This is a genomic window from Streptomyces sp. NBC_01454 (assembly GCF_036227565.1).
Lineage (GTDB): Bacteria > Actinomycetota > Actinomycetes > Streptomycetales > Streptomycetaceae > Streptomyces.
Genome location: NZ_CP109461.1, coordinates 115344 through 230686, shown reverse-complemented (window position 1 = coordinate 230686; position 115343 = coordinate 115344). Strand labels below are relative to the sequence as shown.

Annotated in this window: 93 protein-coding genes and 21 pseudogenes (2 of these 114 cut by a window edge); 50 read left to right on the top strand and 64 right to left on the bottom strand. The window is 67.3% G+C overall.

Translation table 11 applies throughout. From position 1 onward, the window contains the following. The 3 genes and pseudogenes from OIU81_RS37740 to OIU81_RS37730 all read right to left on the bottom strand — a co-directional run. A protein-coding gene (locus tag OIU81_RS37740) for a SpoIIE family protein phosphatase (protein WP_329332011.1) crosses the window boundary here: on the bottom strand, positions 1-206 show its 5' portion. 2092 nt of this gene lie to the left of the window's left edge; only the first 206 of its 2298 coding nucleotides appear in the window; the start codon lies at positions 204-206; the stop codon falls past the left edge of the window. 261 nt (positions 207-467) lie between these two features. Continuing rightward, positions 468-1151 (bottom strand): IS630 family transposase, encoded by a 684-nt coding sequence (locus OIU81_RS37735; protein WP_329332009.1) that lies wholly within the window; start codon positions 1149-1151, stop codon positions 468-470. Positions 1152-1233: 82 nt separating this feature from the next. Next, a pseudogene (locus tag OIU81_RS37730) lies at positions 1234-1407 on the bottom strand (helix-turn-helix domain-containing protein); the annotation flags it as partial. A 550-nt stretch (positions 1408-1957) separates the two neighbouring features. On the opposite strand from OIU81_RS37730, the gene OIU81_RS37725 reads away from it, so the two are divergent. Next, positions 1958-2995, top strand: coding sequence for a SigB/SigF/SigG family RNA polymerase sigma factor (locus OIU81_RS37725; protein WP_443073905.1), 1038 nt, complete (start codon positions 1958-1960; stop codon positions 2993-2995). On the opposite strand, the gene OIU81_RS37720 is transcribed toward OIU81_RS37725, so the two are convergent. Both OIU81_RS37720 and OIU81_RS37715 read right to left on the bottom strand, forming a co-directional pair. Then, positions 2914-3240 (bottom strand): plasmid stabilization protein, encoded by a 327-nt coding sequence (locus OIU81_RS37720; RefSeq protein WP_329142610.1) that lies wholly within the window; start codon positions 3238-3240, stop codon positions 2914-2916. The two genes, OIU81_RS37725 and OIU81_RS37720, sit on opposite strands and share 82 nt — an antisense overlap. A 221-nt stretch (positions 3241-3461) precedes the next feature. Continuing rightward, on the bottom strand, positions 3462-4019 hold the full coding sequence (locus OIU81_RS37715) for a hemerythrin domain-containing protein (RefSeq protein WP_329142611.1): 558 nt from the start codon (positions 4017-4019) through the stop codon (positions 3462-3464). Between the two features lie 539 nt (positions 4020-4558). Between OIU81_RS37715 and OIU81_RS37710 the strand changes: the two are divergent. After that, positions 4559-4863, top strand: a pseudogene (locus OIU81_RS37710) (Tn3 family transposase); the annotation flags it as partial. 484 nt (positions 4864-5347) lie between these two features. Here OIU81_RS37710 and OIU81_RS37705 read toward each other — a convergent pair. Then, positions 5348-5524 carry a hypothetical protein gene (locus OIU81_RS37705; RefSeq protein ID WP_329142613.1) on the bottom strand — a complete coding sequence of 59 codons (177 nt, stop codon included), beginning with the start codon at positions 5522-5524 and terminating at the stop codon, positions 5348-5350. Between the two features lie 186 nt (positions 5525-5710). Here OIU81_RS37705 and OIU81_RS42560 point away from each other — a divergent pair, with 186 nt between their 5' ends. Further along, positions 5711-6349 carry an ATP-binding protein gene (locus OIU81_RS42560; protein ID WP_443073906.1) on the top strand — a complete coding sequence of 213 codons (639 nt, stop codon included), beginning with the start codon at positions 5711-5713 and terminating at the stop codon, positions 6347-6349. Between the two features lie 120 nt (positions 6350-6469). Here OIU81_RS42560 and OIU81_RS37695 read toward each other — a convergent pair. From OIU81_RS37695 to OIU81_RS37640, 10 genes and pseudogenes are all read right to left on the bottom strand, one after another. Continuing rightward, positions 6470-6898 (bottom strand): annotated as a pseudogene (locus OIU81_RS37695) (transposase); the annotation flags it as partial. Between the two features lie 146 nt (positions 6899-7044). Beyond that, the gene (locus OIU81_RS37690; RefSeq protein ID WP_443074900.1) at positions 7045-7818 is read right to left on the bottom strand and encodes an ExeA family protein; all 774 of its coding nucleotides are present in this window, start codon (positions 7816-7818) and stop codon (positions 7045-7047) included. 35 nt (positions 7819-7853) lie between these two features. Next, the gene (locus OIU81_RS37685) at positions 7854-8084 is read right to left on the bottom strand and encodes a hypothetical protein (RefSeq protein WP_329142553.1); all 231 of its coding nucleotides are present in this window, start codon (positions 8082-8084) and stop codon (positions 7854-7856) included. Further along, entirely contained in the window at positions 8081-9460 is a 1380-nt protein-coding gene (locus OIU81_RS37680; RefSeq protein WP_329142554.1) for a DDE-type integrase/transposase/recombinase, read from the bottom strand. Before OIU81_RS37680 ends, OIU81_RS37685 begins: the two co-directional genes overlap by 4 nt. Positions 9461-9559: 99 nt before the next feature. Then, complete coding sequence (locus OIU81_RS37675) at positions 9560-9940, bottom strand: helix-turn-helix domain-containing protein (RefSeq protein ID WP_329142555.1); 381 nt, start codon at positions 9938-9940, stop codon at positions 9560-9562. A 74-nt stretch (positions 9941-10014) separates the two neighbouring features. Further along, positions 10015-11219 (bottom strand): IS3 family transposase gene (locus OIU81_RS37670; RefSeq protein ID WP_329142551.1). Its coding sequence is split into 2 segments (ribosomal slippage): positions 10015-10979 and positions 10979-11219, totalling 1206 coding nucleotides; the frame shifts between segments, so codons are not numbered across the junction. Between the two features lie 195 nt (positions 11220-11414). Beyond that, positions 11415-12260: pseudogene (locus tag OIU81_RS37665) on the bottom strand (IS701 family transposase); the annotation flags it as partial. 85 nt (positions 12261-12345) lie between these two features. Beyond that, a protein-coding gene (locus tag OIU81_RS37660; protein WP_443074114.1) for an IS5 family transposase occupies positions 12346-13175 on the bottom strand; the annotation gives its coding sequence in 2 pieces (ribosomal slippage) (positions 12346-12839 and positions 12839-13175; 831 coding nt in all). Between the two features lie 333 nt (positions 13176-13508). Further along, positions 13509-14604 (bottom strand): annotated as a pseudogene (locus tag OIU81_RS42555) (IS701 family transposase); the annotation flags it as partial. Between the two features lie 6 nt (positions 14605-14610). Continuing rightward, positions 14611-15189 (bottom strand): group II intron maturase-specific domain-containing protein, encoded by a 579-nt coding sequence (locus tag OIU81_RS37640; protein WP_329332006.1) that lies wholly within the window; start codon positions 15187-15189, stop codon positions 14611-14613. A 153-nt stretch (positions 15190-15342) separates the two neighbouring features. Between OIU81_RS37640 and OIU81_RS37635 the strand changes: the two genes are divergently transcribed. Continuing rightward, a complete protein-coding gene (locus tag OIU81_RS37635; RefSeq protein ID WP_329142619.1) occupies positions 15343-16191 on the top strand; it encodes an IS5 family transposase in 849 nt (282 codons plus the stop codon). Beyond that, the gene (locus OIU81_RS37630) at positions 16188-16586 is read left to right on the top strand and encodes a hypothetical protein (RefSeq protein WP_329142620.1); all 399 of its coding nucleotides are present in this window, start codon (positions 16188-16190) and stop codon (positions 16584-16586) included. The genes OIU81_RS37635 and OIU81_RS37630 overlap by 4 nt, the downstream gene beginning before the upstream one ends. A 149-nt stretch (positions 16587-16735) precedes the next feature. On the opposite strand, the gene OIU81_RS37625 is transcribed toward OIU81_RS37630, so the two are convergent. From OIU81_RS37625 to OIU81_RS37605, 5 genes and pseudogenes are all read right to left on the bottom strand, one after another. After that, positions 16736-17812: an LLM class flavin-dependent oxidoreductase gene (locus OIU81_RS37625; protein ID WP_329142621.1), complete on the bottom strand. Its 1077-nt coding sequence runs from the start codon at positions 17810-17812 to the stop codon at positions 16736-16738. 379 nt (positions 17813-18191) lie between these two features. Further along, a complete protein-coding gene (locus OIU81_RS37620; protein ID WP_329154821.1) occupies positions 18192-18779 on the bottom strand; it encodes an isochorismatase family protein in 588 nt (195 codons plus the stop codon). A 186-nt stretch (positions 18780-18965) separates the two neighbouring features. Continuing rightward, positions 18966-19493: pseudogene (locus OIU81_RS37615) on the bottom strand (LysR substrate-binding domain-containing protein); the annotation flags it as partial. A gap of 470 nt (positions 19494-19963) precedes the next feature. Next, positions 19964-20413, bottom strand: coding sequence for a MarR family winged helix-turn-helix transcriptional regulator (locus OIU81_RS37610; RefSeq protein WP_329142622.1), 450 nt, complete (start codon positions 20411-20413; stop codon positions 19964-19966). A 307-nt stretch (positions 20414-20720) separates the two neighbouring features. Beyond that, positions 20721-21925, bottom strand: a protein-coding gene (locus OIU81_RS37605) for an IS3 family transposase (protein ID WP_329142551.1) whose coding sequence is annotated in 2 segments (ribosomal slippage) — positions 20721-21685 and positions 21685-21925 — 1206 coding nt in all. Because the reading frame shifts where the segments join, the coding sequence is not laid out codon by codon here. A 153-nt stretch (positions 21926-22078) separates the two neighbouring features. On the opposite strand from OIU81_RS37605, the gene OIU81_RS37600 reads away from it, so the two are divergent. From OIU81_RS37600 to OIU81_RS37585, 4 genes and pseudogenes are all read left to right on the top strand, one after another. Then, the gene (locus OIU81_RS37600; protein ID WP_329332003.1) at positions 22079-22636 is read left to right on the top strand and encodes a hypothetical protein; all 558 of its coding nucleotides are present in this window, start codon (positions 22079-22081) and stop codon (positions 22634-22636) included. A 228-nt stretch (positions 22637-22864) separates the two neighbouring features. Then, positions 22865-23250: pseudogene (locus OIU81_RS37595) on the top strand (DUF6245 family protein). Positions 23251-23459: 209 nt separating this feature from the next. Next, positions 23460-23750: a transposase gene (locus OIU81_RS37590; RefSeq protein ID WP_329142624.1), complete on the top strand. Its 291-nt coding sequence runs from the start codon at positions 23460-23462 to the stop codon at positions 23748-23750. Further along, complete coding sequence (locus OIU81_RS37585; protein ID WP_329142625.1) at positions 23747-24538, top strand: IS3 family transposase; 792 nt, start codon at positions 23747-23749, stop codon at positions 24536-24538. Before OIU81_RS37590 ends, OIU81_RS37585 begins: the two co-directional genes overlap by 4 nt. Here OIU81_RS37585 and ltrA (OIU81_RS37580) read toward each other — a convergent pair. Further along, entirely contained in the window at positions 24487-25764 is a 1278-nt protein-coding gene (ltrA, locus tag OIU81_RS37580; RefSeq protein WP_329142626.1) for a group II intron reverse transcriptase/maturase, read from the bottom strand. The two genes, OIU81_RS37585 and ltrA (OIU81_RS37580), sit on opposite strands and share 52 nt — an antisense overlap. A gap of 581 nt (positions 25765-26345) precedes the next feature. Here ltrA (OIU81_RS37580) and OIU81_RS37575 point away from each other — a divergent pair. Then, positions 26346-26567: pseudogene (locus OIU81_RS37575) on the top strand (integrase core domain-containing protein); the annotation flags it as partial. Between the two features lie 478 nt (positions 26568-27045). On the opposite strand, the gene OIU81_RS37570 reads toward OIU81_RS37575, so the two are convergent. Next, positions 27046-27384, bottom strand: coding sequence for a hypothetical protein (locus OIU81_RS37570; RefSeq protein ID WP_329142627.1), 339 nt, complete (start codon positions 27382-27384; stop codon positions 27046-27048). A 434-nt stretch (positions 27385-27818) separates the two neighbouring features. Here OIU81_RS37570 and OIU81_RS37565 point away from each other — a divergent pair, with 434 nt between their 5' ends. Then, complete coding sequence (locus OIU81_RS37565; protein WP_329142628.1) at positions 27819-30365, top strand: Ig-like domain repeat protein; 2547 nt, start codon at positions 27819-27821, stop codon at positions 30363-30365. Positions 30366-31016: 651 nt separating this feature from the next. Here the strand turns inward: OIU81_RS37565 and OIU81_RS37560 are convergent. Further along, positions 31017-32530 (bottom strand): annotated as a pseudogene (locus tag OIU81_RS37560) (ISL3 family transposase). Positions 32531-33188: 658 nt separating this feature from the next. After that, entirely contained in the window at positions 33189-34955 is a 1767-nt protein-coding gene (locus OIU81_RS37555) for an RNA-guided endonuclease TnpB family protein (RefSeq protein ID WP_329142629.1), read from the bottom strand. Between the two features lie 383 nt (positions 34956-35338). Here OIU81_RS37555 and OIU81_RS37550 point away from each other — a divergent pair, with 383 nt between their 5' ends. The 4 genes and pseudogenes from OIU81_RS37550 to ltrA (OIU81_RS37535) all read left to right on the top strand — a co-directional run bounded on the left by OIU81_RS37550 (position 35339) and on the right by ltrA (OIU81_RS37535) (position 42442). Continuing rightward, positions 35339-35746, top strand: a complete 408-nt coding sequence (locus OIU81_RS37550; RefSeq protein WP_329142630.1) for a hypothetical protein — start codon at positions 35339-35341, stop codon at positions 35744-35746. A 1400-nt stretch (positions 35747-37146) separates the two neighbouring features. Next, positions 37147-38034: pseudogene (locus OIU81_RS37545) on the top strand (reverse transcriptase domain-containing protein); the annotation flags it as partial. 592 nt (positions 38035-38626) lie between these two features. Continuing rightward, positions 38627-39916: a group II intron reverse transcriptase/maturase gene (ltrA, locus tag OIU81_RS37540; protein ID WP_329142632.1), complete on the top strand. Its 1290-nt coding sequence runs from the start codon at positions 38627-38629 to the stop codon at positions 39914-39916. Between the two features lie 702 nt (positions 39917-40618). Further along, positions 40619-42442 carry a group II intron reverse transcriptase/maturase gene (gene ltrA, locus OIU81_RS37535; protein ID WP_329142546.1) on the top strand — a complete coding sequence of 608 codons (1824 nt, stop codon included), beginning with the start codon at positions 40619-40621 and terminating at the stop codon, positions 42440-42442. Between the two features lie 104 nt (positions 42443-42546). On the opposite strand, the gene OIU81_RS37530 is transcribed toward ltrA (OIU81_RS37535), so the two are convergent. Further along, on the bottom strand, positions 42547-42945 hold the full coding sequence (locus OIU81_RS37530; protein ID WP_329142620.1) for a hypothetical protein: 399 nt from the start codon (positions 42943-42945) through the stop codon (positions 42547-42549). Then, positions 42942-43790, bottom strand: coding sequence for an IS5 family transposase (locus tag OIU81_RS37525; RefSeq protein ID WP_329142619.1), 849 nt, complete (start codon positions 43788-43790; stop codon positions 42942-42944). Before OIU81_RS37525 ends, OIU81_RS37530 begins: the two co-directional genes overlap by 4 nt. Positions 43791-43934: 144 nt before the next feature. Between OIU81_RS37525 and OIU81_RS37520 the strand changes: the two genes are divergently transcribed. The 3 genes from OIU81_RS37520 (at position 43935) to OIU81_RS37510 (ending at position 46010) form a co-directional block, all read left to right on the top strand. Continuing rightward, the gene (locus OIU81_RS37520) at positions 43935-44159 is read left to right on the top strand and encodes a hypothetical protein (RefSeq protein WP_329142633.1); all 225 of its coding nucleotides are present in this window, start codon (positions 43935-43937) and stop codon (positions 44157-44159) included. Next, positions 44087-44506: a group II intron maturase-specific domain-containing protein gene (locus OIU81_RS37515; protein WP_329331998.1), complete on the top strand. Its 420-nt coding sequence runs from the start codon at positions 44087-44089 to the stop codon at positions 44504-44506. Before OIU81_RS37520 ends, OIU81_RS37515 begins: the two co-directional genes overlap by 73 nt. A gap of 286 nt (positions 44507-44792) precedes the next feature. Then, positions 44793-46010, top strand: coding sequence for an IS110 family transposase (locus OIU81_RS37510; RefSeq protein ID WP_329142635.1), 1218 nt, complete (start codon positions 44793-44795; stop codon positions 46008-46010). A 359-nt stretch (positions 46011-46369) separates the two neighbouring features. On the opposite strand, the pseudogene OIU81_RS37505 reads toward OIU81_RS37510, so the two are convergent. The 4 genes and pseudogenes from OIU81_RS37505 to OIU81_RS37490 form a co-directional block, all read right to left on the bottom strand. Further along, positions 46370-47105, bottom strand: a pseudogene (locus OIU81_RS37505) (sulfite exporter TauE/SafE family protein). Positions 47106-47429: 324 nt separating this feature from the next. Beyond that, the gene (locus tag OIU81_RS37500) at positions 47430-47720 is read right to left on the bottom strand and encodes a DUF1416 domain-containing protein (RefSeq protein WP_329142636.1); all 291 of its coding nucleotides are present in this window, start codon (positions 47718-47720) and stop codon (positions 47430-47432) included. Positions 47721-47782: 62 nt separating this feature from the next. Continuing rightward, a complete protein-coding gene (locus OIU81_RS37495; protein WP_329142637.1) occupies positions 47783-48628 on the bottom strand; it encodes a sulfurtransferase in 846 nt (281 codons plus the stop codon). A 76-nt stretch (positions 48629-48704) separates the two neighbouring features. Continuing rightward, positions 48705-49718 carry a DMT family transporter gene (locus OIU81_RS37490; RefSeq protein WP_329142638.1) on the bottom strand — a complete coding sequence of 338 codons (1014 nt, stop codon included), beginning with the start codon at positions 49716-49718 and terminating at the stop codon, positions 48705-48707. Positions 49719-50238: 520 nt separating this feature from the next. On the opposite strand from OIU81_RS37490, the pseudogene OIU81_RS37485 reads away from it, so the two are divergent. The 3 genes and pseudogenes from OIU81_RS37485 to OIU81_RS37475 form a co-directional block, all read left to right on the top strand. Continuing rightward, positions 50239-50661 (top strand): annotated as a pseudogene (locus OIU81_RS37485) (helix-turn-helix domain-containing protein); the annotation flags it as partial. A gap of 405 nt (positions 50662-51066) precedes the next feature. Next, on the top strand, positions 51067-51447 hold the full coding sequence (locus tag OIU81_RS37480; protein WP_329142555.1) for a helix-turn-helix domain-containing protein: 381 nt from the start codon (positions 51067-51069) through the stop codon (positions 51445-51447). Positions 51448-51546: 99 nt separating this feature from the next. Continuing rightward, positions 51547-52860, top strand: a pseudogene (locus OIU81_RS37475) (DDE-type integrase/transposase/recombinase); the annotation flags it as partial. Between the two features lie 38 nt (positions 52861-52898). Here the strand turns inward: OIU81_RS37475 and OIU81_RS37470 are convergent. After that, positions 52899-54103 (bottom strand): IS3 family transposase gene (locus OIU81_RS37470; RefSeq protein ID WP_329142551.1). Its coding sequence is split into 2 segments (ribosomal slippage): positions 52899-53863 and positions 53863-54103, totalling 1206 coding nucleotides; the frame shifts between segments, so codons are not numbered across the junction. A gap of 128 nt (positions 54104-54231) precedes the next feature. On the opposite strand from OIU81_RS37470, the gene OIU81_RS37465 reads away from it, so the two are divergent. The 3 genes from OIU81_RS37465 to OIU81_RS37455 all read left to right on the top strand — a co-directional run bounded on the left by OIU81_RS37465 (position 54232) and on the right by OIU81_RS37455 (position 56311). Further along, positions 54232-54462 (top strand): hypothetical protein, encoded by a 231-nt coding sequence (locus OIU81_RS37465; protein WP_329142553.1) that lies wholly within the window; start codon positions 54232-54234, stop codon positions 54460-54462. Between the two features lie 35 nt (positions 54463-54497). After that, positions 54498-55271 carry an ExeA family protein gene (locus OIU81_RS37460; protein WP_443074900.1) on the top strand — a complete coding sequence of 258 codons (774 nt, stop codon included), beginning with the start codon at positions 54498-54500 and terminating at the stop codon, positions 55269-55271. 380 nt (positions 55272-55651) lie between these two features. Then, positions 55652-56311, top strand: a complete 660-nt coding sequence (locus OIU81_RS37455) for an IS630 family transposase (RefSeq protein ID WP_443073907.1) — start codon at positions 55652-55654, stop codon at positions 56309-56311. 319 nt (positions 56312-56630) lie between these two features. On the opposite strand, the gene OIU81_RS37450 is transcribed toward OIU81_RS37455, so the two are convergent. Continuing rightward, entirely contained in the window at positions 56631-57089 is a 459-nt protein-coding gene (locus tag OIU81_RS37450) for a hypothetical protein (protein ID WP_329142640.1), read from the bottom strand. A gap of 87 nt (positions 57090-57176) precedes the next feature. Here OIU81_RS37450 and OIU81_RS37445 point away from each other — a divergent pair, with 87 nt between their 5' ends. The 3 genes from OIU81_RS37445 (at position 57177) to OIU81_RS37430 (ending at position 58475) form a co-directional block, all read left to right on the top strand. Continuing rightward, entirely contained in the window at positions 57177-57440 is a 264-nt protein-coding gene (locus tag OIU81_RS37445) for a hypothetical protein (protein WP_329142641.1), read from the top strand. Continuing rightward, positions 57437-57808 carry a hypothetical protein gene (locus tag OIU81_RS37440; protein ID WP_329142642.1) on the top strand — a complete coding sequence of 124 codons (372 nt, stop codon included), beginning with the start codon at positions 57437-57439 and terminating at the stop codon, positions 57806-57808. Before OIU81_RS37445 ends, OIU81_RS37440 begins: the two co-directional genes overlap by 4 nt. A 133-nt stretch (positions 57809-57941) precedes the next feature. Then, positions 57942-58475, top strand: coding sequence for a transposase (locus OIU81_RS37430; RefSeq protein WP_443073908.1), 534 nt, complete (start codon positions 57942-57944; stop codon positions 58473-58475). A 334-nt stretch (positions 58476-58809) separates the two neighbouring features. On the opposite strand, the gene OIU81_RS42550 is transcribed toward OIU81_RS37430, so the two are convergent. The 3 genes and pseudogenes from OIU81_RS42550 to ssb form a co-directional block, all read right to left on the bottom strand. After that, complete coding sequence (locus tag OIU81_RS42550; RefSeq protein ID WP_443074899.1) at positions 58810-59337, bottom strand: universal stress protein; 528 nt, start codon at positions 59335-59337, stop codon at positions 58810-58812. Between the two features lie 847 nt (positions 59338-60184). Further along, positions 60185-60499 (bottom strand): integration host factor, actinobacterial type, encoded by a 315-nt coding sequence (mihF, locus tag OIU81_RS37425; protein WP_329142643.1) that lies wholly within the window; start codon positions 60497-60499, stop codon positions 60185-60187. 51 nt (positions 60500-60550) lie between these two features. Further along, positions 60551-61178, bottom strand: a pseudogene (ssb, locus tag OIU81_RS42545) (single-stranded DNA-binding protein). Positions 61179-61482: 304 nt separating this feature from the next. Here ssb and OIU81_RS37415 point away from each other — a divergent pair. After that, a complete protein-coding gene (locus OIU81_RS37415; RefSeq protein WP_329142644.1) occupies positions 61483-61785 on the top strand; it encodes a hypothetical protein in 303 nt (100 codons plus the stop codon). 501 nt (positions 61786-62286) lie between these two features. Here OIU81_RS37415 and OIU81_RS37410 read toward each other — a convergent pair. Further along, a complete protein-coding gene (locus OIU81_RS37410) occupies positions 62287-63192 on the bottom strand; it encodes a cation diffusion facilitator family transporter (protein WP_329142645.1) in 906 nt (301 codons plus the stop codon). After that, on the bottom strand, positions 63192-63467 hold the full coding sequence (locus tag OIU81_RS37405; protein WP_329142646.1) for a hypothetical protein: 276 nt from the start codon (positions 63465-63467) through the stop codon (positions 63192-63194). Before OIU81_RS37405 ends, OIU81_RS37410 begins: the two co-directional genes overlap by 1 nt. Positions 63468-63644: 177 nt before the next feature. Between OIU81_RS37405 and OIU81_RS37400 the strand changes: the two genes are divergently transcribed. The 4 genes and pseudogenes from OIU81_RS37400 (at position 63645) to OIU81_RS37385 (ending at position 65949) form a co-directional block, all read left to right on the top strand. After that, positions 63645-63956: a transposase gene (locus OIU81_RS37400; RefSeq protein WP_329142647.1), complete on the top strand. Its 312-nt coding sequence runs from the start codon at positions 63645-63647 to the stop codon at positions 63954-63956. A 140-nt stretch (positions 63957-64096) separates the two neighbouring features. Beyond that, positions 64097-64642: pseudogene (locus tag OIU81_RS42540) on the top strand (transposase); the annotation flags it as partial. 53 nt (positions 64643-64695) lie between these two features. Then, positions 64696-65648: pseudogene (locus OIU81_RS37390) on the top strand (transposase). After that, complete coding sequence (locus OIU81_RS37385; RefSeq protein ID WP_329142649.1) at positions 65629-65949, top strand: hypothetical protein; 321 nt, start codon at positions 65629-65631, stop codon at positions 65947-65949. The pseudogene OIU81_RS37390 and the gene OIU81_RS37385 overlap by 20 nt, the downstream one beginning before the upstream one ends. 238 nt (positions 65950-66187) lie before the next feature. On the opposite strand, the gene OIU81_RS42535 is transcribed toward OIU81_RS37385, so the two are convergent. The 3 genes from OIU81_RS42535 to OIU81_RS37365 form a co-directional block, all read right to left on the bottom strand. Continuing rightward, positions 66188-67266 (bottom strand): IS630 family transposase gene (locus OIU81_RS42535; RefSeq protein ID WP_443073910.1). Its coding sequence is split into 2 segments (ribosomal slippage): positions 66188-66765 and positions 66765-67266, totalling 1080 coding nucleotides; the frame shifts between segments, so codons are not numbered across the junction. A 149-nt stretch (positions 67267-67415) separates the two neighbouring features. Continuing rightward, positions 67416-68819: a M1 family metallopeptidase gene (locus tag OIU81_RS37370; protein ID WP_329142651.1), complete on the bottom strand. Its 1404-nt coding sequence runs from the start codon at positions 68817-68819 to the stop codon at positions 67416-67418. Beyond that, complete coding sequence (locus OIU81_RS37365; protein ID WP_329142652.1) at positions 68816-72778, bottom strand: Pls/PosA family non-ribosomal peptide synthetase; 3963 nt, start codon at positions 72776-72778, stop codon at positions 68816-68818. Before OIU81_RS37365 ends, OIU81_RS37370 begins: the two co-directional genes overlap by 4 nt. Before the next feature lie 811 nt (positions 72779-73589). Here OIU81_RS37365 and OIU81_RS37360 point away from each other — a divergent pair. After that, entirely contained in the window at positions 73590-74261 is a 672-nt protein-coding gene (locus tag OIU81_RS37360) for a hypothetical protein (RefSeq protein WP_329142653.1), read from the top strand. Between the two features lie 341 nt (positions 74262-74602). Here the strand turns inward: OIU81_RS37360 and OIU81_RS37355 are convergent, their stop codons facing one another. Both OIU81_RS37355 and OIU81_RS37350 read right to left on the bottom strand, forming a co-directional pair. After that, complete coding sequence (locus OIU81_RS37355; RefSeq protein WP_329142654.1) at positions 74603-75928, bottom strand: SWIM zinc finger family protein; 1326 nt, start codon at positions 75926-75928, stop codon at positions 74603-74605. Continuing rightward, positions 75925-76605 (bottom strand): annotated as a pseudogene (locus OIU81_RS37350) (DEAD/DEAH box helicase); the annotation flags it as partial. The pseudogene OIU81_RS37350 and the gene OIU81_RS37355, both read right to left, overlap by 4 nt. A 253-nt stretch (positions 76606-76858) precedes the next feature. Here OIU81_RS37350 and OIU81_RS37345 point away from each other — a divergent pair. The 4 genes from OIU81_RS37345 to OIU81_RS37330 all read left to right on the top strand — a co-directional run bounded on the left by OIU81_RS37345 (position 76859) and on the right by OIU81_RS37330 (position 81254). Then, positions 76859-78049, top strand: a complete 1191-nt coding sequence (locus tag OIU81_RS37345; RefSeq protein WP_443074898.1) for a patatin-like phospholipase family protein — start codon at positions 76859-76861, stop codon at positions 78047-78049. Between the two features lie 209 nt (positions 78050-78258). Next, on the top strand, positions 78259-79524 hold the full coding sequence (locus OIU81_RS37340; RefSeq protein ID WP_443073911.1) for an IS701 family transposase: 1266 nt from the start codon (positions 78259-78261) through the stop codon (positions 79522-79524). A gap of 126 nt (positions 79525-79650) precedes the next feature. Beyond that, positions 79651-80091, top strand: a complete 441-nt coding sequence (locus OIU81_RS37335; protein WP_329142656.1) for a hypothetical protein — start codon at positions 79651-79653, stop codon at positions 80089-80091. 26 nt (positions 80092-80117) lie between these two features. Next, positions 80118-81254 carry a ComEC/Rec2 family competence protein gene (locus OIU81_RS37330; protein WP_329142657.1) on the top strand — a complete coding sequence of 379 codons (1137 nt, stop codon included), beginning with the start codon at positions 80118-80120 and terminating at the stop codon, positions 81252-81254. Between the two features lie 286 nt (positions 81255-81540). On the opposite strand, the gene OIU81_RS37325 is transcribed toward OIU81_RS37330, so the two are convergent. Continuing rightward, positions 81541-82731: a tetratricopeptide repeat protein gene (locus tag OIU81_RS37325; protein ID WP_443074116.1), complete on the bottom strand. Its 1191-nt coding sequence runs from the start codon at positions 82729-82731 to the stop codon at positions 81541-81543. Between the two features lie 229 nt (positions 82732-82960). Between OIU81_RS37325 and OIU81_RS42530 the strand changes: the two genes are divergently transcribed. Next, positions 82961-83311, top strand: a complete 351-nt coding sequence (locus tag OIU81_RS42530) for a lasso RiPP family leader peptide-containing protein (protein WP_443073912.1) — start codon at positions 82961-82963, stop codon at positions 83309-83311. Here the strand turns inward: OIU81_RS42530 and OIU81_RS37320 are convergent. From OIU81_RS37320 to OIU81_RS37280, 9 genes are all read right to left on the bottom strand, one after another. Beyond that, on the bottom strand, positions 83266-85155 hold the full coding sequence (locus tag OIU81_RS37320; protein ID WP_443073913.1) for an ATP-binding cassette domain-containing protein: 1890 nt from the start codon (positions 85153-85155) through the stop codon (positions 83266-83268). The two genes, OIU81_RS42530 and OIU81_RS37320, sit on opposite strands and share 46 nt — an antisense overlap. A 174-nt stretch (positions 85156-85329) precedes the next feature. Further along, positions 85330-85737: a lasso peptide biosynthesis B2 protein gene (locus OIU81_RS37315; RefSeq protein ID WP_329154831.1), complete on the bottom strand. Its 408-nt coding sequence runs from the start codon at positions 85735-85737 to the stop codon at positions 85330-85332. Positions 85738-85742: 5 nt separating this feature from the next. Next, complete coding sequence (locus OIU81_RS37310; protein ID WP_329142659.1) at positions 85743-86030, bottom strand: PqqD family protein; 288 nt, start codon at positions 86028-86030, stop codon at positions 85743-85745. Beyond that, positions 86024-87766 carry an asparagine synthase-related protein gene (locus OIU81_RS37305; RefSeq protein ID WP_329142660.1) on the bottom strand — a complete coding sequence of 581 codons (1743 nt, stop codon included), beginning with the start codon at positions 87764-87766 and terminating at the stop codon, positions 86024-86026. Before OIU81_RS37305 ends, OIU81_RS37310 begins: the two co-directional genes overlap by 7 nt. A gap of 96 nt (positions 87767-87862) precedes the next feature. Then, the gene (locus OIU81_RS37300; protein ID WP_329142661.1) at positions 87863-88033 is read right to left on the bottom strand and encodes a hypothetical protein; all 171 of its coding nucleotides are present in this window, start codon (positions 88031-88033) and stop codon (positions 87863-87865) included. Positions 88034-88170: 137 nt separating this feature from the next. Further along, entirely contained in the window at positions 88171-89355 is a 1185-nt protein-coding gene (locus OIU81_RS37295) for a M20 family metallopeptidase (protein WP_329142662.1), read from the bottom strand. 16 nt (positions 89356-89371) lie between these two features. Beyond that, on the bottom strand, positions 89372-90151 hold the full coding sequence (locus OIU81_RS37290; RefSeq protein WP_443073914.1) for a helix-turn-helix domain-containing protein: 780 nt from the start codon (positions 90149-90151) through the stop codon (positions 89372-89374). Positions 90152-90282: 131 nt separating this feature from the next. Next, positions 90283-90744, bottom strand: a complete 462-nt coding sequence (locus tag OIU81_RS37285; protein WP_329142664.1) for a hypothetical protein — start codon at positions 90742-90744, stop codon at positions 90283-90285. Next, positions 90741-92288 (bottom strand): hypothetical protein, encoded by a 1548-nt coding sequence (locus tag OIU81_RS37280; RefSeq protein WP_329142665.1) that lies wholly within the window; start codon positions 92286-92288, stop codon positions 90741-90743. The genes OIU81_RS37285 and OIU81_RS37280 overlap by 4 nt, the downstream gene beginning before the upstream one ends. Before the next feature lie 798 nt (positions 92289-93086). On the opposite strand from OIU81_RS37280, the gene OIU81_RS37275 reads away from it, so the two are divergent. After that, positions 93087-93800: a transglycosylase SLT domain-containing protein gene (locus OIU81_RS37275; protein ID WP_329142666.1), complete on the top strand. Its 714-nt coding sequence runs from the start codon at positions 93087-93089 to the stop codon at positions 93798-93800. Positions 93801-94111: 311 nt separating this feature from the next. Here OIU81_RS37275 and OIU81_RS37270 read toward each other — a convergent pair whose 3' ends face one another. From OIU81_RS37270 to OIU81_RS37240, 8 genes and pseudogenes are all read right to left on the bottom strand, one after another. Beyond that, on the bottom strand, positions 94112-94921 hold the full coding sequence (locus tag OIU81_RS37270; RefSeq protein ID WP_329142667.1) for a C40 family peptidase: 810 nt from the start codon (positions 94919-94921) through the stop codon (positions 94112-94114). A gap of 2042 nt (positions 94922-96963) precedes the next feature. Continuing rightward, positions 96964-97218 carry a hypothetical protein gene (locus tag OIU81_RS37265; RefSeq protein WP_329142668.1) on the bottom strand — a complete coding sequence of 85 codons (255 nt, stop codon included), beginning with the start codon at positions 97216-97218 and terminating at the stop codon, positions 96964-96966. Beyond that, positions 97128-97766: an IPT/TIG domain-containing protein gene (locus tag OIU81_RS42525; protein ID WP_443073915.1), complete on the bottom strand. Its 639-nt coding sequence runs from the start codon at positions 97764-97766 to the stop codon at positions 97128-97130. Before OIU81_RS42525 ends, OIU81_RS37265 begins: the two co-directional genes overlap by 91 nt. Positions 97767-98053: 287 nt before the next feature. Further along, positions 98054-100567, bottom strand: a complete 2514-nt coding sequence (locus OIU81_RS37260) for a beta strand repeat-containing protein (RefSeq protein WP_329142669.1) — start codon at positions 100565-100567, stop codon at positions 98054-98056. A gap of 154 nt (positions 100568-100721) precedes the next feature. After that, positions 100722-101192 carry an IPT/TIG domain-containing protein gene (locus OIU81_RS37255; RefSeq protein WP_329142670.1) on the bottom strand — a complete coding sequence of 157 codons (471 nt, stop codon included), beginning with the start codon at positions 101190-101192 and terminating at the stop codon, positions 100722-100724. Positions 101193-101321: 129 nt separating this feature from the next. Further along, a pseudogene (locus tag OIU81_RS42520) lies at positions 101322-101513 on the bottom strand (IPT/TIG domain-containing protein); the annotation flags it as partial. Between the two features lie 1378 nt (positions 101514-102891). Continuing rightward, entirely contained in the window at positions 102892-103572 is a 681-nt protein-coding gene (locus OIU81_RS37245) for a hypothetical protein (protein WP_329142672.1), read from the bottom strand. Between the two features lie 1307 nt (positions 103573-104879). Next, positions 104880-105083 (bottom strand): annotated as a pseudogene (locus OIU81_RS37240) (IS3 family transposase); the annotation flags it as partial. 231 nt (positions 105084-105314) lie between these two features. Here OIU81_RS37240 and OIU81_RS37235 point away from each other — a divergent pair. The 4 genes and pseudogenes from OIU81_RS37235 to OIU81_RS37225 form a co-directional block, all read left to right on the top strand. Then, positions 105315-105775: pseudogene (locus tag OIU81_RS37235) on the top strand (transposase); the annotation flags it as partial. After that, a complete protein-coding gene (locus tag OIU81_RS42515) occupies positions 105774-106112 on the top strand; it encodes a transposase (protein ID WP_443074894.1) in 339 nt (112 codons plus the stop codon). The pseudogene OIU81_RS37235 and the gene OIU81_RS42515, both read left to right, overlap by 2 nt. A gap of 88 nt (positions 106113-106200) precedes the next feature. Then, on the top strand, positions 106201-107319 hold the full coding sequence (locus tag OIU81_RS37230) for an IS110 family transposase (protein ID WP_329142673.1): 1119 nt from the start codon (positions 106201-106203) through the stop codon (positions 107317-107319). 28 nt (positions 107320-107347) lie between these two features. Next, positions 107348-107538 (top strand): annotated as a pseudogene (locus tag OIU81_RS37225) (transposase); the annotation flags it as partial. Positions 107539-107793: 255 nt separating this feature from the next. Here OIU81_RS37225 and OIU81_RS37220 read toward each other — a convergent pair. Further along, positions 107794-108429, bottom strand: coding sequence for a hypothetical protein (locus OIU81_RS37220; protein ID WP_329142674.1), 636 nt, complete (start codon positions 108427-108429; stop codon positions 107794-107796). Positions 108430-108884: 455 nt separating this feature from the next. On the opposite strand from OIU81_RS37220, the gene OIU81_RS37215 reads away from it, so the two are divergent. The 7 genes from OIU81_RS37215 (at position 108885) to OIU81_RS37185 (ending at position 114293) form a co-directional block, all read left to right on the top strand. Then, positions 108885-109187, top strand: coding sequence for a hypothetical protein (locus tag OIU81_RS37215; RefSeq protein ID WP_329142675.1), 303 nt, complete (start codon positions 108885-108887; stop codon positions 109185-109187). 348 nt (positions 109188-109535) lie between these two features. Further along, a complete protein-coding gene (locus OIU81_RS37210) occupies positions 109536-110765 on the top strand; it encodes a helix-turn-helix domain-containing protein (protein ID WP_329142676.1) in 1230 nt (409 codons plus the stop codon). A 137-nt stretch (positions 110766-110902) separates the two neighbouring features. Next, the gene (locus OIU81_RS37205; protein WP_329142677.1) at positions 110903-111349 is read left to right on the top strand and encodes a hypothetical protein; all 447 of its coding nucleotides are present in this window, start codon (positions 110903-110905) and stop codon (positions 111347-111349) included. Further along, a complete protein-coding gene (locus tag OIU81_RS37200) occupies positions 111349-111570 on the top strand; it encodes a hypothetical protein (RefSeq protein ID WP_329142678.1) in 222 nt (73 codons plus the stop codon). The genes OIU81_RS37205 and OIU81_RS37200 overlap by 1 nt, the downstream gene beginning before the upstream one ends. Before the next feature lie 519 nt (positions 111571-112089). Then, positions 112090-112233 (top strand): hypothetical protein, encoded by a 144-nt coding sequence (locus tag OIU81_RS37195; protein ID WP_329331983.1) that lies wholly within the window; start codon positions 112090-112092, stop codon positions 112231-112233. After that, positions 112230-112535, top strand: a complete 306-nt coding sequence (locus OIU81_RS37190) for a hypothetical protein (RefSeq protein WP_329142680.1) — start codon at positions 112230-112232, stop codon at positions 112533-112535. The genes OIU81_RS37195 and OIU81_RS37190 overlap by 4 nt, the downstream gene beginning before the upstream one ends. A gap of 177 nt (positions 112536-112712) precedes the next feature. After that, positions 112713-114293 (top strand): IS1182 family transposase, encoded by a 1581-nt coding sequence (locus OIU81_RS37185; protein WP_329142681.1) that lies wholly within the window; start codon positions 112713-112715, stop codon positions 114291-114293. Between the two features lie 202 nt (positions 114294-114495). Here OIU81_RS37185 and OIU81_RS37180 read toward each other — a convergent pair whose 3' ends face one another. Both OIU81_RS37180 and OIU81_RS37175 read right to left on the bottom strand, forming a co-directional pair. Further along, the gene (locus OIU81_RS37180; RefSeq protein ID WP_329142682.1) at positions 114496-114681 is read right to left on the bottom strand and encodes a hypothetical protein; all 186 of its coding nucleotides are present in this window, start codon (positions 114679-114681) and stop codon (positions 114496-114498) included. A 423-nt stretch (positions 114682-115104) separates the two neighbouring features. Further along, positions 115105-115343 carry the end of an Ig-like domain repeat protein gene (locus tag OIU81_RS37175; protein ID WP_329142683.1) on the bottom strand. It continues 2062 nt past the right edge of the window, so 239 of the gene's 2301 nt are visible here — the last part of the coding sequence; its start codon lies off the right edge, out of view; its stop codon occupies positions 115105-115107.

The window sequence follows — 115343 nt, the reverse complement described above, 5'->3', positions numbered from 1 at the left end:
CCTGAGCCATTTCCGAGCCGGTAGGCCGAGACCGGCACCTGCAGGCACTGCCCTTCCCGGTGCCGGACCTCAAGCACGCCACGCCACTCGTCCGGGCACGTCAGCCATTGGGACTGGGTCCCCAGTAGACCGTCCAGCGAGCGGCCGACGGCCTCCGCAGTCTCGTGGCCGACCAGCAGGGCCGCGTCGGCGCTCCACGCAACCACACGACCACCCGCGTCGATCACAGCCAGTGGCGTGCCCGGACTCCCGCCGCTCCGGTCACTTTCACCGCACGGCGCGACACGATCCGCCATGGTCTCGAGAATGCCCCAGCGCTGGACAGCAATCAAGGGACGTTCGTCCCCCTGGGCACCGCCGGTCGACCCGACCGCGTGGGTAGCGGGTACCGGGCAGCCGGACCCCAAGGAAACCGCTGGTAGATGGCCATTTTGGGGCTCTGGGGAGGGCTAGTAGACAGTTGCGGCTTAGCTTTGCTGTGTTGTCGGGTAGAGGTGGCGTAGTTTCACGCGGGCGTCGGTGGTGGTGAAGTGCCAGTCGACCTGGCGCTGGTCGCGGTTGGTCTGTTGCTGCCAGGCGGTGAGTTCGGCGTTGAGTACGACGATGTCGTCGATGCGGCGGTCCAGGCACTGGCGGGTGAGCGCGGACAGCTCGATCTCGGCGATGTTGAGCCAGGATCCGTGCTTGGGGGTGTGGTGGATTTCCAGGCGCTGGGCCAGCGCGAAGGCCTTCTTCGGATCGAACGCCTCGTAGAGCGAGGCGGTGGTGTGGGTGTTGAGGTTGTCCATCACCAGCACGACCTTGTCGGCGTCGGGGTAGTCCACGTTCAGCAGGTGTTCGACCTGGCGTGCCCAGTCGATTTTGGTGCGGCGCGGCTGGCCGTCCACGCGCCGCCAGCCACGCAGCGGCTCGGTCCAGCAGAAGATCGAACAGGTGCCGGCCCGGACGTACTCGCCGTCTTCGCGGCGGTCGCAGCCGGGTCGGGCGGGGATCGGATCGCGGGTGTGGCCGAGCAGCTGGTAGGGCTTTTCGTCCATGCACACCACAGGGCGTGCCGGGTCGTAGGGGCGGCGGTAGACCTCGAGGACGTCCTCCATCGCCGCGGCGAAGGCCGCGTTCGCGCGGGGCGGGATGACCCAGCACTGCTTCACATGAGGGCGAAGTTCCGTTTTTTAACACCCGTCCGATCGTGGTGTGGTCCAGGTTCGGGATGTCCTCGATCAGAGCGATGTGCTTCTCCAGCAGGCGCAACGACCACCGGGCGCGGCCCTTCGGCGGCGTCGAGCAGGCCAGCGCGATCAGCCTGGCCTCGACTTCACCGGTCACCGGGGAAGGCACCGGAGGTAAGGGGCGCTTCTTGCGGCCGACGGTCGACCACACATCCCCGCCGGTCTCCGTGAACCGCATCGAGACCAGGCGCACCGTCTCACACGAGACCCCGGCCCGGTCCGCGACCACCACCCGGGAGGGGACCTCGCCAGCAGCGGCATCCAGGGCGAGCAGCACCCGCGCCCGCCTGATCATCGACGCACTGTGCACCCCCGTAGTGGTCACCCGCACCAGCGCCTTGCGATCCTCCGCGCCCAAGGCGACCGGATACTTCTTCTGTGACGGCATGGCACCCCTGTCCGATGGAAAGCAACCCACAGGGACAGACTGCCCGACAGCAAGAATTAGCCGCAACTGTCTACTAGTTCGAAGTCAAGGGTGAGCTGACGAGTCGCAGAACGGGGCAGGTTGGGTGATCTCGCCAAGTCCTATGCGACTCACACCAGTTGCCAGCGAGCTGGAGCAGGTCCAGGTCGCCTGTTCCTCCAGGGCGGAACGCCCCACCCCACCGCCGGCCGTGGCGCCCCTGGATCTCGGGGCTGACGACCAAGGCCTCCGGCGGATGTGCTGACGAGGACGACGGGTAGGGGCCTGACGACGGGGGCTCAGCAACTGGAAGGAGCTGGCCATGAGCGACCCCATCACGACGGCAGAAGGCGCCAGCCAGGAGTCCCCGTCGACCCCGGCCCTGGCGGTGCTGCCTCAGGACTGCGCCCCCCGGCGCGTGCCCCCTCCGACGCCCGAGCTCACAAAGGCGCTCCTGACGCGCCTTGACACTCTGGAGCAGGGAACGCACGAGTACCAGTACGTGCGCAACACTCTGATCGAGACGAACCTGTCCTTAGTGCGCTACGCTGCCCGGCGCTTCTCCAGCCGTGGGGAGACGACCCAGGACATGTTGCAGGTCGGCACCATCGGACTGATCAAGGCCATCGACCGCTACGACGTCTCACGCGGGGCGGCGTTCACGACGCTAGCCGTCCCCTACATCCAGGGGGAGATCAAGCGGTTCTTCCGTGACACCACCTGGTCGGTCAGTGTGCCCCGGCGCCTGCAGGAACTGCGCATCGGCCTTGCCCAAGCCCGCGAACAGCTCGAAGCGCAAGGGATCCAAGAGCCTTCCGCCGCCGAACTCGCCGCCTACCTCGATATGCAAGAGGTGGCGGAAGGGCTCATGGCCTCCAACGGCTACGACAGCGTCTCCATCGACCGGCCCCTCCAAGCCGTCGGCGCCATGCGACAAACCGGCTTCGTCGCCGACCTCATCGGCTCCGAGGACCCCGCCCTCGACCTGGCCGAAGACCTCCAGGCCCTCAAGCCGCACCTGGCCGAACCCGACGACCGCGACCGCACCCTCCTCGAACTGCGCTTCGGCGCCGAGATGACCCAGGCCCAGATCGGCAAAGAACTCGGTCTCTCCCAGATGCACGTCTCCCGCCTCCTCACCCGCCTCTGCACACGCCTGCGGGAGAAGATGCTGGTCACTGACTGGCCGCCCAGCCTCCCCCTGCGCGCCGTTGCCGCTCCCCCGCGAAGCGGCAACGGCGCTCAACGTGCCTCTCCAGGCGAGAGCAACCGTGCGGTTCAGCGTCCGACGGCTCGGCGCAGTTGGGCCTTGTTCATGCTGGAGCGGCCGTCGATGTTCTTCCTCTTGGCCTCTGCGTAGAGCTGATCTCTGGTCGGGCCGCCGGCCCCTTGGTGGGAGCGTTCGCCGCCGCGCTGGGAGGAAGATTTCGGGTCGCGAGTAGAGGCCTTGCTGGCGGTTTTGGCTTCGCCGGAGCGGGCGCGCTCCTTGTTCACCGTGCGGGCGGCGATCTCCTTGGCCCGCTTCTGCGAGGATCCACGCTCCTCGGCCTGTTCCCTAATGTGCTCGTACTGCCGTTCACGTTTCCTGCTAGATCCTGCCGGCACAGCTGCTCACCCTCTCTTCGTCGTTCCCGGCGGCCTCGCCGCGGCTACACACCAGTCCACGTCCGGCGGGCCGGCACCGCCACCCGGGCGGCGCCGGATGGCGTCAGCCAGTGGAGAGGCTTGGAGGAGTCACAACCCGCGGAGCGGGCAGGGCGCGCTCGCCATCGGCGAGAGCCACCGTGCCGACCACGCGGTGGCCCTCGACGTCCCAGAGTCGGCGGTCATCTACCGCGGCCGGAGACGTAATCGCGCACCCGGTCCACCAGCCCCAGGCCCGGAGCGAGCAGCTTGTTGACCGGCGGCGTGCTCGGAGCGCCCGGGTGCGGGCGGGTGGGTGCGCTCTTCTTCGCCTGGCGGACCTTGTCGCCCAGCTGCTCCAGCACGTAGGGGTTCACGCCCTTGCGAAGCTGAGTGAAGAGGTCGTTCTCCTCCGCACGGATGTGGGCTGCCACCTCGGTGCGGAGCTTTACCATCAACCGGTCGAAGTCGAGATCATCGACATTGCGCTTTTGAAGATCGTCGAGGAGCTTCTCGACGCGGAAGTGGTCGGCGAGCTCCTTGTCCGCCAGCGTGTCACCCCTCTCCAGATGCTCACGCACCGCGGGATAGAGATACTCCTCCTCGGCAACGGAGTGCCGCACCAGCTCGATCGTCAGAGCATCCACCAGACGCTTACGGTCCGCGCTCCCGGGGGGAGCGTTCTCGAACTGTGCGAAGAGCTCTTCGACCTCCCGATGGTCGGTGGTCAGCTCCGCGATCACATCGCCGCCGTGTCCCACAACATCCGCCTCTCCCTGAATACCCGGCTCGTCCGGCTCTCACTCCACGGTTTCCCGAACCCGTGTGGACACCATGCAGCCGTGCACCCAATTGGCCCCCTTGTGATCTGGCCGAGCCGACCGTGCCCAGCCTGCCGCGACTGCCGAGCAGGCCGGCGCTCTGTCGCCGGGCACCGGCCGGCTCAAGCAGCACCCGGGAAGTGGCCGCCCGATACCCATCGCTTTATGCCGGTGGGCGTGGCGAGCAGACACAGGCCGCCCGGATGGTGAAGATCAACCTGGGTGCGCTGGGTGCGCGCCTGTCGTCCCGGCCGGAAGCGGCCGGAGGCCCTGCGTCCGTATTCAACTCCAGGACACCCGGCGGGCGCAGGGCCGACTGGCCGAACTGCCGGCCGAGGCGAGACCGACTCCGGGCCGTATCACCGGACTGAGATTGTGCACGGCTGGACCGGGTTCCTGGAAGCCTTCGTGCACCTGGGCGACGGCAAGACCCGCATGAAGGACCTGACCACCTCGGTCGTCGCCCTGCTCGTGAGTGATCGCTGGTCACCAACCAGGTACGCGCCTACGACCTGCTGCGGAAGTTCGGCCGCGAGGCCACCCCACACCGCTCGGGCAGGCGTTCGCTGAGTACGGAAGCATCGCCAAGACCCTGCACCCGCTCGCCGTCGTCGCCCAGATCCGCGATGAGGACGTCGCCCGGCTCTCCCCGCTCGAGCACAAGAACCTCAACGTCCTGGGCCGCTACAACTTCACCGCCTCCCAGCCGGTCAGCGGCCTGCGCCCGCTGCGCGACCCGGATGCACCCGACCTCGACGATGACGACGACGGCACCGACGAATGACCCACAGGCCGCCGCGCCCGCCGCGGCAGACGGCCGACACCTGGGCGGCGACGGGTCGTTGAGCACAGCATGGCGAACTGCAGTTCGAGGAATTCCACCGGCAACGTGGCGCATGAGATGGTCCACGAGCTGGCGATGGCGACGCTCCACCAACCCGCCGCGAGGAGGCGGCTGCATGGAGCCGAGTCCTCCCTTCGACGCCAGCCCTGATCGAGATGTGCGACCTGCGTCAGGGACACGTCAGCGAGATCCGCGCACTCCTGGTGGCCATGGGTATGATGGACGAGGACTTTTCAGTCGCCGCGGAGCGGCGCCACCGAGTAGGGGGCCCGAGTAGGAACGGATCAGGGAACCGGCCGTCAAGGCCCGATGACACGACGAGACGAGTGCAACGAGGGCCAGGCGGCGAGGCAGCTGGAGTGCCGGTCACGACGTGGCGGCGGGCCCGGCACGTCGGTCTGATTCTGGAGTCGGATGTGTCGTCCTAGCAGCGGTCGCGGGCTGCGGTGGAGGCGATGGACGCCGACGCGGTGCGGGCTTCGGTGCCGTGGGAGCTGATCAGTCCATACCAGGCGTGAAACCGGATCGCGGAGGCTCTGGGCACACCGAACGAGCCGGACCAGGTGCTGGCGGTGTCGGCGTACGCGGTTGAACGGCTCATCTTGGCGCGGGCAAGCGTGCCGAAGGTCCCGGCCGCACATGACGTAGGCCCCTGCGCGGACCTGCCATACGCCCCTGATCAGGCGTCTTCGCACTCTCTACGCTGGGAGGCGTCCGAATCACCTCAGGCAACCGGCCTGGCTCTTGCGAACGGAATGCACTGCACACGGTGATACCTTCCGCCCCTGTGCCCTGGCGCATCGCATTGCCGCGCGGCGCGGCAGCCGTCCCCATCGCCCGCGCGATGGTCCAGAGCGCCCTGCAGGATCTGAGGGCGACGGTTGACCAGAACATTGCGATGCTGCTGACCGACGAGCTGGTGTCCAATGCCCTCAAGCACGGCACGGACCCCATCGAGCTGGTGGTGGAGCTGCAGCAGACGGGCTGCCGGATCGAGGTGCACGACGACGATCCGATGCTCATCGACGGGCTGCTCGGCGACCTGTTCCCCCGGTCGGGGCTGGGCAATGCGGTATTGGAGACGGCGCCGTACGGCTCTGGTCCGGCGCGGGCGGCGGAGGATAGCGGCACGGAGGGCGGGGCCACTGCCGAGGACGGGGTCCGCATGGCGGACAGAGTGCGTACGGCGGACGATCACCGCGCGGCTGATGACCGGCTTCCGGCGCAGTGTACGCACGGCCTGCCGCTGCTTCGTTCGCTGAGCGCCGACTGGGGTTGCCACCCGACGCCGCACAGCAAGACCTTCTGGTTCACCCTTCCCGGGCTACAGCGCCGGCGCCGGCAGTGGAGGCGGTGCCGACCCCGTTGGCCAGTTCCTGAGCCGCCAGCGCCCCTGCCCGAGTCACGAGCGGCGCCGGCGCTGTAGCACACCTAGTAGGGCTTGGTCATGTTGGTGCGGGGTCTGGCATGTCGCGGTGACAGGTGGGACAGGCGCCGGTCCAGATCACGAGGAGTATCTGCAGCTCGCGAACGATTCGGTAGAGGCTCAGGCCGACGCCGTCTCTTTTGGGGATCGGCTCAGTCGCTGAAGGGTGCAGAAGGCGTGCGCGACCGAGACGAGGGTGACGTGGTGGTGCCAGCCTGGCCAGGTTCGGCCTTCGAAGTGGGCCAGGCCCAGGGCCTGTTTCATCTCGCGGTAGTCGTTCTCGATGCGCCAGCGGAGCTTCGCGGTGCGCACGAGGACGGGCAACGAGGTGGTCTCAGGCAGGTTGGAGAGCCAGAACTGCACGGGCTCGTCCTGGTTGGCGGGCCATTCGGCCAGCAGCCAGCGGACCGGAAGCTCGGTGGCGGCTGTGGCCTTGCGGATCTCACGTCCGGCGGGCCGGACCCGCAGGGCCACGAAGCGCGAGTACATGCGCTTGTGTCCGCTGCGGCCACTGCCGGGCCGCGATCCCTCCCTCCACTGCACCGGTGTTGGGTGCCATTCAAAATCGTGACGGGTTTGCCATTCCCGATGGTGATGTTCGGGGATGAGAAGAGCCCGCCGGTGGGGTTCCGGCGGGCTGTTTGATCTTCATCGTGTCACTGGGATGTTGACGGTGCCTATGGTGGGCGCGGTCGTCATTCGGCGGTGACTTCGGCGACGGCGGCGCGGGCGCTGGTCTCGTCGACGATGGGCTTGCCCTCGGCGTAGGCGGACAGCAGGGCCTGGACGGCGAGGTTGTTGACGGCGCGGGGAAAGCCGCGGGCGGTGTCGTGGATCAGCGTGATCGCGTCGTCGGTGAACAGGGTGTCGCTGCGGCCGGCGAGCGCGAGGTGGTGGACCAGGTAGGAGGAGGTCTCCTCGCCGGTCATGGACGGCATGTTGTAGCGGACCTGGATCCTCTGGTCCAGGGCGGCCAGGACACCGAGTTTGATCTTGTGCCGCAGGGTCGGCTGGCCGATCAGCAGGCAGGCCAGCGGGCTGTTGGAATCCATCTCGTCGTTGGTCAGCATCCGGATCGCCTCCAGCTGCTCGTGGTCCAGGAGATGTGCCTCCTCGATGATCAGGATGGGGACGCGGCCGCGCTCGTTGTTCTCGGTGGCCAGCAGGGCGGTGGCCTGCGGGATCAGCGTCGACTTGTGCGGACGCGGGACGCCGCCCAGCGAGGCGACGATCGCGTGGTGGATCCCGGCGACGCCGACCGCGGGGTTCGCCAGGTAGATCACCTTGTGGCGGGGGTGGTCCAGCTGGGACAGCGACGCTCTGACCGCGACGGTCTTGCCCGCGCCGACCTCGCCGGTGATCACCCCCAGTGCGCGTTCGCCGATGCACCAGGTGATGCGGGCGACGGCCTGCGCGTGGGAGGAGTGCCGGTGCAGCATCGAGGGGGCCAGGTCCTTGTCGAAGGGCATGCGCGTGAAGCCCCAGTGCGCGGTCAGTTTGTCTATCAACGTCCGTCCGTCCTCTCCAAGTGGGCGATGCAGCGGTCCAGTTCGGCTGCGGCGTGTTCGGCCCGCCGGTGGAAGCGGACCGCGAGCCGCAAGGCCGGGCCGGTGACCCGGTGGTGGTCGAGCCTGCGGCCGGCCAGCCGCAGCGTCCGCTCCAGCAGCAGGCGGGCCGACGTCTCCTGGTCGTCGAGCTCGTCGAGCCGGTCCTGGACCGGGTTGCCGCTGGTCACGAGCCTTCCTCGGTCAGGTCGACGGCTTCGGTCGGTTGGGCCTGGCCGGGCAGGAAGACCTCGTAGTTGATCCGCTGCCCGAGTTCCCTGGTGCGCTCGGTGTCGATCAGGCAGAGGTAGTCGATCCCGGTCGGCGCCGGCGGGGCCGCGACGGGGGTCTCGGGCTTGGCCTTGGGGTGCGCGTGCCGGGTGATCTGGTGCGGGATGGCCTTGCCGAACGAGCGTCCGCCGAAGCGGACGTCGATGTCGGTCAGGTCGAAGGGGTCGAAGACGAGCTCGACCTGCCGGCCGACCAGCGAGGCGTCGACGTTGTAGGTGTTGGACTGGAGTGAGACCGTGGCGGTCTTGGCGACCTTCCGCAGCTCTGACCAGCGGAAAGCCTCCCTCAACGCGTCCGGGGTGGGGACCGGGAACGGGGCGCTGGCCATCCACCGCTCCAGCGGCTGCTGCCCCGTCTCGGAGTGCGCCCGCCGGTGATAGACCTGCTCGACCCAGGCTGTGAAGAGGCGATTGAGCATGGCCAGGTCGGTGACCTTCTCCGTGTCGACCTCGACCAGGAACTGTTCCCGGACAGTGCGGAAAAAGCGTTCGATCTTGCCCCTGCCCTGCGGGCGCCCCGGCGTCGAGTGGATCAGCTTGATCCCGAGCCTCGCGCAGGCTCTGAGCAGGGCGGAGTCCACGAACGCGGAGCCGTTGTCGACGTAGACGCCCTCGGGGACGCCGCGGGCGGCCAGTGCCGGCCGAAGCGCCGCCGCCAGTCGGACGCTGTCCTCGGCGCCGCCCCAGCGGTGCCCGACCACCGCCCGACTGTGGTCGTCGACGAACGCGAAGAGATAAGCCTTGTGACCTGCGATCTTCGGCCCGTGGAGGGCATCCCCGACCCAGAGCTCATTCGGCCGGTTCGCCTCGAACCGGCCGAACGCCTCCGGCGCCTGCCCGTCGGGGCGGGTCAGCAGTTCCAGGCGCTGAAGGTGCCGGTGGACGGTGCGGTAGGACGGGCCCCAGCCCAGGTGCTGCTGCAGGATCCGCACCACCTGCGCGGTCGACCGGCTCGGATTCTCCCGCTTCAAGGCCGCTGCCAGGTCCAGCACCTCCTCCGGCGTGCGCGGGGTGACCTGCCGGGTCGGCGGCAGCAGCGCGTCGAAACCGCCCTCACGCCAGAGCTTGAGCCAGCGATCCACCGTCCCGCGCGTGATCTTGACCGGCTTCCCGAACGGATCGGTGTGCACCCGGGCAGCGATCGCGCGGACCATCGCCCCGCGCTGGCGCGGGCTCAGGGCAGCGTCAGCCGCCTCGCGGATCAACTGGTAACGGAACAAGGCGACTTGGTGGGCCCGTTCGGCCCGCCGTCGCTCCTCCTCATCGACCAACGCCATCCGGCGCCCTCCTGAAACGGCTGTGGACATGCCAGCCGCCAGGATGAGCCGAGCCCGACGATCTTCGTCAGGGTCAGCTCGTGTTGATCGTTTCGGAGGTCAGGCCGGAGGCCAGCCCGGCGCCAGCAGGCGGCCGTGGCAGGCCGCCGACACCAGCAACCAGGTAGGCACCTTCAACTTCCCGAGCCTCGCCCTCGCGGCGAACGCGAACCCCGTCACCGCACTGACCGCGTCAGCGACCGCCGTCCCGGCCGGGGCCGGCAGGACCGCGGCCGGGTCGTCCGCCAGCGCGACCAGCCACGCGGTGAACACCGCCGTCGCCCGGACCGCCCGCCGCGACCAGCACCGCAGCCAGCCCCGCACTGTCGTCACCGGCCTGCCCAGCCGCCCGGCGATCCGCCGGCAGCCCCAGCCGGCTGCCGCGAGCTCCAGCCCGGCCCCGACGACCTCAGCCGTGTCCGCGCGTCTGACCAGGGACAACGCTGGAAGCAGGATGTGCGTCGCCTCGCAGGAGCGGCACCTTGAGGTGACCCCCGGAGTGTGGACACAGGGGTTCATGCTGCGAGTGAGAGTTTAGCTGTCTTGTGGTGCTGCTGTTCGAACTCCATTGGGGAGAGGTAGCCCAGGGCGCTGTGGCGGCGGCGGGCGTTGTAGTAGGTGAGCCACTGGAATATCTCCAGCCTCGCCTGCCGCATCGTCAAGAACAGTTTCCCGTACATCGTTTCTCGCTTCAGGCCCTGCCAGAAACTCTCGGCCAGGGCGTTGTCGTAACTTGAGCCGACCCTGCCCATGCTCCTGCGGATGCCGTACCGGTCGCAGACCTGGGCGAACGCGGCCGAGGTGTACTGCGACCCGCGGTCCGCGTGGAAGATCACTCCGGCCACGTTGCCGCCGCGGGCGGCGACCGCGTTCTGGAGCGCGTCGATGACGAGTTCGGCCCGCATGTGCGGGGCCATCGACCAGCCGAGCACCCGGCGGGACCGGATGTCCACGACGCAGGCGAGGTAGAGCCACGTTGCTCCGACCTGCACGTATGTGATGTCACCGCACCACTTCTCGTCCAGATCGCCGGCGGTGAAGTCCCGCCGGACCAGGTCCGGCACCGGCGGCGCGAGGCGGTCTGGAGTCGTGGTGCGCTTCTTCTTGCGCAGGTGGCGGCCGACGATGTCGTGCTTGCGCATCAGCCGCGCGACCCGCTTGCGGTTGACCGTGTGGCCGAAGCCGCGCAGCTCGGCGTGGACCCGCAACGCGCCGTAGTTCCCGCGGTGTTCGGCGTGGATCTCGCGGATCTCGGCGACCAGCGTGTCCTCGGCGGCCTGCTGCACGGCCCGCGCTTCGGCGCCGGCGATCCACCCGTAGTAGCCCGAGCGGGAGACCTCCAGCACCCGGCATATCCGCTTGACGCCGAACATCTCGGCATGGGCGGAGACGAAGTCCCAAGCGGCGGTCTTCACTTCATCTCCCGGGCAAAATACGCCGCTGCCCGGCGCAGGATCTCCCGCTCCAGCTGCCATTCCTTCTCGTTCTTCAGCAGCCGGGCGTTCTCCGCCCGCAGCCGCGCCAGCTCGCCCTCCGCGCCATCCGACGCGCCAGCGGCGGCCGACGGTGCGTCCATGTCGCGCACCCAGGTCCGCAGCGTCTCGGGGTTGACGTTCAGATCGGCCGCGACGTCCTTGAACGTCCGCCTGCCGGCCGAAGCCCGCCACAACGCGATCGCGTCGGACCGGAACTCCGCACTGTACTTCGAGGGCCGTGCCACAGAGATCTACACCTTCCAGGATCAACAAGATCCATTGTCAGGTGTGTCCACATCACGGGGATCACCTCATTCAGGACATGATCACGGTGCCGCCCAGCACCCAGAAGATCAATTACCTTCTTGTGAACTCTTCCTCATCAACATCACCAATGGCACAACACTGCCCGTTCGTCAGCATGTTGAGTGACTATCTACAACCGGCCGCGCGGAAGATTTACCGGCCGCGATGACCAGGCTCTTCACCCTCTGTGCTGGCTCGGGGTAGGCAGGAGCCGGCCGTCGGCCCCGGTCGGGGAAGGCCGGGGTGCACGGCTGCGCGTCCTCGGGTTGCGCGGTGGTCGTGGTCGAGATGCCCACCACGTAGTCGAGGCCGCGTTCTTCCAGACCGAGCCGGAAGGCGGCGGTGTCCCCGTAGCCGCCGTCGGCGATGACCTGGGGCACCTCGATGCCCCAGGACCGCGTCTCGTCGATCATGTCGAGGGCCAGCTGCCACTTCTCGACATGGCCGACCTGGGCGGGGATAGCGCACTTGTCACGACGGGCCACCTTGGCCGGATCGGCCTTCGGTGAGGCGGGATCCCAGCTCCCGGGCAGGAACAGACGCCAGTTCACCGCCGCCGAGGCGCCGTTGGAAGCCAGGTGCAGCGAGACCCCGGCCTGGCAGTTGGTGACCTTGCCCGCGGTGCCGGTGTACTGCCTGGTCACGCACGCGGACGCGTCCCCGTCCTTGAGGAACCCGGTGTCATCGATGATCAACGCGGTGGGTTTGACGACCGGCTGCATACGCCAGGCCAGACGGGCCCGCACATGCGCCGCATCCCACGGGCTGGAGGTGACGAAGTGGGCCAGGGCCTGCCGGTTCCCGTCCTCGCCCAGGCGGGCGGCCATCGGCTCCACCGACTTGCGCCCGCCGTCCAGCAGCAGGCCCCGCAGATAGACCCCGCCCCACCGTCGCTGATCCGCCCGCGCGAACGGCTCGAACATCTCCGCCGCGAAGTCCTCCAGATCACACCGGACCGCAGCCAACTCCCCACTCAGCACACACGGTCAACGACACGACCGATCAAGAAGACACGCCATCAAGGACCGCACATGACCAAGCCCTACTAGGAGTTGTCGTCAAATGTCACGCCCACATCAGGAGCGATGCGAGGGTGACGGCTGCTTGGTAGGACTCGGCGGTCTTGTCGTACCGGGTCGCGATGCCTCGCCACTGCTTCAGGCGGTTGAAGCACCGTTCCACGACGTTGCGACGCTTGTAGAGCTGCTTGTCGAAGGCCGGCGGGCGCCCGCCGTGGCTGCCGCGCCGGAGCCGGTTGCGGATCTGGTCGGCCCGCTCGGGGATGGTGTGGCCGATGCCGCGCCGTCGCAGCCAGGTGCGGATGGCTTTGGAACTGTAGCCCTTGTCGCCCAGCACATGGGCGGGCCGCACGCGGGGCCGTCCCGGGCCGATACGGGGCACCCGTATCGCTTCCATCACGGCGGTGAACTGGGTGCAGTCGTTGGTGTTGCCGCCCGTCACGGTGAACGCGAGCGGGCGGCCGAAGGCGTCGCAGGCGAGATGAATCTTGCTGGTCAGGCCGCCTCGGGAGCGTCCGAGGCCGGGGCTGCGAAGCCCCCTTTTCGGGCCCCAGCGGCGTGCTGGTGAGCGCGGACGACGGTGGAGTCGACCGACACCAGCCAGTCGACATGCCCCACTGCGTCCGCCTGCGCCTGGGCGGTCTTGAGCATCCGCTCGAAGGTGCCGTCCGCCGCCCACCGGCGGAAGCGGGTGTGTAGCGTGGCCCACGGCCCGTACCGCTCGGGCACATCCCGCCAGGCCGTCCCGGTGCGGAACTTCCACACGATCCCGTTGAGGATCCTTCGGTCGTCCAACCTCTTCCGCCCCCGCAAGGACGCGGGCAGCAGCGGCCGGACGAACTCCCACTCGGCATCGGACAGTTCATGGCGACGTATCACCCAACCATGATCCACTACTCAAGATCATTTGAAGACACGACCTAGGTAATCCAGCAGCGTTTCTCCATTTGTGCTGGTCAGAGTGCCTGTTTAGAGTCTAGTGGGCTGATGTCGCGTCAGGTTGGCGGTCGTTCGTTACTCACCTGATCGGGGTGCGTGCGGCGTTGGTAGTGGCAGGTGCGGGCGATGGCTTGGTGGTGGCGTCGCCAGTTGGACCAGTGGAGTCTGTGCTCGGGGCGCAAGGATCGCGGTGGTCGTCCCTTCGGGGAACGGGCAAGGTCCAGGAGTCGCCGGATAGCAGCCACGGTGGGGGCGCGAGGGCGATCGAACCGATTCTTCGGCCCCCCTTTCGAAGGCGCGGGTGGCCATCGCGGCAAGGAAGGCATGGGCGAGCATGGCGAGGGTGGTGTGTCGGTACCAACCGACATAGCGGCGGACTCCGTACTGGTCCAGGCCGCATTCGTTCTTCGCGGCCTGGAAGCATTCCTCGATGGCCCAGCGGGAGCTGGCCAAGCGCACCAGTTCTGCTATGGTCGTCTCGCAGGGGGAGTAGGCGAGGTAATAGGCGAACTCGTCGGGTCGGCTCAGGCTGCGGCGGGCGAGCACCCAGCGATGATGGGTGGGCTGCCCACTGCCGGGGGACGCGGCCTCGGGCAGCTTTGCGGCGGCCCAGTCGTAGACACGCGGGCCCTTGCCCCTTCCTCGCACGAGAGTCGTTCCCATGCCTCATCCGGGGCACCGGTCAGCAGGTGATCGATGCGTCAGCTCCCGATCTGGTACTTGACCTGCTGGCACTTCGGCACTGCCAGAACATAGCCGACCCCCGCCTCTTCCAGGGTGTCGCGGAAACGCCACTCCTGTCCGTAGGCGGCGTCCGCAGTGACCCAGGCGATGGGCAGAGCGGACGCCAGGGCACGCAGGACAGCCGTGCGGGCCAGCTCCGGCTTGGTGGCGAACGCCCGGGCAGCGGGAATCTTCGCCGCACGGCACCGGTTCGGATCCTCGGTCCAGGACTTGGGTGGATACAACTCGCGGTCCACTAACGCCGTCCCTTCGAAGAGGCGTGGGCGGCGAACACGCCGATCTGACAGTTCTCGGTGCGGCCCGCGGTGCCCGAATATTGCCGCTGGACCCCGGCCGACGTGATGCCCTTCTTCAGGAAACCGGTGTCATCAAGGATCAGGACTCCGTCCGAGCGGCCCAGGGGCTGAGCGACGTACCCCTGCAAGTCGTCGCGGACCTCGTCGGGCTCCCACCGGCACGACGCGAGGAGTAATTGCAGCCCGTCAGGGGTCTCTTGGCCGACATACTCGGCCAGCTGGTGAGGTCGGACCGGGGCGCCCGGCCGACGTTGCCGTCGGTGGGTTTCCCCGGCCCGCCTCCCGAACCGGACGTGCCCGATTTCCAGGCATCCGGCTCTCCACAAGCCCTCTCAGACAACCGCTTCGCGCGCGGTCCCGCTGGGCCACGGTGAGGGGATCTTGGTTCCGCGATACAGGTAGCGGTTGGTCCGCACCTTTGCGGTCTTGAACAAGACCACCTCGCCATCGGCGGGCCACCATCGGCCCACACAGTAACAACGGCGCATGGTCTTCCAGTTGGTCCGGCGATGTTTGCGCCGCAGCCATCCGAAGACCTGTCGCCAGGTGAAGGCCGACAGGTACTGGAAGGTCGCGGACGACACGCCGTGCCGGAAGTACGCCGTCCAGCCCCGCAGCACCGGGTTGAGCTGGTGCAGCACGACTGCCAACGGCAGGTTTGTGTCCTGTCTGCACAACGTCTTGACCTTCTCCTTGACGGCCTGGAGGGCCTTCTTGGAGGGGTAGAGGTAGACGTAGTACCTCTGGGTTCCGCGCTTGCGATGACGTTGGAGACGCCACCCGAGGAAGTCCAGACCCTCATCGATGTGGGTGATCGCTGTCTTCTCCACCGACAGGCGCAAGCCCATCGGCGCGAGGACCGCCGCCACCTCGGCACGCATCCTCTCGGCATCGTCACGGGTCCCGGTCACAGCGATCAGGAGGTGAGTCGGCGGCGGGAATCTCACCCGCCGCCGCTCTCAGAGGACGGTTCGTGAGTCTTCGGGTGGTTCTGTCGTCGCCTGATGGTGTGGGTGCGGACTGAAACCCGCTGTCCACGGTCGTTGTTCTGGTGATCTGATGAGGTGACTGAACGTAAGCCGTACCCGAGTGACTTATCGGACGGGCAGTGGGCGCTGATCGAGCCGGTGATCACGGCGTGGAAGAGCCGGCATCGCTCGGTCAGCGGCCACCAGGGCGCCTATGCGATGCGGGAGATCGTGAACGCGATCCTCTACCAGGGCCGGACCGGCTGCCAGTGGGCCTACCTCCCGAACGACCTGCCGCCCAAGAGCGCGACGTACTACTACTTCGCCGTCTGGCGGGACGACGGGACCGACCGGGTCATCCACGAGCTCCTGCGCTGCCAGGTCCGCGAGCGGGCCCGCCGATTAGAGGACCCGACCCTGGTGGTGCTGGACACGCAGAGTGTCCACGCGGCGGCCGGGGTCCCCGCCTCCACGAGCGGCCGCGACGCCGCGAAGCGCGTCCCAGGCCGCAAGCGGGGCCTGGCCGTGGACGTGCTCGGGCTGGTCATCGCGGTAGTCGTCCTCGCCGCGAGCGCGCACGACAACGCCGCCGGCATCGCTCTGCTCGGCCAGGTTGCCGAGAACACCGGCAACACCGTCGAGAAGGCCCTGGTCGACCAGGGCTTCAAGACCGCCGTGGTCGCCCACGGCACCACGCTCGGTATCGACGTGGAGATCGTCCAACGCAACCCTCAGGACATCGGTTTCGTCCCGCAGCCGAAGCGCTGGAGGGTCGAGCAGACCTACGGAATCCTGATACTGCACCGGCGCCTGGTCCGCGACTACGAACACCGCCCGGCCTCCTCGGCCTCCCGCGTCTACTGGGCCATGACCCACGTGATGGCCCGCCGGCTCACCGGAGAGAACACCCCCACCTGGCGCGACCCGCGAGTGATTGCCGCGTGAACCTCCAGCCCCTCCTCGATGCCCTCGGCATCCAGGAAGACGCCGCCCGGGCCCTGGCCGACGACCTCCGCGGGCAGATCACCGAACTGCACAACCGCCTTCGGGAAGCCGAGACCCGTCTCGAACACCTCACGATCACACGACAGACCGTCACCAGCCTCACCGACCGGCTCCCGGCCGGCCCACCGGACCTGCCCGAGCACCCGGACTACTCCCGCATCCTCAGCGTCTTCAACGATGCGACCGGCCCTCTACGAGCTCGGGACATCTGCGAAGCCCTTGACCACGAACCGCTGCCGAAGAACATCGAGGGCACCCGCGCAAAACTGAAACGCCTGGTCAAGCTCGACATCCTCACCGAAGCCGACACCGGCAGCTTCACCAGGAAGCAGTAGCCCGCACCAGGCCTCGCCTGGAAACCGACATCACCTTACGAACCGCCCTCTGAAACGGTCAGTTAGGCCGGCTGAGACGACCGTGAGCTGCAGCGGCTGAGGGGCGTTCACTTGGTAGTCTCCTCGGAGTTCTCGCGGTCCTGTGCGGCCTACGCGGTGCGGTGGGCGAGCAGGGAGGCGTGGGTGGGGGCCTCCGGAACATGACTGGGGCGTGCGGAGGCGAACTCCTTGCGCAGTGCGGGTATGACGTCCTCGCCGAGGAGGTCGAGTTGTTCCAGGACGGTCTTCAGTGGCAGCCCGGCGTGGTCGATGGCGAAGAGTTGGCGCTGGTAGTCGCCGTAGTGGTCGCGGAAGGTCAGGGTCTTGTCGATGACTTCCTGTGGGCTGCCGACGGTGAGCGGGGTCTGCTCCATGTACTCCTCCATCGTCGGGCCGTGGCCGTAGACGGGGGCGTTGTCGAAGTAGGGGCGGAACTCGCGTACGGCGTCCTGGGAGTTCTTGCGGATGAAGACATGGCCGCCGAGCCCGACGATGGCCTGCTCCTCAGTGCCGTGGCCGTAGTAGGCGTAGCGCTCGCGGTAGAGGCTGATCAGGCGCTGGAAGTGCTCCTTGGGCCAGAAGATGTTGTTGGCGAAGAAGCCGTCGCCGTAGTACGCGGCTTGTTCGGCGATCTCGGGGCTGCGGATCGAGCCGTGCCAGACGAACGGCGGGATGCCGTCCAGCGGCCGTGGGGTCGAGGTGAACCCCTGGAGGGGGATGCGGAAGCGGCCCTGCCAGTCGACGACCTTCTCGCGCCACAGCTGGTGGAGCAGCGCGTAGTTCTCGATGGCGAGGGGGATGCCCTGGCGGATGTCCTGTCCGAACCAGGGGTAGACCGGTCCGGTGTTGCCGCGGCCCATCATCAGGTCCACCCGCCCGTCGGCCAGGTGCTGGAGCATCGCGAAGTCTTCGGCGATCTTCACCGGGTCGTTGGTGGTGATCAGCGTGGTCGAGGTGGAGAGGATGAGCCGGCTGGTCTGCGCGGCGATGTGGCCGAGCATGGTGGTCGGCGAGGACGGGACGAACGGCGGGTTGTGGTGCTCGCCGGTCGCGAAGACGTCGAGGCCGACCTCTTCGGCCTTGAGCGCGATCGCGACCATCGACTTGATCCGCTCGTGTTCGGTCGGTGTCCTGCCGGTGGTGGGGTCGGTGGTGAGGTCGCCGATGGTGAAGATGCCGAACTGCATTGCGCCCTCCCGGGCAAGCGATAGGCTTTGTTGGGCAAGAGAGGAAAGGGTGGTGGACCGGGTGGGGTGTGAGGTTGCGGGCGTGTGCCTCCCGGCGGGGCCCCGCCTCCCGGCGGGGCCCCGCCTCCCGGCGGGGCCCCGCCTCCCGGCGGGGCCCCGCCTCCCGGCGGGGCCCCGCCTCCCGGCGGGGCCCCGCCTCCCGGCGGGGCCCCGCCGGGCCGGGTCGAGAACCTGGTGGAGCCATCGCGGTTGCGGGGCGGGCCGGGCCCGCCCCGCACCTCTTCGATCACGAAGTCGCAGATCAGGTTGGATCTGCATCGCGTCGGTGCGCCGCCCGGGTGAGGGTGGTCCCGGGTGCCGCGGTTCATATCGCGCGGGATCACTGCTGGGGCATGAGGCCCATCACGATCGAGATGATCTTGTTGCCGCGCTCGCTGGTCCAGCTTCCGGCCAGTTCGGCCAGGAGCTGGTTGGTGGAGGTGATGGTGGCCCCGGCGTTCTCCATGCGGCGGATGGAGATCTCGTCGGCCATCTTCGAGGGGGAGCCGCCGGCGTCGGCGACGACCTGGACCTGGTAGCCCTCCCGCAGTGCGGTCAGAGTGGGGAAGACGGTGCACACGTCGTTGGTGACGCCTGCGATGATCAGGTTCTTGCGGCCGGCGGCCTTGACCGCGGCGGCGAAGTTCTCGTCGTCGAAAGCGTTGACGACACCCTGGCGCTTGATGCGCGCGGCGAACTCCTCCGGGGCGATCTCCTCGAGCTCGGCCAGCAGGGGACCCTGGGCGTACTCCTCCATGGAGGAGGTGACGACCACGGGGATGTCCAGAGCCTTGGCGGCCTTTGCCAAGGCGAGGGCGTTGGCCTTCATCTCGTCGAAGGGGATGGAACCGACCCATCCCATGGTGCCGACCTGGTGGTCGATGAGCAGCATCGCCGTGTTGTCGGCGGTGAAGGGCTGTGCGGTCATGAGGGGACTTCTCCTGAGTTGTCGGACTGCCGTCCGGGCGGTTGTACGGATCGGCCGGGGCTCCCGTCGGAGCAATTGCTTTGCCGACCAACCTATTGTCTCCAGCGTACGGCACCCGGGATCTATTCCCAAGGAACGCGCAAGGCGAAATCCGGTCCGATTGAGGACGCCGCGCAGATCCGGGACCGTCACCGCGGCCTGGGCCTGGAGGCGGGTGCCGAAGACGTGCCGCCAGTAGCGGCGGGCGATCGGCAGGTCTTCGGCGTAGGTGACCAGCGGGAGTTCCTGCAGGGCGTTCGGCAGCTCCTGCCCCGTCAGCTGCTCCGCCCACGGGCGAGCCGCGACCAGGACGAACTCCTCGTCGGCGAGCGGTTCGGCGTGCAGGGAGCGGATGCGGGGGCGCTGGGTGGTGACGAGGAGATCGTGGCGGCCGGCGCGCAGCTCGTCCAGCAGCTGGGCGGTCAGCCCGGTGGTCACCCGCAGCCGGACGCCGTCGGCTGTGAGGGGAGCCAGCACTGCGAGCAGGACGGTGCACAGGAACTCTGCTGGTCCCGCGAGGTACACCGATGCCGCGACGGGGCCGGGCGTCTCGCCGGCGACGTGCGCGAGCTGGTCGAGCGGGGCGGACAGCTGTGCGGCGAACTCGTCCGCGAAGGGGAACGGGGTGACGCCGCGGGCGCGGCGTTCGAACAGCTCGCGGTCGAGACGGCCCATTCGGCGCTCGCCGGAGAATGGCGGCCCTCCATGCAGCGGCGCGCCGAGATGCGGCCCCTGCCCGGACGCCGGCCAGGCGCGGGTCCAGGTCAGACGTCGAGGGGGCGCGACGGGGAGTGCCGTGACGACGGAGGCACCGTCAGTCCTCGCCGCACGGCCGGGGCGTTAGGTCCCCTTCCCGCCATCCGACCGGACCCGGAAAATCATGGTTGAAGTGCAGTAATGCGGAACCCGGCTCCTCGTCGGGCCGAGGTCCGGCATGACGGTTCCCGGCATCCTCCAGCCCGCAGCTCCACGGGGCTTCCGGCTCTGCGGTGAGCGGCTCGCAGGCCGGCGGCCCCTGCCCGTCGCCTTTGCCGGCGACCAGGCGGAAGCCGGGTACACTCCGGTGCTGCGGCACCGCCTCCAGCGCCTGCCGCCGGACCGGATAGGTCAGGACGCCGCCGTCGGCAAGGGACCGGGCGAGGGCGTCAGGGGGTGGCCGAGGGGCGGTCGACGGAATCGGTGGCGGACGGCGCGGTCGTCAGGTTCGCCTCGATCCGGGCCAGCAGACGCATCGCCTGGTCGCACTCCTCGTCCGTGAACCCTGCTGCGGTGACCTGTTCCAGATCGCGCCATGCCTGGGTGACTCGGTCGCGCAGAGCCTGGCCCGCGCGGGTGGCGCTCACGACGACGGCCCGGCGGTCGACGGGGGAAGGCTTGCGGGTGACGAAGCCGGACTGCTCCAGGCGCTGCAGCATCTTGGTGACGGTCGACGGATCCAGACCGAGCGTTTTGATCAAGTCCATCTGGCGCTCCTCACCGCGTTCCCACAGCTGCATCATCAGCAGTTCCTGCCCCGGATACAGGCCGGTCTCACGCAGCAGACTGCCGGCCGTTATCCGGTGCACGCGGGCAGCACGGAAGATGGCCTCGCTCATCGGAGCGCCGGCGACGGTCGGTACATGGTCTCGCCCATGTACCGGTTCGGATGCTGGCGGCATAGCTGTCGATCCCCCCGCGGGTAGGCAAGTCCCGGCAATTCTGCCAGAGGATCACCTCACCCCATTGTATTGGTCGGCCAATAGAATACAGTGGCGCCAAGCGACTGCGGATCGCCCGCAAGTGAGCGGACGAGGCGCGGTCGGCGCGCCGTCCTGCTGCCCGGCCTGGGCTCACGATGGAGCGTGAGCGCTGGGCCGGGTCGAGTGGCCCGTGAGGTGACCCCCGGAGTGTGGACACAGGGGTTCATGCTGCGAGTGAGAGTTTAGCTGTCTTGTGGTGCTGCTGTTCGAACTCCATTGGGGAGAGGTAGCCCAGGGCGCTGTGGCGGCGGCGGGCGTTGTAGTAGGTGAGCCACTGGAATATCTCCAGCCTCGCCTGCCGCATCGTCAAGAACAGTTTCCCGTACATCGTTTCTCGCTTCAGGCCCTGCCAGAAACTCTCGGCCAGGGCGTTGTCGTAACTTGAGCCGACCCTGCCCATGCTCCTGCGGATGCCGTACCGGTCGCAGACCTGGGCGAACGCGGCCGAGGTGTACTGCGACCCGCGGTCCGCGTGGAAGATCACTCCGGCCACGTTGCCGCCGCGGGCGGCGACCGCGTTCTGGAGCGCGTCGATGACGAGTTCGGCCCGCATGTGCGGGGCCATCGACCAGCCGAGCACCCGGCGGGACCGGATGTCCACGACGCAGGCGAGGTAGAGCCACGTTGCTCCGACCTGCACGTATGTGATGTCACCGCACCACTTCTCGTCCAGATCGCCGGCGGTGAAGTCCCGCCGGACCAGGTCCGGCACCGGCGGCGCGAGGCGGTCTGGAGTCGTGGTGCGCTTCTTCTTGCGCAGGTGGCGGCCGACGATGTCGTGCTTGCGCATCAGCCGCGCGACCCGCTTGCGGTTGACCGTGTGGCCGAAGCCGCGCAGCTCGGCGTGGACCCGCAACGCGCCGTAGTTCCCGCGGTGTTCGGCGTGGATCTCGCGGATCTCGGCGACCAGCGTGTCCTCGGCGGCCTGCTGCACGGCCCGCGCTTCGGCGCCGGCGATCCACCCGTAGTAGCCCGAGCGGGAGACCTCCAGCACCCGGCATATCCGCTTGACGCCGAACATCTCGGCATGGGCGGAGACGAAGTCCCAAGCGGCGGTCTTCACTTCATCTCCCGGGCAAAATACGCCGCTGCCCGGCGCAGGATCTCCCGCTCCAGCTGCCATTCCTTCTCGTTCTTCAGCAGCCGGGCGTTCTCCGCCCGCAGCCGCGCCAGCTCGCCCTCCGCGCCATCCGACGCGCCAGCGGCGGCCGACGGTGCGTCCATGTCGCGCACCCAGGTCCGCAGCGTCTCGGGGTTGACGTTCAGATCGGCCGCGACGTCCTTGAACGTCCGCCTGCCGGCCGAAGCCCGCCACAACGCGATCGCGTCGGACCGGAACTCCGCACTGTACTTCGAGGGCCGTGCCACAGAGATCTACACCTTCCAGGATCAACAAGATCCATTGTCAGGTGTGTCCACATCACGGGGATCACCTCAGTGCCACGCTATCCCCCAGATGCCGGAGTACCTGCACCCGCTCTTGTGCCGTTGTAGTGGGAGATACAGACGAGGAGGACGACGATGGGGCAGATCAGGAATCAGCGCGTACAACGGGGTGCCCGGCCGCCTAAGGCCGGCATGCCGCCGTTCCCGGAGGCGGAGGTCAGACGTCTGGAGCACGCGTGGGAGCGGGCTGTCGAGGCTGGTCTGATGGAGACCGGAGTGGAGACGAAGTACCACTTCGCCCCGGACGGCCGGGTGTTGTCCGCGGCGGTCGGCAAGAGCGGCCGGATTCTCCTCAATGGTGAGCGGCTGACGCCGTTGGTCGCTGAACGGCTCCGCCGTGAGATGCCGTTTCTCGCGCAGATGGTGACCTTCTACGAGAACAACCAGGCCGTGGGCCGAGGGCTGGGGGGCGGGCCCGAGGGCGTCGTCGTCATGCTCCATCCGCCGTCGGGGCTGAACCCGTTGGCACCCCTCGACCCGGAGACGATGGATCGGGCCCAGCGGGCGACCGAAGCCCTGATCCGGGCCGGCAGAGCCGGTGAGGGTGTCGGCGCGATGGTCATCCCTTTCCCCTCGCAGCGGGGGGTGTTGGGTCCTGCCGGTGATGCTGCTGGATTGAACGCTAAGGAATGATCACGCGCGTGGCATGTTCCTGGTCTGGGGATCTACGCGGTATCCGCTGCCGTCTGTGGGACGGGGTTGATAGCCTGCTTGCTATCAGTGGGTGGGATGAGCAGCGAGAAGAGACGCCGGTCGGCGTCGAGCAGATCGCCGCAGCGATGGGTGTGCTGAGGATACCACGGGCAGAACACTCCGGGGGAGGCTGGCCGGCTGGGTGGGGCGGACGCCTATCGGGCTCGGATGGTCAACGCGTTGCTGGGTGTGGTGCAGACCGAGGCGGCAGTGGCCGACGCCGTGAAGCCGGATGACGATGCCCGGAACGCGGCGTGGGAGCGGACGGGGATCCGGCCAAGCGGGCGGAGTTCATCCGGTGGCAGGTACTGCGGGCTGGTACGCCGCAGCGGGTGATGACCCTGCATTAGGTCCCGCTGGCTGCTGTGCAGGCCGTGACCGGGCTGCGCATGCTCCTCGGGGTGGTCGCCGTCAGCCAGCACGCGACCGCCCTGGGCGACGTGGTCACCCTCGCCGTCAGGGCCGAGCGGCTTCACGCCGCCCGTGCGGCTTTGAAGACGGCGCTCGGCAATGTCGATCTGCTGCTGGATATGCTCAAGTCGGTCGGCCTGTAGGAATCGCTGATGACGCAGGTGTAGGTACGTTCGGCGAGTGGGCAGCATCGGCCGGAGGTCTCCTCACCACCTGGGCTCTTCAGACTCCCCTACGCTGGGGCATCATGCATGCTGGCGAGCATCAGCTCCTCGTCGAGGGGTGAGCCGCCCCGAAGTTCTCGGACAGGGGTCCCCGATAGGATCGAAGTCCAGAACGGCGGAGAGAGCACGTGGCACCAAAGCGTAGGAAGTTCAGTCCCGAATTCAGGGACGAGGCAGTCAAGATGGTGGTCGTGGAGTCCCGGCCGATCGCCGAGGTCGCACGGGAAATCCAGGTGAACGAGGGAACTCTGGGTACCTGGGTCAGCCGCTACCGGCAGGAGCACGCCGGCGAGGAACCACCCCTAAACATCAGCGAACGCGCTCGCCTGCGTGAGCTGGAACGCGAGAACCGTGAACTGCGGATGAAGACCGAGTTCCTGGGAAAAGCGGCGGCCTTCTTCGCCCAGGAATACCGGTGACGGAGAAGTACGAGTTCATCGACGGCGAGTCCGATACCTATCCCGTGCGACGAATGTGTGCCTGGGCAGGTGTATCGACGTCGGGTTTCTACCACTGGCGTTCCCGGCCGTTGTCGGCCACCTCCGGGCGCCGCACAGAACTCAAGGAAATCATCTGCCAGGTCTTCTCCGACTCGCACGAAACCCACGGCTACCGGCGCGTCCACGCCGCCCTGAAGAGGATGAACGTGCAGGCCGGGCCGGAGCTGGTCCGCGCTCTGATGCGCGAGCTGGGCCTGGTCCCGTGCCAGCCACGACCCTGGCGAGTGACCACCGTCGCCGACGACACGGCGCCGTCCACACCCGACCTGATAGCCCGTGACTTCACCGCCGATGCCCCCGGTCGCAAGCTTGTCAGCGATATCACGTATATCCATACCTGGGCCGGGTTCCTCTACCTCGCGACGGTTATTGACTGCCATACCAAGGCCGTGATCGGCTGGGGGATGGCTGACCATATGAAGACCTCACTCATATCGGACGCACTCGACATGGCAGCACGGAACACCCACCTCACCGACGGCTGCATTTTTCATTCGGACCGCGGCAGTCAATATACTTCTCGGGAACTCCGGGGGAAACTTCGTTCGTTGGGGCTCAGGGCATCAGTCGGCCGCACCGGAGTCTGCTGGGAGGTGAGTCGGCGGCGGGAATCTCACCCACCGCCGCTCTCAGAACCGTGCGTGAACCTCGCGACTCACACGGCTCCCATTGTTGAACCAGTGGGCAATGCGCCATGCTTCCAGTGAGCGAACATACCCGGGAATGCTGAGGCAATCTCAGCCAGCCTCCTCCGGGCCTTCCTTGAGGCACTACGATACCGTTTGTACTTCCTCCGGGCCCATTTCACCAGGAACGGATTGATCCGCTGTTCCAGGAACCTGATCAATCTGGACTTGTAGAAGCGCCCATAGTAATTGATCCATCCCGCCACGACAGGGTTGATCATCGCGGCGATCTCCCGAAAGCTCAGCTCGGTGCAGCGCCCCAGTCGCCAACTCCGGATAGTCCTCGCCATGGACTTCATGGCTGTTTCGCTCACTGCTGGAAGGAAGCCGGTTTTCAGCCTCCCATCCCGCAAGCGGGCCGCCCGAGGACGGAAGGTGTACCCCAGGAACGTGAACTCCGTGACCGGGAACTCCCGTTCACGACCTTCCTGTTTGCAGTACACCACCCTGGTCTTCTCCGGATGGAGACGTAATCCGAACTGCAGCAACCTGCGCTCGATGATGTCGCGGACGAAATTCGCCTGCTTCTCACTGGCGCAATGCACCACAGCGTCGTCGCCGTACCGCTCGAACCTGATCGCCGGGTACTCCCGAGCCAACCACGCGTCGAAGGCGTAGTGCATAAACAGATTCGACAACAACGGGGAAATAGAAGATCCTTGAGGAGTTCCCTTTTCCCGTCTGACGAGCGTTCCGTCGGGCTGTTGCACAGGGGCGACAAGCCATCGCTTCACATACAACAGAACCCACGAGAGATTGGTATGCCTTTCCACTGCCGCGATGATGGGGGCGTGCGGCACGTTGTCGAAAAATCCCTGGATATCAAGGTCGATCACCCAGGGATGCCTCCAGCACCGCTGCTTGCACGTCTCCACCGCATCCAGCACGGACCGCCTCGGGCGATAGCCATACGAGTCCTGATGGAAGATCTGCTCCACATCTGGCTCCAACGTCATGGCCACTACCGTCTGGGCGATTCTGTCGGCCACGGTCGGAACCCCAAGGCTCCGAGTCCCACCGCCGGTTTTGGGAATGTCAACCGCTCTCACGGGTGGGGGGAAGTAGCTTCCCGAGGAGAGTCGATTCCACAGCTTGTACAGGTTGTTCTTCTCATCCTGCTCAAACTCCGCTAACGACTGCCCGTCCACCCCAGCCGCTCCCCTGTTGGCCTTGACCTTCAGGTATGCGTTCCAGATCAGCCGTTTCGGAATATCAAACGGCTTGCTCGCTGATCTCGTCTCGACCATCCGATTCCTCCCATCTCTGGTTGATCGCCGATCGACACCCAACAACACGTCCCCTTCGCTCCGCCTCTATTACGGAGGTTTCATCACTACTACGGGACATTCCGCCCTCCCGACGCGCGACCGGTACTCCGGCTCTCATGGCTCTTCGCCACTTGAGCCTCTTCCTCTCGCGAGCCACGTCAACCCGTGGATCGCGGTTTCGCGTCGAGGAGTTCTCCAGTTCCGTTGTGAAGCCCGGACTGAGCTCGCGCCACCTTCATGCCGGACACCGCCAGACCAATAGACAGGTTCTCGTCTGACTTGTCCCAGGACAGCATTGAGGCCCTGGTTTTGATGTCATCTAAGCTTTACGACACGTCATCAGTGGTTCACTTGCGTTCGCCTTCTCAACCCCCACCTGCCGCATTCAGTACGGCTTTTCCATGACGCTCACCACCACGGCTCATTCACCGCAGCAGCTCATGGTGGTTTGACACCTGCACCTGCACCTGCATGCCGATGCCGAAGGACCTACCTTCATCTCCACAACAACATGGCGACTGTTCGCTTCCGTCTCCTACATCAGAACCTCACAATCACCTTCTGGACACACCAACGCCCTGGCCGAGAGTTTCTGGCAGGGCCTGAAGCGAGAAACGATGTACGGGAAACTGTTCTTGACGATGCGGCAGGCGAGGCTGGAGATATTCCAGTGGCTCACCTACTACAACGCCCGCCGCCGCCACAGCGCCCTGGGCTACCTCTCCCCAATGGAGTTCGAACAGCAGCACCACAAGACAGCTAAACTCTCACTCGCAGCATGAACCCCTGTGTCCACACTCCGGGGGTCACCTCAAACTGAAGGGCGGCCGCATCGCACTCGCCGAGACGACCAGCACGGCGGCACTGCCCCGACCCTCCAGGTCAGAAGACTGATCTGTGAATCCCCTGGTTTCGTAGAGCTGTCTGGTGATGCGGCCCGGGCTTTCTGATCGGTTCGGGCTCGCGCTTCCTGGTGATCCGTTCGAACTCGGCGGGCGGTTTCCCGCCGGCCGCGCTGTGGCGACGTTTCATGTTGTGGAAGTCCGCGATCCACGTGGCGATCTTCAGTCAGGCCTCGGCGCGGGTGGCGAAGCCGTGCCGGTGGATGTACTCCACCTTGAGGACCGAGTGGAACGATTCCGCGGCGGCGTTGTCCAGGGCCGCCTATCAACTGCACCACACCTCAGCGGCCGCACAGCTGCTGGAACGCCTCGGATGTGTACTCCCCGCTGCCGCGGACCATGTGGAAGATGACGTCGCCTACCTGGCCGCCTCTGGTCGCGATCGCCATCTGCAGGCGGCGCTGACCAGCGCGGCATCATGCTGCTCTCCCATCGCGTAGCCCCGGGCCCAGCGGGAGAACGCGTCGTGGACGGATGCGAGGTAGAGCTTGCCCGCGCCCGTGTCGATCTCCGTCATGTCGCCCCACCACAAGACATCGGGCGCGAGTTCCTCGCTCTCGCCCACCGGCCCCGTCCCGTCGGCCCGGTCCTGTCGGCGTGCGGGCCCGCGACACCAACTGGCCAGTGTGGTCTCGTTGGTATCGAGGTCCTTGGCGACCTGCGCGATCGGCTTGCGGGTCTCGGTGACGGTCCGCACGGCCCCTCATAGAACTCCATGTCGAATACCCGCCTTTTGACCGGCATGACTTCCAACTTCCCCTGCAGTCACGGTTTCTACGCTGTGAGGGAAGGTCGGTCTCGTTGGCTGTGCAGGTGGGGGATTTTGCTGTCTTGCTCTGGTGCTGTGGGGCTCTGCGTTGTGGAGAGTTGGGCGGGGGTGGTGGGCCGGTCGGGTGAATGTGCGTCTGAAGGGTTGGTTGACTGTCGTGCCAGATGCCTAATGGATGTGAACCGGTGGGCTGCCCATCCCTCCTGGATGAGCAGCCCACTATGCGATCATTCGGTTCGTTCGTGCTGTGTGGTGCCGCCCTTTCGGGAGCAAGGCGTTCTGGTGCCGACGTCATCTGGCGTTGTCCATGCCTCGGCCGCATGGGCAGTGCCGCTCAGAGCGAATCGAGAGGCTCCCTGACCATGAATACAAACGCACAACTGTGGCTGCCGCCGCAGATCTCCGCTCTTCTCGTCCAAGGGCAAGCAGCTGCAGGGCTGGCCGCGCTCGGTGCCGGGAGCGTGGCTGGAGCGCAGCAGCACATGGCGCTGCTCGCCGCTATCACTCTCCCCGCCGGCACCAATCCGCGGGCGGTGGCGGTGGCGCCCAATGGCAACGTCTACGTCGCCAACGTCGGCTCGAACGATGTGACGGTGATCGACAGTGCCACCAACACCGTCACCACCACCCTCCCCGCCGGCACCACTCCGCGGGCGGTGGCGGTGGCGCCCAACGGCAACGTCTACGTCACCAACGGTGGCTCGAACGATGTGACGGTGATCAATAGTGCCTCCAACGCCGTCATCGCCAACCTCACCGCCGGCACCAATCCGCGGGCGGTGGCGGTGGCGCCCAACGGCAACGTCTACGTCGCCAACCTCGCCTCGAACGATGTGACGGTGATCGACAGTGCCACCAACACCGTCATCGCCACCGTCACCGCTGGCACCCAGCCGGTGGCGGTGGCGGTGGCGCCCAACGGCAACGTCTACGTCACCAACACCGGCTCGAACGATGTGACGGTGATCGACAGTGCCACCAACACCGTCATCGCCACCCTCCCCGCCGGCACCCAGCCGGATGGGGTGGCGGTGGCGCCCAACGGCAACGTCTACGTCGCCAACACCGGCTCGGGCAATGTGACGGTGATCGACAGTGCCACCAACACCGTCATCGCCACCGTCACCGCTGGCACCCAGCCGGAGGCGGTGGCGGTGGCGCCCAACGGCAACGTCTACGTCACCAACAACGCCTCGAACGATGTGACGGTGATCGACAGTGCCACCAACACCGTCACCACCACCCTCCCCGCCGGCAACGGTCCGTTTGGGGTGGCGGTGGCGCCCAACGGCATCGTCTACGTCGCCAACAATGGCTCGGGCGATGTGACGGTGATCGACAGTGCCACCAACACCGTCAGGACCACCCTCCCCGCCGGCACCAATCCGTTTGGGGTGGCGGTGGCGCCCAACGGCAACATCTACGTCACCAACAGTGGCTCGAATGACGTGAGTGTGTTTCCGCCGGTCCCGCATCTGATCTTCCTCAGTCCGGCGCAGGGAGTGCCCGCAGGGGGCAATACGGTGACCATCACGGGCACTGACCTGACCGGCGCGACACAGGTGCTGTTCGGGGCCACGCCGGGAACGAGCATCGTGGTGAGCCCGGGTGGTATGTCGCTGACGGTGACGGCTCCTGCGGGGTTGGGCACCGTGCCGGTGACCGTGACCACTCCCGGTGGGCCGAGCAACGCGCTGAACTACACCTTCACGGCGCAGCCGACGTCGTCGACGGTGGTGTCGGTGAGCCCGAATCCGGTGCCGTGCGGTCAGCCGGTGACGCTGACGGCGCAGGTGTCCACAGTTCCGCCCGGTGGCACTCCCGTTCCGACGGGAACGGTGACGTTCATCGTCAGCGATGACGGCCCGGCGCTGACCGGCACCGTCAACGCTGCGGGCCAGGCCACCGTCGTGCTCACCACTCCGCTCATTGCCGGGGTGCATCAGGTGGTGGCCGTCTACAGCGGCGACAGCAACTACCTCGGCTCAGGGTCTGCCCTCACACCGCTGAGCGTCACCACCTCTGCGACCACCACGACGGTGACAGCCACCCCGAACCCGTCCACTCCAGGACAGTCCGTGACCGTCTGCGCGCAGGTCACCGCCACCGCCCCCGGCGCAGGCATCCCGACCGGAAGTGTGGTGTTCACCGGCCCCGGCGGACTGAACCAAACCGTTGCGGTGGATGCGACCGGCAAAGCATGCTTCACCTCCACCACCCTGGTATCGGGAACCATCAACGCCGCCTACAGCGGACAGGCATGCTTCACCACGTCGTCCGGCACGGTCACCGTCACCGTCCAGCCGCCCTCCACCTGCGCTGTCACCCTCACGCCCCCCGCGGGCACCGTCACGGTGGGCCAGCCCACCACCGTGTCCGCCACCGTCACCTGCAACGGGGCGCCGGTGCCGAACGCGGGGGTGACGTTCACCAGCAACGGTGCGATCATCGGCTTCGCGCTCACCAACGCCTCCGGGGTGGCCACCAGCCCGGTCATCTTCACCACCCCCGGCGCCAACACCCTCATCGCCACGGTCACCGCCACCGGAACCGCCTGCACCTGCACCAACGTCACCTCCACACCGGTCACCGTCACCGTCCAACCCTCCGGCGGTACGTTCACGGCGCACCCGGCCTGCTACACGCTGGACTTCCCCCCGCTGCCCTGGTCCTTCGCCCACACCACCCTCACCGCCACCGGCGCCACCCCCGGATCAACCGTCACCTTCCACTCCGACGGACCCAGCGGACCCGTCCTGTGCACCGCCGTCGCCGACACCTTCGGCAACGCCACCTGCCTCGCCCACCTCACCGTCTTCCAACTCGCCTCCGGCTACACCGCCACCACCCCCGTCCCCGGAGGATTCCTCACCTCCTCCAACACCCTCACCCCCTGCATCATCAGCTGACGACGCCTCTGGCGTACACGTGAACGTGCACAGCCGGAAGCCCGCAGCACTCACCTGAACCGCCTGACCCAACCGGGCTGGCGAACAACCCAACACAAGAGCCGTCCCCCGTAACGCAACTACGGGGGACGGCTCCTGCCGCAAAAACAGGCCCACAAACACCACAGCGAGTCCAGACCAGGCACCCCCGGACCCACCAATCAGACGGACGGATGCCTGCGCCCTGAACGCCGCCACCTGACCACGACCGGCCCCACCTCTTCCAGCAGCCGGCCCACGGGACCCACAGAGCCAAGTGGTCGGGCAGGCGCCGACCGCAAGGAGCGTCCGACTGCCCACCGCAACGCAGGAAGCGTCAAACAACCGGCGCCTGACCACAGGCTCTCCCACACCACAGCGCGGTACACTGACGGCGGCCGTGACAAGCTCCCCATAGGCGGCCATTTAAGGCCCCACTGATGGCCACGGGGTTCCCCGCGTACGGCCAGTTTTCTCCCCGCTCGCCCCGACAGGTCCTGCTCGGCGACGCTTGAGCGGGTGAAGAACAGCAGGGTCGGGTGGCCCGGAGGGATCTCACCTCCGGGCTCCCTCAGAACGGGGTCTGTCAATCGAACGGCCCTGTCTCACATTCGGTGGTGACGGAGCGTGCTGTTATCCGAGGAGGATGCGGTGCCGGAGTAGGGTGAAGCCTGCTCGTCCGTGCATCTGGCGCGCGATCCGTTTGGTCTTGGTGTTGACGCCCTCAGTGGGGCCGTTGCTGTACGGAAGCGTGAGCCCGGCGATCACGGCGTCGATGTCCCGGTCCAAGCCCCGGGTGAAGGCGTGTAGGTGGGGCAGGTCGGCTGTTCGGACTCGGGCGATCCAGTGCGTGAGCGCATCGGCGTTGTCGGTGTGTGGCGTAAGAAGCGGGGCGAAGTCTCTGATACGTGTGGCCAGTTGGGTCATCTCGGGGCAGGCGGCGGTGAGCTTGGCCAGGAGCTCGTGCTGCTCGGGCTTGAGGTTGTCGGGTCTGGTCAGCAGCATCCGGGCGAGCCGGCGTGGCGAGATATGGCTGCGGTCGGCGTCCGCGCGGCCTTGGTTGATGTACTTGTGCAGAAGGTTCAGGCAGCCCGTGAAGCCGAGGGTCTTGATCTCTTCGAAGAGGTGCTGGACGGGGACGCCGGGGTCTTCACTTCGGCGTTTGCGCAGGTGCTCGCGGTAGGGATCGACCAGGCTGGCACGGTACTTGGGGACGCGGAGCATGCGCTCGGGTCGGTCGGCTCGGGCGTAGCGTTTGACGGTGTTCAGGGCCAGTTGCAGGCGGCGGGCGCATCGAGCAGGCCCACGCCCTGGTCGAGCAGGCCATGAACCTGATGCCAGCGTTCGAGGGTGGTCTGAGCGCGGGGCCCGTCGTAGATCGGCGCGTCCAGTACGGTGGCCCAGCAGGCACTGTGTGCCTTCACCTCACTCAGGGCGGCTTCGCACAGGTTCTTCCATAAATGCCAGCGATCACCGACCTGGACCGCGTCGGGCAGCGCGCGCCGGATCGCCTCAGCATAGGTCGCGGAGCCGTCCCGGCACACGGTCTCGACGCCCGGATGCTCGCGAAGCCATGCCTCCAGCGTGTCGGCCGTGCGGTCGGGCAGCACGTCAATCCGCTCGTGCGTCTCGGCGTCGATCACCACGGTGGCATAGCGCTGCCGCCGGCGCAGGGCGAAATCGTCGACGCCGATCACGCGGGGCACCCGCCCGGTGGGCAACGGGATGCGCAGCAGGGTGCGCAGGGCCGTGTGACGGGACAGGCCCACCGCGAGTATCGCCAGCAAACGTGATCCCGCCCGGCCCGCTAACTCTTTGACCACGGCGTTGACCTGCCTGGTCAGACGAGCGGTGCGTCGCTGGTATCGCTCCAGCACCCCGGGCGCCTGTTCGCGGAAGGTGTGGCGGCAGCCTCGCGTGGGACACACCAGACGCCGCACCCGCACACGGACCACTACCCGTCGCCCGTCGACCGGAACGTCGGCCACCGTCCGCCAGTGATAGCCGTGCACCCGTCCCGACGAGGCCCCGCACACCGGGCAGACCGCGGTGTCCAGCGGCGTCCGGGCCCGCACCACGATCCGCTCACCCTCGTCGACCACATCCTCCATGACCAGTGGGGACAGACCCAAAAACACCGTCTGCATAAGCTCGTTGACACCTATCACATGAAGGTCAACGACCCTGACGACTCTCCGTCACCACCGAATGTGAGACAGGGCCGTTGATTGGACACACCCCTAGCTCGCTCACCATGCACCTGCCCAGCTGGGGCCCCGAGGGGCGAGGACTGCCGGGATCCGGCATACCGGGATCCTCTCCGCGGTCGTCCCTTATCGAACGGCGTAAGACGGGGCTGCAAGTAGTACAGAAAGCAATGTCGGATAAGAGGAAATGCGCCTGAGGTCCGATGGAGGCTCGTACCTGCCGCCTGCTCCCCCTATGGCCAACGGATGCGTTTCGCTGCGCCGTTCGCGCCGGTGCGAAACCGTTCAGCAGCGCTGGCAAGACCTTCCGCAGGAGAGGTATTGCTTCCGGGGAAATCGGGCAAGCGTGCCCGTACCTCATGGTGATCACCACATCGGACGCCGGGCCGCCTCCAGCGGCAGGCTCTTCGAGGCCGGGCTGAGATATCGATGCCGACCTCGGCCATCGCTTCCGCCACAGCCGACTTGACGAGGTGGCTGGGCACCGTTCGTCGTTACGCGAACGCCAGACATGAGCCGCAGGTACCGACCTGCCAGAACACAGATCGTCCCGGTGTGCGGGACGCCCGGGCATCGCTCCCCGGGGGTGGCACCGGCGTCAGCCAGTGTCTTCTCGTTTCAACGCCCCCTGCCCAGCACCCTGACGGGCACCAGGACCTACAGCGGCTCTTCGAGCGTTTAGGGTCTCCCCCCTATCGGAGGCGACCGCCGTGAGCTGCCTGCACGCCGCGTACACGATGTTCGCGGTGCTGTTCTCGTGACGGGGTACGACTTCACCGCACGAAGTGCAGTGGAACGTGCTGCGCGAAGGGGCGGAGCTTGAGTTTCGCTCCGTGCACCTCGCGCAGGTGCTGGCGACGGGCTCGGCTTTGTCGAGGACAATGAGCTGCGAGCCGTACCAGGCGGTCTTGTATTCGAGCTGGCTGCGCAGGCTGCCCAGTGCAGCGTCCAGGAGATGCCGATTGAAGCGGGTCTTGACCTTCACGTTCTTGCCGGGCCTGTCCGGGGTGCCCTGGGCCGAGGCGGTGAGAGCAGCGAGGTTGAGGTCTTCGATCGCCACATGCATGAATCGGGTGGCGAGCTTCTTGGTAAGGCCGTGCAGGAACGAGGCCCGTCGGACCGTGATCTGGCGGTGGACGCGGGCGAGGCGGGTGGCGGCCTTCGCCCGCCGCCGCGAACCGGGTTGAGTGCGGGACAGCGTGCGCTGCGCCTTGGCCAGCTTGGCCAGGCTGTAGGCGAGCACACGGGGGTGCTGCACGAGGGCCGAGGCGGGGTCGGACGGATCGAGGGGGCTGGACAGGGCGGCCAGGTAGCGGGAGCCGAGGTCGACACCGACGAGCCCGCCGGCGTGCTGGCGGGCGGTCGGGCGGCCGGTCTGCTCGATGCGTCCGCCGTTTTCGGCAGCCTTCTCCGCCTGGGAGCGAGTCAGATAGGGGACACGGGTGCCGTCGTCGACGACGTGCTCCCACAGCACGGGAACATGCTGTTGCACCTTCGCCAGCACGGAGGCGTACCAGCGGTGGCCACCGCGGGTGACGGTCACGGACTGGATGACGGCCTGACCGCGCTCCACCAGCCGTGCCAGGCGCTTGCCACTGTCGTGGATGCGGACGCTGCCAAGGCCCGGCATCACCAGACGCCGGTAGCCATCCAGACGGATGGTTGGCCTCTTCACGTCATGGAAAAGAGCGAACGAGTCTGCTGCACGGCCCTTCGTCTTGAAACGGGGGTACCCGTTCGGGCGGCCCGCGCGGCAGCCGGCGAGGGAATCCTGCCAGTACTTCCAGGCGACCTGGGCGCGGTCGAAACCGGAGGTGAAGCAGTAGACGTTGACCTCGGCCCACCACGGGCTGCCGCCCTCTTCCTTGGGCCGGTCCCTCTCCATGCGCCACAGGGCGCTGGTATCGGTGGCGGTCGGTGTGCGGAATCCGGCACTGAACGCTTCCGCCTTGAGCGCGTTCACCGTAGTGCGGGCTTCGGCCAGGAGCCGACGTTCGCCACCGATGCCCGCGGCCTCCACACGGGCCGCGGCCAGCCGTCGGGCGAGTGCTTCCTGCCCGGCCGGGAGCTGCGTCGCGGGCAGGGGCCACTTGCCGGCGGCGGCGGTCAAGAGGCTCTTGCGATGGTGGTCCCACACCTTGATGCGGTCGGTGAGCTCAGCGCCGTCGGCCCTAATCCGGGCCTTCGCCTCGGCTTCGCTCAGCCCCGCCTCCAGATAGGCGGCCCGACGCTCCGCCCAAGCCTGGTGGGAATGGGTCTTCTTGGCCAGGGCATAGTTGTAGGCCCACCGGCAGGCCCCGGCGTAGCGGGCCAGCTTGGCGAGTTCAGCGTCGGAGGGAGCCAGAGCGAACCTGTAAGCACGCAACACCGCTGTCTGAGGCACAAAGCATCCCCCTCACATAGCGCTACTTTAAGCAGCAGGGTGGCAACTCATTATAGATGATGGGCCGCGCTTCCAGACTTCGAGCCATCGTCACCCCACTGCCGCAGTACCGGATATACTGCGGCGGAGCCTCTACCGTGATCACCCCGACCTGCGGCGGAGGATTCCGGCTGCCGAGGCGATCGCGACCCCGCCTGCACAGCGCCGGGGCTGAACCTCCAGAACCTACCTGCGGATTACTTGTCCCCCTCGTGCCCGAGCTGGGGCTACCGGGCCAAGACCCGTGCGCAGAGCCCCAAAATCCTCGGTTCAACGCACGGGTTCCTACACACGAAGGACAGCCGAAGGCCAGAATACCGCATCCTTTGGATAAGTGCTCTCCACCAGCCTTCCGCGCGGCGAGCCTGCCCGGCAAATCCCGCCGCGGCACCGTCCCCGCCCACCTGTTCACCTTCCAGCTGTCGCACGGCGTCATACCCCGCCTGGGCTGGACCGGCACGGACGACCCCGTTCTTTGGCACCGATGCGACTCCCACGGCTGCACCAACCCCGCCCGCCTACGGCTGGGCACCAGCGCCGAGAACCGCACCGAGTGGGCACAGCGACCCCGCGACCCCGGCGGCCCCCTCGCAGACCTTCGCGGAGCCGCCGGCCGCACCCGCGCGATCGCCGACGCGATCCGCGAGCGACTCCGCGAGGGCGAATCCCCGCAACAGATCGAACAGCGCATTCAAGACGCCGAACGCCAGGGCCTCCCGCTGACCCTCTGGTGACACCCTTGCGGGTGAAAGATCAGAAGGCACCCCGGCTCTCAACGACGCCGGTCACGACGACCGGCGCCCAACCCCTCGCTCCTTGGCGCCACAAGGCAAGGCGCTCTCGCTCTCATGAGAGTTGCGAACTCTGGAGAATGCGACGAGGCCAGCTATCGCGCTCACGCCGTGCAGCGGCCGGCACAGGCGGTGCGGGCAACTGCGGGTGGGATGAAACTCGGACACAGGGTCTCCAATCAGTGGGTGGTTCAGGCGGCGTCGTCGTAGTCGTCGGGGTCCAGGTCGTCCAGGTCGTTGAAGTAATCCCGGTCCTCTCAGGCCAGCTCCCGTATCGACGGCTCCGGGAAGAGCGGGACCGGGGCGGTCACTCGGCACCCCGGGCGACGCGGGCGGCGTTGGCCATGTCGGCCTGTTAACTGAACTAACTCCTCTGTATTCGCAGGTCAGTTGGGGTGTCTGCTAGCTTCCCGACGTGCTTGAGCCTGGAGATCCACAGCGGGATGTATCGCGCTTCGTGTTGCCTGAGATCGGCGAGCTCTACGAGACCGGGGACGGACGCCACCGTCATCGACCTGCACTCCCGCCGCCTGCTCGGCTACGCGATGGACGCCCACCACGACACCCAACTCGTCGTCGGCGCCCTGAACATGGCCGCGGCCACCCGCGGCGGTGACGTCGCCATCGCGTTCCTTGACCACCCGCACACTGGCCCCGTTATATTTTCCGCGGCTCCGCAACGGGGCCGCTGGCCTCTGGGCCCGGCATGACTGTTGCCCCCTGTCGAAGGCATGACCTGGGGGGTGGTGTCAGTGCGCCGTGAGGCGCTGCAATTCGTGCGGAGGTGAGAGACCGTCGCCGTCGTCCCTGTCGCAGCAGGGTGATGAAGCTGGGGGCAGCCTGATCCGGGAGGTGCCGGTGAGGGTGAGAGCGGCCCCGACAAAGCCGGGACGGGCCAGAACTGCCAGATGGCCTGGGTCCGGCGAGCGTGATGGAGAGGAGTACGAGAGGAACCAGCGTTTACGTCTCTCAACCCCCCGCCGGCTCAAACCTGTGCAGATATGGGCCGGGTGCGGTGCGTCTTCGAACCGGGTGACTGGAGCGGGGAACTCCTGGGCGGGCTTTGACATGCCCGTCGGGAGGCCACGGTGAAGTGCTGCGGGGTAGCCGTGGCGATGCCGCAGGGACAGAGCTGGGCTCCTACTCCGTCGAGCGAGTTGCAGTGAACACGGGAACCGTTCCGGCTCACGCCCGCTGCCAGGGATCCGTCCTGGTGGACGGGCTGGGTCCATCGTCGGCCGATCGGGCCGGGACGGGGCGGAGTCGCCGTAGTACTTCGAGCGCACGAGAGGTGCGCACATGGGGAAGGGCGGCAGCGGTATCGAGAAGGGAAGGAGGCTGTAATGCCGAAAGACGCACTGATGAACGGCGGTGCTCCGCCTGTCGAGGACTCGGAAGAGTCCGGCGGGAGGGTATCGGGGATGCAGGCCAAGCTTCACCGTTGGGCGGCGGCCGACCCTGGCCGCAGGTTCGACGACCTGTTCAACTTCGTGCACGACCCGATGACGCTGCGTTATGCGTTCTACCGGGTCGCAGGTAATAAGGGGGCCCGGACTGCGGGCATGGACGGCGTTACCGTCGCTCATGTCGAAGAGCAGACCGGCGTCCTCCGGTTCCTGGACGACTTGCGGACCAGTCTCAAGGATGGTTCGTTCCGACCTCAGCCGGTGCGGGAACGCAAGATCCCCAAGCCGGGTGGTTCCGGAAAGGTCCGGAGCCTCGGTATTCCGACGGTGGCGGACCGGGTTGTCCAGGCGGCGCTGAAGCTGGTGTTGGAACCTATCTTCGAGGCCGACTTTGAGCCGGTCTCCTACGGGTTCCGGCCCGAGCGGCGTGCTCACGACGCGATCGCCGAGATTCAGCTGTTCGGCTCCAAGGGTTACCGCTGGGTGCTGGATGCTGACGTCGAAGCGGCCTTCGACACCGTTTCGCACTCCGCTCTCCTTGAGCGGGTACGCAAGCGGGTCAAGGACAAGCGAGTCGTGGCCCTGGTGAAGGCGTTCCTCAAGGCCGGAGTTCTCACCGAACTCGGAGACCAGAGGGCCTCCGACGCCGGGACGCCGCAGGGAGGCATCCTGTCTCCGTTGCTGTTCAACATAGCTATGTCGGCGCTCGATGAGCGTCTGCAGGAGCCGTGGAAGGACGGCGGGACGATGGGAACCGCTGCCCGACGCGTCCGACGCCGGGCGAAGGGCCTGCCGAACTGGAAGGTCTGCCGCTACGCGGACGATCGTGCGCCACGAACACAACGGGAGGTTTCGATGTAGACGAAGTCTTCCGACGTGGTGCTGCACTGGTGATGGAGGCAGACCCTCCGGGACCGCCCATGCAGGGGGAGGTCTCAAACCCCCGCAGGTTGCTCCGGTGAATGAGCCGGGGTGATGAGCACTGCGGAAAAGGCGCACAAGATGCGTCAGGTGTGAACCGAGAAGGCGAACGCGAGTGAACCACTGATGAAGTGTCGAAAGCGTAGCAACGGTTACCGAAACCGGGGTCCAGTTGTTGCCCCGGGATGAATCTGGCGGGCTCCTGTACTCCTGGCCAGGTGGTGCCCGGCATAAAGGTGGCGCGAGCTCGGTTCAGGCGCCGGTGCGGAACGTGGGAACCCCTCGCCGCGATGCTGCCACCGGCCATGTTGAAGGCCGGTCGGCGACAAGGGAGAACCCCAAGCAGCTGAAACTGCAAGGGGGAGAGTACCGATGCGTGGCAGGGGGACGGACCGCCTCGTAGTAGTGATGAAACCCCTGTAATGGGGGCGGAGCGAAGGGGGCGGGTTGCCCCGATCTTGTTTGGTGGTCAACCGGAGTTCCCGGGAGGAGCCAGGTGAACGGATCAAGGCCGCAGGCCAAGGTCAAGTCGTTTGATATCCCCAAGTCGATGGTGTGGGAGGCATTTCAAAGGGTCAAAGCCAACAAGGGTGCACCCGGAGCGGACGGTGTGACGATCGAGCAGTACGAACAGAACCTTTCGGGGAACCTGTTCAAGCTGTGGAACCGCATGTCGTCCGGTTCATATTTCCCTCCGGCCGTGAAGGCCGTGGAGATTCCCAAAGCAGGCGGGAAGGGTATCCGCGTGCTCGGGGTGCCCACCGTTTCCGACCGGATTGCTCAGACGGTGGCCTCGATGTATCTGGAGCGGCGGGTGGAGCCTGTGTTCCATCCGGACTCCTATGGCTACCGGCCCAGGCGGTCGGCGTTGGATGCGGTGGAGCAGTGCCGGCGGCGCTGTTGGCGCAGCGACTGGGTGGTCGATCTCGACATCCGGGCGTTCTTCGACAGCGTGGACCATGAGCTGATGCTCAAGGCCGTCGAGCGGCAGATCGATGCGGATGGGAAATGGGTCCTCCTCTATGTCCGGCGGTGGCTGGTTGCGCCGCTGGCGAAGGAGGACGGATCGGTGCAGCAACGGGATCGCGGGACTCCTCAGGGGTCGGCGATCTCTCCCGTGCTGGCGAATCTGTATCTGCACTACGCGTTCGACGTTTGGCTGGCGCGGGAGTTCCCGCAGGTCACCTTCGAGCGGTACTGCGACGATGCGGTAATTCACTGCGGCAGCGAGAGGCAGGCCCGCAGGGTGCGGGACGCCCTCGCGCAGCGATTGGCGCAGGTCGGTCTGGAATTGCATCCGGACAAGACGCGCATCGTCTACTGCAAGGACGCAGACCGGCGAGGCTCGTATGAGCACACGTCGTTCACGTTCCTCGGGTACACGTTCCGGCCCAGGCTGGCCAAGAACCGGTACGGGAAGCACTTCGTGAGCTTCCTGCCCGCGGTCAGCAAGGAGGCGATCAAAGCGATGGGCAAGGAGATGCGTTCCTGGCGCATTTCCCGCCGTAGTGACAAGTCCCTGATGGACCTTGCGCGGATGTTCAACAGCATCGTGCAGGGATGGATCAACTATTACGGGCGCTTCTACAAGTCCATGTTGTATCCCCTTCTCCGGCGCATCAACAGGATGTTGGTGGGCTGGGCTTGCCAGAAGTACAAGCGACTACGCCGCCGGGAGAAACGAGCGGGAGAACTGCTGGCGGGCACAGCCCGCCGGTATCCCAACATGTTTGCCCATTGGCGGTTCGGCCTCAAGCCTGATGGCTGGGCGATGGGAGCCGTGTGAGCCGAGAGGTTCCCGCACGGTTCTGAGAGGGCGTGCGACACGAAGTCGCACGAATCGAGTGAATTGCACTGAAAGGAGGATCAGAGGTGTTGATGGTGTAATTCCGGACTAGTGTCCATGGGTCCGTTCCCGCCCTGACGTGCGTTGCGAGTAATCGCGGGGTGCGAAGCTCAGGGTTCAAGCCCAAGGGTGCTCGTACCATCCGAGCGCAACAGGCCAGGGAAAGGCTGATGGGTGAACGACAGTGAACCCGTGATGATGCTCCGTCACAGAAAGCCCTGGAGATGGCATGTAGGACCAGGGTGTAGGGCTGGCCGTTGGAAAGCGGCAGGCGGCGGCTGTGCAGCTCTACGCAGCCGTAAGGACACCGCAGCCTCGGAGTTGAGCGGGCACCCTTCCCAGCTGCATCTCGATCGTGTGAAACGTGGTAACCCCGTTGAGGTCCGGTGGCGATAACCGGTAGGCCGACCGTAAGGAGAGCTCAACTCCCCAGCGGGAACAGGATGGTCCAACAAGCCAAAGCCAGCAGCCGAAAGGAAACAGGAAGCCGGATGTCGCGAACTGGCACCTCCGCTGGTGACCTCCGTATAACTGGCTGGATACAGGCTCTTGCCTGGCCCGAAAGGGAGCTGACGTGGACCAGGTGAGCCTTTGAATGCTCACGCCGCAAGGACAACCGAACCGAAGGGCAAGTTAGGCGCCATGACAACGCGGACGAGTGAGGCGGCGCCGGCCGTCGTGCCTGCTCCGAGTCTGGTGAACGGACCGGAGGACCTGGACTGGCACTGGGATGCCATCGATTGGGGGCATGCCGAAGCCCAGGTAAGACGTCTGAGGCAGCGGATATTCAAGGCAACGCAGGAAGGGGACCTCAAGAAGGTCCGCAATCTGCAAAAATTGATGCTTCGGAGCTTTTCCAACACGCTGGTCAGCGTACGGAAGGTCACGGAGGTCAACGCTGGACGCCTGACACCGGGGATTGATGGGAGGGTCATTACGACCTCCCAGGGCAAGACAGGGTTGACGCAAGCCTTGCGTCGTTCCGTTCGAGAACCCAAAGCCCGGCCAGTCAGGAGGGTCTATGTAGCGAAGGCGAACGGGAAGCGGCGCCCACTGGGGATTCCCGTCATTGTAGATCGCGTGCGACAAGCCCGTGTCGTCAATGCGCTGGAACCAGAGTGGGAGGCCAGGTTCGAGCCGAGATCTTACGGATTCCGGCCGGGCCGCGGCTGTCATGACGCGATTGAGACCATCTTCACCACAGCGTGCGGTAAGAATGCCAAACGCCTGTGGGTGCTCGACGCGGATCTCAAGGCAGCCTTCGACCGCATCAGTCATGATCACATCCTCAACCAGCTCGGCACCTTCCCTGCTAGGAAGTTGGTCCACGGCTGGTTGAAGGCAGGTGTGGTTGAGAGGGGCTGGCTCACCCCGACCCGCGAGGGAACGCCTCAGGGCGGTGTGGTCAGTCCATTGCTACTCAATATCGCCCTCCATGGAATGGAGAGTGCGGCCGGGGTACGCTATCGCACCGGCCAAGACGGAAACATCGTCGAGGTAGTGCGTGGTGCCCCGGTGCTGGTCCGCTACGCTGACGATCTTCTCGCCTTATGCTCCAGCCAGGAGCAAGCCGAGTGGGTCAAAGCGCGGTTGAGTGAGTGGTTGACTCCCAAGGGTCTTACCTTCAACGAAGAGAAGACCCAGATCGTCCATCTGACACAAGGGGTCGATTTCCTAGGGTTCAACATCCGCCGTTACGACAGTGGAAAGCTCATCATCAAGCCCAGCAGAGACGCCGTTAAACGAATCCGGAAGAGACTCGCTGATGAGATGCATGCCCTACGCGGTGCGAACTCGGCGGCAGTCTTAGCCAAGCTCAATCCCATCATCAAGGGTTGGGCTTGCTACTACCGGACCGTGGTGTCCAGCCGAATATTCAACGCGCTGGATGCCTATGTGTGGAGGCTCACCTACCGGTGGGGTCTACATAGTCACCAGAGCAAACCCACACGCTGGGTTGTGGATCGGTACTACGGCGCTTTCAACACCGCCAGGAAGGATCGATGGGTCTTCGGCAACCGTGACAACGGTGCCTATCTCATCAAGTTCTCCTGGATTCCGATCGTTCGGCACCAGGCGGTCAAGTCTGGGGCGTCACCAGACGACCCTGAGCTGGCCGAGTACTGGGCCAAACGACGACGCAGGAGAAGACCACCGCCCCTCGATCAGTCGACCTTGCGCCTACTCAAAGCGCAAGAAGGACGCTGTCCGGAGTGCGGGGACTACCTTCTGTACGCCGACCAGGAACCACAAGCTCCAGAGGAATGGGGAACGTGGTTCACCGTCGTCCGCAAGGCTCTCCGCAAAGAGGTGTTGACCTTGCAGAACGATGGTTCTGGCGATCGGAATCGCATCCATCTCCTGCATAGCTACTGCCACCACCGACGCTCAGCAAGAGTGGCATCGGAACAGCGAACTCAGCAGAACCTGCCAGCCCTTGTGGCTTGCCCGAGCCGTGTGCGGTGATAAGTCGCATGCACGGTTCCGAGGGGGCGGCGGCGCAGCAATGCGCCGTCGCTACCCGACGGTTCGTAAGGTGATGTCGGTTTCCAGGCGAGGCCTGGTGCGGGCTACTGCTTCCTGGTGAAGCTGCCGGTGTCGGCTTCGGTGAGGATGTCGAGCTTGACCAGGCGTTTCAGTTTTGCGCGGGTGCCCTCGATGTTCTTCGGCAGCGGTTCGTGGTCAAGGGCTTCGCAGATGTCCCGAGCTCGTAGAGGGCCGGTCGCATCGTTGAAGACGCTGAGGATGCGGGAGTAGTCCGGGTGCTCGGGCAGGTCCGGTGGGCCGGCCGGGAGCCGGTCGGTGAGGCTGGTGACGGTCTGTCGTGTGATCGTGAGGTGTTCGAGACGGGTCTCGGCTTCCCGAAGGCGGTTGTGCAGTTCGGTGATCTGCCCGCGGAGGTCGTCGGCCAGGGCCCGGGCGGCGTCTTCCTGGATGCCGAGGGCATCGAGGAGGGGCTGGAGGTTCACGCGGCAATCACTCGCGGGTCGCGCCAGGTGGGGGTGTTCTCTCCGGTGAGCCGGCGGGCCATCACGTGGGTCATGGCCCAGTAGACGCGGGAGGCCGAGGAGGCCGGGCGGTGTTCGTAGTCGCGGACCAGGCGCCGGTGCAGTATCAGGATTCCGTAGGTCTGCTCGACCCTCCAGCGCTTCGGCTGCGGGACGAAACCGATGTCCTGAGGGTTGCGTTGGACGATCTCCACGTCGATACCGAGCGTGGTGCCGTGGGCGACCACGGCGGTCTTGAAGCCCTGGTCGACCAGGGCCTTCTCGACGGTGTTGCCGGTGTTCTCGGCAACCTGGCCGAGCAGAGCGATGCCGGCGGCGTTGTCGTGCGCGCTCGCGGCGAGGACGACTACCGCGATGACCAGCCCGAGCACGTCCACGGCCAGGCCCCGCTTGCGGCCTGGGACGCGCTTCGCGGCGTCGCGGCCGCTCGTGGAGGCGGGGACCCCGGCCGCCGCGTGGACACTCTGCGTGTCCAGCACCACCAGGGTCGGGTCCTCTAATCGGCGGGCCCGCTCGCGGACCTGGCAGCGCAGGAGCTCGTGGATGACCCGGTCGGTCCCGTCGTCCCGCCAGACGGCGAAGTAGTAGTACGTCGCGCTCTTGGGCGGCAGGTCGTTCGGGAGGTAGGCCCACTGGCAGCCGGTCCGGCCCTGGTAGAGGATCGCGTTCACGATCTCCCGCATCGCATAGGCGCCCTGGTGGCCGCTGACCGAGCGATGCCGGCTCTTCCACGCCGTGATCACCGGCTCGATCAGCGCCCACTGCCCGTCCGATAAGTCACTCGGGTACGGCTTACGTTCAGTCACCTCATCAGATCACCAGAACAACGACCGTGGACAGCGGGTTTCAGTCCGCACCCACACCATCAGGCGACGACAGAACCACCCGAAGACTCACGAACCGTCCTCTGAGAGCGGCGGCGGGTGAGATTCCCGCCGCCGACTCACCTTGTGGTGCTCGTGAATGGCTCCCGGGCCGACGTCGAGGACCTGAAGCACGAGGTCACTGAAGTGCTCGAACCACTTGGGTTGCGGCTGTCACCAGCCAAGACCCGGATCGTGCACATGAGTGAAGCGTTCGACTTCCTTGGGTTCCGCATCCAGTGGAAGCGCAAGCGAGGAACGGACAAGTGGTACGTCTACACGTTCATCGCGGACCGGCCCACCGGTCGCTGAAGGACAGGATTCGTGCCCTGACACGCAGGAAGTCGCAGCAGAACCCCAGAGACGTGCTGGCCAGGCTCAATCTGATCATGCACGGCTGGGCCAACTACTTCAGGCATGCAGTCTGCAAACACACCCTGAGCAACCTGGCGAATTTCGTCTGGTGGCGGGTGGTCAAGTGGATGCAGACCCTGCATCGCTGGAGGTGGAAGGACGTCCGCCGCTGGCTGAAGGCACCCAATGGGAGCTGGAAGCCGATTTCGGTGGACGGGGTCGAGTTGTTCGATATGGCGGCGGTGCCGGTTACCCGCTACCGCTACCGGGGCAGCAAGATTCCCAATCCTTGGGTCCCTGCATAACCACGCAGAACGGCAGAGACCGTGGAGAGCCCGTTGCGTTGTGAGACGCACGGCGGGTTCGGCGAGCGGCCTGGGGAGACGGACCGGGAGTAATCCCGGCACCGCGCCCCAGGCCGACTCAACCCGGGCCCGGGAGGTGCCGTCGGAGACGCTGATGAGAGGTCCGGCCACCACCCGGTCCGGCGCAATGCCGGACAGCTCGCGGGCGGCAGGTCTGCATAACGTGGATGCGCGAGCACGACACCCAAGCCGAGGCCGGCACCGTCAACACCCGGGAAAGGGCACAATGTTCGAGATCGAAGACGTGAGCGTGTTCCTGGGCCTGGACGTCGGCAAGAGTGCCCACCACGGCCACGGACTCACCCCGGCCGGGAAGAAGGTCTTCGACAAGCAGCTGCCCAACAGCGAGCCGAAACTGCGGGCCGTGTTCGACAAACTGGCCGCGAAGTTCGGCACCGTCCTGGTGATCGTGGACCAGCCCGCATCCATCGGAGCCCTCCCACTCACGGTCGCCCGGGACGCGGGCTGCAAGGTCGCCTACCTGCCCGGACTCGCGATGCGGCGGATCGCCGACCTGTATCCGGGCGAGGCCAAGACCGATGCGAAGGACGCTGCGGTCATCGCGGATGCGGCCCGCACCATGCCGCACACCCTGCGCTCGCTGGAACTCACCGACGAGATCACCGCGGAACTCACGGTCCTCGTCGGCTTCGACCAGGACCTCGCGGCCGAGGCCACCCGCACTTCCAACCGGATACGCGGCCTGCTCACCCAGTTCCACCCGTCGCTGGAGCGCGTTCTGGGCCCCCGCCTCGACCACCAGGCCGTCACCTGGCTGCTGGAGCGCTACGGCTCCCCCGCCGCACTGCGCAAAGCCGGCCGCCGCAGGCTCGTCGAGCTCATCCGGCCCAAGGCCCCGCGCATGGCCCAGCGGCTGATCGACGATGTCTTCGAGGCGTTGGACGAGCAGACCGTCGTGGTCCCGGGGACCGGCACCCTCGACATCGTCGTGCCCTCCCTGGCCCGCTCGCTCGCCGCTGTCCACGAACAGCGCCGGGCCCTGGAAGCCCAGATCAACGCCCTGCTGGAGGCCCACCCTCTTTCCCCGGTCCTGACGTCGATGCCCGGCGTCGGCGTCAGGACCGCCGCCGTCCTGCTGGTCACCGTCGGCGACGGCACCAGCTTCCCGAACGCCGCCCACCTGGCCTCCTACGCCGGACTCGCCCCGACCACGAAGTCGTCGGGGACCTCGATCCACGGCGAACACGCGCCCCGAGGCGGCAACCGCCAGCTCAAACGCGCCATGTTCCTTTCCGCCTTCGCCTGCATGAACGCCGATCCCGCCTCCCGCGCCTACTACGACAAGCAACGCGCCCGCGGCAAAACCCACACCCAGGCCCTCCTCCGCCTCGCGCGCCAACGCATCAGCGTCCTGTTCGCCATGCTCCGAGACGGCACCTTCTACGAATCCCGCACGCCCGCGGACGTCGAGCTCGCCGCATGACCCCAGCAAGACCGAATCACCCCAAACCCGACAGAGGTGCCTTGACGAAGGACATAGAGGCACCCCCCCCGAGCCTGCACTCGGATGGCCCAACGAACCCTGCGCCTCGATCGCCACGGCGCCGGTTCAGGCGTCACTCGAAGGTGTCCAGATAAGGAGATGTACGGCGAGGTGAACCTCGACATCGCTGCCCGGCTCAACCTCACCGCGGTCACGGTGCCCGGCCCCCGCAACACGGGCGACGGGAAGCCGGTTGAGGAGCCTGCGGACTCATGGACTGCGACCTCTGCGGGACCCGGACGCAATAACCGTTGACGACGAGGACACCGAGGACTGTCGCGTTGCGTGGCGATCGGGGTTCAGTGGAGGGCGTCGATGAGCATGAGGGGGCGACGGCCAGGAGCACGATCGCGAACACGTGCTGGAGAGCGGTTCGGAGATTTTGGCGGCGAGGCGTTTGCCGTCCCAGGCTCCGATGATCGCAGCGCCGGTGAAGGGGGCGATGACAGTCCAGTGCAGGGGGGCCGGCGCGGGTGGCGAGCGCGGCAAGGGAGTTGACGGTGATGACCAGGAGGCTGGTGCCGACCGCAGCACGCATGCGCAGACCCAGGACGGAGACGAGGGCGGGGACGGCGAGGAACCCGCCGCCGACGCCGAGGAAGCCGGTGACCGCGCCGAGTCCGGCGCCCGCTGCGCCGGCCCGTGCGGGCCGGAGCTGTTGAGTCTGCGGGCTGGGATGAGGTGTCTTTAGCATGCGCCACGCCGCGAGGGCCGCTATCGCGGCGAAGGCCGCTGTCAGCGCTGCCTCGGGACGCGGGTGGAGAGGGCTGCCGCGGTGATGGCGGGCAGGATCCCGGCGGCCGCGAACAGAATGCCGTTCTTCCACTGGATGTTGCCCGAGGCGGCGTGGGTGTAAAGGGCGGTTGCCGAGGTGGTGGTGACGATGATCAGGGACGCGGTGGCGGCGGTGGCCGGGGTGAAGCCGAAGAAGTAGATCAGGGCGGGGACGGCCAGGACGCTGCCGCCTCCGCCCATCGCGCCGAGTGCCAAGCCGACGACGGCCCCGGCGGCCAGGGCGAGTATGAGGGCGCTCACCCTGTCCGGCCTCTTCTTCCGCGTTCGTTGACGACTGGGGGTCCGGCCTGCGCCCAGGCGTTCATTCTTTCCTTGGCGTTCGCGGTGTCGGCTCCGCGTTGGTTCAGAAGTGGGAGTGGTGCCGGGAAGCGCAGATCACCACCAGCAGCTGGCTTTGAGTGGCGGCCGGAGGCCGGGCGCTGGTCACCAGCCAGCAGAGCGTGTAGAGGCCAGACGCCAGGGGCGTGTCCGGTGTTCCACTCGACCTGTTCGCGCCCATCGGGGAGCACGGTGTCACCTCTAGTGGCACGCCCGCGAGCCATTGCGCGAGCGCGCTACCAGAGCTCAGACCGCGATCGCTACGTCCGTCACGCCGCCGGCCTCGGCGACCACGACGGCGCGGTCGGCCTTGGCACCCGGGACGAGCGCGCGCAGCGTCCAGGAGCCGGGGGCCGCGTAGAAGCGGAACTGGCCGGTGGCCGAGGTCGGGACCTCGGCGGTGAACTCGCCGGTCGAGTCCAGCAGGCGGACGTAGCCGGACACCGGCTCGCCGCCCTGGGTGATCTGGCCCTGGATCGCGGTCTCACCGGGCTTCAGCATCGCGAGGTCGGGCCCGCCGATCTGTGCTCCACACATGTTCTCTGTCCTGTCCTAGAGAGGTCGTACGTCTACTGCGAGGGCGTCGCGTGCCCGCGGAATTACTTGTTGGCGCCGAGCTCGATCGGCACGCCGACCAGCGAGCCGTACTCGGTCCAGGAGCCGTCGTAGTTCTTGACGTTCGTCTGGCCCAGGAGCTCGTACAGCACGAACCAGGTGAGCGCGGAGCGCTCACCGATGCGGCAGTAGGCGATGGTGTCCTTCGCCAGGTCGACCTGCTCGGCCTGGTAGAGGGCGGTGAGCTCCTCGTCAGACTTGAAGGTGCCGTCGTCGTTGGCGTTCTTCGACCACGGGATGTTGCGGGCGCTCGGGATGTGGCCCGGACGCTGCGACTGCTCCTGCGGGAGGTGCGCTGGCGCGAGCAGCTTGCCCGAGAACTCGTCGGGAGAGCGGACGTCGACCAGGTTCTTCGTGCCGATCGCGGCGACCGCGTCGTCACGGAAGGCGCGGATCGAGGTGTCCTGGACCTTGGCCTTGTACTGCGTGGCCGGGCGGTTCGGGACGTCGGCGCCGTCGACCAGGTCGCGGGAGTCGAGCTCCCACTTCTTGCGGCCGCCGTCGAGCAGGCGGACGTCCTGGTGGCCGTAGAGCTTGAAGTACCAGTAGGCGTAGGACGCGAACCAGTTGTTGTTGCCGCCGTAGAGGACGACGGTGTCGTCGTTGGAGATGCCCTTGGCGGAGAGGAGCTTCTCGAAGCCCTCCTGGTCCACGAAGTCGCGGCGGACCGGGTCCTGGAGGTCGCTCTTCCAGTCGATCCGGACGGCGTTGGTGATGTGGTTCTTGTCGTACGCGGACGTGTCCTCGTCCACCTCGACGATGACGACGTTCGCGTCGTTCAGGTGGGCCTCGACCCAGTCGGCGTCTACGAGGACGTCACTGCGGCTCATGATGTTCTCCATCCGGGGAAGTTGGTAGTGGGTGATTATAGGCCGTAAATCGGTCACGTTTGAATCATGCAGGCTGCTAATGAAAAGCCGGAGAACTGGTGCTCTCACCGCAAAGATGCTCACACTCCGCACCCGGTGAGTCGCGTTCGGTAAAGAATTGGGTCGATAGCCGGGCCGACTGGCTGAGTTGCGGCAACGAGGGCTCTGCACACGGTGCCTGCGTTGGGCGTGTCCCTGTCCTAGAACTGGGCGCGGTTTGAGGACGGCGGGTAGCGGTGAAGGCGACTCCGGCTAGGACGAGAGCACCTCCGACGAATGCGGTGTGCGCTGGCGCAGACTGGGTGAGTGCAGCGTTAACGGCAAGAGCTGCTACGGGGACGCCGTACAACACCAGTGAGCTGGTGGAGGCAGAGGTTGCCGACAGCGTGCGGGACCAGGAGCAGAAGGCAAATACCGTGCAGCCGACACTCAGCCAGATCACTGCAGCGGTGCCGTGCCAGTCGGCGGTTGCTACCTGAGAGATGGTTGACGGCAAGAACGGAAGGAGGGGTAGGGCACCGAAGAGGCTTCCATAGAAGGTGCATTCGATGCCGGAGTACCGGGCAAGCAGGGGTTTTTGTACGACAAACGATGCGGCCTGAGCTGCCGCAGCCGCAATGACGAGTCCGGCTCCGGCGAGAGTTCCTCCACTATGTCCCGTAGTCATGGCTATCAGCAGTGCCCCGGACAGGGCTACTCCCAGGCCAACCGTGCCCCGGGCGCTTGGGCGTTCTCCCAGTAGGAATGCCCCCAAGAGCATGACGAAAATTGGGGAAGTGGAGATAAGCATGGCCGCAGTGCCGGCGTCCACGCTCTGCTCGCCCGCGTAGAGCAGAAGCTGATAAGCCGTCATGCCCGCGAGGCCGAAGGTCGCCATCCGAAGGGCATCACGCAGCCCCAAGGTTCGGATGCGTCCCTGCAGCAGGAATGGCAGCAGAAGGAGTGCTGAGATGCCCATCCGCAATACGGCGATTGCCGTCGGAGAATACCCAGGCAGCGCGATACTGATCGCCGGGAAGGCAGACCCCCACAGCGCAGCTGTTACGACCATGGGTTTCCATGGAAATGTCGGCGCACCCGTCACGGTAACACTCCGGAGACTAGAGCCTGCTCCTGGCCCACGGTCCGGCAACCAGGATGAGCCGATAAGATAACCCGACCTGGCCAAATAAGAGAAATAAGATATCCAGCCAGCATGCCAAAGATTCACCTATGGCGGAAAGGTGGGTATCATGTTCGGGCGGTCCCTGCAGCTGGAAATGCCTCTGGAACTTGCGGTGTTCACGCTCGCAGAGCAGCTGGAGGCGAGCGGGTCTACCGTCCTGGCTCGCTTTGATCAACGAGTGGTTGCAAGCGAATCCATGCCGACGGTGTGGCTCAGCCTCTGGCATGCCGAACTAGGGAGTGACTCCCCAATCACGGCCCCTCCGACATACTGACTGCATGGCCTCGTCACTTCGCCCTCCTGCGCAGCGTCCCTGCGAGAGCTGTCCTTACTGACTTCGGCTCGTCAGGGTGATCTTTGTGGAAGTCGATGATGTGGCTGGGGTGTTGGTAGTACTTCGTGGTGTGTGAGGTATGCGGATGGGGGCGGGCTGACCGCGATGGGGCGTCAGCGTCGCGAGACGGTGCGGATGCAGGCGGCCGAGTTGTTCGAGCAGAAGATCAAGCCGCCGGAGGTGGCCCGGCGACTGCGGGTGAGCCGGAAATCGGCTTACCAGTGGCAGGAGCTGTGGCGAGACGGCGGCATGCAGGCCCTGGTCTCGCGTGGGGCGAGCGGGTCACGGTGCCGTCTGTCGCCGCGCTGCCTGGAGAAGCTCGCCGCATATCTGGAGCAGGGTCCGGCCGCGCATGGCTGGGTGGAGGACCAGGTGTGGACCGCGGCGCGGGTGTCCACGCTGATCGGCAGGAAGTTCCATGTCTCCTACAGCGTCTCGGGCGCAACGAGGCTGATGCGCCGGCTCGGTTTCAGTCCGCAGGTGCCCGCGCGCCGGGCGGTTGTAGATAGTCACTCAACATGCTGACGAACGGGCAGTGTTGTGCCATTGGTGATGTTGATGAGGAAGAGTTCACAAGAAGGTAATTGATCTTCTGGGTGCTGGGCGGCACCGTGATCATGTCCTGAACATGATCACGGCCCTCCCGCTCGTTTGGCGGCGTCCGGGAGGGCCGTGCGAGCGCCAACGGAGGGCGCTTTGGTCACGGTAGAGGTGGCAACTTCGGTTGTCGAACGGCGCCTGGTCGAGGGCGAGTTGTCGTGTCCGGGCTGCGGCGGGGTGCTAGCCCGGTGGGGCTGGGGCCGGTCGCGGAGCCTGCGGGGTCCGGGCGGGGTCGTGGTGGTGCGTCCGCGTCGGGCGAGGTGCCGCTCCTGCGAGGCGACGCACATCCTGCTTCCAGCGTTGTCCCTGGTCAGACGCGCGGACACGGCTGAGGTCGTCGGGGCCGGGCTGGAGCTCGCGGCAGCCGGCTGGGGCTGCCGGCGGATCGCCGGGCGGCTGGGCAGGCCGGTGACGACAGTGCGGGGCTGGCTGCGGTGCTGGTCGCGGCGGGCGGTCCGGGCGACGGCGGTGTTCACCGCGTGGCTGGTCGCGCTGGCGGACGACCCGGCCGCGGTCCTGCCGGCCCCGGCCGGGACGGCGGTCGCTGACGCGGTCAGTGCGGTGACGGGGTTCGCGTTCGCCGCGAGGGCGAGGCTCGGGAAGTTGAAGGTGCCTACCTGGTTGCTGGTGTCGGCGGCCTGCCACGGCCGCCTGCTGGCGCCGGGCTGGCCTCCGGCCTGACCTCCGAAACGATCAACACGAGCTGACCCTGACGAAGATCGTCGGGCTCGGCTCATCCTGGCGGCTGGCATGTCCACAGCCGTTTCAGGAGGGCGCCGGATGGCGTTGGTCGATGAGGAGGAGCGACGGCGGGCCGAACGGGCCCACCAAGTCGCCTTGTTCCGTTACCAGTTGATCCGCGAGGCGGCTGACGCTGCCCTGAGCCCGCGCCAGCGCGGGGCGATGGTCCGCGCGATCGCTGCCCGGGTGCACACCGATCCGTTCGGGAAGCCGGTCAAGATCACGCGCGGGACGGTGGATCGCTGGCTCAAGCTCTGGCGTGAGGGCGGTTTCGACGCGCTGCTGCCGCCGACCCGGCAGGTCACCCCGCGCACGCCGGAGGAGGTGCTGGACCTGGCAGCGGCCTTGAAGCGGGAGAATCCGAGCCGGTCGACCGCGCAGGTGGTGCGGATCCTGCAGCAGCACCTGGGCTGGGGCCCGTCCTACCGCACCGTCCACCGGCACCTTCAGCGCCTGGAACTGCTGACCCGCCCCGACGGGCAGGCGCCGGAGGCGTTCGGCCGGTTCGAGGCGAACCGGCCGAATGAGCTCTGGGTCGGGGATGCCCTCCACGGGCCGAAGATCGCAGGTCACAAGGCTTATCTCTTCGCGTTCGTCGACGACCACAGTCGGGCGGTGGTCGGGCACCGCTGGGGCGGCGCCGAGGACAGCGTCCGACTGGCGGCGGCGCTTCGGCCGGCACTGGCCGCCCGCGGCGTCCCCGAGGGCGTCTACGTCGACAACGGCTCCGCGTTCGTGGACTCCGCCCTGCTCAGAGCCTGCGCGAGGCTCGGGATCAAGCTGATCCACTCGACGCCGGGGCGCCCGCAGGGCAGGGGCAAGATCGAACGCTTTTTCCGCACTGTCCGGGAACAGTTCCTGGTCGAGGTCGACACGGAGAAGGTCACCGACCTGGCCATGCTCAATCGCCTCTTCACAGCCTGGGTCGAGCAGGTCTATCACCGGCGGGCGCACTCCGAGACGGGGCAGCAGCCGCTGGAGCGGTGGATGGCCAGCGCCCCGTTCCCGGTCCCCACCCCGGACGCGTTGAGGGAGGCTTTCCGCTGGTCAGAGCTGCGGAAGGTCGCCAAGACCGCCACGGTCTCACTCCAGTCCAACACCTACAACGTCGACGCCTCGCTGGTCGGCCGGCAGGTCGAGCTCGTCTTCGACCCCTTCGACCTGACCGACATCGACGTCCGCTTCGGCGGACGCTCGTTCGGCAAGGCCATCCCGCACCAGATCACCCGGCACGCGCACCCCAAGGCCAAGCCCGAGACCCCCGTCGCGGCCCCGCCGGCGCCGACCGGGATCGACTACCTCTGCCTGATCGACACCGAGCGCACCAGGGAACTCGGGCAGCGGATCAACTACGAGGTGTGAGGTGACCCCCGGAGTGTGGACACAGGGGTTCATGCTGCGAGTGAGAGTTTAGCTGTCTTGTGGTGCTGCTGTTCGAACTCCATTGGGGAGAGGTAGCCCAGGGCGCTGTGGCGGCGGCGGGCGTTGTAGTAGGTGAGCCACTGGAATATCTCCAGCCTCGCCTGCCGCATCGTCAAGAACAGTTTCCCGTACATCGTTTCTCGCTTCAGGCCCTGCCAGAAACTCTCGGCCAGGGCGTTGTCGTAACTTGAGCCGACCCTGCCCATGCTCCTGCGGATGCCGTACCGGTCGCAGACCTGGGCGAACGCGGCCGAGGTGTACTGCGACCCGCGGTCCGCGTGGAAGATCACTCCGGCCACGTTGCCGCCGCGGGCGGCGACCGCGTTCTGGAGCGCGTCGATGACGAGTTCGGCCCGCATGTGCGGGGCCATCGACCAGCCGAGCACCCGGCGGGACCGGATGTCCACGACGCAGGCGAGGTAGAGCCACGTTGCTCCGACCTGCACGTATGTGATGTCACCGCACCACTTCTCGTCCAGATCGCCGGCGGTGAAGTCCCGCCGGACCAGGTCCGGCACCGGCGGCGCGAGGCGGTCTGGAGTCGTGGTGCGCTTCTTCTTGCGCAGGTGGCGGCCGACGATGTCGTGCTTGCGCATCAGCCGCGCGACCCGCTTGCGGTTGACCGTGTGGCCGAAGCCGCGCAGCTCGGCGTGGACCCGCAACGCGCCGTAGTTCCCGCGGTGTTCGGCGTGGATCTCGCGGATCTCGGCGACCAGCGTGTCCTCGGCGGCCTGCTGCACGGCCCGCGCTTCGGCGCCGGCGATCCACCCGTAGTAGCCCGAGCGGGAGACCTCCAGCACCCGGCATATCCGCTTGACGCCGAACATCTCGGCATGGGCGGAGACGAAGTCCCAAGCGGCGGTCTTCACTTCATCTCCCGGGCAAAATACGCCGCTGCCCGGCGCAGGATCTCCCGCTCCAGCTGCCATTCCTTCTCGTTCTTCAGCAGCCGGGCGTTCTCCGCCCGCAGCCGCGCCAGCTCGCCCTCCGCGCCATCCGACGCGCCAGCGGCGGCCGACGGTGCGTCCATGTCGCGCACCCAGGTCCGCAGCGTCTCGGGGTTGACGTTCAGATCGGCCGCGACGTCCTTGAACGTCCGCCTGCCGGCCGAAGCCCGCCACAACGCGATCGCGTCGGACCGGAACTCCGCACTGTACTTCGAGGGCCGTGCCACAGAGATCTACACCTTCCAGGATCAACAAGATCCATTGTCAGGTGTGTCCACATCACGGGGATCACCTCAGTCTTCCTGCCCGGCCAGGCCCAACCGACCGAAGCCGTCGACCTGACCGAGGAAGGCTCGTGACCAGCGGCAACCCGGTCCAGGACCGGCTCGACGAGCTCGACGACCAGGAGACGTCGGCCCGCCTGCTGCTGGAGCGGACGCTGCGGCTGGCCGGCCGCAGGCTCGACCACCACCGGGTCACCGGCCCGGCCTTGCGGCTCGCGGTCCGCTTCCACCGGCGGGCCGAACACGCCGCAGCCGAACTGGACCGCTGCATCGCCCACTTGGAGAGGACGGACGGACGTTGATAGACAAACTGACCGCGCACTGGGGCTTCACGCGCATGCCCTTCGACAAGGACCTGGCCCCCTCGATGCTGCACCGGCACTCCTCCCACGCGCAGGCCGTCGCCCGCATCACCTGGTGCATCGGCGAACGCGCACTGGGGGTGATCACCGGCGAGGTCGGCGCGGGCAAGACCGTCGCGGTCAGAGCGTCGCTGTCCCAGCTGGACCACCCCCGCCACAAGGTGATCTACCTGGCGAACCCCGCGGTCGGCGTCGCCGGGATCCACCACGCGATCGTCGCCTCGCTGGGCGGCGTCCCGCGTCCGCACAAGTCGACGCTGATCCCGCAGGCCACCGCCCTGCTGGCCACCGAGAACAACGAGCGCGGCCGCGTCCCCATCCTGATCATCGAGGAGGCACATCTCCTGGACCACGAGCAGCTGGAGGCGATCCGGATGCTGACCAACGACGAGATGGATTCCAACAGCCCGCTGGCCTGCCTGCTGATCGGCCAGCCGACCCTGCGGCACAAGATCAAACTCGGTGTCCTGGCCGCCCTGGACCAGAGGATCCAGGTCCGCTACAACATGCCGTCCATGACCGGCGAGGAGACCTCCTCCTACCTGGTCCACCACCTCGCGCTCGCCGGCCGCAGCGACACCCTGTTCACCGACGACGCGATCACGCTGATCCACGACACCGCCCGCGGCTTTCCCCGCGCCGTCAACAACCTCGCCGTCCAGGCCCTGCTGTCCGCCTACGCCGAGGGCAAGCCCATCGTCGACGAGACCAGCGCCCGCGCCGCCGTCGCCGAAGTCACCGCCGAATGACGACCGCGCCCACCATAGGCACCGTCAACATCCCAGTGACACGATGAAGATCAAACAGCCCGCCGGAACCCCACCGGCGGGCTCTTCTCATCCCCGAACATCACCATCGGGAATGGCAAACCCGTCACGATTTTGAATGGCACCCAACAGCATCGGCGAGGCGCCGTACGTAACGACTGTGCACCCACGCACTCAGCGCGCCGCACCCAGTGCACCCGGCCGGAGGACGCGATCTCGTAAGGCGGAGATCACCACGAAAGGACCAGAGATGTTGATCGACACCACCAGAACATCCGCCAACTGCGTGAATGAATTGCCCAGTTCAACAGAGCTCAACCAAAGGCTGCCCACGACGCGGACGAGCCGCCCATCACGGCGAGATGATCTCGGGCTACGAAAATCTTGCCAGAGCCACGTTCACATGTACGCCGACAGCTGGCACGAGGAGGGCAGGGCTGGCCGGCGATCTGGGCGAAGGCGAAGAAGGACTGGGCGAGGTCCTGTTCGCCGACCAGGTCGGCATCCGCTCCGACCAGGTCACCGGCCGCACCTGGGGAGAGAAGGGGAAGACTCCCGTCGTGCGGCGGACCGGCAACCGGTTCTCGGTGGACGCGATGTCGGCGATCAGTACCAAGTGCGGGATGCACTTCATGGTCTTCGCCGAGAGCTTCACCGCCGAAGTGATGTGCCGCTTCCCGGACCGGCTCGCCGGCCACTTCGACCGTAAGGTCCATCTCGTGGTCGACGGGCACTTCGCCCACCGCTCCAAGAGGGTCCGCGACTGGCTCGCTGCCCACCCCGACGACGTCGAGCTGCACTTCCTGCCCCCGTACTCGCCCGAGCTGAACCCTGACGAGCTGGTCAACGCCGACCTCAAGCACAGCCTGCCCAAGCAGCACCGGGCCCGTAACCAGGCCGAACTCGCCGCCGAGACCCGTCGCTTCTTCCGCAGACGACAGCGTCAACCGCAGATCGTCCGCGGCTACTTTGGCGGCCCGCATGTCCGCTACATCCTGGACGGGAACCCCATGAGTTTCTGATCAATAGCTCGTGGATTGACTTCTGGCCCGGCGTCAGCTTTGTGGCCCAGTGATCTTGGTTTGAAAGCTGGGGCGTGCGGGCTCGGGGCGTGGTAAACCTCGATGGGGCGGTGGTCGGCGAGGGCCTGGTGGGGCCGGACATGGTTGAAGACGTGCCGGCAGTGCCCGGCCTCGCGGGCGAGGCCGGCGAGGATAGTGAGGTTTCCACTCTCCAGGCGGTAGAGGTGTTCGTACTTCAGAGAGCGCTCGCGTACCCCGTTGCGGCTGGGGCTCTTGGCGGTGCGGATGTGCGTCCCCGGTGACGAAGGCATCGTGCTGCTCACAGGGAGAGAGCCTCAACTTCGAGGTACCACTGGCGGCGCGGTCCGCGATACAGCAGCGCCGTCCAGCCGCACCCGGTCAGTACCTGCTCGCACTGCTGCAGCGCCCGCTGCTGGTCGAACCGGACCCCACTACCTGACGGCCCAACCCACCGCACCCGCACCACGCCGCCGCGGTCCGGGACGTCTTCGACGCAGTAGCCCGTCGCGACCCGCACACCCTGGCTGTCGAGCGCGGACGGAGCCAGTCCGTTGGCCTCCAGCGTGAGCGCGACAGCGCGCACAGCTTGGCAGCGCTCCCACAGTGCCGGTGTCGCCAACGGGTCCGCAGCGTCGGTGTTCATCAGCCGGCGGATCTCGCATAGCGCCTCGAAGGCCTCGCGCGCCGCATGAAGCCGCCGCTCACCAGGATCGATCGGCAGCCCCGACCCGGTCGCCACATCGAACTGCGTCGTCATCGCCCCTCCCTACCTCACCCGGCGTTGCCGTCGGCCTCTTGGGCGTCCTGGTACCGCACCCAGGATATTCGGATGTATTCTTCCGGGGTGGCTGATACGACGATCAAGATTACGGACGAGGTCCGGGACCGGCTTCGCATCCTGGCCAAGGAACGTGGCACCAGCACCCGCAACGTTGTGGAGAGCCTGATCGCGCAGGTTCCCACCAACGCCGACCGCGCAGAGCGCACCGCCCGCGCCCTGGCTTACGTTCGCACGAACCTGTGCCCGGACCTGAGCGATGATGAGGTCGCCCGCGCCCAGCAGTGGCGCGCTGACATCGCAGCCGGCCGCCTCGGCGGCCGTAGGTGATCATCCTCGATCACACCGCGGTGTTAGCCCTCTGCCACGGGCACCGGTTCCTCGCTGGCCTTGTCGTCATCGAAGCAGGCGACCTGCAGCAACGCGCCCACGTGCCCGCGCTCTGCCTGGTCGCAGCCAGCCAGGAGCTGCCCGGCGCCACCGCTCACGTCGGCGCTCTCTCCGGGCTGGAATTCCTGCCCTTGGACTTCGCTGCCTGTGCAGCGGTTGAAGAAGCCGCTGCGTCCGGCATCGAATGGAGTTGCGCGCACGCGGTTTACGCGGCCGTCTCTGAAGCCGACGGCGGGCAGGTCCTTACCGCCGCACCGCAGGCGTATGACGGCACCGGCGTATGGGCAGTGGACATCGGCGCCCCCTGACCCGGCCGACGAAGGACGGGCCCCCTCCAAGAGCGCGAACAGTCGTAGCCGGGTATTCACGCCCGCGGTCCAAACCTAAGGGCCTGCCGGTCATCAAGGTGTTGCTTTCGAGGTTGGTGCTCGTTGATGGCGTATGCGCATCCCGGACGAGACTCGTGATCAACTTACCGTGAAGTTTGCGGTGTTGCTCCCGCATCTGGACGAGCGACAGCGGCGGTTGCTGATGGCCGTAGAGGCCCGAAGCCTGGGCCATGGCGGCATCCGGGTCGTGGGCCGGGCGGCTGGAGTGAACGCGGTCAAGCCGTCGGGGGGCTTCACGAAGAAGGACTTCCCACGCTTCCTGGATCTGCTCCACCGGCGCCTGGACGGCCCCGTCACCGTCACCGTCATCTGGGACAACTGCTCCAGCCACATCAGCAAACACGTGAAGCAGTACGCGCAGCGCAAGGACTGGCTCACGATCATCCAGCTGTCCTCCTACGCACCGGAGTTGAACCCCGTCGAGCTGCTCTGGGCGCACACCAAGGAGAAGATCGCGAACCGGGCGTTCCGTTCGATTCATGAGCTTCACCAGGCCGTGAAGAACGCCCTTCGCTACATCCAGCGCCACCCCGAACTCCTCATCGGATTCCTGGCCGGGACCGGCCTCGAACTCAGCCACCCGTAGCAAGCCCGTAATCAAAGGTCAGTACAAGAGCAGCGCAGACGAGGACCGCGGATGCACCAAGGGAATTGCGGGACATGAGGAACTCCCCTCCGATGACGAGAAATGCGACTGAACACGCAGTCAAGCCGGGATAAGCAGTGAGGTAGTCCCGGTTCCCGGGCTGATCACCGTGCCGTGTGCCGTAAGGTTGGCAGTAGACACCGGCGCTCCTCGGTGAAACACGGGGCCTTCTTGCAGAGAGGGCCGCGACTCTCCCTCAGCTTGCAGCTTGTAGACCCGCTTCCGGACCCGCTTCCGCGCCGCCGGCAAGCTCAGTCTCATGGACGTCACTGTGCTACGAAAAACGCCGCGATGAAACTCTAAGAAACTCAGCGGAACGGCGAAGGAAGCCATTATGAGCTTCTCGTTGCCTAGCAGGCGCTGGTACGATCATCACTGGAAGGTGAGAATTGCGAAGACAGTATCTGATGACTGTTGCGTAACGTGGGGCAAACAGGCTCCGCCGTGGAGCCCCTACCACTAGCAGGTCCCCTTTCTGCTGTGCTATATGCGTTAGTACTTCACCCGGCGCGCCACGGACGATGCGCTTCTCCACCGTCAGGTCGTCGCCGAACTGTGCTTGACGGCATGCCTCCTCGACATCCTGACGGGCGTGTTCTTGCTGGACCCGACATAGCTCGGGGCATGGGGTCATGCGCTCGGCTACTTCGCCACCGATCGGGCTCCATACGTTGACGACCGTCAGGACAGCCCGGCGCAGCCGCGCTTCGCTCGCTGCGTGTCGAAGCGCCTGCACACTTCCGGGGGTACCGTGGACTCCTACAATGACGCGCCTTGCACGCCGACTGAGATTGGCGAGCATTTTCCTCACTTTTCTATTCATTCTTTTTCGGACCTTCTCTGGCATTACTTCGACCCGCGATAGGCAATTTAAGAATTGCGTGTGCATGCCAGTTCCACTGGTCGCCGTTTCCATGTGCGGAGAACCTCCGGACCCTACCTTCGGCCTTATGCATCCACCCTGAGACTGAGGCATGCGCAAATCGCCCCCCAATCAGAAGACCCGGCGATTACTCTTGAACGCTCTACCGTTACCCCTCAGGAGGGCGATACGTTCGATTTGTGGAATCGGGCTTTGCTTGACCTGATTCCACCAGCTGATGACCACTGGGAAGCTCCCCGTATGGACACGCGACCGCTACTGCACGGTGCACGGCCTCACTCCGCGCCTCCGCATCCTCCAGGTCACTTTCAGTACAGCTCACCCAGTCGCCCGCCGGCCAGATCCGTTCGGCCCTACCGGGGGGGGCATCAGCCCCGGCTGCGGGTAGACCCTTCGTCCCCTCCCCCAGGTACTTCGCCCTACGTGGCGGACCGCAGCTCGGGCAGGGGACGGGCAATCTCAGTCGTCGACAGAGGACCGCGCCCCGCCACCCCGAGTCTCACAGCCGTTGACACGATGCTAGCTTGCACACAAGCGCCACCATTGACAGGCACATCAACACGAGCAGACCCTCGGCCAATGCATGGAAGGGAAACGCGCACCACGTCATACCGGGCAGGCTAGGAGTCCGGCTGTGTCGCCCCGGGTACGCCGCGCCGGGGCCGGGAGAAGTGTGCCGCACGGTTCGGAGTGGCCGGAAGCTGAAAACGTCTGGCCGGCGGTCATGCTCCGCAGCTCTGCTGTGTTCTCCGGCCGGCGGGGCGGGTCAGTTCTTGGGTGCGAGGTGTGCGCAGAGGCGGGCTCGTTGGCGGGGGCCGAGGCAGCGTAGGCGGTGGTCGCCGGGGATGTTCAGCTCGGTGAGGATCTTTTGGGCGCGTGTCTTGCCGATGCCGGGGAGCGAGGTGAGGAGCGAGAGCACCGGCATCTTGCGGAGGGTGTGGGAGGGGCTGTCGAGTACCTCGGTCAGGGTCAGCTCGCCGCGCTTGAGTGCTTTCCTTGCCTCGGCGCGTTCCCGCCGGGCTGCGAGGGCTTTGTCGAGGGCGGCCTGGCGCTGTTGGGGGGTGAGTGGGGGAAGTGTCACGGGAGGCGCTCCTTTCGCCTGGCGGTCAACAGGGCCATGATGCCTCGGCTGCTACGGCACTGACCAGCGGCTTCCCGCAGACGTCGGTCCAGGCGGGCGGGCCGGGCCGGCCCGCGGTGGGGGTGTAGGGGATCCCCGCCGCGGCCCGTGGGCTCTCCTCGACGTGGTGCGAGCGGTCCGTGGGGTCAGAAGGGGGGCGCCCGTAGGGGCGTCGGTGTCGGTGGTTTCGGCGGGAGGGGGTGTGGTGGGGCGTGTGCTGCTGGCGGTGGCCCAAGGGTAGTCGGGTGCTGTTTCTCGGGGTGGTATGCCGCGTGTGGTGCGGCGATGGTGACGGTGGTGAACGTCATCGAGGCGCCTACGTCGTCGACGTCCATCACCATGCGGGAGCGTTTCTCGCCTTCGGGGGTCTCCCACCGGTCGGTCCGCAGGCGGCCGGCGACCACCACCCGTGTCCCTTTGGTCACGTTGGACTCCGCGAGGTTCTCGGCGAACTGCCGCCATGCGCTGCAGTCCAGGAAGGTGGCTTCGCCGTCCTGCCAGGTGTTGGTGTCACGGCCGTAGGAGCGGGGGGGGTGGAGGCGACGGTGAACCGGGCGAACGGTACCCCGGCGGAGGTGAATCCCAGCTCGGGATCGTCGACGAGGTTCCCGATCACTGTCAGTGGAAGGTCGTTACGCATGGCACGGAGCCTAATGGGACTCTGCCGTGACCGGGTGGCACCGGCTGGTGTCGAGGTGCACAGCCGGGGCCTGGTCCTGGCCACTGTCGACGCCCAGGGAAGGCTGTGGCGGTCCGGGGCATGTGAGGGTACGCCGCGGCTTGCGGCGGGCACAACGGCGCAGTGTGTGTGGCCCACGGCAGTTGCTTCCAGTTCGTCATAACGAGGGGTGTGGGCAGTTCGTGAGGGTGACAGCTGGGTGTAGCTGTTGCCGGTTGCGTAGGGCCGCTGATGACCTGGCGGTGGCGGTACCGGGGGCGGAGCGGTGCAATCTTTCGTCTTCAGTTCACTGTCGCCGGTCTGTGATGTGAGTGATTTCACTTTGAGCCGGGAGGTCTTCATGAAGGCAATGGGCAAGCTGGCGATCACCATCGGTCCCGCACTGGCAGCGGCAGTGGGGGTGATGCCTGTCGCTGCGGCAGCTGCGGTCAGTGCGGATCCGCTGGAGCCGACATACCAGTGCATGTCCCTTGTTGACGAGGAACTTCCCTACGCCGAGGGCTTCAATTGCGTGGCAGTCAACGGGGCTCTCGAGCATAGCCCCTATCTTGGGGAGTTTCCGTATTGAGGATGCGCGCGGCCGTGCCGTGGTCTGTGATGTGGTTCCTCCCTTCTCGGGCCTGGCGGATCTGCCCAGGCGTGTCGTAGGGCGGTGCTGCCACCAGGCTGTGGGCATGCCGGCCTTCTGATGCTGCGGTACCGGTGTCTCGTGGCCGGCCGGCGCGCATGGCGGAGGAGAGAAGGCAGCCGTACCAGCCTGGTGCCGGGTTCACCCCGTGCTTTTCGGGCCTGGGTGAGTTCGGTGCTGGGGAGAAGTGTCCGCGTTGCCCGTGAGTGCGCCTCAGCGCCCGTCTGAGGCGCACTCCGGGGTGGCGAGTTCTGGACAGCCGTCAGGTGGGCGTTTGGCCGTGCTGCAGACGGCTGCCGACGAGGTCGCCACCGGCAGCAGCATCCTGCCCCTGCCTTGGACAGCAGCATGTTCATTCACCACCGAATGTGGGACGGGGCCGTTTGCTGGACAGACCGTGGGGTGGCTTCAGCCGGCGGGTGCGGCACGATGTGGTGGCGGTTACCAGCCGATTTCGTCGCAGCCTTGGTGGTTGGCTGGTTCGATCTGCAGGGTGGCGTGTGTGACGCCGTGGCGTCGGCGCAGTACGTCGCGGGCCTGATCGAGGACGGTGTGGTTGTCGGCTTGGTTGTGGGCGACGAGGTGGGCGGTGGCGACGGGCATGCCGGAGGTCAGGGTCCACAGGTGCAGGTCGTGTACTGCGGTGACGCCGTCGATGGTGGCCAGGTCGGTACTGACCTTGTCGATGTCCATGTCCTCGGGGACGTGCTGGCCCAGCACGGCGAGCACCTGGCGGCCCAGCATGGCGGCGCGGATGACGATGAAGGCTCCGATCGCGAGAGCGATGACGGTGTCCCAGACCGCGTTGCCGGTCGATGCCACCAGCCAGCCCGCCACGATGACACCCACCGATCCGGCCGTGTCGGCGACGACTTCTAGGTAGGCGCCCTTGACGTTCAGGCTCTCCGAGGCTCCGCCACGCAGCAGCAGGAGAGCGACGATGTTGATGGCCAGGCCGATCGCACCGACTACGAGCATCGGCCCGGTGGCCACTTCGGGGGTGGTGCCGATGCGTCCGACGGCCGCGGTGACGATGTAGACGCAGACGCCCAGCATCATCAGTACCGCGAAGGCGGAGGCGAACACTTCGGCGCGGTAGGAGCCGTAGGTGCGGCGGCCAGTGGTGTCGGGGCGGGTGGCGATCCGGCTGGCTGCCAGTGCGGCCGCCAGTGTCACCACGTCGGCGGCCATGTGCCCTGCGTCGGACAGCAGTGCCAGTGATCCCGAGATCAGCCCGTATGCCAGCTCGATGACGAAGAACGAGGCGGTCAGCCCGAACGCGACCGTGAGCCGCCACCTGTGCCGTCCGGTGGCCGAACCCCCGCCGTGGCTGTGCCCGTGGCCCATCAGTGTCCCTCTCCGGCGGCCAGGGCACCCAAGAGGCCGCCGGCCGCCCATGACGTGTGGCCGTTCCCACGAATGGGCTGACCTGGATAGCCGTCCATGTAATGACGATAGAGGGTTGTTGCGGTGTACACAAAGGCTGTACCGATGACCGTTATCGTCTCTGATAACAAGGCCGTGACCTGCGCAAATGCAAAGGCGCAAGGGACGGCACGACCCAGGCGGAGGTGCTGGTCGACTTCGGTCGTGAGGATCGCCTGCACGTCGAGGGGCTGCATCGCCTGGTGTTGAGTGCCACTCAGGATAGTGATGTTGAGGGGCGGAGGGTGCCACTCCGGATGAGCATGGCGATGTGATCGTTGCAGGTGGGTTGATCTCCGGAGTGCCGAGGGGCACGGTGAACCGTTCCGACTTCTCTGCCGCTCCGTTGTGAGCCATCAGAGAGGATGGGACACGTGCCCAAGAAGATTGACCCCGCGCTTCGGAGCCAGGCTGTGCGTCTGGTGACCCACCATCGGTCGGAGTACTCCACCGAGCGTGCTGCCCATGTCCAGGTTGCCGAATCACTCGGAGTCTCACGTGAGTCCGTGCGCCGCTGGGTGGCTCAGCACGAGATCGACATGGGTGTCACCGCAGGCGTGAGTACGGACGAGCGCGAGGAACTGCGCAGGCTGCGAGCGGAGAACAAGCGGCTACGTGAGGTCAACGAAGTCCTCAAGTCCGCGACGATTTTCTTCGCGGAGGAACTCGACCCCCGAAACCGCTGATCGTCGCCTTCGTCGACCAGATGAAGGCCGTCGGTCATGCCGTCGAGTCGATCCTCAGCGCCCTGAACACCGCAGGACTGAAGATCGCGGCACGAACCTTGCGAGCCTGGTGTGCCCCTGCAACGGGCACGAACGGACCCGCGCCCCGGACTGTGAGTGACGCCCTGGTCGAGGACGCTGTCCGCCGGCCGGCCTTCACCACCAACCAGGCCGGGCAACGTGTCCTTGCCCCTGAAGGGCTCTATGGCCGGCGCAAGATGCTGGCTCTCATCCGCCGCACCGTGCCGCCTGATGCCGGGTTCGGCGCCGTCGACCGCGCCATGCGCTCCCTCGGCCTGGCCGGCGTCGTGCACGGGCGAAGACTCAGAACCACGATCCCCAACCCGGCCGACACCCGGGCAGCGGATTTACTGAACAGGGACTTCACCGCTCCGGCCCCGGATCAGAAGTGGATCACCGACTTCACGGATGTGCGCACGTACCAGTCATTCACCTACGTAGCGTTCATCGTGGACTGCTTCTCCCAGAAGATCGTGGGCTGGCACACTTCCATCAAGCGGGACGTGGAGCTGGTCGACGTGCCACTTCGGATGGCGTTGTGGCGCCGCAGCCACGAAGGAACCCCCGTCGGGCGCGGCCAGTTGATCCACCACAGCGATGCCGGGTCACAACTTGGGTTCAGCCAGTCGTTGCAACACCTTGATTACGGAGGTGCGCGATGGGGCGAGACGAGAAGCAGATGCCGAAGGCGCCTGCGGGTGCGCGACGGCAGTGGGCGGCGGATCGGGCGTTGCGACCGCCGATGCGTTCGCCGGGCCGGCCGGAGCCGTCTCGTGCGGTGCAGCGGGACTTCTGGCGGCGGATCGCGTCGGGAGTAACGACGGCAGAAGCCGCGGTGGCTGTTGGTGTTTCATGGCCGGTCGGATCCCGGTGGTTCCGTCACGCTGGCGGTATGCCGCCGATCAGCCTGGATGAGCCCACGGGCCGTTGCCTGTCGTTCGCTGAGCGTGAGGAGATCGCGCTGCTGCGCGCCCAGGAGATCGGCGTGCGCGAGATCGCCCGCAGGGTCGGGCGTGACCCGGGCACGATCTCACGCGAGCTGCGCCGCAACGCGGCGACCCGGGGCGGCAAGCCGGTCTACCGGGCTCTGGTGGCGCAGTGGAAGGCGCAGCAGGCCGCGAAGCGCCCGAAGACCACGAAGCTCGTAGGCAACGACAGGTTGCGCGAGTACGTGCAGGATCGGCTCGCCGGCAGTGTCCGTCGACCCGACGGCACGATCATCACCGGGCCTGAGACGCGCGCGTGGAAGGGGTTGAACAAGCCGCATCGGCAGGACAGGCGATGGGCGACAGCGTGGAGCCCGGAACGGATCTCGCACCGACTGCGTGCCGACTTCCCCGATGATGAGTGTCCATGCGCATCAGCCACGAAGCGATCTACCAGGCGCTGTTCATCCAGGGCCGTGGCGCGGCGCCCTGGCAACGGCCCACGAACGAGAACACGAACGGGCTGCTGCGTCAGTACTTCCCGAAGGGCACCGATCTGTCCCGGTGGTCGTCCGCAGACCTCGAAGCCGTCGCCCTGGCGATCAACAACCGGCCCCGCAAGATCCTCGGCTGGCGGACACCAGCCGAGGTCTTCGAGGAGCAGCTACGCTCACTACAACAGCCCGGTGTTGCAACGACCGGTTGAACTGGCCGAATACACGAGTGACGAATTCCGCACCGAGATACGCAAGTTGCGTATGCGGCGGTCGATGGGACGTGTCGGCTCTTGTTACGATAACGCCGCCGCCGAAAGCTGGTTCGTCGTCCTCAAATCGGGGATCGGAACCACCGTCTGGGCAACCCGCGAGGCCGCCCGGGCCGACGTTTTCCGCTACATCGAGGTCGAGTACAACCGCAGCCGGCTCCGCCGGCACCCCGACTACGGGTACGCCACTCCGCTCGAAACGAGATCCCTGCTCAGGCAGAACCTCGCCTTGGCAGCGTAAACACCCGCTGCCCAGCTCGCAGGGGGAACTTCATCCCGAGTTGCACGCAGTCGCGTTGCGAGATTCGTTGGCGCATGCCTTGCTCATGTTGGCAGGGTGCTGATGTGGCCTTGATGTGCTCTCTGCTGATGAGTCGGAGGCAGTGCGGCGGAGCGCCGGGCGCGTGGCCCGCTCCCGGACACCCGTAGGGTATGGCTTTCGCATAACGGACTCGCCCCTTCCTACTGACTTCGGCTCGTCAGGGTGGCGTTGGGCTGTCGAGGGCGAGGCCGGTGCCGGCTATGAAGCCGTCGAGGATGTGAGGGCGGTACTGGAGGCGTTTGAGTCGGTTGCGGACGAGGGTTTCGAGCCGGTCGAGGGCCATGACGGCGAGGTTGGCGAGGCTGCGTTTGACGTGTGCCCACACCCATTCGACGGGGTTGAGGTCCGGCGAGTAGGCGGGGAGCAGGAACACCGTCAGCCATGCTCGCTCGGCGACGAGGTCGCGCATCCTGTGGGAGACATGGGTGTTCAACCGGTCCCACACCAGTACGATCGGCGCTCTGACCAGCTGATGAACTCCGTCGACGAGCGCGATGAAGTCCCGCTCGCCCATGCTGCGGCGCGTGCCACCGCCGGCGGGGTGGGTCCGCAGGCGGTGGCACAGTCGGGTCCGGGAGCCGGGCCGCATCGCGATCAGCCCGGCCACGGAGAGCCGTCCGGAGCGGCGTCCGCTGACCGTCACGACCGGGGTGTGGCCGCGGCGGCCCCAAGTCCGTCCGCGGGGCGGCCGTCGGGTGAAGCCGGCTTCGTCCTCGAAGCAGATGTAACCCCCGCAGGCCGCCCGTGCCCTTTTACCTCCCGCCAGGTCGCCTCCTTCCAGGTCGTCACGGCCTGCTCGTCGCGCTCGGCGACCCGTCGTGCGGGGACCTGCGGGGAAAAGCCGAGGCGGTGCATCAGCCTCGTGGCCCCGGACACGCTGTAGGAGACGTGGAACTTCCTGCCGATCAGTGTGGCCACCCTCGCCGCGGTCCACACCTGGTCTTCCACCCAGCCGTGCGCGGCAGGTCCCTCATCGAGGCACGCGGCCAGCTTTTCCAGGCAGCGTGGCGACAACCGACACCGTGATCCACTCGGTCCACGTGAGGCCAGAGCCTTGGCCCCGCCGTCCCGCCACAGCCGGTGCCATTCATAAGCCGACTTCCGACTCACCCGCAGCCGCCGGGCGACATCCGGCGGCTTGATCTTCTGCTCGAACAGCTCGACCGCCCGCATCCGAACCGACTCCCGGCGCCGACGCCCCCCAGGACTCAGCCCACCCCCATCTGCATACCTCATACACCACGGGATACAGACGACAGTCCAGCCCCATCAGAGACTTCACGAAAAATCACCCTGACGAGCTGAAGTCAGTAATGTTGATTCACTTTGAAGGCCTCGCTCCGGTCACGCTTTCCTTCGCGTATACCGGTCCTGCCCCGGCTTGCTCAGCTGAGGCCGGGCGGCAGCGGTTTTTCGTAGAGCCATGAGTGCAGTAGGGGTTTGATGGGGTGAGTGGCCCAGCGGTCTGCGTGGTTGATGAATGCGGCGGTGTCGACGCTTGCTCCGCGGTGGGTCCGATGCCAGGTGCGGAGCATGCCGAAGAAGCGGTGGTCGCCCATGGCTCGCCGCAGGACGTGCAGGGTGCAGGCGCCGCGTACGTAGATCCTGTCGTCGAAGATGCGGCGTTGGCCGGGGTCGGCGATGCGCAGGTCCTGGCTGCGGCGGTGGAGTGAGTGCCACTCCTGCCGGGCGAGCTGGTCGGCACTGTCCTCGCCGAGGTGTTCCGACCAGAGCCACTCCGCGTAGGTGGCGAAGCCCTCGTTGAGCCAGATGTCGCGCCAGTCGCGCAGGCTGACGCTGTTGCCGTACCACTGGTGGGCGATCTCGTGGGCCACCAGCGTCTCCCAGCCGCGCCGTCCGTCGATGTGGTTGCTACCGAACACGGACAGTGTCTGGTTCTCCACCGGGGCGGCGAGTTCGGCGTCGACCACCACCGCGCCGTACGCCTCGAAGGGGTAGTCGCCGAAGTAGTTGCTGAAGGCCCGGAGCATGTCGGGCTGGCGGGCCAGGTCATGTCGCGCGGGCTCGGCCAGTCGTGCGGGGTAGGCGTTGTGCAGGGCGATGGGCGAGCCGGCTGCGCCGATGTTCAGGTTATCGGCGTCGTGGCTGAAGCGGCCGGTGTAGAGGGCCGCGAGATAGGGCGCCATGGGCCCGGGGTGGTGGTAGGTCCAGCATTCCGAGCGGCCGCTGCGGCGGCGCTCGCGCAGGGTGCCGTTGGCCAGGACGTGGTGACCGTGCGGGACACTCACCCGGAACGTGAAGGCGGCCTTGTCGTCGGGGCGGTCGTTGCACGGGAACCAGGAGGGTGCTCCCAGGGGTTGGGAGGCGACCAGCGTGCCGTCATACGGGTCGCCGGTGCGGTCCCAGCCGATCGGTCCGAACGGCGAGCGGACCGGCCGCGGCCGCCCGCCGTAGCCGACTTCCACGGTGAAGGGGGCTCCCTGGGCGATTGGGTACGGCGTGTCCAGGAGCAGCTTTCCCCTGTGCTGGCGGGCCCGGACCTTGTTCCCGTCGATCCGTGCGCTGTGGGCGGTCAGTCGTGCCAGATCGAGTTCGACCCGCTCCAGGGGCCGGTCGGCCACGGCGTTGATGCGGGCTCGTCCGTCGAGGCTGCCGCTGCCCGGGTCGTAGGCCAGATGCAGGTCGTAGGAGACGGTGTGGTGGGCGTAGGTGCCGTGGCTCGGGAAGTAGCGGTCGTCGGTCGGTGTGATGAGGCCGTCCGCGACGGTCGCGGCGAGCGGCAGCAGGGCCACGCCCCTGAGCAGGGCGCGGCGGCTGCACCGGGTCACGCGGCCACACCGTCCTCGGTGCGGGCCGGCTCGGGCCGGGCTGCACGCTCGCCCGCGATGGGGTTGCCCGCCCACCGTGTGCCCTCAGGGACATTCTCGCCCCGCATGATCAGGGAGGAGGCCGAGATGGCGGCGCGCGCTGCGACGGTGGCCCCCGGCAGGACGATGCTGTGCGGGCCGAGTGAGGCACCCTCGGCGAGGCGCACCGTGTCCAGCTGCATGATCCGGTCGTGGAAGAGGTGCGTTTGCAGTACGCAGCCCCGGTTGACGCTGACGCCGTCCTCGAGGGTGATCAGGTCCGTCTCCGGCAGCCAATAGCTCTCCAGCCACACACCGCGGCCGATCTTGGCGCCGAGGCTACGCAGCCACAGGTTGAGCACCGGGGTTCCGGTGAACGCGCCGGCCATCCACGGCACGGCGAGGGACTCGACAAAGGTGTCGAACAGCTCGTTGCGCCACACGAAGGGCGACCAGAGCGGGTGTTCACCCGTGGTGAACCGGCCGACCAGCAGCCACTTCGCCAGGGTGGCAGTGAGCCCGGCGGCCAGTGCCGCGGCCAGCAGCAGCGGTGCGCCGACGAGCGCGGCCAGGGTGAGGCCGCCCGTATCGAGCGCGTCCTGTTCTCCCAGCAGGACCGCCTCGGCGAGCGCCACCGCGCACATCAGCGGCAGTACGCGGCACAGTTCGACGGCGGCGCGTGCCAGGACCAGCCGCCGCGGCGGCGCGAAGGTCCGTGCGGGGTCGGCCTCGGTTGCCACGCGGGGCAGCGGCATGGCGGGCCGGCCGAGCCAGGACATGCCGGGCTCGCTGTGTGCGGGGGCGTCGGAAAGCACGCCGATAAGGCCGTGGTCGGGCACGTCGTGGCCGGGACCGACGATGCCGGAGTTGCCGACGAAGGCACGCCGTCCGATGCGGACCTGTCCCACCCGCATCCATCCGCCGCGCAGTTCGAAGGGGGCGACCAGGGTGTCGTCGGCGAGGAACGCCCCGTCCTCGATGTGCAGCAGGGACGGCAGCGGCAGGACGGTGGAGATCTCGGCGTGTTTGCCGACGCGTGCGCCGAGCAGTCGCAGCCAGTGCGGTGTGGCGAGGCTCGCGTAGATCGGGAAGAGGCTGCCGCGGGCGCCGTCCAGGAGGCGGGTGGTCAGCCAGGCGCGCCAGGCCACCCCGCCGCTCGCGGGGTGCAGCCCCGGTGTGATGCCGTGGCCGAGGATGCGCACCACGGCGGCGGTGAGCAGGATCGAGCAGCCGGTCGTGACGACGGCGAACACCGGTACGGCGGCGAGCAGGCGCAGTGCCGCGTCGGGGAGGGTGGCGCAGTTGTGGACCAGGGCGTAGGCGCCGGTGAGCGCGGGGGCGGTGGTCAGCAGTGCCAGCAGCGGCAGGCCGATGAGGGAGAGGGCGTAGGCGGCGCTCCATCGCCGCGAGCGCTGCCAGGAGGGCGCGGGCCAGCCGGTGCCGGCGAGGTGCTCGGGGGCTTCGGCAGGGCGGGCCGGGGAGCCGGTCCAGCGGCGGCCGTCGGGGATCTCGCCGGCCAGGCAGCCGCCGGGGGCGAGTTCGGCGCCACGGCCGATGACGGCACCGGGCATCAGCATGCTGCGGTGACCGACGCATGCCCCGGCCCCGATGCGTACGGTGCCGATGTGCAGCGTGTCCCCGTCGAGCCACCAGCCGGAGATGTCGGCCTCGGGCTCGATGCTGCAGCCGTCGCCCAGCTCGGCGAGGCCGGTCACCGGCGGCATGGTGTGCAGCGCGACATTGCGGCCGGTGGTGCAGCCCAGTGCGCGGGCGTACAGCCGGGCCCAGGGGGTGCCGAGGAGGGACGGGATACCAAAGGCGGCCACCGTCCGCTCGGCGGCCCACAGACGCAGATGCGTCCGGCCGCCGCGCGGGTAGGAACCTGGAGTGAGGGAGCCGGTGAGCGCGCGGGCGGCTCCCGCGCCGATCGCACATCGCAGCGGTGCGCTGAAGAGCACCACCCAGCCGACGATGACCAGCCACCATGCGGTGTGCGGTGCCCAGAGGTGCGGTGCGAGCAGTCCGAGTACGTTGTCCGCGGCGGCGAGTCCGACGAGCCCGCGCAGGCCCGCGACTCCGTACAGGGCGCTCTGGACGAGGAGTTGCACGGCGGCTGCCCGGCGCGGTACCGGGCGCACCTGGCGGGTGTCGTCCGCCGTGTCGCCGAGCGAGTCGAGGTGGTCGGCCATGCCGTGTAGCACCGGATGGCGGTAGAGGTCGGCGACGGAGACGCCCGGATGGTGCTCACGCAGCAGGGACGCCATCCGGGCGGCCGTCAGGCTGGTCCCGCCCAGCGCAACGAAGTCACTGTCGAGACCGGGCCGGATGCCGAGCAGCGCTTCCCATACGCCGGCGAGCCGGGCGGCGGTGCCATGCAGCTCCTGCGGTCCGCCGGGGGGATCCGCCTCGTCGGGGCCGGCCGGCAGCGGCCAGGGCAGGGCACTCCGGTCGACCTTTCCTGATGTTCGGGTCGGCAGGCTGTCGACCTCGGCCAGTACGGGTACCAGCTGACCCGGCAGTCGCTCCGTCAACAGAGTCCGTGCCTTGTCCTGTTGGAAGCTGGAGCCACCCTCGGTGCGCAGCTCGGCGACCACATAGCCGACCAGCACCTGCGTCCCGGCCGGGGTGGTCTGCACGACAGCCGCAGCGCCGCGTACACCGGGCAGCGCGGCGAGCGCAGCGTCGATCTCGCCGAGTTCGACGCGCCGCCCGCCCAGCTTGACCTGGTCATCGGCGCGGCCGACGAAGACCAGACCCTCCGGGTCGGCGCGTACGAGGTCCCCCGTGCGGTAGGCGCGCGCGGTCTGAAGGACCGCGGAGGGCCGGAAGCAGCCGGAGTCCTTGACGGGATCGAGGTAGCGGGCCGTGCCCACCCCGCAGATCAGCAGTTCACCCTCGTCACCGTGAGCCACCGGCTGTCCGCACTCGTCGATTACCGCCAGGTGCCAGCCGCTCAGCGGAAAACCGATGCGTACCGGCACACCTGGCCGGAGGCGGGCGGCGCAGGCGACGACGGTGGTCTCGGTCGGACCGTAGGTGTTCCACATCTCGCGTTCCGGGCCGGCGAAGCGGTCGACGAGCGCGGCCGGGCAGGCCTCACCGCCCACGATCAGCAGCCGTACCCGGCGCATGGCTTCGTCCGGCCATAGCGCGGCGAGCGTGGGCACGGTGGAGACCACAGTGATGCCCCGCTCGACCAGCCACGGACCGAGTTCGTGGCCCGCGCGGACCAGGGAGCGCGGGGCCGGTACCAGGCAGGCGCCGTGGCGCCAGGCGAGCCACATCTCCTCGCACGAGGCGTCGAAGGCGACGGACAGGCCCGCCAGCACCCGGTCGCCGGGGCCCAACGGCCGGTCCTGGAGGAAGAGTTCCGCTTCAGCGTCGACGAAGGCCGCGGCGGAGCGGTGACTGACCGCCACTCCCTTGGGTGAGCCGGTGGACCCCGAGGTGAAGATGATCCATGCGTCGTCCTGCGGCCCCGGCTCCCAGGGCGCTCCAGCCGCCGACCGGCGCAGGCCGGGTGGCTCCTCCTCCCGGCTCAATACGGCGCAGACCCCGGCCTCCTTGAACACGGCGGCGGCACGCGCGTGCGGGTCGTCGGCGTCCACCGGCACATAGGCGGCCCCACTGCGCAGTACGGCGAGAATCGACAGATACAGGTCGGCCGTGCCGGAAGGCACTCTGACACCGACCCGGTCCCCCGGGCCGATTCCCCGGTCCGTGAGCTGCCGTGCGCGGCGTCCGGTCTCCGCGCACAGTTCGCGGTAGCTGATCACCTCGGTACCCGTATCCAGGGCGGGTGCCTCGGGATACGCGGTGGCCGTGGCGTCGAGTATCCCGAGCAGTGTCCGCGCAACGGGTGCAGCTCCACTGCGGTACACGGCTCGTTCGCGCAACGGCACGGGCGGTTCTAAGGATGGCTGGGGAAGGGACGGCGACATCGATATGCCTCTGTTCTGGTCCGGTGGGCAAACCCGCGGATACTTCGCCCGTACAGATGGCGCCAACCTGGTGCCGGGTTCGCGCTCCGGGCCGGAATTCCCCCAATCGAACGCACATGACCCGGGCTCCGGCCATGGTTCGGCAGGTGACACCTCATCGCAGCCGCCAGAGCCTGACCACCCCAGGGGAAAGAATTGACCAGGCACGGAAACTGTTTTCGGACGTACGCCGCTCTCCGGGAAAAACCCAGATCAGAGGCTCGCCAGCGGCCTGCCGCGGAGCCAGCAAGCCAAGCTTTGACTATGTAATGCCAAAACCTACGACTTCATCCGAACGCCACCTCGACACTTCCCGCCAAAACCTCCCCACCACCACACGGGGCTACACGGGGCGGCGCTGTGCGGCCACTTCGGGATGTTGACCGCGCGGGCGACGACCAGAACAACGATCAGCAGCCTCCACAAGTATGAGCAACTTCGCCCAGCGGTTGAGCAGCATCACACCGGTGGGACCGAACGCCATGGCATTGGTGAAGGACAGCTACAAGCAAGTGCCGGAACACGGGCTCCCGGTGCTCCGGCACGAGGCCGGCCGCCTGCATCTGCGGAAGAGGACATCGGGATACGCCCGGGTGGTGTGTATGCGCGCGGCGGAACCCGGTCCCACTCCCGATACCACAGCGCGAAGACGAATGACATTCGTCATGCAGCACCGTCTCCCTACCCGCGCACACGGCGCGTTCCAGGGCTGTGACATGACCGCGCTCCTACCACCGCGGTACAGCGTGGCGGAACGGGGTAGTCCTTATCCATGCCGATCCCCGCACGCCGGGCCGCAGTCGTGGCCCTCGCCATTCTGGCGACCGCCGTCACCGGCTGTTCGTCCGGCCAGACGCACTCCGATGCGAAGAATGACTCCGCACACCCCGGAACATCAACGTCCGCTTCCTCTGTGCCGCCCGGTTCGCTCCCCACGGGCCCCGGACCTCAGAGCACGTACAGCGTTCAGCAGCAGCCCGCCCCAGGCTCCTGCCACTTTGGCTACACCGCCGACAAACAGCCACTCCCCGACTCGAAGTGCACGCCCGGGGCGACCAATCCCAACGTCACACCCGGCACACTGAAAACCACGATCTGCCGCAGCGGCTACACCTCCGGCATCCGGCCGCCCCTCAGCATCACCAGCCGCGAGAAGAAGGCCAACGCCGCATCGTACGGCTATACGGGAAACCCACACGACTCTGAATACGACCACCTCGTCAGCCTGGAACTGGGCGGCGACCCCAACGACGCACGCAATCTGTGGGTCGAGCCCCCCTCTCCGGGCCACCGGCCCGGCTCCGGGCCCAACAACCCCAAAGACGTGGTGGAAAACAGGCTCAAGGCCGCGATCTGCACGGGAAAGGTAGAGCTGACGAAAGCCCAGTACGCCATCGCCCACGACTGGACCACGGCGGAAGCCACGCTCGGCCTCAAGCAGTAGCGAGCCAGATGCAGCACCACCGCGCCTGGCGCCTCGGGGCCGATGAGCACCCGCAGCACAGCATGATCACCATGCGGCGATCCCTGCTCTTCCCCAGGCCCGCGAGGTCGTGCGGATCCGGCGCAGGCGCTTGTGTTCGGCGCGTAGAAGTGGAGCTGACGAAACCGGGGGCTTGGCAAACCGCCACTCCCCCAGCGCCGCCGCGTCGACCGCGACTCCCACTGATTCGGCCCGACGAACAGCCCCGCCACCGGTGGGCCGTTTCGCGTCCTGCGGACGACGCGGCGTCACGGACAGACAGCAGCAGACCGCGCCGCGCAGGCGGCGTCGGAGGGGCATTGTCAATGGTTGGCAATGCTGTCCAGGCCGGCGAGCAGCGCGGCCAGTACTGCTGTCACGTCTGGGTCTGCGGGTCCGGCCGGCCACCAGTCGCCCTGTTCCTTGCGGTACGGGTACCAGCGTTGGTCGGTGCCCAGCCGTAGCTGGGCACCGTGTCCGTTCACCGTCAACCGGTTGCGGGCGGTGCGCAGTCTGGGGGGCTGTTCGCCCTCCCACGCTTGCTTGATCGCCTCGCGGGCCAGGTTGAGTTGCGAGGGGTTTGGGTCCCACGCGCTGTCCAGGACCGGCAGGGCTGTGGCGCCGCCCTGCTGCCAGGCCCGTACCGCTCGTGTGAGCGCCTGTGGGGTGTGGCCTGCGTGCCGGCAGAGCCGGGCGAAGACCTCCGGCCCAGGCTCGGCCGCCGCGAGGCGTACGAGATCCTCGGCCGCGGTGAGGCCGGCCGGGCCGGTGGGCTGGTGCGGGACGCCGTGGGGCCGCGCGGCCTGGCGGAGCAGCCGGGCTGCGCGAGCGGTGGTGTCGGCTGCCAGGAATTCCAGGGCCGACGGGTCCAGTTCGGGTGCCGGGTCGCCCGTGGTTGCGAAGGATGCGACCTGGCCTGGGTGGTCGACCGCGGGTGGCGGGGCAGGGAGGGGTGCTGTCCCTGCGCGGGCGGCGGCGAATACGTCGCGGGCGGGCACACCGAGCAGTCCGGGCGGGGCGAGGGCCTGCAGTGCGGTGTCCTCGGCCGCTGCCTGGGCGGCGTTGCGCCGCTGGAGTTCGTCCATGAGTTCGCGCTCGCCGCGCCCGCGCAGCAGGAGCAGGACGAAGGGGTCGTGGTCGAGGAGGCGGGCGACCTGGTAGAAGACGGCGGCGGCGTGTTTGCAGGGGTAGCCCCAGTCGGGGCAGGAGCAGTGGGGGGTCAGTTCGCCTTGCCGGGGCAGCAGTCGGACGCCGGCCCGGGCGGCGTCGTCGGCCAGGGCGGTGGGCATGTGCCGGTCGAGGAGAGCCGCGATGTGCCCGGCCTGGCCGGCGGCGGTATCCAGGAGCAGTTCCCAGTCGCGGGGGCTGAGCTGGGGGATGTCCATCGACGTGCGGTACGGCGCGCGGCGGCTGCCTTGGACGCGGGCGGCCACCCGGCCCGGGGTGACGGTGATCTCGCCGACGTTGCCGCCGCGTGCGTAGGTCCGCCCCCGCGCAAGACGCCCGGTGGTGGAACGGTGCTTGCCTTCGAGTGCTTCCACCCACGCGTTGCCCCACCAGGATTCGGCGAAGGACCGGCGGCCGCGGGCGGGGGGAAGCGGGGGGAAGGTCCGGCTGCGGCCGTCGTCGGCGTTCTTCGGACGGCTCATCGGGGGCCCGTCTGAAGCTGGACGAGTTCGGCGAGTTCGGCGTCGGTCAGCTCGGTGAACGCGGCTTCGCCTCCACTGAGGATGGAGTCGGCGAGATTCTTCTTGCGTTTGAGCATCTCGGCGATGCGGTCCTCCACAGTGCCCTCCGCGATCATGCGGTGCACCTGGACCGGCTGGGTCTGGCCGATCCGGTAGGCCCGGTCGGTGGCCTGGTCCTCCACGGCCGGGTTCCACCAGCGGTCGAAGTGGATCACATGCCCTGCCCGCGTCAGGTTCAGGCCGGTCCCGGCCGCCTTGAGGGAGAGCAGGAAGACGGGCACCTGCCCATCCTGGAAGCGCCGCACCATCTCCTCGCGCCGACTGACCGGGGTACCGCCGTGCAGGAACTGGACGGGCACCGAGCACGCCGACAGGTGCGCCTCGATCAGCCGGGCCATCGCGGTGTACTGGGTGAAAACCAACACCGCGCCCTCCTCGGACAGGATGGTGTCGAGCAGTTCGTCGAGCAGTTCGAGCTTCCCCGAACGGCCCACCGTCTTACCCGCCGGCTCCTTCAGGTACTGGGCGGGGTGGTTGCAGGTCTGTTTCAGCGCGGTGAGCAGTTTGACCACCAGGCCACGCCGGGCGATGCCGGTGCTGGCGCCGATCTCGGCCAGAGCTTCGCGGACCACCGCCTGAGTCGTTGCAGCTGCCGTGTCCCACGCAGCTCGTGTCGCTTTATGGAGGCGCCAGCATCCCCAACCAACGGTTCCTTGAGGTGCTCGGTGTGTCTCTTTCTGCCACGACCGCAAGAGTAAATGTGACGAAGGTCACACGTCGCCATTCCGGTGTCTCCAGTCTCTAGGATATCGGTCAGGCCACCGAGAGTTGTCCATCGGTCCTCTGTCGTATGTGGCGTCGCGTCACCGTCTCGCATTGCGTTGCGCCTGCATGAGGGTGGTGTTCCACTGGAATTGTGGGGGAAGCTCGACGGCACAGTTCGCCCAGGCCGAGACCTCTGGAGTCGGTATGGCTGCGTCAGCCGAAGGGACGGCCGGAGCCGAGCTTCCGGTTGCACTGTGCCTCTCTGGCGGTGGCTACCGAGCGATGCTCTTCCATGCGGGCGCGCTTCTGAGGCTGTGCGAGCTCAGGTGGGTACAGCGGCTGGACTTGGTGTCCAGCGTGTCCGGTGGATCGATCGTTGCAGGCCACCTTGCCTCGCAGTGGGACGCGATGATCGCTGGTGACGACCTCTCGCAAAGCTACCGTGACCTGGTACTCAACCCCCTCCTGTCCCTATCGCGTCAGACGATTGACATGCCAGCGGTCGCCAGGGGATTTGCCACACCGGGGGGTAGCGCACGCAGGGTGGCGGCTGCCTACGGGAAGCACCTCTTTCACGGGAAAACGTTCCAGGAGATACCCGATCACCCGCGATTCGTTATCAACGCCACGAATATGCAGAGCGGAGCCCTTTGGCGTTTCTCTAAGTCATATGCCCGTGACTACAAGGTCGGAGGAATCGAGAAGCCGGACGTCGGGCTCGCGGAGGCCGTGGCGGCGTCGTCGGCGTTTCCTCCGTTCTTGTCGCCAGCTATCCTCCGCTTCTCCCCGGACGCCTGGAGTTGGCGGGGAGCTGATCCGCGCATGCAGCGCGAGCCGTACACCTCACGCGTCGTACTCAGCGACGGTGGGATATACGACAATCTCGCGCTGGAATCCGCCAAACGTTGTACGACACTACTCGTGAGCGACGGCGGCGGTCACCTTTCCCCAACGCCCCGGCCGCAGGACAATTGGCTGGGCCAACTGCGACGCGTGCTCGCGGTCGAGGACAACCAGGTTCGAGCGCTGCGGAAACGCGCCCTGATTGATGGCTACCAGCGCAATTCTTTCACTGGAGCTTATTGGGGAATTCGGACAGACATAGAGAATTACCATCTCGCCGATGCACTCCCCTGCCCCTACACAGAGGCTCTGCGTCTGGCAGCCATCCGTACTCGTCTGGCATCGCCAAGTGAGCGTGATCGCTTTGAGCTGGTGAACTGGGGCTATGCCGTATGTGATGCGGCGCTGCGCGCACATGTGGACAGGTCGTTGAGCCCTCCCACGGAATTCCCTTTCCCTGAGGTGGCGCTCTGATTGGCCAGAGGGAGGAAGATATGACGCTTGTTGAGACGGGAGACGTATGGGGGGTGTCCGGTTTGCGAGAGTGGGACCCTAAGTCGGTCATTGAGGGGAAGGCGTTGGGCACAGGGTCCATTGGGGAGGAGTGGCAGCCACTAGTAGGGCTTGGTCATGTGCGGTCCTTGATGGCGTGTCTTCTTGATCGGTCGTGTCGTTGACCGTGTGTGCTGAGTGGGGAGTTGGCTGCGGTCCGGTGTGATCTGGAGGACTTCGCGGCGGAGATGTTCGAGCCGTTCGCGCGGGCGGATCAGCGACGGTGGGGCGGGGTCTATCTGCGGGGCCTGCTGCTGGACGGCGGGCGCAAGTCGGTGGAGCCGATGGCCGCCCGCCTGGGCGAGGACGGGAACCGGCAGGCCCTGGCCCACTTCGTCACCTCCAGCCCGTGGGATGCGGCGCATGTGCGGGCCCGTCTGGCCTGGCGTATGCAGCCGGTCGTCAAACCCACCGCGTTGATCATCGATGACACCGGGTTCCTCAAGGACGGGGACGCGTCCGCGTGCGTGACCAGGCAGTACACCGGCACCGCGGGCAAGGTCACCAACTGCCAGGCCGGGGTCTCGCTGCACCTGGCTTCCAACGGCGCCTCGGCGGCGGTGAACTGGCGTCTGTTCCTGCCCGGGAGCTGGGATCCCGCCTCACCGAAGGCCGATCCGGCCAAGGTGGCCCGTCGTGACAAGTGCGCTATCCCCGCCCAGGTCGGCCATGTCGAGAAGTGGCAGCTGGCCCTCGACATGATCGACGAGACGCGGTCCTGGGGCATCGAGGTGCCCCAGGTCATCGCCGACGGCGGCTACGGGGACACCGCCGCCTTCCGGCTCGGTCTGGAAGAACGCGGCCTCGACTACGTGGTGGGCATCTCGACCACGACCACCGCGCAACCCGAGGACGCGCAGCCGTGCACCCCGGCCTTCCCCGACCGGGGCCGACGGCCGGCTCCTGCCTACCCCGAGCCAGCACAGAGGGTGAAGAGCCTGGTCATCGCGGCCGGTAAATCTTCCGCGCGGCCGGTGCAGTGGAGGGAGGGATCGCGGCCCGGCAGTGGCCGCAGCGGACACAAGCGCATGTACTCGCGCTTCGTGGCCCTGCGGGTCCGGCCCGCCGGACGTGAGATCCGCAAGGCCACAGCCGCCACCGAGCTTCCGGTCCGCTGGCTGCTGGCCGAATGGCCCGCCAACCAGGACGAGCCCGTGCAGTTCTGGCTCTCCAACCTGCCTGAGACCACCTCGTTGCCCGTCCTCGTGCGCACCGCGAAGCTCCGCTGGCGCATCGAGAACGACTACCGCGAGATGAAACAGGCCCTGGGCCTGGCCCACTTCGAAGGCCGAACCTGGCCAGGCTGGCACCACCACGTCACCCTCGTCTCGGTCGCGCACGCCTTCTGCACCCTTCAGCGACTGAGCCGATCCCCAAAAGAGACGGCGTCGGCCTGAGCCTCTACCGAATCGTTCGCGAGCTGCAGATACTCCTCGTGATCTGGACCGGCGCCTGTCCCACCTGTCACCGCGACATGCCAGACCCCGCACCAACATGACCAAGCCCTACTAGAGCTTTACTACGTGGTGGTCGAAGAAATGACTCCTGATGTCGTCATCCTAGAGGTATCCCGGTGGCCAATGATGGATGATAAGGGTCGCCCGAAGTTTTTGCCACTTCCGGAAAAGGTTCGCGGGCGCTATGAGGAAGACGAGAGAATCGTCCTACTATCCGTCGCTCCGGAGGCTCTGCACGGGAAAAAGCGCGTGCGCTTCGGGCAAACAGTCCAAGGGGAGCCAGTGCAGATTGATGACGCCTTCGGGGTGGCTATTGATCCGGCTAAATGGCCCGATCAGCCCGGTAGCGTCGTCTACGGAGAGGCTCTTTCAGGACTCATGTGCTCGCCGCTGTATGACGTCACTGCCGAGGCCCGAGAAATGTCCCGAATCGTGAGGCTAGCCTCGATCGCACCCCCCGTCGAAGAAAAATATGCCGCCATTGCAGAGGAGGGAGAGGAGGATTAACCTGTCGCGCTTCTGAAGGAGGAGTCATGGGCGACCCAAGGGTGATACCGATTACTGATCTCGATATTTCTGGATCTGGTAATCGATTTATCGATAGCATCACTGAAACTGACATGGTCTACTTTCTGCTTAACGTGGGAAATGGCGATGCTCAGCTCTTAATGTTGCCATTTCGTGACGGTAGGCGCGATCTTGTCGTTGTTGATGTCGGTAGATTTAAAGTGATGCGTGAGTTGATTGCCTCATTGCAGCAGGGGGGGTTCATTTCGGAGCCGGTGGAAATTGATATCGCCATTGCGACCCATCCGCACCGGGATCACATCGCTGGAATGGGTAGCCTCCTCGATTTCTGCAAGGTCCATGAATTCTGGGATGCGGGCTTCGATACGGGTAAGCCGACTTATTGGGAGATGCGCGATAAAGCCGAGGCGGTATCCCGTGTCTGCGAGCCGACTAGTGGGTACGAGAGACTGCTTAAGAATGTTAATTTTACGGTACTTGCTCCGTCGATTGCATTGAAGCATCAATTTGACAGTCGGGGCATCGAGGAGAATAACTCCTCGATCGTGCTCATGGTCGAATATCCCTACATACCAACAGTTCAGCGACAAGGAGAGCGAACCCCACTCCACCGCCGCCGGGGAGCTCGTCTACTGCTCGGAGCAGACGCTCAGACCGCCAGTTGGGCCCACGTGGAGAGCGATTTCCCGGCCTCGAAAACCCGTGCCTCACGAGGTGCTGGCGAGACGCGGCAACGCCGGGAAGTAGATTACCTGGACGCTGATGTACTCAAGGTGCCGCATCACGGGTCTAAGCACGGAGTGAATCTCGAATTTGTTGAACGGGTGGGTCCCAAGTACAGCTTGGTGTCCTGTGCCGAGGGGGGAGGGGTGCATCGCTTCCCACACGCCATTGCCCAGGAGATCCTGCGCGAGGCACGTCACCGGACCGCTGCCAGGGGCGGCGACAGGCCAGGAGACCATAAGCTTGGTATTCACTACACAAGTGACTACATCATTGATGTCTCCGGCGCGAAGCTGCCTCTGGGCTCTGTTGCCATCGTCGTGGGGTTGGGGCGCAATCAGTTGAGCGTCTGGCGCCTGGGTGACGGAAATGCTGCCGGCGGGTTGAGTGACCTCGGACGGGCAGTCAAGGTCAAATAGGGTAGCCGCATGACCGGGCGGCTGCCGTCGTGTGGAACTGCTGGGAACGTGCCTCAGCTGCGCGAGCCCTACAATGCAGCGTGGCTTCCGGCAACTGGAAACCTGTGGATGTTCTGGCCCGTGGCCACCTATTTATGGGAGATCACGTCTCGCGGTGTCCGGTCAAAGAGATGCCCTGGGTGCAAGCGAAGCGCATGGAGGTGCGGAGTAGTTGCCGTAGGTGGCGATGGCGACGACATCGGCTTCGCCGTCGCTGGTCCCTGCGACAGCCGCCTTGTATCCATGTTCACCCTCGGCCAGCGATGCGCTCGCAGAGCTCTTGAGCGGCTGGGACGTCGTGGATGCCCGGTAGGCGGGCAGCGATATTGGTCAGGCCGTCGTTGATGCGGACGGACTGCACGCCGTCTGCGCAGTTTAGGAAGTCGTTCCAGGTGTCCAGGGCCTGAGCGGTGTTGCCGCGCTTGAGCTGGACGTGGCCTAGGTCGGCGAGCACGATCGCCCGCGTGCGCTTCCGGTCCAGACCGTGGATGTCCAGGGCCAGGTGCAGGTGTTCCTCGGCGGCGGCGAGGTCGCCCATCTGCACGTGGATCATGCCGGACTCGTGGGCCCATCGCCCGTGGCTGTAGTGGCTCGCCCATGACTGGCCGGGCCGGGCCGGGGCGTGTTCGATCGCGGCTTGGGCGGAGGTGAGCATCTTCGTGGCGGTGGTGCGGTCGCCGTCGGCGGCGGACGCGCGGGCGAGGGTGTTGCGGTAGTACGCCAGGGCCTTGGGGTTGGCCAGCTTCCGGCCGCGTTGCTCGCATGCTCCGGCGAGCCGGACGGCGGTAGGTAGGTGGCCGAGGTCGATGGCCTGGTCCGCCAGTCCGCGCAGGGCGGTGGCAGCGAGCTCGTTCTCGCCAGCCTCGGCCGCGAGCCGGAAGCTGTGCACGTTGTACCGCTGGCTCAGCCCCTGGTGGCCTTCGTCGCGGGCCATCCACCCGATCAGGTGGACCAGTTCGCTGGTGGCGGCGAATAGCTCGCGGCCAACCTTCTCGGTATAGCGGCCGTCCAGCCAGCGCTTGACGTCCAGGGTCAGGTACCGGACGGCCAGGTGGCGGGCGTGTCCGCCGCCGAGCTCTGAGGCGGCGTCGCCGAGCGTGGTGGTCATCGTGCGGACCGCAGCGACTTCGCCCATCCCGACGCCGACGGGGCCGGGCTTGTTCGCGCGGCGGGTAACGGCTTCGGCGTCGGGCAGATCGAGCGCGGCCAGGCCAACGGCAGCGGATGCCGCGAGGAACTGCCGTCGTTCCACGTCGGTGCCTCCCAAGAGCATGACTGAGGTCACGGTATCGGCGAACTGGGCCTTATTGTCCCCGGACAGGTCAAGGTGCAGTACCTGTTCGATGAACGGCAACCACTCTTCCGGCTCCCGCCGTCCGGTCTCCCACCGGTAGACCTGCTGCCGGTCGAGAAACCCTGCCTTCCCCCAGCGCGCCATCGACAGCTCGTCTGCGAGCGGTTGCTGGCTGCATCTGGGGCGCCGTGCTTCGCGTGCCGCGCGGATGCGCTCCCCGATAGTCATGTCCGGCCGATCGTTGGTCGTGCTGGTTCACAACTGGCCTACAGCTGGCCCACATTGTGGCAGCTGCCCACCCTGTGCGTCTGCGCGTTGACTGTTCGTCGTAGCCCGGCGGACCGAGCCGGGCGGCGAGTGAAGGGAATTCGTCATGAAGCACACCACCCCGGTTTACGAGGCGCCCGTCGTGCTTGACGCCGGTGACGTCGTTGCGGTGACGCTGGGCACGCAGCCCTTCGACACCGCCGACGACTTCTCTGTCAAGTCCTGCGTGTTGAGGCTGGATGTGGCAGCTCGTGCACACCCTCCACCTCCCGCTGGGCCCACACAGCACAACACTTCAGCCCGTCCCCTTCCGGGAGACGGGCTGAAGTGTGTTCGGGCTGGCATTCCAACAGAATTCCCGGTGGGCCCATGGCTCTCGCTGGAACTCGATTGTGCGCGGGGCTTACTGGATCACCGGTCTTCTTGGAGTTTGAGGAGTTCGTGGAATAGCCCTTGATGCGCCAACTCGTCGTACGTACCCATTTGCTCGATGCGGCCTTGGTTGAGCACGATGATGCGGTCGGCAAGACGAGTGTTGGCCAGGCGATGGGTGATGAAGATGGTGGCCCGTCCGGCAGCAAGGTTTCTCAGCCGGGTGAAGATCCGATGTTCGGCGCGGGCATCGAGGGCGGCGGTCGGCTCGTCCATGACGAGCACGGGGGCGTCGCGATGGAAAGCGCGGGCGACCGCGATGCGCTGCCACTGTCCGCCCGAGAGGTCGTGGCCGCCCCACCATGAGCGGGCCAGGGAGGTGTCCAGCCCGTGCGGCAGTGTGGCGATGACGGCGTCGGCTCCGGCGGCTTCGGCGGCGGCATGGACAGCCGGGTCTCCTTCGAGGCGGGGCTGGCCGAGGGTGATGTTCTCGCGGACGGCCAGCGGCCAGCGGGTGTAGTCCTGCGGGACAAGCGCGATCTTCGCCAGCGCGCTGGCCGGGTCGGCGTCGGCCAGGTCCACCCCGTCCCACCGCACCGACCCCGCAGTGGGGAGGAACAGGCCGGTCAGGAGGCGGGCGAGAGTGCTCTTGCCGGCGCCGTTCTCGCCCACCAGGGCGATGACCTCGCCCCGCTTGAGGTCCAGGCTGATGCCGTCGAGCGCGGTCCGGTCGGCGCCGGGGTAGGTGAAGGAGACGTCAGTGGCGGTGATCACCTGCGGTCCGTCCTCGGCGACCTGTGCCGAACCGCGGCGGGCCGTCCACGGCTTGGCTACCGCGAGGAACCGGGCCCAGTCGTCCAGGGACAGCGAGGTGCGAAACAGCCGGGCCCCGGCCCTCACCGTCGTGGCCAGTGCCGCGCCGGAGGTCCGCACCGCCAGCGCGGCGGTTCCCGCTGCGGCGAGCTCCATCCGGCCGGCTGCCACCAGGAGCACGAGCGCGCCCCAGGTGGCGGCGGTGCCGACGGCGGTGAGTGCGTCGCCGATGCCCTGCACTACCAGGGCCTGCCGGGTGGCCTTGAGCTGTTCGGCCTCCAGGCGGCCGGAGACGATGCGGTACTGCCGGATCAGGAAGCCCGCCATGGTGCTCGCGCGGACCTCATCGGCGGTGTTCCGCTCGGTGGTGTAAGAGCGGAAGACGTTGCGCAGGCGGGAGTCGGCGAGGTTGCGGTGGTGGGCGGCGTGCTCGACCCGCGCCCCCCGTACGGCACCCCACGCGCACGGGATCACGGAGAGGACCAGCAGCGGAAGCATCACCGGGTGCAGGACAGTGACGACCGTTGCAGCGGCGGCCAACTGGGCGGCGGCTGAGGTCAGGAGCTGGGCGTCGAGGATGAGGTCGCCGGTCTTCTCTGCGCCGTCGGAGGCGGCGGCGTGGGCGTCCTCGAAGTCCGGGTCCTCGTACGCCACCAGCTCGGCGGCCGTGGCCGCGGTGATGACCTCCAGGTCAGCCTCGCGTACGGCCTTCGGCGCGAGCTGGGCCGCTGCCCCGCGGGCGCCGACGTCGAGTAGGTAGCGGCCACAGGCGGCGAGGGCGAACACCACCACGGCGGTCAGGTTCTCGCGGAGCCCGGCGGCGATGTCGTCGCCGGTGAAGACGGCGGCCAGCACGCGGGTGGTGGCCGCGAGCGCGGTCGCGGTGAGGGCGGCGGCGCCGATCTGGCAGCCAAGCAGGGCCAGGACGGCGCGGCGGTCGGTGCGCCAGCCGAGCCGAGCTGCATCGGTGAGGGTGCGGGGCAGACGGCGCGCTATCGCCCACGTGGACAGGTTGACGCTCGCCTCGAAGTGCCGGTCGGAAGCCAGGCGCATCACGGGCGGCTGCCCCGTGCCGGCGACGGACGGCGAGGATACGGAAGAACTCACGATCCCCATCAGGGAGCCGGACTAGGCAGCCGGGCAACGGGATTGTTCCGCAGGTTCCTCATCGGCCCAGGTCGCCCGGACCGAACGTCAGCCTCGCCGCCCGGCTTTCACTCGTTCGAGTGAGGCCGTGGTCCGGGGCGGGGAGGCTCGGGCCAGCCCCGGACCACGGCAGCCCAGGGCCGTCTACGGCACGGACAGGACCGGCATCCACGGCCGGTCGACGGCGTCGCCGATGTCGCGGCCGACCGTGCCTTCGGGTACCTCGGCCCAGGCGTGCGCGGCGTCGGGCAGGAAGCGGGCGCCGAGCACCCAGCGGGCCTGGCGGCCGGTGAGGGCCGTCGCCAGGACGGTGGCGAGGCTGATCTCCATGCACGCGATCCGGCCCGGCCACCACGAGGGGATCACCGCCAGCACCGCTGTATACAGGGCCTCCAGCCGGGCGAGCCGCGCGTGCGGCAGACGGCACAGCAGCCGTACGGCGCCGATCTGCCAGCGCAGCGGGCACCGGCTCATCACCAGGGAGAGTGTGAGCGCGACGCCCGCGACCAGGCGGTCCCGCCGCGGCGCGGTGGGCCGGGCGGTGGGGACCATGACCGTCACCGCCACCACCTCCCCCGGGGCGGGCGGTCGGTGTCGACCAGTACGCCGGTGGCCACCAGCTCATCGACGAACGCGGCGATCTGCTTGCCGACAGCCTGCGGGTCCTGGCCGGTCGGGATGGCGATCTCGTCGGCGAGCCCGCCGGTGCCGCCCCGGACGGTGACGGCGTGCCAGATCTTCGAGGCGTCCGGATCGAGCATCAGCCACCGGCCGCGCCGGACATCGAGCACCGCCGTGCCGTACGGACCGGTGGCGTGGTGGACGTGAGAGGCGGGAGTCAGCATGCCGCCTCCAGCTCGGTCGCCTGGCCACTGAGCCACCAGCAGGTTACGAGCAGTTGGTGCAGGTCGGCGATCACCGTGGCGCTCTGGCCCCGGGCCGCTTGCGCGAGCGCGGAGCGGATGGCCGCGGGGTCGATGAGCCCGCCGTCGACGAGCGGACTCGACACGATCAGCCCGTCGAGCCGGTCCCGATGCCGGGCGAGGCCGGCGATGCGCTGGGCGGTGAATGAGCCCTTCGAACGCCGGGAGGTCAGCCAGTCCGGGAGCTCGGGCAACGACTCGCGCAGCAGCGGCTTGTATGCCACCAGTCCGCGGCGGGCGAGGGCCGGGACGGCGAAGGCGGCGCGGACGACGGTGTTGTCCAGGTACGGATACACCGGCTGGATACCGAGCGCGTGGCCGTACGGGATCCAGCCGCGGGCCGAGGCGCCCACCGACCGCAGAGCGGCCCACTGGTCGAATTCATCCGCCGGCTCCGGCTGCTGGTCACCGGCGGCTTGCCGCAGCAGGGCTGCGACCTGGTGGCGGCCGTAGCCGGTGAGCCAGGACGCTGCGGCCCCCAGACGGCACCAGGACCAGCCGGCTACGGCGGCCTCCGGCCTGACGGGCCCGCGCTCCAGGGCCTCGGCGGCGCGTTCGAGGGAGCCGGCCCGGCCCAGGTCGGCGGCCTGCTTGAGGGCTTTCCAGTACGGGCCGGGTGCGGTGTTGCGGAGCCGGGCGAACGCCACGACCTGGCGGTGGGCCTCGCGCCGTCGGCCGTCCTGCAGCAGGCGGACCCAGCAGGAGCTGGAAGCGTCCAGGACGATGTCCCCACCGTGCCCGGTCAAGTGCAGCGGCAGCCCCCGTACGGGGTGCAAGTAGCTGGTGTCCATGGCGAACATCGCCGCCTCCAGCACCGGCTCCGCCCCCGTCGGCTGCCCGGCCGGAAAGGAGAACGGCAGCTGCTCGTCGGCGCCAATGTCGACCGTGTGCCGGGCGCCGGTGTGCTCAGCGACGCGGGAGGCGAACGCCATGTCTTCCCCGCTGGTGTAGCCGTCGGTGTACGTCACCGCGTGCACCCGGCCGACGTCAGCAGCGAGCACGACGGCCGCCGAGGAGTCCAGCCCACCGGACAGGTCCGCCCCCACCACCCCGCCAGCGGCGCGGACCCGGTGCTGGACGGCCTCCGTGAGCGCGCGGCCGAACCGTTCAGCGCCTTCGCGGAGCTCGTCTACGGGCTCGACGCCGGAGATGTCGATGAGCTGCGGCGGCGCCCCCGGCGCGAGCAGCAGCCCGAACCCGCCGGGCACCATCCGGATCTCTTCGCACAGCGTGCGGTGCGGCCAGTGGTGCTCACCCACCGTCAGCCGCGCCACCAGCCACGGCAGGTCCGGCACGAGCGGACGCCCCAGGACTCCGGGCATGCTCGCCCATGCCGTCTCCTCGCCACGCAGCATGTAGTACACGGCCCGGATACCCGCCAGGTCGCCGCACACGAACCGCAGCCGACCAATGCTCGCGACCACCCAGTACGAGCCCGGCCACCGGGTCAGCTCGGCCCACCGGCCCGCCCGTACCGCCACAAGCGCGGCGCGAAGTTCCTGCTCGGTGACAGCGCAGTCGCCCACGACCGCGAGGGCAACCAGCCCTTCGGCGGCCGCGCGGACCCGCGCGGCCGGGGCCCGGCGGACGTCGCCGAGCCCGTCGATCGTCAATCCGTCCACGGCGGCGCTGCCGCCGCTGATCCACTCCTGTCCCATGTGCACGCCTCCCCTTTGATCAGCCCTGTGACGCGCCCGGGGGCCGGCCATACGACGGCCGGCCCCCGGGGTGCTCGGTCAGGTCCTGCGGGCTGGTCAGCCCTCGAAGTAGTTGGACTTGTCCGAGTCGTTGAACACCTGGCGGCCCAGGGTGAGGGTCGCCACCGGGTGGTTGCTGACCTGCGGCGCGAAGCCGCCGGTGCTCGGCGCCGCGGCGGGCTTGTCCTCGACGGCGGGCTGGGTGGTGACGATGGTCTGCGCGGCCATGACTGGCCTCCCTTGTCATCGGTGGATGTGAGGTGGTGCTGCCTCTATGTCACCGCGATCGAAGATCCGTTCCCAGAGACGGAGTTGGGTACTTGCTGGGAGTGGATCTGGGAGGAAGTTGGGACGCGCTTGGGACCTCAGCCCGCCCGGAGAAGGCCAAGGACGGCCCGCTGGTAGACGGCATAGACCTGCGGCAGCTCGGCCAGGTGGGCGCGCTCGTCGATGCCGTGCAGTCCCTCGTACGGCACCCCGAATCCGGCGGTGGCCGAGATGCCCTCCCCGGCGAGCAGGTTGCCGATGTTCGACGGGCCCGCGGTCTTCGCCTTGGCCGCGAGCCCCATCTCGGCGGCGGCGCCCAGCAGGGCGGCGGCGGGCTGCTCGTCCTCGGCCAGGCGGAAGGGCGGCCAGGCGGCGACCGAGGTGACCTCGGTGGGCTTCGGGGCAGGCAGTTCCGCATCGAGCTCAGCGACGGCCTTGCGGATCAAGGTCTCGGCATCGTGGGCGTCAAAGGTCGGGGTAGTGCGGATGTCGACGTTCAGCTCGCACAGGTCGGGGGTAACCGAGAAGCCCTGACCGCCGTGGAAGGAAGTCACCGACAGTTTCGGCGGCAACGGGAAACCCGACCCGCCGTCGACGCCGGGAAGGTCGGCCGCGTCGAGGAGACGTACGAGGTGTGCGGCGCGGGAGATGGCACCGACCACGGTGCGGCTGGACCCGGAGTGCCCGGAGGGGGCGTGGACCGCGACGGCGGCCCGCCACAGGCCCCGGCCGCCGACCACGACTTCCTCCAGGCCCGGGTAGCCGATCATCACCCCGGCCGGGCGGACCGCGGCCTCGTCGGCCAGGTAGGCGCGGGCACCACCGAAGCCGCCGGTGTGCTCGTCGACGTCCAGCAGCACGGCGAGCCCGCCGTGCAGTTCAGCGGCCCGGTGCAGCAGGTCGGCGGCGATGTGGCAGAACATCGCCGCGGCGAGCTTTGAGTCGGAGCTGCCCCTGCCGAGCAGCCACCCCTCACGTACCTCCCCGGAGTCCGGAGGGAAGGACCAGGCGGTCTCGTCGCCGTACGGGGCGGTGTCTACGCAGGCATCCAGCGCCCACCACTGGCCCGGCCGGCCCCCGGGGATCTCCGCGAGCAGCCCCACCAGCTCACCTGCGTTGTCGTACAGACGGCGGTGCGGTACGGCGCGATCGGTGAGCCAGTCCTCCAGCACGCCGAGGACCGGTCCGTAGTCGTCGATCCCGGCGCGGCTCGGCCGCCGGATCAGTTCCTGGGCGAGCTCGGTCACGGACGCCATCCGAGCCTGCTGAAGGTTCTCGCTCACGCTTCTCCCCACCACATCAGTTGTGCCGCACCGGCAGCGCACGGACGGCCTCGATCGTCTCCACCGTCCGCGCCGAAGCACACGCCTCCCGCCCATGGTGGACCAGACCCACCGCGGCCTCGCGACTGAGTAAGGCGCCGCAGTCGAACCCTTCCGCGCCGTGGAAGGACGGCAGCGGTACGACCGCTTGTGTCTCCGAGGCCACGAAGAAGCGTTCCAGCGCCGCCGCCGGTTCGACCATCCCGATGTGGAGCGTCTTGACGCCGTTGCGGCGGGCGGACGGGTCGCGCAGCTCCAGCAGCCGCACCAGGTGGTCAGCGAGCGCGCGGTGCCGGGGCGGTCCGTACAGCACCCGGTAGTGGACCAGGTCCGGGTGCTGGGCCACCGCCGTCTCGATCGCCGCCAGATACGCCTTCTCCCGGCTCCGGCTGCCGGTGACGACCAGTTGCTCGCGCGCGCTGGAGGCGACGCTGACCATCGCCTCGATCAGGTCGGTCCAGCGAGTGAGCACCTTGACGACCACCGCCGTGCCGGAGGTCTCCAGCACGCTGGTGGCCTCCCCGTCCTGGTGGGCGAACAGCACCTCCGGGCGTTCCCGGTACAGCTGGCACAGCCCAGCCCGGTTCTTCGCCCCGGTTCGGCGCCGCCCGGTCTCCCACGCGCTGAGCAGGCTCGCGTCGGTTGCGCCCCCGGTGATCGCGTTCAGGGCGTCGGCGGCCTCCTCCAACGTCAGATTCCGTGCCGTACGGGCACGTCTGAGCGCCGACTCTCCGCTTGTCAGCCCAGCCACGGTCATCCTCCCGCCTGGTGATCCGTGGTCGGTTCAGCGCCTATGGATTTCACCGCACGTTCCCCCTTCGTCGACCATCCTTCGTACTCATCCCCGCATAGGGCTGGGCGCATCCCACACCAGCGGGCGAGGCTTGATTACTCGTCAGTGGCTGGCGCTACGTGTGCCTGCGACGCGACGGTACGTGGAGATGGCTGAGGCTGAGTGGGAAGGACCCGAAGGTTGGAGGGACGGTCCGTGAGCTGCTTACGAAGCTGCCGGTTCTCCATCTGTGACTGGTGCAGTGCACCGACCAGCGCTTCGACATCGGCCCTCAGCTGCTTGATCTCCTGGGCGTCGGCGGCGCGCAGTTCCTTCAGCTTGACCACCTGCTTGCGCAGCCGCTTCTCGGCATCCGGTGTTTCGCCGCGGTCACGGACCTTCTCGTAGAACTCGTTCTTCAGGTCGAGGTGCCGCTGGGTGAGTGCGTTACGGGGTACGCCGGCCTCGGCGGCCAGGGCGACGATGGTCAGCGCGCCGTTGGAGTGCTGCGGAGAGCCCGCAAGGATGCGGTCCATGGCGGCGCGGATCCGGTCGCGTTCATCCGGTGCGGGACTCAACGGGCGCTCTCCTTGGGTGTGTCGGTCGTGATGCGGTCGCGGTGGTGGCGTTCAGAGCTCTTCCGCAGTTTGGCGGCGTTCCTGTTGAGCCGCTCGGCCAAGGGTTCCGGTGAGGAGGCGGCGGCCTTCTCGCTGGTCTCGGCACGTTCAATGAGCAGGTCCGCTTGGTGGTCGGTGCGGGCGATGTTCGCGCAGGTGCTGACGCAGCGGTCCAGGCTGGGGGCGTCCTTGGTGCCCTCGCGGTGACAGAGGGCCTTGTCCGGTTTGTAGACGCACATCACGAACGTGTTCGGGTTGTCGTACACGGCCAGGTTCGGGTTGTTGAGCAGGTCTCGGGCCTGGCGGGCGGTGAGGATCGTGCCGAGGAAGGTCGGGGCCTGGGCGGCGGCGTGGATGGCCCGGCGGGCGGCCGGTCCGGAGATGCCCGCGCCGTCGGCGAGGTCGGCGTTCAGTGTGGCGAGGGTGTCTGCGGTCGCGCGGGCGGTTTCGATGTCGAGCAGATCGTGGATGCCGCCGCGGCTGCGCGAGGCGTAGGCGGAAGCAACCGAAGTACGCAGGTGGCCGTAGTGGATGGCGAGGGCCACCAGACCGCCGGGTTTCCGCGCCACGTGCCAAGCCAAAGTCCTACGAAAGCGCGCCGTTCCGATTGCGCCGTGCGGGTCTTCAGGAACGATCTCGTGGGGCCGTCCCAGCCGGGTGGCGAGGGCGGCGGCCTCCCCCAGCAGCTCGGACACCTCGGTGTCCGAGAGTTCCAGCTCGGCCGGAGCCACGGCGGTCAGCAACCGGCCCAGCGGCGGCCAGGCCCGCGCGGCCCGGCGCAGCGTCAGCAACGTGTCGATCTTCGTCCGCGGACCGAAAACGCCTCCGGCAGCCGACCGGCCCGCCCAGATGTCCGCGGCGTCCGCCACCACGGTGGCGTCACCGAGGCTGTGCAACTGGACGACAGCCCGGAAAGGACTGCCCCCCTCTTCGTCCTCCCAGGCATCGGCCCAGGCGCCCGGATCGTCGATGTCGTCCCGGTCGCGGGCGGGCAGGCCGGGGAGCTCCAGCCGCAGGGAGACCCCCACCCCCGCATCCAGCCCCGCGGCAACCTCCTCAGCCCAGGCGCGCTGGTGGACAACCGGCTGCGGCACCTGAGCCGCCCAGGCCGCTGCGCCGGCGGCCGCCGGCGCAGCGGACCTACGGGGCAGCGCATCGGCCACCGCATCCAAGAATGCCCGCAACAGCTGCTCCGCCTCGGCCAGGCGCACCGGCGCCGGCCCGGCCAGCGGCACCGCCCGGGCCCCGGGCGGCATCGCAGCAGCCAACTCCCTCACCCGCGCCACATCTTCCTGGTCGTACGGTCCGATACGCCAGGCATCGAAACCTGCAAGGCTGACACCGGGCAAGAGCCTGCCACGAGCGACCAACTGCAAAGCGAGCACGGTCGCCGCACCCCAGAACACGGCGGCTCGGTCCGTGCCCGGCACACCGCGCATCCGGCCGAGTGCCGGCAGGGCCTGGGAGACCGGCACGATCATGGCATCGACCTCACGGCGCCGCACAGAAACACCATGCGGCCTCACCACCGTCAGCCGATCGGTCACCCCGGGCGGAGCGTGACCGTCGCCGCGCCAGAAGGCCACCCGACCAAGCCGGGGCGGGTCAGCGGGAAGGAAAACGGCCGCACAGGCAGCCAGCTCCCCCAACTGGGCAGGGTCCATGGCAGCCGGCGTCGCGGCGGGAATCTCATCGTCGGGGGTCTCTATGACATGAGGTGCGGTCGCCACGGAGGTGAGCTGCTTTCGATCCGAATTGCGCGGCAGGGATCAAGCCGCCCCTTGAGCCTAACCGAGCCGGGCACCGAGCCGCCGCTGAACTGAAGTTCCCGGCCACAGAGCCAGAAAGCGGAGTCCAGCAGCGCCTGAAACAACCACGCGTGGGGTGTCAGGAGCCTCGTAGTGGGTGGTGACAACTGCCGTCAGTCGAGTCACCGCCGCCGCCCCCGGCACACACACGCGCCTCAACTCTGCAGGGCCCCGCAGGAGGTCCTGACACCTTTGCCGGGTGATACGCGGCACGCGACGTACGTCACATACGAGCACGCCTAGTGTGATGCGTTGCCCGGCGCGCACGCACAACGCGACCTTTATAACGGACATCTCGCCTCATCTCACGAAGAGAGGTAGTACAAGGCATCATTGCCACCATCCAGGGCTCGTGCTAACCATGTTCCGCGTAGGACCGAGAACGAGCCTGCGGACTCAGCCAGAACCGCGGACGCGGCATGCCCCTCGGTCCTCATGCGCCAACCGGAGACCGTCTCCTTCCTGCCACTAAGCCCTGGAAGAGGTCATATCCGTATGCCCAGTTTCACGCTCCCCCGTGCCTTCCGTACGGCCCGCATCACCCGCACGCACAAGATCTCCGGGGCAGTTGTGGCCTCCGCGAGCTGCGCCGCCGCCCTGGCACTCACCACGGCGCCCGGCAACGCCGAGACCACCGCCTCCGACGCACCGGCCACGGTCAAGCCGGTCAGCGCCAAGGGGCTGCCGCCCACCGCGAAGGACCGGGCCGACGACGGCACGAAGGACCAGCCGCTCGCCTCCTCCCTCAGCACCGGCCTCAAGGTCACCGCCGTCGCCAAACAGGGCCACGAGGCCAAACAGGCTGCCGACCGGTCCGCCGACCGCAAGGCCATCGCCTCGCCGAAGGTCGCCCCCAAGGCAGCGCCGAAGGTTGCTCCCAAGCGCTACGCGAACAACCTCGACGGCTGGATCCGTGAGTCACTCGCCATCATGAAGTCCAAGCGCATACCGGGCTCCTACGAAGGCCTGCTCCGCAACATCATCCGGGAATCCGGCGGCAACCCGAACGCCGTCAACAACTGGGACATCAACGCCATCAACGGCACCCCGTCCAAAGGCCTGCTGCAGGTGATCCAGCCCACGTTCAACCAGTACCGCGTGGCAGGCACCGCCAACAAACTCACCGACCCGGTCGCCAACATCACCGCCGCCGCCAACTACGCGGCGCACCGCTACGGCTCGATCGACAACGTCAACTCCGCCTACTGAACCGCAGAAACACCGCAGACGGGGAAGCCGGCCCCTGCGCCCTCAAGGGCCCTCACGGGCATCGGGGCGACCCGCGCCGACATGGAACGTGATGTGGTTGAACCACGCGGCCCTCGCGCCAGGTGCACAGCGTCGAAGCGGGTCGCCCGTGCTGCGCAATCGTCACAGTCTTGACTACCCCGGCCCGGCGACGGCCACCGCTGGAACTCCGCCAGAGCGTAGCTCTGTCCAGCGCCGCGGCCTCTGCATGCTTCCCGACACCGAGCCGCGTCGAGTCCCGGACGCGCCGTTGGCACCTCCAGAACTCGAGGTTAGAGGACGCGCACCGCGCCGGTCGGCCTGTCGTAGCTGAGCGGGCGCTCGACGACGCCGGTGCTCGGGTTCTGGGCGCCGATGAACATGCCCTCACCAACGTAGACACCCACGTGGTAGGCGCTCCCCGCGCTGCCCCAGTACAGGATGTCGCCGACCTGGAGGCTGTCCAGGCCAACCTGAGTGCCGGATGCGGACTGGGCCTGCGAGACCCGCGGCAGGTCGACGCCGATCTGGCTGAACGCGGCCTGGGTCAGACTGGAACAGTCATACGACGAGGGGCCGCTGGAGCCCAGCACGTACGCCTTGCCGAGTTGCGCCTTGAGGAAAGCGACAAGGGTGGCGGAGGTAGGGGAGGACAGTGCGGACAGGGTGGTCCGCTCGGAGGAGCGTGAAGCACGGGTCTGCACGGCCTCCTTGGCCTTTCGGTGGTCGTCGGTCTTCTGCGCATCCTTGGCCTTTGTCGCAGCTGCGGCCTTGGCGGCCTCCACCGCCTCAGCTTTGCGCTTCTGCGCGGACTCGGCGGCCTTGGCGAAGGCTATGTCCTGGAGCCCCTGACGCTCGTAGTTGAACGCGACCCGCTCAGCGGTGTCGGCGCTCCTCGCGGCGCTGGTGGCCAGCGCCGTCGTGATCGTCGGCATCTCCCGGGTTTCGGAGACGGGCTTCTCCGCGGCGTCGGCCGGCACGGTGGCACCGGTCACCGCGAGGGTGAGGAAGCCACCGGCCACTCCCGCACGGGCCCGCGAGGACGCGGAAGGTCGACGGGGCTTCCGGTGGCTGGCTATGGGTACGAGTACATTTGGGGACATGGCAACCACGACTATCACGAGTCGTAGGCCGCTGCCAACCAAGGTGCGGTACGCCACACTTGACGTGCGCGCGGCGAACAAGCGTGAGTTCAAGGCTGCCTGCCGAGCCCGCGACGGAATGCCCGAATGTCGCAATCATGCCCCTATACACGGCACTTGCTACCCGACGCGCCCCTGATAGGCGCCTACCACTCCCCCATCCGCCACGCCGGACCTTCCAGATGTCAAGGACTTAAGCACGCGAAGTGGCATGGGATAGATCACCACATGCCACCAGTCGAGTCGGGTGCAGCTCCGACTGCAATGAGGGTGTGTCAGACGGCGGCGCGACAGAGGGCAGACCTCTGGCGGGCAGCGCCGAGCTCGTCGACTTGCCCCCCGGCAGCAGGGGTGCCCGCCCGAAACGCGGCGGCGCGGTCGAACTCCTCGCGACAGGCTCCACACACCGCGCCACGGCGGCCGAGCGGGGGCGCTGGGCCCTTTGGAGAGCCAGGCAACAGCGAACGGAGCCAGGCGGAATCCTCGGACGAACTCGGCGAGTCGCCGAGCCGGCCGAGGACTGAGGCAGCCAGGCCGATCGCGGCGCCAGCCGGGACATAGTCATCATCGTTGCCGTCGGAGACCTCGTCCCGCCATACGAGCTGAACCGAGTCCGGCACCACGGTGATGGAGTGGCGAGGGACGACAGCAGAAACAGCACAGACGCCCGAGATGGTCACGGTGCCGCCGGGCACCACGACCACGACCACTCACCCCGCCATCATCCGGAGTGGCGCATTCCTGCCCTCAACGTCCCCATCCCGAACGGCAATCAACACGCGGCGAGTCGCGACAAGCTCGCGGACCAGGCTGGCCAGTGGTGTGGGGAGGAGGCCCGGCGAACTGCCGGATGCAATCGTGACGACTTCCCCGTCAATGTACGTCGGTGACCGTGATGTGAGACATGCGCCCTCAGCAAGGAGCAAAAAGTCCCTCTGACCTGGGCATTTGACTTGATCACTAGAATCGAATCCTAGCCTATGTAATGTCCACCTGGTCCACCGTGGTCCGTGGCGACAGCGAATATCCAGGTCAGAGGTTCTCACGTGCTCCCGTGCGCTCTCGTTGGTGAGAGATGTGTGAGACCAGGCGAGACGAAGAGCCTTTTGGTCGCACTGAACCCTGGCGGGCCTCCGGTGCGGCGGAACGCCCCGCTTCACCGGCCCCGCACGGAGCTCCTGCCAGGCGGGTGCCTGCCCGTCGACGCACCGGAGGCTGGGCGGATCTCTGCCCAGCCTCCACATCGGCAAGCCGTGGTAGGCATCATGCGCGGCGGCGTGATCCCGGCGGTTTGGCTCGCCCATCGTCTCGGGATCCGCGACGTGCGGACCGTCGGGATCACCCCCACCACCGTCGCCTGAGCAGCCCCGACCGCCTGAGGGAGTGCAAGTCGCACAAGCAGCACCAAAAGGAGACACTCGCCGCCTTCATCCGGCGCCATCCTGCGACCTCGCCGACCCCACCTTGCGCAACATTCCCATCCACTCTCTGGCCTTCGAGCTGGGTGTTCTTCTTCTCCAGTTCACGGATCCGGGAGTCGCGTGGGTCGGCCGGCTTGCGGCCCCTCGGCATGGACAGGGCCTGCTCGGCGCCCGCTTCTCGGGCCTTGCGCCAGGTCGAGATGTGCCAGGTGGCGACTCCGTGCCGGCGCAGCACCTCGCCCCTTGGTTCCCTCGACAGCGGCGTCGTACTCGGCCAGGACCTTCTTCTTGAACGCGGCCGTGAACACCCGCCGCTTCGCCTTCGCGGGAACCTCGGGATCGGGCCGAGAAGAAGAGGTCACAGATCCGGCATCCCCGTCGGATGCACCTGTGGTCAGGACAGACATCAGTCCACTACGTTCCGTTTCTCCACCCAGTGAGTATTTGTATCAATATCCCCTGACTCACTTCAGGTTGTCACAGAGGGCCCGTCCCGGGGTAGTCGTCGTGTCTCACGGCCCAGGCAGCGCCCCCTGGGGCGCCCCAGGGGCCGGAGGCAGCCGGGTAGCTCGCGAACCGACCTCAGAGGGGGACGGTGAACACGTCGATGGGAACCACTGGGGTCTGGCCTCCCGGGGTCGTGACCTGGATGTCGTACGTACCTGTGACCAGGGTTGGCGGGACGATCGCGGTGATCCGGCTGGTGGAGATGTTGGTGAAGTTGGCCGCGGTCGGTAGGCCCCCTCCTACCGGGGTGAAGGCCACGCTGACGGTGTCCAGCAGGCAGGAGCCGCTGACGGTGACGAGCGAGCCGATGGAGGCCGATGTGGGAACCACTCCAGTGACCGACGGGGCTTTGTAGAAGGTGTACTTGGAGAGGGCGGTTTGGGCAACGCTGGTACCACCAAGGGTGGCGACCGTGACATCCACAGCGTCGATGCACACACCAGGGGGAAGGCAGGGTGCAGGGGCGTGAAGACCGTGAGCGCGGTGTCGGAGACGACGTTCAGCCCGGTACCGGGGCCGAGGGCGCCGAAGATCACCCCGGTCGCGGTCAACAGGGATTGGCCGAAGACGGTGAGCTGTGTGGCTGTGGCTGGCCCGGTGTTGGCGCTCAGAGCCAGCACGGTCGGCGGCGAGATGTAGTAGAACGGGAGGAAGTTGCTGGTCGAGGCTCCCGCCGAGACGGTCACGTCGTTCTCACCCGGGGGCAACACTGGAATCACGCAGGTGACGGTGGTTTCGGTGACGGTGGTGGGGGTGACCGCCTTGGCCCCGAAGTTCACTTTGAAAGTGCGGGACAGTCCCGTGCCGGTGATGGTCAAGGTGGCTCCATCGTGCCCTTGGACGGGGGCGAGTGAGGTGATGATGGGAAGGGTCGGCATGCCCGGACTCCTTTGCGTGTCCTACTCCGTGGATATGTGTGGAACGTGCCGTTGAGTCCTGCGAGGGGACGCCAGCAGACCGCGCACTCGGCACTCAAGCACGCATTCAGCCGAGCACGTCCATCCCCTGGCTTCCTCGTCGGCACCGGATGCCTGCACGATGCCGAGCTGCTCACGGCGCTCGCGCTGCCCGCCGGTCGGCGTTTCCCAGACGCTGGGCTGGCGTTGTCGTTCGAGCCAGCGGCTGTCTCTGGGGCGGACGTCCCTGGCCTGCGGCAGGGTTGGGCTCAGGATGGGTCGTAGACATAGGGCAGCGTGTTGCTGTTCCCGGCCGGGGTGTGTGCCACGACATTCACCGTGCCGGGCGCGCCGCCCGGGGAGGTCGCGACGACCTGGGTGTCGGAGATCGCCGCGAACGAGGCCGGGACGCCGCCGAAGGACACCGCGTCGGTGTAGGTGAGGTTGCTGCCGCCCAACACGATAGCGTCGCCCCCGAGATCAGCACCGTGGGAGGGGTTGAGGCTGGTCAGGACGGGTGCCCCCAGATACGTGTAGTACGGATTCCCGGTGGCCGCCGAGCTGGTCCCCCCCGGTGTGGTGACGGTGACAGCGACCGTGCCCAAACCGGCCGGAGCGGTCACCGTCACCTGGCTGTCGGAGACCACATTGATGCTGGTGGCCGGATTCCCTCCGAAGCTCACGGCGTTGGTAAGCGTCAGATTGGTGCCGAAGACGGTGACGGTGTTGCCACCGGTGGGGCCGAGGTGCGGGGACAGATCGCTGAGAGTGGGCGCGGCGAGATAGAAGTACGGCAGGGGATTACTGGTGCCGCCGGCTGTGGTGACGGTGACGTTGACTGAGGAGGGCGACCCGGCGGGCGCGATGACGGTGATCTGCGTAGCGGTATTGGTCACAATGACCGCCGAATTGCTCCCGAACTTTACCGAGGTGGCACTGGAGAGGTTGGTGCCGTTGATGGTGACCGTGTTGCCGCCCGCTGTGGGGCCCGAGGTGGGGCTGAGGCTGTTGATGGCCGGGGCGGGAACAGTGGCGTAGGTGTAGGGGAGGGCGTTACTGGTGCCGCCGGCTGTGGTGACGGTGACGTTGACTGAGGAGGGCGACCCGGCGGGCGCGATGACGGTGATCTGCGTAGCGGTATTGGTCACAATGACCGCCGAATTGCTCCCGAACTTTACCGAGGTGGCACTGGAGAGGTTGGTGCCGTTGATGGTGACCGTGTTGCCGCCCGCTGTGGGGCCCGAGGTGGGGCTGAGGCTGTTGATGGCCGGGGCGGGAACAGTGGCGTAGGTGTAGGGGAGGGCGTTACTGGTGCCGCCGGCTGTGGTGACGGTGACGTTGACTGAGGAGGGCGACCCGGCGGGCGCGATGACGGTGATCTGCGTAGCGGTATTGGTCACAATGACCGCCGAATTGCTCCCGAACTTTACCGAGGTGGCACTGGAGAGGTTGGTGCCGTTGATGGTGACCGTGTTGCCGCCCGCTGTGGGGCCCGAGGTGGGGCTGAGGCTGTTGATGGCCGGGGCGGGAACAGTGGCGTAGGTGTAGGGGAGGGCGTTACTGGTGCCGCCGGCTGTGGTGACGGTGACGTTGACTGAGGAGGGCGACCCGGCGGGCGCGATGACGGTGATCTGCGTAGCGGTATTGGTCACAATGACCGCCGAATTGCTCCCGAACTTTACCGAGGTGGCACTGGAGAGGTTGGTGCCGTTGATGGTGACCGTGTTGCCGCCCGCTGTGGGGCCCGAGGTGGGGCTGAGGCTGTTGATGGCCGGGGCGGGAACAGTGGCGTAGGTGTAGGGGAGGGCGTTACTGGTGCCGCCGGCTGTGGTGACGGTGACGTTGACTGAGGAGGGCGACCCGGCGGGCGCGATGACGGTGATCTGCGTAGCGGTATTGGTCACAATGACCGCCGAATTGCTCCCGAACTTTACCGAGGTGGCACTGGAGAGGTTGGTGCCGTTGATGGTGACCGTGTTGCCGCCCGCTGTGGGGCCCGAGGTGGGGCTGAGGCTGTTGATGGCCGGGGCGGGAACAGTGGCGTAGGTGTAGGGGAGGGCGTTACTGGTGCCGCCGGCTGTGGTGACGGTGACGTTGACTGAGGAGGGCGACCCGGCGGGCGCGATGACGGTGATCTGCGTAGCGGTATTGGTCACAATGACCGCCGAATTGCTCCCGAACTTTACCGAGGTGGCACTGGAGAGGTTGGTGCCGTTGATGGTGACCGTGTTGCCGCCCGCTGTGGGGCCCGAGGTGGGGCTGAGGCTGTTGATGGCCGGGGCGGGAACAGTGGCGTAGGTGTAGGGGAGGGCGTTACTGGTGCCGCCGGCTGTGGTGACGGTGACGTTGACTGAGGAGGGCGACCCGGCGGGCGCGATGACGGTGATCTGCGTAGCGGTATTGGTCACAATGACCGCCGAATTGCTCCCGAACTTTACCGAGGTGGCACTGGAGAGGTTGGTGCCGTTGATGGTGACCGTGTTGCCGCCCGCTGTGGGGCCCGAGGGCGGAATGAGTGTGGTGAGTACGGGGGCCGGGGTGTAGGTGAAGAAAACGTTCTGGGTGCTGGTGCCTGTCGGCGCCGCGACCGTGACCTGGACCGTGCCGGCCCCTGCGGGGGTCTTGGCCGTGATCTGCATATCGCTCACGATGACAAAGGTGGTGCCATTGGGGCCGAACCTGACCATGGTGGCCCCGGTGAAGCCGGAGCCGGTGATGGTGACGTTGGTACCCCCCGCTGGAGCACCTTGGGCTGGGCTGACACTGGTCACTACGGGGGCCATGATGTTCTTCTCCTTCGTGTACCGCCTGAGCAGTCGCGCCCTGGCCGGCGGTTGTCGGCCAGGGCGCGGGGGCGTCACCGCCCGCCCGCGCCACACGCTGCGGACGGGCGGCGACTTGGTGGTCGTGCCATTGGTCCCCGGTCGTCCCTGACGGTCAGGTGACGGTGAAGGCCTGGGCGTTGGAGTTGCCGCCGCAGGTGTGGACCGTGATGGTCCCGGCGCCGGTGGCGAGTCCGCCGGGCACGGTGGCGACGAGTTGGGTGGCGCTCACGGGGGTGAAGACTGCAGGGGCAGTTGCGGTGGTGCTGTCGGTGAAGGTGACGGTGTCGACGCCGACGAAACCGGTTCCGGTGACGGTGATCAGGTCCCCCGCCGTACCCGAGGTGGGAAGCACCGAGGTGATGGCCGGCGCGAGGTAGTAGTCGATCAGGGTGGTGCCCGCGGCGCTGGTCCCGCCGGCGGTGGTAATGGACACCGACTGGGTCGACACCGTACCGACCTGACCCGGGTTGGCCGGCGCGGTGAAGGTGACCTGGCTCGGCTGCGTGGGGGTGACCGCCACGTTGCCGACGCTGCCCACTCCGACCTGCGTTCCGGAGAGGAAGTTGGTGCCGAACAGTGTCACCGAGCCACCTGTGGCGGCCGATACACAGGTGACGCTCAGCCCTGTGGTGGTCGGCGAGGCGATGACGAAGAACGGCAGCGCGTTGCTGGTAGCACCGGCGCTGCTGGTGACGCTGACAGAGACCTGGCCGGAGCACGGCGCCGTGTTGGGGATCACGAAGGTGACCTGGGTGGCGGTGACGCCTGTCGGGGTGACCGCCGCCGAACCGAAGTTCACCCTCGTGGTGGTGGACAGGGCGGTACCGTTGATTTGGACGGTGTCACCGGGTTTGCCTTGGTTGGTGGTGGTTGCTGTGTCCACCAACGACGTGATGGTTGCCATGATCTTTCTCCTTGAAGTGGCCGCTCTGCCGGGGGCACAGGAGCAGGCGGTGAGCTGACGCGGCCTGCAACCGCATGGGATGCCTGTCTCCCCGTGGGGCGGGAAGGGGATGGCGGAGACTGTTGCCTCACGGCGCCTGGGCGGGTCTTCCTATGTAAAGCGACGCGGCGCCGCATCACTGAGCGCCGTCAATCTCGCTTGTTTCGATTAAAGCCAAGGAGTGAAGGAGGCGACAGGTGGAATTGGCGCACCAAGGGTTCTGTACGTAAATAGATTAAGAGTTCACTCTTCGACTCCGGGCGCCGTTGCACGCCCCTGCGTGTATGGTGCAATCTGGCGTCAAAGAGCTTGAAAAGAGCGGGCAGATGGGGTCAGTCGTTCAAAGTCCAGCGGTATGCGCGTTCGTCAGAAGGTGATTCTGATCCCGGTCCGCTTCATTTTGCCCGGCCTGGCCAGGCGGCGGAATTCGGCGCTTGCTGCGACCGCCAAGTGCTGGTTGTGCGCTATGCGCTGAGATGTGAGAAAGAGAGCTGGTCGGCCTGGCAATTCACACCGTCTGCGCGAACGAGGACGCCGCAAGCGGTCTTGGGTGGCGATTCCGGGTGAGGCGGCAGGTTATGTGGATGATCTCGGCTCAGGCCTTGAGTGTTTCGCGCCCCGCCGCCCGGCGTCATGACAGGGCTCATCTCGCCCGGGACCGCCCAGGTAGGACAGGCCAAGGCTGAAGCGGGCGGATCCACTTCTTGGTCCGCTTCCAGAGTCTGGCCGAACGCGCGGGCTGGATGCGCGATGCCGGGCCGCAATGGTTCGGCGCCCTCGGTCAGGGGCGGACCGCAGCGCGCCGTCGAGTCGGTGGAGGGGGTGCCGAAACGGCCCGGATCGCACGGTCGTTGACAATCGTGAACGAGGCGGCCGGATGGCATCCGAAGCGGACGGCGGTGGAGTTGCCCAGTCCCTCCCTGATGGTGGTCACCGGCGTGCCACCGGATATAGGCTCCACGTTGGGTGTCCACCGTCCGGCGTGCGCAGCACACTCGCCGGCTCATTGCCGTGTTGACCCCGTAGAAGTCGAAGTCGTCAGGCGCGATCACCAGCCAGGACGGCGTGTGGAGCCCGGCACCGTATCGGTGATCTCGTTGCTGGCAAGGTCGATGACAGCGACGCTGCCATCGCCATCACAGGTGACGTACCCCAGCAGCCCGTCGTGGCTGACCGCCACGCCAAAGGCGAGCAGCTCGGTGACTGCCTTCGAACCGGCCGCTCCTGGCCGACGGGGCGTCGGCCAGGGACCGGACGGGGCTGTCGTTCGCTCCGCGGCGAGGGCGCGTGGGCGGGCGGCCCGGTGCGTCGTGACCTCGAAGCCTGGGGATGTCCGTCTTCAGCAGGCGAGGGAGATGGGAGGCAGGGCACCACAATTGCTCGGAGAGTTCCCGGTCACCAGGCTGCCGATCAAGGCCACCCCGCCGGCGTTGGTGAAAATGCCGCCGCCGTTGACGCTGGCGGTATTTGCGGTGACGCTGCTGCCGACGAGCGTCAGTGCACCGTCGGTGTAGATGCCGCCGCCGTATGACGCCTTGCTGTCGCGGACCGTGCTGCCGGTGAGGGCCACGGCGCCGCCGAGGTTAGCGATTCCCCCTCCCACGCCAAGACCGGCGTCACCACCGCTGACAGTCACTGCGGCCATGGTCAACTTGCCGTTGGCCCCCGGGACTTGTGAGGGACCGTCGACCTCCAAGATCCTGAAGGCCGACGCGCCCGGCGCCCGGGTGATCTGCGTGGCCAGGCCGGCCATGGAGATCTCGGTGGTGATGTTCGGCAACCCCGCAGATATCCCGGCTCCGCCCGAATTATGGGGGCTGGTGAGGGTGTACGTACACAAGGGAGCGAGGATCAGGCTGCCGCCCCCGGCAGCATTGGCCGTGTTGACCGCATCGACCAACGCCGATTCACCGCACGTCACCGGAATCGGCGACGCTGCGTGGGCATCGGGAGCGGAGATCAACGCCAGCGGAATGACACCCGTCGTCACCAACGTTCGCAGAACGTGAATGGTTCGCAAGATGCCTCCTCGGACGTGTTTGAGTCGGCCCCACCAGCCAACGCCCCAGAGGGCGTCAGCTGGCAGGGCCCTCCCTCCGTCAGGCGACACCATGCCTATGGAAGCCGGCCCCACACACCAATGAGCCGACCGCCGCATCTCCCAGCGGAGAGATAGCGGCCCACCTGACGTACAGCCAGTAACCCAGTCGAGTGTCCCCCGCACAAGGGGCGCTGACAGTTATTCACCCGTTCAGCCGGGCGCGCCTGACGCGGCCGGTGGCTCTTCATGTCAGGCGAAGGGGGACGACACAGGAGGGGTCGGATCGCCACCCCAGCTCGAATGGCTGCGTTCCCTTCCATGAGGAGGCTGGCGGGCAGCTCACGGCGCGCGATGACGCCGACTGCGCCGGGGGTGAGCCAGACGCAACGGGGGACCCGCCCGCTTGACGAACCCGAGGGCGGCGAGCCAATCGATGATTCGGGGACCTCGCCGGGAGGCAGGAAATCGATGGGCGCGAGCAGGAACGGCAGCCGCGAGTTCCTGATCGTCGGGAGCCCCTCGGGCCGTCGCCGCCCGGCCTGTTTCAGCGCCAGCCAGAGCAGCGTGGCGGCTCGTGGGGAGAGCGGACCCGTTCCATGATCGCGTCTCTGTGCAGCGACACCACCAGGGGAACTGCGTGTCGTGGTCGACGGGCTGTGGCCGTGCTCGACCCGCCAGGACGCGGCGAACTCGGCAGCGCGGGGGCCGCGGTCGGGCTGTGTGTCCTTCCATGCGGCGTACGCGGTTCGCCGCAGACCTGCTACATAATCGCCTGTGCCACCCGCTCCAGGGGCAGCGTTGTACAGCGGGCTGTGCTCCGCGGTCTCGGCGTGACGGCGCAACGCCGGACTCGCCCCGTCCTTCCACACCTCTCAGCGCACCCGGACGAGCGCCATGCCGTCGTGCGAGCATGGGTGCATGCTGGACAGGTGCCGCACGGTTCGTCCAGCAGGTACTCGTCGTCGGCCAATCGACGACGATCCTCTTCGACGTGAGCTTGGGCAGCGCCTGACGGCAGTGCTTTCGGGCAGCACGCCGGAGCGGTCGTTCGAGCTGTGGGCTGCGAGGAACAGAGCAGCTGGCCGCGCTTGTGGGGTGGCCTTCTTGATCGGTTTCGCGGCGAGCGTGCGGGGCGTCCATCCCGAAACTCGCCGTCCCGCCTAGCAGCAGCTCCTCTGCGAGGTTCGACCCCTGTGACAACCACGGGAGTCTCGCCATCACCGCCCAGCAGGTCGCCCGCAAACTGAGGCGCCCCGCGTTTCTCGGACAGGGGGTTTGCGGGATTCCTATGCTGCGGCCTGCAACTCTTCGTACTCGGCATGAACTTCTGCGGGGGTTCGGTAGCCGAGTGCGGAGTGGAGGCGTCTGTGATTGTAGAACATCTCGATGTATCGGACGATCGCCCGGTGAGCATGTGCACGTGTCGGGAACGAAGTTCGGTGGACGAGCTCGTTTTTCAGGGCGCCGAAGAATGATTCGGCCATAGCGTTGACGCTCCTATAGCTGTCAACTCGTTGCGGGGATCGTCCGTGGAGCGGGGCGAATCAGGTGGTAGACCTCGCGTATGACGTAGGGGAGTGTCCAATAGACGGCGGATCTGCTGATCAAGGGAGAGACGCCAAGTGAGCGAGACGACCACCGAGCAGAAGACCGCGGCCGGCGTGGAGGAGGAGACCACTGCGTCGCCAACGGCAGGGGCCTCGGACGAGCAGCTGATCGCGATGCTGGTCGATCGTGCCCGGTCCGAGGGGCTGCAGCTGACCGGGGAGGGAGGACTGCTGCAGCAGCTGACCAAGCGGGTGCTGGAGTCTGCCCTGGAGGGCGAGATCACCGACCACCTCGGCTATGAGAAGCACGAAACGGTCGGCCGGGGCAGCGGTAACAGCCGCAACGGCACTCGGGCCAAGTCCGTCCTGACGGACGTCGGCCCGGTCGAGGTCAAGGTCCCGCGGGACACGGGCGGCACGTTCGAGCCGCAGATCGTCAAGAAGCGGCAGCGGCGGCTGACCGGGGTCGACAAGATGGTGCTGTCGCTGTCCGCGAAGGGCCTCACGCACGGGGAAATCTCCGCGCGCACCTGGCCGAGGTCTACGGCGCCGAGGTGTCTAAGCAGACAATCTCGACGATTACGGACAAGGTCATGGACGGGATCGCCGAGTGGCAGAACCGGCCGCTGGACCGTGCCCGTCTACACCGCCGTCGACGAGAATGCTGCCCTTGAAGCCCTCGAAGCCGTCCGGGAAGACTGGGGCCGGCAGTACCCCGGCGCGATCAACGTGTTCGAGGACGCGCGGGAGCAGTTCATCCCGTTCCTCGACTTCGACCAGGACATACGCCGAGTGATCTTTACGACGAACGCGATTTGGGTGTTGTACTTCTGCCACCGCTTGGGGAGTTGCTCCCCCGGGCGGCGTTCGAAGCGGCCCGCCCTGACTCTGAACGCGATTGACGGCCATGCGGTTGTCCTGGATTCGAAGTGTCGGGCGGGCCGTCGGCGCGGCCCCGGGCGCCTGGCTTGAAGAGAGCCTGTCCGACTCAACCCAGATCTGCCGACGTCGCGGGGGCCGCGCTGCCACCGTATCGGCTGCAGCAGGGAGGGCATAGGAGTTGGAACCACGTCACGGCGTCGCCGGCATCGACCCGCACAAGCACACCGCCACCATCTCTCTCGTTGATCATCGAGGCGAAGCGTGGAAGACATCTTCCTTCGGCGTCACGGCCGATGGGATCACCGAACTGCTGGGCTTCCTCAGCGACAGTGAGCTGGTGATCGACCGGATTGGTATCGAGGGATCATCGAGTCTGGGACTGCCGCTCACTCTGGCTCTGTCCGCGGCCGGCTACGACGGGCGGGAAGTGCAGCCGAACCGCACCGCCGAGCGCCGCAGGCGCCGACGCCGCGCCAAGACCGACATCGAGGACGCGGAAGCGATCGCACGGGAGACGTTGTCCGACCCGCACCTGCCGCCTGCCGGCAAGCACTCCGCACCGGACGCTGCCTGGGACGAACTCGCCGCCATCCGCGACTGGCGCTCCTCGTTGGTCCTGCAGCGGGTACGCCAGCTGACGGAAGCCGAGGCCGTCCTCGTCGCGCTGCCCATGGACGTCCGGGCCCAGCTGCCCTCCACCAGCCGTGTGCTGCCCCGGCTGGAGGCCCTGGAGGCACTGGAGGCTGCCACGGCGAAGCTGCCCGAAGTGTCCTCCGCGTCCCTGATACACATCAACCGCCTGATCGCCGCACTCGACGACATCCGCCGGTTGACCCGGCGGATCAAGGACCTCGACAAACAGGTCCCCGCTCTGCTGGCAGTTCTGGGCTGCACGCTGACCGAGATATGCGGCGTCGGCACGGTCACTGCCATGGAGCTGCTGGCCGAGATCGGAGACCCGTGCCGATTCCTTACCGATTCCCAGTTCGCCCGCTGGTGCGGTGCCGCCCCACTGGCTGTCTCCTCCGGAGAGGGCCACGGCCGGGCCCGCCGGCACCGGCTGGACCGCGGCGGTAACCGGAAGGTCAACTCCGTACTGCACATCGTGCACGTCACCCAAGTCCGCTGTCATGATCCGGCTCGTTCCTTCATGGCCAGAAAGATCAACGCAAACATACCCAAACGCTCTGCCCGTCGTGCTCACAAGCGCCAGCTCGCCAATGTGATCATCCGGCATATATGGAAGGATGCCGCCCGCCGAGGCACCCAACAGACGTCCACACCGGCAACTGCTTGACAAGAGAGCTTCGAGTCGGTCAACGCGGCGGATCCGGCGAGCGGTCAAAGCCCGCGGACACTTCCCCAACGAGCAGGCCGCGTTGAAGTGCGTCTACATGGCGATCATGTCACTCGATCCCACCGGCAAGGGCCAGGCCCGCTGGACCATGCGCTGGAAGACCGCGCTGAACGCTTTCGACTCACCTTCGACGGCCGCCTCTCAGCAGCCCGTCAGTAACCAACAACCCCATTTACACCGCTCGTTTGACAGGCCCGGACCAGAGGCCGGAACTGCCCGTTCGGGTGCACGGTGAGCCCGGCCGCGCTCGCCGCGGTACGTCAGCGATTTCACGTACGCCGATGACGTGCACATACCGGCTGGCGACGAGCGCCAGGCGCACGACTTGGTTATTCTTCTTCCTGAGCGATCCGGAAGATCCTTCACCGTGAAGGGGTCCGTACCTGCACCCCAGGTGCGGGCCCTTTCGTGTGTTCAGCTGCTGGTAGCAGCGTTGTCCGCCCTGAGAGCGGGGTGATTGCGGGCGGTCTCCAGGGTTTTCTTCACTCGCTCTGCTTCGTTGAGGACGCCTGTGGTCGCTTGGGGGAGCGTCGCCCACCGGGCCAGGGCTGCTGCCCGCCGTTCGATCAGCTTCAGCAGTTCGTGCGGGTCTTTGGGGCCGCCCCCGGCGAACTCCTGCGACAGTGCCAGCAGCTCCGTTTTCAGGTCGTCCGGCAAGGAGGCGGGAATCGGAAGCTTCTTGCCCAGCCGGCCCACCGTCTCCTCCTGCTTGGGCGGCGGAGCTGCGGAGTCGTGCTTGACGCCCTTGACGACCTTCTGCACGGCCTGCGCGGGCACCTTGGGGCCCGGCAGGAGGACCGGGAGCGGTTCGTGGCGGGCGGATGTCACCAGACCGGGCAGTTTCACCCAGCCGCTGTCGATCAGGTCCCGTGCGTGGGCGAAGGCCTCCCGCAGTCCCACTGGCTTGCCCGCCGGCCCAGGCAGCAGCGCAAGGTCATTTGCGGTGACCGGACGGCCTCCGGCCGCGGCGCAGGCCAGGTAGGCCAGCATCCGGGCCTCCACCACGGACAAGCGGGCATACGCGGCAGCCGGCTTCGGCGCAGCACTCATCGAAAACTCCTTCTGGCTGTGTGCACACAATCGTAGGCGGGCCCTCCTCCAGGCATCAGCAGGCACAACGTCCATTCGTCCTGTTCGGTATTCTCTCCCCCCCCCGGCATTCGCCGCTAACTCCGTCATGGTGCGCTGCTCGGCGCTCAGCGCGTCCCACAGACGGCCGCCGGGTCGCGCGGGGTGGAGAAGCGGAGCACCATGCGGGACTCCTCCTCGCCCTCCTCCGGCTCCGGGCCATTCCACGTTGATTCGTTCTTCTCAGAGTTCCCCTGAGGAATCGCTAGCATTGCCACGGCCCGCTAGAGGGGGCCTGGAATGTGCCACCTATCCAGGTGAAATTTGGCGCTCCCGGAATCGGCATTCACGGTGTCTTTGTGCTGGGGCCTTAGGGTCGTGTTGCAAGAGCCTGGGGTTCGGTTGTTGGCCTGGAGTGGTGTGTGAAAGGTCGGGGCATGCAGATGCGTTATTGGTACCGGCGATGGTGGCTGACCGAGCTGATGGCGTTCGGGGCCAGTGGTTTGACGATCCTGGCGCTTTACGAGGGTCTGGGCTGGAAAAAGGACTGGCAGATCCTGTGGGTTTTCCTCATCGCGGCCGTGGTGGCGATCGTGGTCGCGGAGGTACCGCATCGGAAGGTCCGGAGGGAACGCGCGGAGGGCGTCGGTGAGATGCACAAGCTTCTGGAGTACATCGGTGGCAAGACCGTGCCTGATCCCAGGGGAAGGCAGGAGGAAAACCGGGGTTCGGAAGGCTGACACGTCCGATGCAAAGGCGTGCCGGTAGCTGTTTTCCGGTCATATATGATGCACCGTCGTTGGCAAGTGGGTGATGCTGTTCGCCACCTGACCGTGTCGGGGCGCGATGCGGTAGAGACTGTGAACAGGCGTCCGGCTCCCACGTCTTTCCCCCATGGTGGGCAGCCGGACGCTCCTCAGCGGTATCGGTGGTGAACGCCGCTGTCAGTGGCCTCGATGAGCATCAGTGCCGCTCTGAACGCTGGCGGCCCGCATCCCCCAAAGGGGAGAGCGGGCCGAAGCGTGTCCCGGACCCAACTGGCGCGGGTACCTTCCGAGTAGGCGTATGACGGAAGGAGCACACCGGCTATGGCGCAGTGGAGCGATTACACGACGGGTGAGCGGATCAAGATCCTTCGGGGGAAGGAGCGGCAGACGGATTTGGCGGAACGGACTGGTCTTTCCGTGGTCATGGTCCAGAAGGCGGAGCAGGACCGGGCGTTGTCGCTGCCGACGCTGATGAAGATCGCGGATGCGCTGAACACCGATACATCGGTGGTCCTTGGCCAGCAGGAGCTGCGCCGGTCGATGGAGGGCCAGGACCGGGCCATGATGCGGGCTCTGTCGCGCGTGGTGCACGACACGGCTGCCGGCCTCGTCACGGCCGATGAGGAGTCCACGCTGCAGGAGCTGGAGAAGGTCACCGGCCTGTGCTGGGGCCTGTGCTGGAAGGGGCATTACACAGAGGCCGGCTCGCTGGTCGCGCCGCTGGTCGCCTCCGCTGCTGCACTGGTGCACGCTGCGCCGGTCGGCGCGCAGGCCCCGGCTTTGGGCGTGCTTTCGGATGCGTACCGGATCGCGGGGTATGTCGCCAATCTGACGGGTGCCCGCGACTTGGCCTATGCGGCGATCGGCCACGCGCAGGCTGTTGCCGAGCGAGCCTGTGACGACCTGCGGGGCGCCCTGGTGGCGTCCGGGCGGACGTGGGCGCACCTGCGGGATGCACGGCTTCCGGAGGCGCTGAGCCTGGCGGAGAAGGCGGCTGTGGACATCGAGCCGCGATATTCGGCGGCGACGCCGGAGCAGCTCACGGTGTACGGGTCGCACGTCAACTTCGCTGCGGTGGTGGCGTCCCGTATGGAGGACAAGGGTCGGGCGGCGGACTATCTGTCGCAGTCGCACGCCGCCGGCGCGAGGATGAGCTGCGAGTACCGGGCGCACGGGACCCTGTTCGGCCCGGTGACGGCGACGACTCAGGCTGTCGGGATCAGCGTGGCCCTGGGGCATGCCGGTAAGGCTCTCGCGCTCGCCGACTCCATCCGTGATGTCTCGGCCCTCACCGCGGCGGCGCGCAACCGGTACGCGATGGATAAGGCGCTCGCGCAGGCGGACGCGAAGATGTGGGACGCCAGTCTGGACACCTTGGACGGCGTACTGAGGGATGCCCCGGAGTGGGGCCGTCACCAGGCCCTCCCGGGGGTGATCGTGCAGAAAGTGGGGAAGGCCTCAATGGCCCGTTTGCGGCGCGTATCCGAGCTGATCGGAGTGCGGTCCGGTGCGGAGAGTTTCGCGCCCGCAACAGCGCGCACCGCGCTGTGACTAGCACCTGGCGGACGAGCGCGGGCCATTGAGTGGTCAACGGTCGTACGAGGCGGGCGAGTTCGGCAGCGGCATTTTCGCCAAGTGGTCCGCCTCCTTTCTTCATCAATACTCCGGGTGGCGGGATGGTTACCGGTATGGATTGCACCGGTACCTCCCGCCGCATCCCTGTGGCCCTCTACGTCGCCACCTCAGCCCAGGACGCGGCCGAGCTCCTGACGGACTACTGCCGCCAGTACGCCGCGGCGCGTGACTGGCACGCCGTCCAGACGGTCACGGACACCGACCGGCGAGCGCCGCTGATGGAACGCATCGGATGGGTGCGCCTGCTCGCGCTGCTGTCGCACGGATCCATCCGCGGAGTGGTCACGTACAGCCCGGCCATGGTCGCCGTCCCGGAAGGCGAGTACGAGGCGGTACGCCCCCTGATGCGTGACCGAGGCGCGTTCCTGGTCACCGCCCGTACCACCACAAACGCACCGCCGAGCCGCACCCCCGCGCAAACCGCCCGCCGACAGGCCCTCGCCGACGCCGACGCCGCCGCCGGCTACGAAGGCCGCGGAGCCGACGGGGGCAGCCTGTGATGAGCGCCCGCGCCCAGCACAGCGGAGCACCCACGGGCATCACCGGGACTGCCGCCGCGGTGCTCTACCTCTGCTGCCGCCGATACCGGCACCGTGACGATCCCGAAGAGCTTGCCCGTGTGGAGGGCGAGGAGTACGCCGAGCAGCACGGCCTCACGATCACCGACACCCTCCGCGCCCCCTACGGCGAGGGATACGACCCCACCCAGCGGCCCGGATGACAGCAGGTCGTGAAGCTGGACGAGGCCGGCGACGTCGCTTTCGTCCTGACCCGGTGGCCGGCCTGCGTCTCCCCACGGCATGAGCAGGTCTACGAGGCGGACCAAGCGCTGCGCCGGTATGGCGCTCAGGTTCGCTACACCTGGCGCTACCGGGAAGCGGGGCCCAGGCCGTGAGCGGCGCCCCCTCCCGGATCGCGGACGGTGCCCGCTCGCCGCTCTGGCTCCGCCTGCAATGATCCGAAACCGGCCCGCCGCTCGACTCGGCTGGGTGTAGGGCGGCAGACTCGAACCCGTCGGGAGGAACGCGATGAGACCCATGCGCGGGCCGTGGCCCACATCCCGCGCACAATCGACGGCATCGCCGACGCGCTGCCTTCCGCAAAGCGCGCCGCGTTCAACGCCGAGGCCCGTAGCACTGAGGCCGCAGACCTTCCCGCGTGCCTGGACAGGTGGTGGGGCACTGCCGTCCTCGAGGCCGCCGCGCCTGCCGAGGAGACAGGCCCGGGGGGAACCGTCTCGATGACGACGCTGACCCTCCGGCGCATTGCGGCCGGCGGTGCGATCGACTGGGACGAGCTCGACGCTATGCGCCGGCGCCGGGGTGCCCGGACCATCGACTGGGACGCCATCGACCGGGCCCGCGCCGCCGCCGGAGCGGCGTGAGCGGCAGCGACAAATTAGACGACGAAGAGGGCTGGCCAGTCGTTCCCTCGGAGCGCGCCGCGGCCGTCCTCAACCACACCGCGCTGCACGACGCGGACGCCTTCAGCGCGTTCTTCGCGGTCACTGTGGCGATCAGCGAGGCACACGAGATGGGCTTCCAGCCGCCCGGCGCCCGCGTCGATGGCGAGGCTGCTGGTACCTGGACCGTCGACCTCCCGTGCGGCCACGGAATGGCCCGCTACACCTATACCGGCAAGCCGCCGACGGTCCTTGATGAGGTCGTCATGCCCAACCTGGACTGACCGCTGAAGTCCCCGGCAGCGCTCTCGCTGCCGGGGACTTCGTCATGTCCGGGCGCAGCCCTCGACTCCCCCTGGCTGGCAGGGGCGCACCCGCGTGCTTGGGCTCTAGAAGGCTCGTGAAGATCTTGGGTTCTGGCCCGGCCGCATCAGCGGCAGGGCCAGACTCGTCTTGTGGCGATGGGTGAGTGGGTCGGCGAGACCGTCGGGCCGGATGTGTGGGAGACGTGCCGGGACCTGATTCCGGCCGGGAGTGTGTTCGCGTTCCTGGCCGAGCATCGTGGCGGGCTGTTTCCGGCTGAGATGTTCGTGGACATGTACCCGTCGGCGAATGGACGGCCGAGCATGCCGCCGCAGATCCTGGCCGCCGCGATCACGCTGCAGGCCCTTAACGGGCTGTCGGACTTCGAGACAGTCCAGGAACTGCGGTGCGACCTGCGGTGGAAGGCCGCATGCGGCCTGGGCCTTCACGACATGGCGTTCGATCCATCACTGCTGGCCTACTTCCGCCGCCGGCTGGCCCGTTCCGCCCGCCCGAACCGCACCTTCGAGGCCGTGCGCGAGGTCGTGAAGGCCACCGGTGTCCTCAAGGGCAAGCACCGCCGGGCGCTGGACTCCACCGTGCTGGACGACGCGGTCGCCACCCAGGACACCGTCACCCAGATCATCGCCGCCGTCCGCGCGGTGATCCGAGAGGTCCCCGGCGCCGACACGGTCGCCGCTGCCCAGTGCACCGCGCACGACTACACCGACCCGGGCAAACCGAAGATTGCCTGGAACGACGAGCAGGCCCGCGCCGAGCTGGTCGACGCGCTGGTCGGTGACGCGCTGCGGCTGCTGGGCCACCTACCCGACCAGCAGCTCGGCGAGAAGGCCGCGAACGCGGTGGGCATCCTGGCCCTGGTCGCCGACCAGGACATCGAGCCCGCCGAGGACTCCGACGGCCGCGACGGACGCTGGCGCATCACCCGGGGCACCGCCCCTGGCCGGATGGTCTCCACCGTCGATCCGGAAGCCCGGCACGTCCACAAGACCCGCAGCCACCGGCAGGACGGCTTCAAGGCCCACCTGGCCATCGAGCCCGAGACCGGCTTATACACCGCCGTCGCCCTGCGGCCCGGCTCCGGGCCCGAGCACCATGAGGCTGCCGTGGGTCTTGAGCTGCTCGCCGACGAGGACACCCCGGTGGACGCCTTCGGTGACACCGCCTACTCCACTGGCGACGCCCGCCAGGCCCTGGACCGGGCCGGGCACCGGCTGTTCCTCAAGCCCGCCCCGCTGCGGCCCGCCGTCCCCGGCGGCTTCACCCTCGATGACTTCGCCATCGACACCACAGCCGCCGTCGTGACATGCCCGGCCGGACACACCGTGGGCCTGTCCGACCCCGGCGGGCAGCACCACCAACGCAAAGCCTCCTTCGGCAACTTATGCACCGGGTGCCCCCTGCGTGAGCAGTGCACCAAAGCCAAGGCCGGACGCATCCTGACCATCCGTCCGCACCACGACCTCCAAGCGGCCGCCCGCCACCAGGCCGCCACCGATCCTGACTGGCAGGCCGACTACCGCCGCTGGAGACCACCGGTCGAACGCGCCGTCGCATGGCTCGTCCACCACGGCAACCGCCGACTCCGCTACCGCGGCACCCTCAAGAACGACGCCTGGCTCCACATCCGAGCCGCCGCCCTCAACCTCCGCCGACTGATCAACCTCGGACTCACCCGCATCGACGGCGCCTGGCACCTCGCCCCAGCCACCACATAACGAAGAGGGGCCATCCGGCCTCCGGCCGGACAGCCCCTCCCCAAGATCTTCATCGGCCTTCCGACTCGGGTAGCTGATTCGCTATCGAGTGGGGCTATAAGAGCCGCCCTCGCCCCGCAGGGTGAGGGCGACCCCGGTTACGGTTCACAGCGCACAACCGAGACTGCTATCTGCGTCTATTCAACCATTGCTTTCCTCGGCCTCAGAGAACGTGAGCCTTGGGCCGGGGGGTGGGCGGCGAGACCAGGAGTAGCGCGTACAGCAGCAACCCACCATTACACTCGCGGGTGTCGCGGAACGCGCCGTCGGCCTCGGCGGGATTAAGCAGTTCCTCGACCTCGGCGGACAGAGTGGCCGTCTCGACCGGCCCTGTGCGATCAGCAACCATGCGATCAGCTCCTTTGAAGAATGGGTTACCAGATTCACATCAGCACAAATCGTCTGCAAGGTGAAAGATCGCCCATTAGTTGATTCGTGTGACCGTACGCCTGCCCAGCAGGAGAGTCCCTCTCTCGACCTACGCTGCGGAAATATCATTTTGGCGGCCATTTCGTCCCCCACCGGCGAGGATGCGCAAGTGGGGGACATGGGGTGGCGAGGTCGGGCCGACGAGGGCCGGGGGGATGGACTCGCCCGGCGTCACCCTCCATCTTGGACTCCGGCGTGAACGAGCGGCGAGGGCGAGGCTTCTTCTTCCCCATGCTCTCCATGATGGACATCCTCCCGGGGCTGAACCCCTGATCTCGGATGTCCGTCAAAGCGGACCAAGCACCACCGAAAGTGAGATAGGGCCGTTAGCTTGACACCCGCGTCAGCTGATGATGCAGGGGGTGAGGGTGTTGGAGGAGGTGAGGAATCCTCCGGGGACGGGGGTGGTGGCGGTGTAGCCGGAGGCGAGTTGGAAGACGGTGAGGTGGGCGAGGCAGGTGGCGTTGCCGAAGGTGTCGGCGACGGCGGTGCACAGGACGGGTCCGCTGGGTCCGTCGGAGTGGAAGGTGACGGTTGATCCGGGGGTGGCGCCGGTGGCGGTGAGGGTGGTGTGGGCGAAGG

Coding starts and splice junctions, on each gene's coding strand:
- OIU81_RS37305 (WP_329142660.1), bottom strand. CDS start 87,766: ATGGGACAGGAGTGGATCAGCGGCGGCAGCGCCGCCGTGGACGGATTG.
- OIU81_RS37625 (WP_329142621.1), bottom strand. CDS start 17,812: ATGCAGTTCGGCATCTTCACCATCGGCGACCTCACCACCGACCCCACC.
- OIU81_RS37310 (WP_329142659.1), bottom strand. CDS start 86,030: ATGCTGACTCCCGCCTCTCACGTCCACCACGCCACCGGTCCGTACGGC.
- ltrA (WP_329142546.1), top strand. CDS start 40,619: ATGACAACGCGGACGAGTGAGGCGGCGCCGGCCGTCGTGCCTGCTCCG.
- OIU81_RS37490 (WP_329142638.1), bottom strand. CDS start 49,718: ATGGTCGTAACAGCTGCGCTGTGGGGGTCTGCCTTCCCGGCGATCAGT.
- OIU81_RS37360 (WP_329142653.1), top strand. CDS start 73,590: ATGCCGATCCCCGCACGCCGGGCCGCAGTCGTGGCCCTCGCCATTCTG.
- OIU81_RS37300 (WP_329142661.1), bottom strand. CDS start 88,033: ATGGCCGCGCAGACCATCGTCACCACCCAGCCCGCCGTCGAGGACAAG.
- OIU81_RS37365 (WP_329142652.1), bottom strand. CDS start 72,778: ATGTCGCCGTCCCTTCCCCAGCCATCCTTAGAACCGCCCGTGCCGTTG.
- OIU81_RS37210 (WP_329142676.1), top strand. CDS start 109,536: ATGGCGCAGTGGAGCGATTACACGACGGGTGAGCGGATCAAGATCCTT.
- OIU81_RS37325 (WP_443074116.1), bottom strand. CDS start 82,731: ATGGCGCGCTGGGGGAAGGCAGGGTTTCTCGACCGGCAGCAGGTCTAC.
- OIU81_RS37450 (WP_329142640.1), bottom strand. CDS start 57,089: ATGACGACGCAGTTCGATGTGGCGACCGGGTCGGGGCTGCCGATCGAT.
- OIU81_RS37180 (WP_329142682.1), bottom strand. CDS start 114,681: ATGGTTGCTGATCGCACAGGGCCGGTCGAGACGGCCACTCTGTCCGCC.
- OIU81_RS37220 (WP_329142674.1), bottom strand. CDS start 108,429: ATGAGTGCTGCGCCGAAGCCGGCTGCCGCGTATGCCCGCTTGTCCGTG.
- OIU81_RS37270 (WP_329142667.1), bottom strand. CDS start 94,921: ATGTCCCCAAATGTACTCGTACCCATAGCCAGCCACCGGAAGCCCCGT.
- OIU81_RS37320 (WP_443073913.1), bottom strand. CDS start 85,155: ATGGGGATCGTGAGTTCTTCCGTATCCTCGCCGTCCGTCGCCGGCACG.
- OIU81_RS37680 (WP_329142554.1), bottom strand. CDS start 9,460: ATGGCGTTGGTCGATGAGGAGGAGCGACGGCGGGCCGAACGGGCCCAC.
- OIU81_RS37260 (WP_329142669.1), bottom strand. CDS start 100,567: ATGGCCCCCGTAGTGACCAGTGTCAGCCCAGCCCAAGGTGCTCCAGCG.
- OIU81_RS37315 (WP_329154831.1), bottom strand. CDS start 85,737: ATGGTCCCCACCGCCCGGCCCACCGCGCCGCGGCGGGACCGCCTGGTC.
- OIU81_RS42525 (WP_443073915.1), bottom strand. CDS start 97,766: ATGCCGACCCTTCCCATCATCACCTCACTCGCCCCCGTCCAAGGGCAC.
- OIU81_RS37460 (WP_443074900.1), top strand. CDS start 54,498: ATGCCCTTCGACAAGGACCTGGCCCCCTCGATGCTGCACCGGCACTCC.
- OIU81_RS37195 (WP_329331983.1), top strand. CDS start 112,090: ATGACGACGCTGACCCTCCGGCGCATTGCGGCCGGCGGTGCGATCGAC.
- OIU81_RS37455 (WP_443073907.1), top strand. CDS start 55,652: ATGATCTCGGGCTACGAAAATCTTGCCAGAGCCACGTTCACATGTACG.
- OIU81_RS37565 (WP_329142628.1), top strand. CDS start 27,819: ATGAATACAAACGCACAACTGTGGCTGCCGCCGCAGATCTCCGCTCTT.
- OIU81_RS37510 (WP_329142635.1), top strand. CDS start 44,793: ATGTTCGAGATCGAAGACGTGAGCGTGTTCCTGGGCCTGGACGTCGGC.
- OIU81_RS37205 (WP_329142677.1), top strand. CDS start 110,903: ATGGATTGCACCGGTACCTCCCGCCGCATCCCTGTGGCCCTCTACGTC.
- OIU81_RS37185 (WP_329142681.1), top strand. CDS start 112,713: ATGGGTGAGTGGGTCGGCGAGACCGTCGGGCCGGATGTGTGGGAGACG.
- OIU81_RS37690 (WP_443074900.1), bottom strand. CDS start 7,818: ATGCCCTTCGACAAGGACCTGGCCCCCTCGATGCTGCACCGGCACTCC.
- OIU81_RS37705 (WP_329142613.1), bottom strand. CDS start 5,524: ATGAGCCGTTCAACCGCGTACGCCGACACCGCCAGCACCTGGTCCGGC.
- OIU81_RS37410 (WP_329142645.1), bottom strand. CDS start 63,192: ATGGGCCACGGGCACAGCCACGGCGGGGGTTCGGCCACCGGACGGCAC.
- ltrA (WP_329142626.1), bottom strand. CDS start 25,764: ATGGTCGAGACGAGATCAGCGAGCAAGCCGTTTGATATTCCGAAACGG.
- OIU81_RS37215 (WP_329142675.1), top strand. CDS start 108,885: ATGCAGATGCGTTATTGGTACCGGCGATGGTGGCTGACCGAGCTGATG.
- OIU81_RS42530 (WP_443073912.1), top strand. CDS start 82,961: ATGAAGCACACCACCCCGGTTTACGAGGCGCCCGTCGTGCTTGACGCC.
- OIU81_RS37500 (WP_329142636.1), bottom strand. CDS start 47,720: ATGTGTGGAGCACAGATCGGCGGGCCCGACCTCGCGATGCTGAAGCCC.
- OIU81_RS37725 (WP_443073905.1), top strand. CDS start 1,958: ATGAGCGACCCCATCACGACGGCAGAAGGCGCCAGCCAGGAGTCCCCG.
- OIU81_RS37290 (WP_443073914.1), bottom strand. CDS start 90,151: ATGACCGTGGCTGGGCTGACAAGCGGAGAGTCGGCGCTCAGACGTGCC.
- OIU81_RS37355 (WP_329142654.1), bottom strand. CDS start 75,928: ATGAGCCGTCCGAAGAACGCCGACGACGGCCGCAGCCGGACCTTCCCC.
- OIU81_RS37620 (WP_329154821.1), bottom strand. CDS start 18,779: ATGACCGCACAGCCCTTCACCGCCGACAACACGGCGATGCTGCTCATC.
- OIU81_RS37495 (WP_329142637.1), bottom strand. CDS start 48,628: ATGAGCCGCAGTGACGTCCTCGTAGACGCCGACTGGGTCGAGGCCCAC.
- OIU81_RS37275 (WP_329142666.1), top strand. CDS start 93,087: ATGCCCAGTTTCACGCTCCCCCGTGCCTTCCGTACGGCCCGCATCACC.
- OIU81_RS37430 (WP_443073908.1), top strand. CDS start 57,942: ATGCGCATCCCGGACGAGACTCGTGATCAACTTACCGTGAAGTTTGCG.
- OIU81_RS37405 (WP_329142646.1), bottom strand. CDS start 63,467: ATGCAGCCCCTCGACGTGCAGGCGATCCTCACGACCGAAGTCGACCAG.
- OIU81_RS37200 (WP_329142678.1), top strand. CDS start 111,349: ATGAGCGCCCGCGCCCAGCACAGCGGAGCACCCACGGGCATCACCGGG.
- OIU81_RS37600 (WP_329332003.1), top strand. CDS start 22,079: ATGGGGCAGATCAGGAATCAGCGCGTACAACGGGGTGCCCGGCCGCCT.
- OIU81_RS37610 (WP_329142622.1), bottom strand. CDS start 20,413: ATGAGCGAGGCCATCTTCCGTGCTGCCCGCGTGCACCGGATAACGGCC.
- OIU81_RS37330 (WP_329142657.1), top strand. CDS start 80,118: ATGGGCGACCCAAGGGTGATACCGATTACTGATCTCGATATTTCTGGA.
- OIU81_RS42550 (WP_443074899.1), bottom strand. CDS start 59,337: ATGCTCGCCAATCTCAGTCGGCGTGCAAGGCGCGTCATTGTAGGAGTC.
- OIU81_RS37345 (WP_443074898.1), top strand. CDS start 76,859: ATGAGGGTGGTGTTCCACTGGAATTGTGGGGGAAGCTCGACGGCACAG.